The sequence below is a fragment of the Sphingomonas melonis DAPP-PG 224 genome (genome assembly GCF_000379045.1).
In the GTDB taxonomy this organism is placed as follows: domain Bacteria; phylum Pseudomonadota; class Alphaproteobacteria; order Sphingomonadales; family Sphingomonadaceae; genus Sphingomonas; species Sphingomonas aquatilis.
The window spans coordinates 3,578,954-3,694,296 of the sequence record NZ_KB900605.1 but is presented as its reverse complement, the minus strand read 5'-3'; the positions used below and the strand labels follow the sequence as shown (position 1 = coordinate 3,694,296).

The window sequence follows — 115,343 nt, the reverse complement described above, 5'->3', positions numbered from 1 at the left end:
CATGGGCTTCGACAATGTGGCGGTGGCGCGCATGTGTCAGGACATCAAAAGCGCGGATGCCTTTTTCGCGGCCACGGGAGAGGTCTGCCCCGGCGCGATGGCCACGCGCTACAAACTCGCGGACGGCTCGCCGGCGCGCCCCGCGGCGCTCGTCGCGAACAGCCGTGCGATACCCGGCAACCAGTATAGCGGCCCCGTCGACCTCACCAGCCCGCAGGTGCAGGCCGCGATCCGTGCCGAGGCGGTCAAGATGCTGCGGTCGCAATCGAACGTGAGCGCTCCGCCAGCGGGCGCATCGCCGTCGATCGGAAGCGAAGCGCCATTGATGAGGAAATAAGGGGGTGGCTGACGTGATCGCACATCGTGGACTGTCATCTGCGTGCCGAAGGGATATCGATTGAGATGCGACGCAGTGATGGCCGCGCGACGTCGCGTCGGTGTTGACCTTCTGCCATTCGCCCGACGTTTCGCCGATGGCACCGGCCGTATGCAGGCAGATGTGGTATAATCGAATGACGCCATGGGCGACGACGGTCTTGCCCGCGTCGCCATAACGACGCCGCCGCCCACCGCCTGACGTTTCCGCGTTGCGCCGGCGCTGGCGCCATCGCATGCTCCGCCGCAAAGCGCCGGGGGGGACGAGACATGCGGAACGGGTGGATGATCGTTGGACTGCTCGCCTTGCCGACGGGCGTGGGCGCGCAGGTATCCTCGACGACCGTCCCGCCCCCCGCCGCGGTCCCGGGGGCGGGCAGCGCGCAGGGCGACGTGTCGGTCACGATCTACAATGGCGACGTCGCGCTGGTGCAGGACGTCCGCCAGCTCACCCTCGCCGCCGGCCGCGTCCGCCAGTCCTTCCCGGACGTCAGCGCCCAGATCCGGCCCGAGACGGTGTCGCTGACGATGCCCGATGCCGGGATCGTCGAACAGAATTTCGACTATGATCTGCTCAGTCCGTCGAGCCTGATGGAGAAGGCGGTGGGTGAGACGATCACGCTCGTCCGCACCAACCCCGCCACCGGTGCCGAAACGCGCGAGCGGGCGCGGGTGCTGGCGGTAAACGGCGGTGTCGTCCTCGACATCGACGGGCGGATCGAGGTGCTGCGCGACGACGGCCTGCCAGTACGTGCGGTGTTCGACCGTGTACCGGAATCGCTGCGTGCGCGCCCGACCCTGTCGGTGACGCTGGCCAGTGCGCGATCTGGATCGCGACCTGCGACGCTGTCCTATCTCACCCGCGGCCTCGGCTGGAGCGCCGATTATGTCGCGCTGTTCGACGACAAGGCCGGCACGGTCGACGTGCAGGGCTGGGTGACGCTGCGCAACACGACCGGCACCACCTTCACCAATGCCAAAACCCTGCTCGTCGCAGGCGAGGTGGGCAGCGCGAACGACGAGGACGACGCCCCGGTTCGCCCCCGGCGGCCGGTGCGCACCCAGGCCGGCACCGAGACGTCGGCGCGCGAGCAGCTTGGCGACTATTACCTGTACCCGCTCGCCGAGCGGACCACGATCGCCGACAAGCAGACCAAGCAGGTCAGCTTCCTCGACGTGAAGGGCGTTGCCGCCAGCTCGGGCTATCGCTTCGACAACGGCTGGCTCGGCACCGCCGACGCCCCGCGCAGCGCGCAGAGCGTGCTCCGCTTCTCCAATCGCGGCGGCACCGGCGGGGTCGGCGATGCGCTGCCGGCCGGCACGGTGCGCGTCTACATCCGCGATGCGCGCGGCCAGCCGCAATTTACCGGCGAGAACCGCATCGAGCACACGCCGCAAGGATCGACGATCGCGCTGCCGACCGGCGACGCCTTCGACGTGAAGGTGCAGCCGACCGTGGTCGAACGTACCCGGCTGGGCGGCGACCGGTGGCGGACGCGCATGCGCTACACGCTGACCAATGCGCGGCCGCGCGCCGTGACGGTCGAGCTCGTGCAATTGGGCCTCGACTGGTCCGACACGCGGATCATTGACGAGAGCCGCAAGAGCGAGCGGCCCAATGCCGGCAGCGCGACGTGGCAGGTGCCGGTTCCCGCCAATGGGGAGGCGGTGGTCACCGCGACCTTCGACACGCGCTACTGATGCGCGCGCTGCTGACGGTCTTGCCGGCGTTCATCGCGATCGGCGCCGCGCCTCTGCCTGCAACGCCCGGCGTCGTGACGTCGCCGGCGCCTGCAGCCGTCGCGCTGACCGTCTATCGCGCGCCCTACGGCCAAGGCGCGATGAACCTCGGCTATCTCCAAGGCTTCGCGCTGGTCACCGAAACCCGCCGCATCGCCGTGTCGAAGGGCGCATCGACGCTGCGCTTCGAGGGCGTCGCCGAGGGCATCGTGCCGGTGAGCGCGGTGGTCGAGGGATTGCCCGGCGGCGTCATCGAAAAGAACCGCGACGCGCGCCTGCTGTCGCCTGCCTCGCTGATCGACGGCACGCTGGGCCGCATAGTGACGCTGACGCGCACGGATCGCGCCACCGGCCGCCGGGTTTCCGAACAGGCGACGATCGTCGCCGGTCCCGCGAGAGGCGTCGTGCTGAAGACGCGCGCCGGGATCGAGACGCTGCGCTGTTCGGGCCTGCCCGAGCGGCTGAGCTTCGCCGGCGTGCCCGGCGGACTGTCGGCGAAGCCCGTGCTCAGCGTCGCGACGGTCAGCCCGGTAGCGCGCACGGTCACCGTAAAGCTGAGCTACCTCGCCAGCGGCTTCGACTGGCGTTCGAGCTATGTCGCCACCGTCGCGCCTGACGGCCGTACGCTCGACCTGTTTGCCTGGCTGACGCTCGCCAACGCCAATCCCGAGCGCTTCCCCGATGCGCAGCTCAGCGCGGTCGCGGGTCGGGTCAACCGCGTCTGGACGCCGGGGCTCGAGCGCGCCGTCGCGGCGCTGTCGCTGTCCTGTTATCCGCTCGGCACGACGACGTCCGATCTGCCTGAGGAGACGTTCGAAAAGGCCGACGACATCGTCGTCACCGGTTTCCGAATGGCAGCGCCGCCTCCGCCGCCGCCGCCGCCGGCTCCGGAGCCGGCACCTGCACCGCCGGCACCGGAGAACCTCGGCGACCTCAAGCTCTACCGCGTGCCGATGCGCGTCACCGTCGCGCCGCGCGCGCAGAAGCAGGTCGCGCTCTTGTCCCGCGCCGGCGTTCCCTTCGATCGGCGGTATCGCGCGCGTCTCTATCCCGGACAGCCCATCGTGAGCGCGCCGACCCGCATCGTGCTCGCGCTGCGCAATCGCCGTGACGCCGGCCTTGGCCTGCCGCTGCCGGCGGGCAGCACCGCGGTCTATGCCACGCGCAACGGCGAGCGGCTGCTGCTCGGTCAGGGTGCGTTGACGGACCGTGCAGAGGGGGAATCCTTTCGCATCGCTGCGGGCATCAGCCCGCAGGTGACGGTCATGCAGGAGCCTATTTCTGCCGACATCATGCGCGTGGTGCTGACCAATGCCGGTGCCGCGCCTGCGTCGGTCGACGTGCCGATCGGCACCGCCGGCCAGCGGATCGAGGCGATCGACGCGACGCTGCCGATCGTCGACGGCGCCCGCACGTGGTCGGTGGTCGTCCCGCCAGGCCGCACCGCAGAGTTGCACTACCGCTATTGCTGGGACCGCTGCCAGCGCTAGCCGCGGGGCGCAGGCAACGGGGCATCTCGGCCGATGAGGTTTCTGCTGGCGGAGGACGATGCGGCCACGGCGGAGACGATCGGCGTCGGACTCGCCTGCGCGCGATAGACGTCGTTGGGGATGTCGTGGAACATCCGTCCGCGCGCCGGTCTCCTTGCGACGGGCTAACCGGGCGTGGGCGCGGCCGTATCCGTCGTGATACTGGTGACCGCCATAGATCGCTCGACGCCGATCGCACGAAGGAAGCGAGCGTCGTGGCTGACCACAAGCAGTGCGCCGTCGAACCGTTGCAGGGCGCGTTCCAGAACCTCGATCGACTCGATATCGAGATGGTTGGTCGGCTCGTCGAGGATCAGCAGCCAGGGCGGCTGCGGGCCGGAGAGGGCGGCGGCCAATCCCGCCCGGAGCCGCTCGCCACCCGACAACGTGCCGACGACCCGCTGGGCATCACTGTTACGGAAGGCGAAGCGCGCGCAGGCGGCATGGACCGCCTCGTCGTCCAATGTGGGGTGGAGGCGGCGTAGGTTGCCGACGATCGTGTCGGCGGCGTCGAGCAGGCCGACATGCTGGTCGAGCATCGCGATCCGATCGGCGCGTCGGCGAACCGTACCGCTGGCTGGAGCGAGATCGCCCTTGGCGAGGCGGAGCAGTGTCGATTTGCCGGCGCCGTTACGGCCGGTCAGCGCGACTCGTTCCGGTCCGCGGATCGTCAGCGACCAAGGGCCGAAACGTCGATCGCCATAAGCGACGGTCGCGTGCTCGATCGAAAGTATCTCGGCCTGCGACGGGAGGCCGGTGGCGGGGAGGTCGATCGTGAGCGGCGTCAGCACCTCGACTTGTGCGTGGGCGGATGCGCGGGCTTGCACGGCCTCCTCGATCTGCCGTTCGGCGAGCCTCCGGCCGTGCCCGCTGCTGTTCTCGGCGCGCTCGGCTTGGCGGCCCAGCAGGATCTTCGGCTCCGATCCCTTGGCGGCGAAGCTGCGCCCGGCCTTGTCGCGCCGGTCCTTGGCCTCACGCGCGGATTGGGCGGCGAGGCGGGTGGTGCGAAGGGCGGCATCGGTGCGGGTCCGTTCAGCGTCGGCGAGCGCGCGTTCGGCATCGCGCGCGGCGGCGAACGTCGACCAGCCGCCGCCGACGATGCGGTTGCCGATTGGGCTCAATTCGACGATGCGGTCCATGGTTTCGAGCAATGCGCGATCATGGCTGGCGACTAACAGGCCGCCGCGCCAGCCCGCGATCCAGCGTTCGATGGCGTCCCGACCTTCGGCGTCGAGATTGTTGGTCGGTTCGTCGAGCAGCAACAAATCGGGCATGGCGATCGCCAGCCGGGCCATGCCGACGCGCGTCCGCTCACCGCCCGATAGGCTTCCCATCGGGCGCTCCAAGACGATGCCCTCAAGGCCGACGTCGGCGAGCGCGGCGTCGATCTCGGCCGGCAGCGTCCAGTTGGCGGCGTCGAAGTCCTCTGCGGTGCCGTCCCCGGCTTCGATCCGTGTCAGGATCGACAGTGGGTCGTGGACGCCGAGCGCTTCGGCGACGCTGTCCCCGTCATGCCAAAGCTGCGCAAGCCGGCCGACCGTGCCCGCGCGGTTGATTGTGCCGGACACGGGACGCGCGTCGCCCGCAACGATATGCAGCAGCGTCGACTTGCCCGATCCGTTGCGTCCGACCAGGCCGATGCGCTCGGCGCCGATCGACAGGGTCAGGTCATCGAAAAGCGGTCGGCCGTCAGGCGTGGCGGCGGAGAGATGAGAGAGGGTGAGGAAACTCGACATAGACACCGTGGCGGACGGAAAGGGCAGGGCGGGCGGCGCTGATCTTCCGGTCGTTCATGGTCGTGGCTCCTTCGGTCTCGCCACCGATATAGTCGATGGCGACGCCTGCGTCACCTGGCGCCAGACAAGGATCGCGGGCGTCGCCAACAGCCACGGCACATATTCCCCGCGCCATGGCAGTCGTGCCCTGACCGGGATTGCATGCTAGAGCCGTCCGCATGTCCAAATCGCACAGCACGGACGGCGTCGTCCTGGTCGATGGCGCCACCTATGAATGGCACCTGCAACGTGAACCGCATCAGTCGGACGACGAAGGGTGGAAGGGCATGACGATCGCGCTGCTGCAACGCGATGCCAAGCGCGAAGCCTGGGTGGAATTTCCGCCGCCCAAGCGGCTGTTGAAGGGCTTGCCGCGCGGTCGTCTGCAACTGGATGATGCGACGATCTCGCGATGCGTGCGGGCCGCTCTGTCGGCCGGGTGGGAGCCGACGTCGCGGGGCAAGCCAATGGTGTTTTCGGTCGATGCCGAAGGCAATTGATCGGTCGATGCGGGCAGGACACGACCGCGATTCTGCCTGACCGCGAAAGCCGGCCGCAGCCCGCGGCCGGGACCGATCGCTTTCCATTCGTGCCCGATGGGTTACAGCGGCCGCTTTGCGCGGCGCCACCTGTCGCGGCGCATATGGGTTGGATCGTCAGGAACTAGCGTCGCCGTGAATTATCGCCATTCCTTTCATGCGGGCAACAGCGCCGATGTGGTCAAGCACAGCCTGCTGATCGCGCTGGTCCAGGCCTTGCAGCAGAAACAGACCCCGCTGACCTTGATCGACACCCATGCGGGCTGCGGGCTGTACGACCTGTTCGGCGAGGATGCCCAGCGCACCGGCGAATCCGCGCATGGCGTGATGCGGGCCTTCGCCGACCCGAATCCTTTGCTGGACGACTATCGTGCCGCCGTACAAGCGGTGAATGACGCAGCCGAGCCAAACCTCTACCCCGGGTCGCCACGGTTTCTGGCGCAGCTGCTGCGCCCGCAGGACTTTCTGATCCTGAACGAGAAACATCCCGAGGATGTCCGCACTTTACGCCGGGCGATGCGCGATACGCCCGCGGCGGTGCATGAGCGCGACGCCTACGAATTCTGGCTGGCGATGGTGCCGCCCCGCACCGCACGCGGTGTGGTGGTGGTCGACCCGCCCTATGAGCAGACCGACGAACGCGACCGGATCGTCACGACGCTTGCCGCCGCGCACCGCAAATGGGCGCACGGCGTCACCGTGATCTGGTATCCGCTGAAAGACCGCGCCACGCATTCGCGGTGGAAGGAACAGCTGCACAGGCTCGCCATTCCGAAATTCCTGACGGTGGAGCATTGGCTGTACGACGAGGATCAGCCCGGCATCTATAACGGCGCCGGCCTGTTCATCGTCAATCCGCCCTACGCCTTCACCCAGGCGCTGCCGCCGCTGCTGGAGGCGCTGCGCGCCGTGCTGGCGCCGGAGGGGCATGACGGCGAGATCACGGCCAACTGGCTGCGCGGCTGATTACCGCGCCGGCTGTTCGGCGACGATAGGGCCGCGCTGACCGGCCGAGTTCAATAGACGCCGGTTGATCCGCCCGCATGCGGTGGTCATGAGAAGCCGACCACCGCATGCGGCACGTATGGCGCCTCCAGCCGGGCGATCTCGTCGTCCGACAGCTCCAGGTCGAGCGCCGCGACGGCATCGTCGAGATGTGCCGGCTTGGACGCACCCACGATCGGTGCCGACACCTCGGGCTTGGCGAGCACCCAGGCGAGCGCGACCTGCGGGCGGGGCACGCCGCGCTCGGCGGCGACGGCGGCGACGGCTTCGACCACCTTGCGATCTGACTCCTGCGTCGCGGCATACAGCGTGCGGCCGAATTCGTCGGTGTCCGAGCGGGCGGTGGTCTCGTCCCAGTCGCGCGTCAGCCGACCGCGCGCGAGCGGGCTCCATGGGATTACGCCGATCCCCTCCGCCGCGCACAGCGGCAGCATTTCGCGCTCCTCCTCGCGGTAGAGCAGGTTGACGTAATCCTGCATGGTCGAGAAGCGCGTCCAGCCGTTCGCCTCGGCGACGTGGAGCATCGTCGCAAACTGCCAGGCGGCCATCGATGAGGCACCGATGTAGCGCGCCTTGCCCGCCTTCACGACGTCGTGCAGCGCCTCCAGCGTTTCCTCGATCGGCACGTCATGGTCGAAGCGGTGAATCTGGTAGAGGTCGACATAATCGGTGCCGAGCCGGGTGAGGCTGGCATCGATCTCTGTCATGATCGCCTTGCGGCTGAGGCCGGCGCCGTTCGGGCCGGGACGCATGCGGCCATGGACCTTGGTCGCGATCACCACGTCGTCGCGGCGGGTGAAGTCCTTCAGCGCGCGGCCGACGATTTCTTCCGACGTGCCGTCCGAATAGACGTTTGCCGTGTCGAAGAAGTTGATCCCGGCCTCCACCGCCTGGCGCAGGAGCGGCCGGCTGGCCTCCTCGTCCAGCGTCCAGGCGTGATTGCCGCGATCGGGAATGCCGTACGTCATGCAGCCGAGGCACAGGCGCGATACGTCGAGGCCGGTATTGCCGAGCTTGATATAGTCCATGGGTCGTCTCGCTTGTTCGGTTTGCCGCAACAACGCACGGGCGGCGATTGTGGCGCTACCGTCGCCGTTGGTGCGGGTGGGTATGCGAGGGTCGTGGCGGCCGGTGAATCAGCGCGCGCTGCTGCTGGAGTAGGGCCGGTCCGCGGGGCGCGTCGCCCATGTGGTGTTCGGCGCCGCTTGCATGACGAAGCGCAATTCGCCGCCTGCCATGATCTCATCGTGGCGTAGATAGGCGCGGGTGACGGGCACTCCGTTCAGCGTGACCTTACCGACATAGGGGTGTCGGTCGTCGAGGTCGTCGGAGATGACGGTCAGCGTCCGGCCGTTGGGCAGCGTCAGCACCGCCCGGTTCACGAATGGGCGGCCGATGACATATTCGAGGCTGCCGGGCGTCACGGGGTAGAAGCCCAAGGCGGTGAAGACCAGCCACGCCGACATCTGGCCCAGATCGTCGTTGCCGGACAGGCCATCGGGCGTCGCGCGATACTGACTGCCGACGATCTGCGTCAGTCGCGCCTGCGTGCGCCACGGCGCGCCGGCATAGTTGTACAGATAGGCGACATGGTGGCTGGGTTCGTTGCCGTGGATATACTGGCCGATCAGCCCGGCGATGTCCTCGGCATGGCTGTAGTCGAGCTTGGACGTGTCGAAATCGAACATCGCATCCAGCTTTGCGACGGTCGCCGCGTCGCCGCCGAGCGCGCGGACGAGCGAGGCCTGATCCTGCGGCACGAACCAGCTGTATTGCCAGGCATTGCCCTCCGTATAATCGGACCCGTAATTGATCGCGGTCGGATCGAACGGCACGCGGAACGTCCCGTCGCTCTTGCGCGCGCGGATGAAACCGGTCTTCGCATCGAAGCTGTTGCGCCAATTTTCCGAGCGCTTTGCGAAGGTTGCGGCGACGTCGGCGCGCCCCATCGCACGCGCTAGGCGGGCGATGGTCCAGTCGTCGTAGGCATATTCAACCGTCTTCGATGCCGCTTCGGGTTCGCGGTCAATCGGCACGTAGCCGCGTGCCATATACTCGCCGAGCCCGGCATAAGGCGCATAGGTGGCGCTGGCGACCATCGCCGCCAGCGCGGCATCCGCGTCGAACCCGCGGATGCCCTTCAGATAGGCGTCGGCGATCACCGGAGCGGCGTGATAGCCGATCATCGTCCACGTCTCGCGCCCCTGAAACTGCCAGACGGGCAGGATGCCGTCGGGACTGTGTTCGCGGCTGGCGATGAGCGAGCGGACGATGTCGCGGGTCGTGGTGGCCGGCTGCACCAGCGTCAGCAAGGGGTGTTCGGCGCGGAACGTATCCCACAGCGAGAAGGTCGATCGGAACGTATAGCCGTTCGCGCGATGGACCTGATTGTCCGGCCCGCGATAGCGGCCGTCGACATCACCGGCGACGGACGGGGCGAGGAGGCTGTGATAGAGCGCGGTCGCGACCGATCGTTGCATGGGCGCGGGCGCGTCGATCCGCAGCACGTCGAGCGCGGCATGCCATGCGGTCGCGGTACGGGCGGCGATCGCGTCGAAATCGCCGGTTTCGCTCAGCAGGTTGGCGATCGCGCCCGCTTCGTCGACCGAGGAGATGGCGCTGGTCACCTCGATCGGGCGATCGGTGGTGCCGAAATCGAACCGGGCGACGAGCGCCCGCCCGGCGCGTTCGGCCACCGCGTCGCTGCCGCGCCCGGGACCTTGGAAGCCCTTGTACGCGACATCGGTCTCGGTCGAGACGAAGGCGTGGCCCGTCAGCGGCACCGAAAAGCGGATGGCGAAGCACAAGTTGCGATCCGGCGCCCAGCCGCGCGTCTGTCGGCAGCCGGTGACGATGCCGTCGGGACGCAGCCGGATCGACGACCACAGGACCTTGCCCGGGTAATTGTAGAGCGAGCTGCGCAGGTCGAGCAGCAAATGCATCGGCAGCGCCCCGGCGGTGGGACGATAGCGGGCGACGCCGATCCGCGTCCCTGCGGTGAGTTCGGCGCGGACGCCCCGGTCCTTCAGGGCGACCGCATAATAGCCCGGCCGCGCGACCTCCGCCGCATGATCGTAGCGCGATCGATAGCCCGTCCCGGGCTTGCCGGCGTCGCCCGGCTCGAACGGAACGGTGTCGCCTGCCACGGGCATCATCAGCACATCGCCAAGATCCGAATGCCCGGCGCCCGAAAAGTGCGTCAGCGAAAACCCCTGGATCGTCGGATCCTCATACCGATAGCCGGCAGCATGGCTGTAGCAGGCGCGCAGGACGCAGGTGGTGTCCGTGTCGGGCGAGAATTGCACCATGCCGAACGGCGCGACCGCGCCGGGAAAGGTATGGCCTTCGCCGCCGGTGCCGATCATCGGATCGACCTGATCGTACGTCGATTGGGCGAGGAGCGGCGTCGCCGCGAACCCGGCCAGCAGCGCCAGAAGCGTACGGAAGCGAAGGGTGGTCATCGGAAGGTTAGAGCATTCCCCCGGCATCAGGGGAAGGCCGTTTGTCGATGATGCCGCGTTGTTTCAACGGCTTGGGCGGCGATGCGGTGCGGCGATCCTATGCCATGGGGCGCAAGGTGAAGCGCGTGATCTCGGACGGCACGCCCAGCCGCAGCGCGAAGCCCGGCCACAGGCCGGTGCCGTTGCTGACGTAGAGCGTCATCCCGCCGACTGCGTAACGTCCCGACACGAAGCCGGCATTGCCGCGCGCGACGAGCCGGTCGAGCCCGCGGATCATGCCGCCGTGCGTATGCCCGGACAGTTGCAGCGCGACTCCGCGCGCAGCGGCGTCGCGCGCCTTGCGGGGCTGATGGTCGAGCAGGATGATCGGCGCACCGGCGGGGGCGCCCCGCAGCGCATGGGCGAGATCCGGCCCGGCCTCGCCGACGCTGGGTGCCGACAGGTCGGTGACCCCGGCGACGACCAGCCGCTCCCCGCCGCGTGCGACGACCGTGTGGGCGTTGGTCAGCATGCGGAACCCCAGACCCGACAGGTGCCGCATCCATGCGCCGTAATCGAAGAAATATTCGTGATTGCCCGGAATGGCATAGACGCCGTCCGGCGCACGCAGCCGCTGAAGCGGCGCCACGTCGTCGCGTCGCATGGCCACCGACCCGTCGATGAAGTCGCCGGTGACGACGATCAGGTCGGCGCCCGACGCATTGGTGCGATCGACGACCGCCTGCGCCCAGCGCGGCGTGAAGAGCCGGCTGATGTGCAGATCGGTCAGCTGGACGACGCGATAGCCGTCGAAGGATGACGGCAGGTCGCGGATCGCCACCGTCACGTCCTTGATCGGCGGCACGCGCAGCGCATTGGCGACGCCGATGCCGGCGAGCACCGCCGCCAGGCCCGCAACGGCGTAGCGCAGCGCGTCCGGCTCGCGGATCGCCGCCTGCCGCACGAGCATCGTCAGCAGTGCGCCGAGGTCGAGGACCAATTGGAAGACGGCGAGCAGCACCAGGGCGCCGAATGCCCAGTTGAACAGGATGACGATGGGGCGCGGAAATTCAGGCGCGAAGACCGATCCCGACGACAACCGGCTCCACAAATGGAATTGCGACGCCGCCAGCATCAGGAGGCCGACGGCCATCTTGGCCCAAAGCGGCAGCGGCAGGGGCCACAGCCAGCGCGCGATGACGATCAGCGCCGGTATGGCAAAGACGAGGTTGAAGATGGGAGGCACTCCGGCGTTTGCATGCGATGCCCGCTGTAAACGAGGCACGGGGCCGCTGTGTCCATCCCCAAGTCCGCGCGAGACAGCGTGGTTGTGGCTTTTCCCGAAATGGGACGCGAGGGCAGAGGGGGCGAACTAGGCCGTACCGACATTCACCGTTTTGATGGATTGTTCGACGAGCGGACAGACATGCAGAAAAAAGAGTTTTGTTCGCGCGGAGGCGCGGAGGACGCAGAGATGTGACGCGCGTGGCAGCGCTTCGCCTTGACCTCGACCGAGATAGACAGGCCGCTCGCGCGGCAAACGCGACACCTCTGCGTGCTCCGCGCCTCCGCGCGAACCGTCTTGTCTTCACCTCTTTCTATCTTGGCGTAAATGAATGCCGATCGGTCCTAAAAGCCCTGTTTGACCGTGACATGCAGGCGGTCGAGCGTTCCCGCCGATCCATTGGCGAGTTCCCGGTGCGACAGGCGCGCTTCGACGCCCAGATCGAGGCGCGGCAACGGCGAGACGAACAGGTTGATCGCGGTGTCCCACACCTGCCGCGTCGACAGGGGCGAGGCGGACGCGGGGTTCCAGATGCGCTGGAACGACCCCATCCACGTGCTGCGCAACGTGCCGGTCCAGACATGGCGGATCGCGGCAAATCCCGCGACCAGCGGCACGGCCACCAGTCGATCGTCCGCCGCCTGATAGATCGCATCGGCCGCGACGTTCGCGCCGACATAGCGGCCGAGGCCACGGCCCCCGGTCATCATGAAGCGGATATCGTCGCCCTTGCCCGTGGGCAGCGGTGCGATGCCCGCCAGCGAGACGCCATAGCCTTGCGCCGTTGCCGCCGGCCGGCCGTTGGCGGGATCGACGCGCATCGATCGGAACAGCCCGGTCAGCGACAGGCTGGCCCCCTTCGAAGCCCAGAGCAACTGCCCGGTCACATCGGGAATGCTGTCATCGTCATTGTCCGACAGCGCAGTCGCGCCGGCCATCGCGGACACGGTTTCCGGGTTTTCGATCGAGGCGGACACGGTCCATCCGGTGCCGATCGGACGGCTGTAGCGCAGCAGCATCTGCCGGACGAGCACGGTGCCGTCGGTGACGCCGACGAAATCGGCGGTTTCGGGCAAGGCCGCGACATATTGGAAGTTGCTCCAATCCTGTCCGACCGCGAATCCGCCATAGCCCGCGACTGCGCGACGCAGCCCGAAGGTATAGGGATTGAGCGCGCGTTCCCCGCCGGCCACCGCGGGCGCGACCTGGAAATCCGCCTCGATCAGCGTGGTCAGCGACTGCGTGCCGACCGGTGTCGCGGTCTGGAAGGCGATACGCGATTGCTTGGCGGAGGCATCGGTGAGGATACCGGATCGCCGCCCGCCGACGGGGATCGATTGCGGCAGCGACAGTTCGCGCCCCAGCGGGTTGGTCGCGGTATCGCCGTTGCCGTAGCGGCTGACGATCAGGTCGCCCTTGATGAAGCCCGCGATCCGGAAGCTGGTCTCACCGATGCGGAAGCCATAGCCCGAGGGCAGCGACGCCGTGCCGCCTTGCGCGGTGATCGACGGGGTGCCCGCCGGGCGGGGCAGGGGGTCTGGCGCGGCTACGCGCGCAATCGGGGCGGGCGCAATCGGGGCGGGCGCTGTCTCGGCGGACGTGGCGGCGGCGACCGGCGCGGGCTGCGCGGGCGGGTGCGTCGCATCGAGCGCGCGTTGCAGCGCGTCGAGCTGTTGCTGCAGCTGTGCCACCTTGCTGCGCAGCGCCTGATAGTCCTCGGCGGACTGCGCGGCGGCGGGTGTCGCGGCGATCATGGCCACACCGCCTAGCAATAGGGCGCACGTCGTCCGCTGCCGAAGATGCGGCATTTGATATCCCCTTGATCGAGAGGCCCGGCGCGTGCCGCCGGCCCGGTCGGCGTCAGCGCGCGATGATGGTGGAGTCGATGTCCGCGATCGTCCGCACGCCGGTCAGCGCCATCGCCACCCGCATCTCGCGATCGAACAGGTTGAGCAGGTTGGCGACCCCCGCCTGGCCATCGGCGGCCAGCGCATAGATGAAGGCACGACCCAGCATCGCCGCGTCCGCGCCCAGCGCCAGCATCCGCACGACGTCCAGCCCCGATCGGACGCCCGAATCCGCGAGAATCGTCAGCTGCCCCTTCACGGCGTCGGCGATGGCGGGCAAGGCGCGCGCCGAGGAGAGCACGCCGTCGAGCTGTCGTCCGCCATGGTTCGACACGACGATACCCTGTGCGCCGAAGCGGACGGCCTCGCGTGCATCCTCGACGTCGAGGATGCCCTTGATGACGATCGATCCCTTCCAGACATCGCGAATCCATTGCAGGTCGCGCCAGCCGATCCCCGGATCGAAGTTCGCGCCCAGCCAGCCGATATAATCCTCAAGGCCGGTGGCAGCGCCGCGATAGGCGGAGATATTGCCCAGGTCATGCGGCCGGCCATGGATGCCGACGTCCCAGGCCCAGCGCGGATGGGTGATCGCCTGCAGCATCCGCCGCCAGGCGGCCCCCGGTCCCGACATGCCCGAATGCGCGTCGCGGTAGCGCGCGCCGGGGACGGGCATGTCGACGGTGAAGACCAAAGTCTCCACCCCGGCTGCCTGCGCCCGCTCCAGCGCGTCGCGCATGAAGCCGCGATCCTTCAGCACATAGAGCTGGAACCAGATCGGCGCGGGAGACTGGCGCTGGACTTCGTCGATGGCGCAGACCGATACGGTCGACAGGGTGAAGGGCACCTGCTTGCTTGCGGCGGCGCGTGCCGCCTGCACTTCGCCGCGCCTGGCATACATGCCCGTCAGGCCGACGGGGGCGAGGACGACCGGCATGCCGAGCGACCGGCCGAACAGCGTCGTGCCTAGGTCGATATCGGCGACGTCGCGCAACACCCGCTGGCGCAGCGCGATGTCGGACAGGTCCGACACATTGTGGCGCAGCGTATGTTCGGCATAGGCGCCGCCGTCGATATAGTGGAACAGGAACGGCGGCAGGCGCCGGCGCGCGGCTTCGCGATAGTCGGTGGGGGCGGAGATGATCATCGGGTCGTTCCCAATCTATAACGAGAGTTCGGCGCTGCGCGCGGCGGTGGCGCGCTTGGTGCGGGCCAGGTCGTCCTCGACCTGCCGGACCGTGGTGCGCACGAATTCGAGATGGACATCGGCCGCGTCGCGTGCGCCGTCCGCGTCGCCCGCCACGATTCGCTCCATGATCGCGCGGTGCTGCGCCGACAGCGCCTCGAATGTGCGCGGCACGGCGTAGATCTTTTCGCGGCTCTGCGAGATGCTGGTGTGCAGCAGCCCGAACAGGCTGGACATGACATGCGTCAGCACTGCGTTGCGCGAGGCATGCGCGATGGCGAGGTGGAAGGCGGCATCGGCGTGCGCCTCCGCCGCAACGTCGCCCGCGCCGTGCAGCTTCTCCATCGCGTCGAAGCGGCGGCGGATACGGTCCTTGTCCACCGCATCGGCGCGCCGGGCGGCATGATAGGCGGCGGTGCCGTCCAGCGACTCGCGGACCTCGAAGATGTCATGGCCGTAGCCCGGATTGGCCTCGACCAGTGGGGCCAGCGGTTCGGCGATCATCTGCTCGGTCCATTGCGCCGAGGGCTCGGCCAGGATCGCCCCGGCACGCGGACGGATGATGATCCGCCCCTGTGCCGCCAGCCGGTTCATCGCCTCGCGCAGAATGTTGCGCGATACCCCCAGCGTCTCGGCCAGCGATCGTTCGGAGGGCAGGCGCGCGCCGGGCAACAATTTACGCTGGGCGATCAGCGCCTCGATCGCGGCTTCCGCCCGGTGGGATACGCTGGCTGGCACGCTCATGGGATCATCCATGGTAGGAGATAGGCCTGGACCGTGGTGATGATCCCGACCAGCGCGCAGAGCGGCAGGCTGTGGCGCACGGTGAAGCGGAACAGGTCGGACTCCTTGCCGACCAACCCGACCGCAGCGCAGGCGATGGCGATCGACTGCGGCGAGATCATCTTGCCGGTGACGCCGCCGGTCGTGTTGACCGCGACCAGCAGCACGTCGCTGACCCCGATCTGGTGCGCGGTATTGGCCTGCAACGCCGCGAACAGCGCGTTGGCCGACGTATCCGACCCGGTCAGGAACACGCCCAGCCAGCCGAGGAACGGCGAGAAGAAGGTGAAGGCCGATCCCGTATGCGCCAGGGCCAGCGCGAGCGTCGCCGACAGCCCCGAATAATTGGCGAGGAAGGCGAAGGCGAGGACCATGCCGATCGAATAGATCGGGATGAGCAGGCTCTTCAACGTGTCGACAAAGGTACGGGCCGCATCCGCCGGCTTCATTCGCAGGAACGCGATGGTGACGATCGCCGCCAGCATGATCGCGGTGCCGGTCGCCGACAGCCAGTCGAACTTGTACACCGCTTCATAGGGCGTGACCTGCGGAACGATCGGCGGCACCTTGGCGACCAGCTTGTCGAGGAACGGCACGTGCAGCTTCAGCACGAGGTGTGCGAGCGGCCCGTCGGCGGCGAACAGTGCCTTGACCGGGGCGATGCTCCACAGCGTGACGAACACGGTCAGGATCAGGAAGGGCGACCAGGCCCAGGCGATCTGTGCGGGCGAATGGCGGACGGTCTGCGCCGTGACCGGCGCGACCGGCACCGCGCCGTCGGCGGCGACCTCCGCCGCGTCGAAGCGGAAGATGCGCTTGGGCTGCCAGAAGCGCAGGAAGATGGGCAGCGTGATCAGGGTCGCAAGCGCGGCGGTGATGTCGGGCAACTCCGGCCCGATGAATTGCGCGGTCAGGAACTGGACGATGGCGAACGACCCACCGGCGACCAGAATGGCGGGCCACGTCTCTCGCACGCCGCGCGGGCCGTCCATGATCAGGATCAGCCAGAAGGGCACGAGGACCGACAGCAACGGCAACTGCCGCCCCGCCATCTGCCCGATCAGGAACGGGTCGATGCCGGTCACCTGTCCGGCGACGACGATCGGAATGCCCATCGCCCCGAACGCCACGGGGGCGGTGTTGGCGATCAGGCACAGCCCCGCCGCATAGAGCGGCCGAAAGCCGAGGCCGACAAGCAAGGCGGAGGTGATCGCGACCGGCGCACCGAACCCGGCCGCGCCTTCCAGAAAGGCACCGAACGCAAAGCCGACTAGCAATAGCTGCAGACGCTGATCCTCGGTGACGTTCAGGATCGACTGCCGGATGATGTCGAACGCGCCGGTCGCCACCGCGATACGATAGAGAAACACTGCGCCCAGGATGATCCAGGCGATCGGCCACAAACCGTAGAAGAAGCCGAACACACCGGCGGCGATCGCACTGTGTACCGGCATTCCGTACAGCGCGATGGCGACCGCCAGCGTCAACGCCACCGTGATCGTCCCCGCGACATAGCCTTTCAGGCGAAAGATGGTGAGGGCTAGGAAGAAGAATATGATTGGTACGGCGGCGACCAGGCTAGAAAGCCAGATATTGCCCAACGGATCGTAATTTTGCGCCCAGACGTCCACGGCACCTCTCTCTTCTGGTAGTACCAGATATGCGATGTTGTGGACATTCATCGGCCGAGCAGGCACGCGCGTCAACGCGGCTAGGGGTTTGGCTAGCGCTTTGTGGTCCTACCAGTGTTGCATGCGGCCCTGCTTTGCGGTCGTGCATGGCGGCGCCGCCGCGTTCACTGGTGGCGTAGGGTCTTTTCGAAGCCTTCGTTCGCCTTCGTCATCTTGGCGACCTTGCGCAGATAGGTTCGGACGTGTCGTTCGAACCGATCCTCGTCATTCAGGCCGGTCGCGGGATAGTCGTCCTGCGCAATCAAGTGCTTGAGGCGGGCGGCGAAGGCGGTTTGGTCGGCCGTGCTATCGTCATCCTTCAGCGTGCGGCACACCCATTCCTCGGCCGCCGCCTTGTCGTAATCGTCGCGCGCGTCATAGCCTTGCCGATCCGCCGCCGCCTGATCCAGCCGCGCGGCGGCGTGGCGACGGTCCAGCCATCGGCGCACCAACGCCGGGTCCCAAGGTTTCACTGAATCCGTCATGATAGTCCCCGATCGGTCCGTGGCGATCGGACCCTGTTCGCCGCTTTCCTTAGGACGCGGCGGATCGCTTCGCTACAGGCGGGGGCAATCGAAGCAATCGGATCGCGCTATGGCCAGACGTTCGAAATATGATCCTTACGATCACCTGCCCGCAGACGACGACACGCCGGCCGCGCCGCCGCCGTGCTGGCTGTGCGGCCGGCCGACGGGCAAGACCATCGTCTGGCATCATCCCGTGCCCAAGAGCCGTGGCGGCCGAGACGTGGTGCCGATGCATCCGATCTGCCAGCAGACGCTGACCGCGAACTTCACCAATTCCGAACTGCAGCGGCACGGCATGAACGTCGCGGGCCTGCTGGATCACCCCAATGTGCGCAAATTCGTCGATTGGGTGGCGAAGAAGGATCCCGATTTCACGGCGACGATCACGAAGAAGCAGCGCTGATCGCCGTCGCCCCGATCCGGCGGCGGGCTATGCGGGATCGTCGGTCGGCGCCTGGGATCGGCCAAAGAGCTTCCAGCCGAGCAGCGCGGCCGCCAGCAGGCCGACGATCACCCAGGTGAGGTTGCCGAGGAGGCTGGCGATCGTCTGCACCTGATCGCTGAACGCGCGGCCCAGCGACACGTAGATCACGAGCCACAGGACCTCGCCCGCCACGTCGAGCGCGAGGAAGCGGGCCCAGGGATATTCGGTGAGGCCGCTGGTGACGTTGATCCACGGTCCGAGCGGACCGATCAGCCAGCGGCTGAAGAAGATGCCCCATCCCGCCCATTTGCGCGAATAGGCCTCTGCCTGCTCGACCTTGTCCGCCCCGCCGATGCGCCTGGTCACGGCCGCGAGCAGGGGGCGCCCGCCGTAGCGCCCGAAGGCATAGCCGATCTGGTCGCCGATGACGGCGCCGGCCGATCCCGCGGCGACGACGGGCCAGAACGACAATTCGCCCTGCGCGACGAACGATCCCATCGCCACCAGCGTCAGCGAGCTGGGGAAGGGCATGCCGGCCGCCGCCAGGATCATCGCGACGAACAATGCCGGCAGCCCATAGGTCGTCAGCAGTTCGAGCAGTTGGTCGGTCATCGGGCGGGCGACGCCGCTCGGGACGACGATCCGGACGACGTTGATCCAGATGGGGCCACGGGCGGCGGTGGCGGGCCGGGGGGCGGATAGGGCGGCCGGACGTGGACGATCGCATAGGTCAATTTCGCCTCGACCTGCGACATCGACCGGCCGCTGTCGCGCGCGATACGGGCGAGCGGCCGGCGATCCGGCGTCGGCGGCAGGTTCAGCGCGGCGTGCAGGATGTGCGGCGGGACGTGATAGGAATGCGCGACATAGCCGATCGTCATCCACGGCTCGATCGGTTCGTCGCGGTGCGCGTTCCAATAGAGGGCGTCGCTGACCGTCCGCACCGCATGATAGCCGGTGAACGCCACGATCGCGACGAACAGCGCGATCAGGGCTTTGCGCCAAGGCTGTGTGCGGGTCATACCCGGGCGATACGCCGGCCGGGGGCGGCGATCAACGGGGCGGCGATCAACGTTGCGGCGTCATCCGGGGGCGCAGCGGGTACGCTCCCGCTTGTCCCCGAATGACGCCCGGCGGCCGTGTCAGGCGGGTCGCAGGCCCAGCCATTGCGACGGGCCGGGCAGCCACCGGCGTGCGATCCCCTCGAACAAGAGGACGAGGATGAGCGTCAGGCCGAACAGCGGCAGGTAGAGCGCGAGCGCGAGGATCGCGACGACCAGCCCGGCGCCAAACCGCGCCCGGCCGACGGGGATGGGGGCGCCGAGCAGGCCGATCGGCCGCCGCCGCCACCACATGACCGCGCCCGACACCGACAAGAGGACGAGCAGCAGCGCGGTGGCGGTGCCGAGCAGCTGGTTGGCGAGGCCGAATAGCGCGCCCTCATGCGCCGCGATACCGTAGCCGATCACCCGATCGATCCAGTGGCGTTGGGCGAAATCGGTCCGGCTGACGATCCGACCGCTGGCGCCGTCGATCTTGAGCGTGCTGCGCAAGGGACGGTCTGCCGTGTCGGAGGCGACCGACCAGGGGGCGCCGGCCTGCGCGGGGGGCGTGATGAGCACCGGTCCGGCGAGGCCCAGCGGGCGGGTGGTCGCGATGACGCGGGCCAGATCGCCCGGGGACGGTGGCGGCGCCGGCATCGTCATGCCGCCATGCCCGGCATGCTCGCCCGACGCGGCATCGGCCTTGGGAGCCTTGCCGCCGATCGTCCAGTCCACCGGGCCCCGCGACGTGCCGGTGAGCTGGCGCACCTGGGTGAGGTAGGTTCCCCACCCCTTGGCCCAGGGCAGGCCGGTGAGGATCAGCCCCAGCGCGAACACCGTGACCCAGATGCCCGCCGTCGCATGGAGGTCGCGCCAAAACAGGCGTCCCCGTGCGCGTAGCCGCGGGTAGAGGATTCCGGCGAGGCCGCGCCGCCCGCGCGGCCACCACAGATACAGGCCGGTCAGCAGCATCACGATCGCCCAGCAGGCGGCGATCTCGACGAGGTAGCTGCCGGCCGCCCCGGCGAGCAATTCGCCGTGCAGGCGGAAAACGACGCGCATGGGGCGCTGCTCTTCGATCACGACGCCCAGCACGGCGAGCGAGTGGGGATCGACGTAGACGCGCCGGTCCGCGCCGTCCCGGGTAACGAGCACGCGGACGGCGGCGTCGGGCCGTTCGGGCATCACATATTTGCGCAAGGTCGCGCCGGGCACGGCGTGCAACGCGGCGGCGACCTGTGCGTCGGGCGAGGCCGGCGCACCCGCGACGGGCAGGCGATCATAGGGGCGGTCGAGCCAGGATTCGATCTGCGGCCGCCACAGGTAGATCGTGCCGGTGAGTGCCAGCCAGATCACGAACGGGATGCAGAACAGCCCCGCATAGAAATGCCAGCGCCAGACCGACGAATAGAAGCCGCCTGCCTGTCCAGTGCGGCCCTGCGTGTCGCGTGCCATCAGAACCGTCCCTTGATGCCGGCGTAGATCGTGCGGGGCTGGCCCGCATAGACCGAGCCGGTGACGCCGCGCAGCACCGTCGGCGAATTGAGCGTGCCGTTCGCGGCCAGGCTGTTGGCGATGATTGAGGCGGAGCCGACATAGGTGGTGTCGGTCAGATTCTCGAGCGAGGCATAGAAGGACAGGCGCGACCACCAGCCGGCGCCGGCGGGGGGATCGTAATGCAGGTTCAGGTTGACCAGCGCATAGCCCGGCACGCGCAGCGAATTGGCATTGTCGATCCAGTAGCGCGAACGCCACGTCACCTCGGCGAACCCGCCCAGTCCGGCGAGCGGACCGGCAGGGCGGTCATAGCCCGCACGAAGGTTGGCGAAGGTGGGGATCACCCCCGGAATGCGGTTGCCGTCGCGGTCGAACACCGCCGACACCGCGCCCGACGTCAGCCGCTCGAGATATTGGGTGTAGCGCTGGTCGTTGTAGCTGTAATTGCCGCGGACATAGCCGCCCTCGACCAGATCGGGACGCCATTCCACCGCCAGTTCGACGCCGCGGTGGATCGACCGCGGCACGTTGGTGGTGAACGACAACAGGTTGACGCCCGCCGACTGGCTGACCTGTTCGTTGCGGAACCATTCGTAATAGCCGGTCAGTTCGGCGGTGAGCGTGCGGCCGAGGCGCAGCTCGGCGCCGAGGTCGACGCCGGTGTTCTTCTGGGTCTTCAGCGCGACATTGTCGCCCGGCACGCCGGCGGGCGTCACGAACAGCTGGCCGGCTTGCGGGATGCCATAAGCGGTTCCCACGCGCGCGTGCAGGCGCAGCGCCGGATCCGCCTGCCAGACGAGCGAGGCTTCGGGGGCGACATTGCCGAACCGGCGCAGCGCGGGCACGACCGTCATCGTCGGGCTGGCGCCGACCGGATAGCTATAAGCCGTCTGGCGCATGTTGATGATCGAGCGTTCCGCGCCGATGCCCGCCACGAAGGTGAGCGTCGGGGTCAGCCGCAATTCCTCGCGCGCGCGGATGCCGAGGTTGCGCACGTCGCCGAACACGGTCTGCGTCGGAGCGCCAATGCCGTTGCGGCCGGCGGGCGTCTTGTTGAACGAAAAGCTCTGATTATCGAGATAGCCGTAGAACAGGCCGACGAAGCTGACCGCATCCATGCCGAACAGCCGTCCGCGGTTCGTGACGTCCGAACTGATCGCATAACTGTCCAGCGTCCCCTTGAAGGGGGTGGCGCCGGTCGGCTGGTTGACGACGCGGCTGTCGAACAGCGCCTGCGTGCGCCAGGTCGTCGCCGACGACAGGTCATGCTCCCAGCGCGCGCCGACGATCGTCCGGCGATCGTTGCGGGCGAGATCGCCCTCGGTCGCGGTCTGGGCGATGCGGGTGCCGTTGATCCCGTTCACCAGGACCGAGATCGTGCCGCATCCCGGCGCGGCGGTCGCCGCCCGTTCGCATCCTTGCTGATAGGGGTTGGTGGCGAACTGGTTGAACGACAGGCGTGTCGACAGGCGGAACTCGCCCTCGTTGTAGATGAGCTTGCCGGTCAGCCGGTCGCGATCCGACAGCGCGACGGTCGCCAGTGCGTTGATCGTGCCCGTCTCATAGCCGGTATGGCCCGTCGCGCCGTTGGCGCGCACGAAGCTGCCGAACAGCGCATAGTCCTGGTCGGCATTGCCGTGGCCGATCGTCGCATAGGCGTTGAGATAGCCGTAGCTGCCAGCGTCCAGCCCCAGCTCGGCCCCCTGGATGTCGCGGCCGCGACGGGTGCGGAAGTTGATCGCGCCCTCGATCGCATAATTGCCGTACCGGGCGGACGATGGCCCGCGGACGACGTCGACCGCGCCGTAGGCGTGCGGATCGGTAAGATCGAAGCGGGCGAGGCCGTCGGGCTGGGTGACCGGGAAGTCGTCTTCGAACACCTGGATGTTGCGTGCGCCGAAGCTGTTGCGCGCGTTGGAGCCGCGGATCGACACGCCCACGTCGCGCGGGCCGTTGCCGCCGATCACCGTCACGCCCGGCGAGAGCTTGACGATGTCCGCGATGGTGCGCGCCGGCGTGTTGCGGACATCGCGATCCGAGATGGTGGTGTCGGTCTGGCCCGTGACCTGCGTGGTGAGCGTCAGTGCACGTCCCGTGACGATGATGTCGCCGGGCGCGGCTTGCGTGTCGATGGGCGTGGACGCCACCGGCGTTGGCGTGGCGGCGGGCGCCGGTGCGTCGAGCTTGCGCAATTCGGCGTCGATGGCGTCGCGCTGGCGCAGCAATTCGGCGCGGCGCGGGTCGGTGGATTGGGCAGACGCCGGCGACGCGGCGAGCGCGACCAGCGAGGCCGCGGCAAGATAGTGGAATGAAGGCACGATGATCCCCTGAAAGCATCAGGCGCCGTGCCGCCCGATGGGCGGCCGGCAGCTGAAACCGCGCGCGATTCGAACGATCGCCTGCGGCACGGGCGAGGGGAACGCCGCGGGGCGTCCCGTCTCGCCATCGATCAGGCGGTGGCGGGTGGCGCGCGCAGCGGGGGGCGGAGGCGGGTGAACTGCCGCGGGGCGGGCGGAACGACCGTCCGGAAGACGGTCGCGACGATGAAGGCGACGACCAGCGCGAGCAGCAGCGGATCGGCGCCGCTCATCGCGGGGGCGTTGAGGCCGGCAAAGGCGCAGGGCTGCTCCGCCTTGCCGTGATCCGGCTTGTCGTCGTGATGCGCCATGCCGGGCATCGCCATGGTCATCGTCACCGGGCCGTAGCCCGAGCAGATCTCGATCGTGATCGCGCCGTTCGACGAACCCAGCATATAGCCGTTGGGCACCACGATTTTCATCAGCAGCGTCAATGCGATCAGCCAGACGGCCAAACAGCGATGATGCAGGACATGATGGCGTATCGCGCTCACCGGACTGCCCTATCGCCCGATGGTGCCGCCGTCACCTTGCATTTTGGTAGGAGCACGATGCGCCGGCGTGCCGTCAGCCGAACAACGGCTTCAGTGGATTGCCGATCAGCCCGCTGACCATCGCCGCCTGGATGCGCGTTGCCGGCCACAGCTTCGACACGGGGCCAACGATCCGGTCGCGGACGAACGGGAGCGCGTGGCTGTCGGACTGGTAGACGGGGGTGAACAGCGCGGTGAGGGCCTGGTACAGATGCACGTGCCGCCGCCGCATCGCGATCGCCTTGCCCAGCGCCGCGGCCACGTCCGGCGATCCTCGCAACGCGAGCGCGAGCGCATAGGCATCGAGCAGCGCCATGTTCGCGCCCTGTCCCAATTGCGGGCTGGCCGAATGCCAGGCGTCGCCGATGTGGATGATGCCCGCCTCCGCCGGCGTCGGCAGCGTCCGGTGGGCGTAGCGGGCGAAGGTGAGCTGGTCGGGGGAGCGGATCTGGTCGAGCAAGGCGCGCGTCGCCGGCCATAAGGCGGAGACTTCCGCCTTCCAGGCATCGAGCCCCGCCGCCTGCCATTCGGCGAGTCGATCGGCGCGCAGCGACCAGAAGAGCGCCGCCTGCTGGCGCGGATCGCCCGGAAACCGCCCGATGGGCAGCACGCCGATCATCACGTTTGCCCGCCGATAGCGCTGTTCGAGCGCGGCGGGATCGAAGCCGGCATAGGCGGGCCAGTCGAGCGTTCCCCATAGCGCGCCATAAGCGAGCGTGCGGCCGCAGGGCGGCGCCAGCGGCGTCCGCGTGCCGAGCGCGTCGACGATGAGGTCGAACGGGCCGATCCGGCGGCCGCCCTCCAACAGCAGGACGCGACGGTCAGCGGCGGTCAGGTCGCTGCCCGACACCGCGCAGCCGGTTTCGATCGCGATGCCCTCGGCAGCGACAGCCTGATGCAGCAGGGCGAACAGGGTCGCGCGATGCACGCCGACGCCGAACCCGGCCCGCTTGCCGAGCGCGGCATAGCGGACGGACAGGACGACGCGGCCGCTGCGTCCCGCCTCGCCATGCAGGCGATCGATGCGGGCACCGTGGTCGAGCAGCGCGTCGGCCAGCCCCAACGCGCGCAGGACCGCGAAACCGGTCGGCTGGATCATCAGCCCCGATCCCACGGGGCGGGGCGCATCGAACCGCTCGAACAAGGTGACATGATGGCCGTCGCGATGCAGCAGCAGCGCGGTGGCGAGGCCCGCCGGGCCGCAGCCGGCAATCGCGATGTGAAGACGCCGCATCGCGCCAGCCTAGCCGGACGGCGGCCTCGCGCCATCCTTTTCGATCATAATGAAGTGCCGGCCGCGGGTCACACCGCCAGATCGTTTGCCTCGACATGCGCGGCGATGTCGCCGGCGGTGGTCCACCAGATGCGCGGATCGTTCGCGGCCCGGAGCTCGGTCAGCACGCGGGCGAGGGCGGGCGTGCGATGCGCCTGTCCCATGATATACGGGTGCAGCGCGATGCCGAGGACCACGGGGCGGCGGTCGCATTCCGACAGCAATTGCTCGACGGCGGCGCGGATCATGCCGGCGAACGTCTCCGCCTCCTGCCGGCGAGCGATGATCGCGGGGATGTCGTTGATCTCCTGCGAATAGGGGACCGACAGCAGCCCGCCGTGCGCGGTCGACAGCCGCGTCGGCTGGTCGTCGTGCGCCCAGTCCAGCACGTAGCGATAGCCCTGCTGCGCCAGCAGGTCCGGCGTCTGGTCGCTTTCGGAAATCCAGGGGCCGAGCCACCCCGTCGGGCGGACGCCCAGTGCGGCGAGCCGATCGGTGACGTCGCCGATCATCGTCGCTTCGCGCCGGCCGGACAGGTCGCCCTGCGCCGTGGCGTTCGTCGCGCCATGCGCCGCAATCTCGTCGCCACGGTCGCGGCACGCCTCGGCCAGGCCGGGGCAGGCATCGAGCACGTCCGCGTTGACCAGCGCCGTGGTGCGCAGGTCGAGCCGGTCGAACAGATCGAACAGCCGCCACGCGCCGACGCGATTGCCGTAATCGCGCCAGGCATAGTTCATGACGTCGGGATCGGTCTGCGCCGGGGCCAGCTCGGCACCCAGGCCGCTGCCGAATTGGAACACCTCGTAATTGACGCCCAGATAGATGGCGAGGCGGCCACCATTGGGCCAGTCGTAGACGGGGCGATCGGTGATCGGGCGATAGGCGTAGCGGTCGTGGTGCGAGCTCATCTGCCGGTAACGCGTCGCGGTCGCCTTGGGCCCAAATCGCCGGTCGTCGCATGGGCTGGAACGTCCGCGCGCGTGGCTCGCTGTAGCGGCAGGTCATTACAGGAGGTCAGACGTGGGCACGAGTAGCGGACGGACGACGGACACCGGCGGCGGTCGATTGGGTCGCGGTGCGGCGCTGGCGTCGGTCGCCGCCGTGCTGGGGATCAGCGCGCTGGTGGGGCGCCGCAATGCGCCCGACGCGACGCATCCGGGCGTGCGGCGCTGGTATCGCAAGCTCGACAAGCCGGGCTTCACGCCGCCCGACGCCGCCTTTGGCGCGGTGTGGCCGGTGCTGGAAACGGGGCTGGCGGTGGGCGGCTATCGCCTGTTGCGCAGCCCATCGGGGGCGAGCCGCAATGCGGCGGTCGGCCTGTGGCTGGTCAACAGCGCGCTGATCGGCGGGTGGACGCAGCTGTTCTTTCGCGAGCGGCAGTTGGGCGCGAGCGCGGCGGTGTCGGGTGCGATGGTGGCGACGGGCGCGGCCTATGTCGCCACCGCCGCGCGCGTCGATCGGCCGGCGGCGGCGCTGGCCGTCCCCTTCGTCGGCTGGCTGGGCTTTGCGACGTTGCTGGCCGGGCGGATCTGGCGCGACAATCCGGCGGAGGGGCGATGCGCCGCGTAACCGTATGGCATGACGGCCAGTGTCCGCTGTGCCGGCGCGAGATCGCCATGATGCGCCGGCTGGACCGGCGCGGCCGGATCGACTTCGTCGACGTCGCCGGCCCGGGAAGCTGCCCGATCGACCGCAGCGCGATGCTGGCGCGCTTCCACGCGCGCGAGGGCGACGGGCCGTTATTGTCGGGTGCGGCCGCCTTCGCGGCGATGTGGCGGGCGATCCCGCTGCTGCGCCCGCTGGGCATCGCGGCGCGCAACCCCATCGTGCTGGCGATGCTGGAGCGCGCGTATCGCGGCTTCCTGCGGGTGCGGCCGCGCCTGCAACGCTGGCTGCGGCGGCGCGAGGCACGCGCATGAGGCCGTGGCGCGATCCCGTTGGTCCGGGCCAGCAGAGCGTCTGGGATTTTCCGCGACCCGCGGTGGCGGAGGCGAGCGATCGGCACGTCCGCATCGAGCATCGCGGCGTCGTGGTGGCAGACACCCGTGCGCCGGTCCGGACGCTGGAGACCAGCCATCCGCCGACTTGGTACATCCCGCCGGCCGATATCACGCCCGGCGTGCTGATCCCGTCCGACCGGCGATCCTTCTGCGAATGGAAGGGGCATGCGGTGTACTGGCATGTGCAGGTCGCCGACGTCCGGCTGACCGATGTCGCCTGGAGCTATCCCGATCCGACACGCGGCTTCGCGATCCTGCGCGACCATGTCGCGTTCTACGCCGGGCCGTTCGACCGCTGCCTGGTCGATGGCGAACAGGTGATCCCGCAGCCGGGCGGCTTCTATGGCGGGTGGATCACGGCGGACCTGGCGGGGCCGTTCAAGGGCGTGCCGGGCAGCATGGGCTGGTAGGCCGGGCGCCGCTTGCGGAACGGCGGTTCGCGTTGCAGTTTCGGTCGCCGTGCCTGGAGTGACCGAATGACCGAGGATTTCATCGCCGCCTTGCCCAAGGCCGAGCTGCACCTGCACATCGAGGGCAGTCTGGAGCCCGAGCTGATGTTCGCGCTGGCCAAGCGCAACGGTGTCGCGATCCCCTATGCATCGGTGGAGGCGGTGCGCGCGGCCTATGCCTTTTCCAACCTGCAGGATTTCCTCGACATCTATTATGCCGGGGCGGACGTGCTGCGCACGCGGGCCGACTTTCACGATCTGGCCGCTGCCTATTTCGACCGGGCCGCCGCGGACGGCGTGGTGCATGCCGAGATCATGTTCGATCCGCAGACTCACACGGCGCGCGGCATTCCCTTTGGCGAGGTGATCGAGGGGCTGCTCTCCGCGATGGCGGAGGCGGAAGCGCGGCATGGCATGACCAGCGCGCTGATCATGAGCTTCCTGCGCCATCTGAGCGAGGAGGAGGCGTTCGCGACGCTGGAGGAGGCGACGCCGTGGCTCGACCGGATCACTGCGGTGGGCCTCGATTCGTCCGAGGTCGGCCATCCGCCCGAAAAGTTCGCGCGCGTCTTCGCCGCCGCCCGCGCGAAGGGGCTGAAGCTGGTCGCGCATGCCGGGGAAGAGGGGCCGCCGGAGTACGTCCGCCAGGCGCTCGACCTGCTCGACGTGGACCGGATCGATCATGGCAACCGCTCGCTGGAGGACGCCGCCTTGGTCGCGCGGCTGGCGGACGAGGGGATGACGCTGACGGTGTGCCCGCTGTCGAACCTGAAACTGTGCGTGGTCGACCGGATCGAGGATCACCCGATCGATTCGATGCTGGCGCAGGGGCTGCGTGCGACGATCAATTCGGACGATCCCGCCTATTTCGGCGGCTATGTCGCGGACAATTATCGCGCGGTGGCGGCGGCGCGGGGGCTGGACCGCGCGGCACTGGCGACGCTGGCGCGCAACAGCTTTACCGGATCGTTCCTGCCGCCCGACGCGGTGGCGGCGCATCTGGCGCGGCTGGACGCCTTCGTCGCGGCAGCGTGAGAGGGGCCGCGTAAAAACATACGGAAAACATACGCCTTGACCCGATAATCGCTCTCGAAACCCTACGGACGCACGGCCTAATTGCCTTGCCCGCAGGAGGATCCGGCGCCCGTTCGCGGCGCCCGGATCCTCCGTTCGTGGGAGGTTCGATTTCGTGCGTATCCGTTATTGTTTTGCCGTCGCCCTGCTGCCCGTCGCGGCACCCGCTTATGCCCAGAGCACCGACACCGCGCCGCCGCCGGCCGTCACCGTCAGCGGATCGGCCGCGATCCTGTCCGACTATCGCCTGCGCGGCATCTCGCAGACCGACGAGCATATGGCGGTGCAGGCCGGGCTGACCGTCGCGCATAAGAGCGGCGTCTATGTCGGTGCCTGGGCGTCGAACCTTGCCGGCTGGGGCACGTTCGGTGGCGCCAATATGGAGCTGGACCTGATCGGCGGGTACAAGACCAAGATCAGCCCGACCGGCACGCTCGACGTCGGCCTGACCTGGTACATGTATCCGGGCGGCGCCAACAAGACGGACTATGCCGAACCCTATGTGAAGCTGTCGGGCACCACCGGCCCGGTCTCGCTGACCGCGGGTGCGGCCTATGCGCCCAAGCAGCAGGCGATCGGCAAATGGTACGATAACGGCGCCAGCGCGGCGGCCGGCGTCTACGACCATCCCGGCGCGAAGAGCGACAATCTGTACCTCTGGGGCGACGGCGCGGCGGCGATCATGGGCACGCCGTTCACCGCCAAGGCGCATATCGGCCACAGCTGGGGCATGGACGGCCTGGGCCCCAATGCCACCGCGCCGACGCCGACCGGCGATTATTGGGACTGGTCGCTGGGGGTCGACACCAGCTGGCACAACCTGACGCTGGGCGTCGCCTGGATCGATACGAACATTTCGGACCGCGACGCCGCCTATCTGCGGCCGAGCTTCAGCAAGGGACAGGACGGCACCGGCAATATCGCCGGCAGCACTGCGCTCGTCTCGCTCACCGCCGCCTTCTGAACGGGGAGACCTTTCCATGCAGGATATCATCTGGCTGTCGATCATCGGCGGGCTGTCGGCGCTGACGCTGGCCTATGCCCGCCTGTGCGACAAAGCGTGAGGGCGCGACCATGACCATCGACCTGTGGCTCGCCGCCGCCTGCGCGCTCGGCCTGCTCGCCTATCTGGTGGCGGTATTGCTCCGCCCCGAACGCTTCTGAAGGGAGCGCCGTCATGACCATCCAGGGTTGGGGCCTGATCCTCGCCTTCGTCGCGGTGCTGCTCGCCCTCGTCAAGCCGGTCGGCCTGTGGCTGTTCGCGCTGTACGAGGGGCGACGCACGCCGCTCCATGCCGTGCTCGGCCCCGTCGAGCGCCGCTTCTATCGTCTGTCGGGCATCGACCCGGCGGAAGAGCAGGGCTGGCGCCGCTACGCCGTCCATATGCTGCTGTTCAACATCGCGCTGATGCTGTTCACTTATGCCGTGCTGCGCTTGCAGGCGGTGCTGCCGCTCAACCCGCTGCATTATGCGGGCGTGGGCGCGGACGGCGCGTTCAACACCGCGATCAGCTTTACCACCAACACCAACTGGCAATGGTATGCGGGCGAATCGACGCTGTCGAACCTCAGCCAGATGCTGGCGCTGACCATCCACAATTTCACCTCGGCGGCGACGGGCATCGCGCTCGCCTTCGCGCTGTTCCGCGGCTTCGCGCGGCGGCAGGCAAATGGCATCGGCAACTTCTGGGCCGATATGACCCGGATCACGTTGTACCTGCTGCTGCCGGCGTGCATCGTCTACACGATCGTCCTGATCGCGAGCGGCGTGCCGCAGACGCTGGCCGGTTCGGTCGACGTGACGACGCTGGAAGGGCTGCGCCAGACGCTGGCGCTGGGCCCGGTCGCCAGCCAGGAAGCGATCAAGATGCTCGGCACCAACGGTGGCGGCTTCTTCAACGCCAATAGCGCGCATCCGTTCGAAAACCCCGGCGCGCTGGTCAATTTCGTGCAGATGGCGTCGATCTTCGTGATCGGCATGGGCCTGACCTGGACGTTCGGCAAGGCCGTGGGCGACACGCGCCAGGGCTGGGCGATCCTGGCGGCGATGATGCTGCTGTTCCTGGCCGGCGTCGGCGTCACCTATTGGCAGGAAGCGGCGGGCAATCCGGTGCTGCACCATCTGGGCGTCGCGGGCGGCAACATGGAGGGCAAGGAGGTGCGCTTCGGCATCGCCGCGTCCGCACTCTTCTCGGTCGTCACGACGGCGGCGTCGTGCGGCGCGGTCAATGCGATGCACGACAGCTTCACCGCGCTGGGCGGCATGATCCCGCTGATCAACATGCAGCTGGGCGAAGTGGTGGTCGGCGGCGTGGGTGCCGGTATCTACGGCTTCCTGCTGTTCGCGATCCTCGCCGTCTTCGTCGCCGGCCTGATGGTCGGGCGCACGCCCGAATATGTCGGCAAGAAGATCGAGGCGCGCGAGGTGAAGCTCGCGGTGCTCGCCATCGCGGTGCTGCCGCTGGTCATCCTGGGCGGCACGGCGCTGTCCGCGGTCGCGCAGGCGGGCCTCGCCGGGCCGCTCAACAAGGGGCCGCATGGCTTCAGCGAGATCCTGTACGCCTTCACCAGCGCGGTGGGGAACAACGGATCGGCCTTCGCCGGCCTGACCGCGGGTACGCCCTGGTACAACGGCCTGCTGGGCGTCGCGATGTGGATCGGGCGGTTCTTCGTGATCGTACCGATGCTGGCGATCGCCGGCAGCCTTGCCGCCAAGCGCCACACGCCGGCGGGCGCGGGATCCTTCCCGACCACCGGCGGCCTCTGGGTCGGCCTGCTGGTCGGCATCATCCTGGTGCTGGGCGGCCTCACCTTCCTGCCGAGCCTCGCCCTCGGTCCCATTGCCGATCATCTCGCGATGATCGGTGGCCAGCTTTCGTAAGGGGCGCCACTATCATGGCCCAGACACGCAACGCATCCTTGTTCACCGCAGAGCTGATCGTGCCGGCGATCCGCGATGCCTTCGTCAAACTCGATCCCCGGCAATTGATCCGTAACCCCGTCATGTTCACCACCGCGGTCGTCGCGGTGCTGCTGACCGTCCTGCTGGCGGTGGGGCAGGACGGCCTGTCGACCGGCTTCAAGCTGCAGCTCGTCGTCTGGCTGTGGCTGACGGTGCTGTTCGGGACCTTCGCCGAGGCGCTGGCGGAAGGGCGCGGCAAGGCACAGGCCGCCAGCCTGCGCGATGCCAAGGCCGAACTGAAGGCCAAAAGGCTGATCGGCGTCGGCGACGCCTGGGAGCTGGTGGCCGGCACGCGGCTCAGCGTCGGCGACGTCGTGCTGGTCGAGACGGGCGACCTGATCCCGTCCGACGGCGAGGTGATCCAGGGCGTCGCATCGGTCAACGAAGCCGCGATCACCGGCGAGAGTGCGCCGGTGATCCGCGAGGCGGGCGGCGACCGGTCGGCGGTGACGGCGGGCACACGCGTCATCTCCGATTCGATCAAGGTGCGCGTCACCGTCGAGCCGGGACAAGGCTTCCTCGATCGCATGATCGCGCTGGTCGAGGGCGCCGAGCGGCAGAAGACGCCGAACGAGATCGCGCTGACCATCCTGCTGACCGGCCTGACGATCATCTTCCTGATCGCGGTCGCGACCATTCCGGGCTTCGCCAGCTATGCCGGCGGGTCGATCCCGGTCGCGATCCTGGCGGCGCTGCTGATCACGCTGATCCCGACGACGATCGCCGCCTTGCTCTCGGCAATCGGCATTGCGGGGATGGACCGGCTGGTGCGCTTCAACGTGCTCGCCAAGTCGGGTCGCGCGGTGGAGGCGGCGGGCGATATCGACGTGCTGCTGCTCGACAAGACCGGGACGATCACCATCGGCGACCGGCAGGCGAGCGAGTTCCGCAGCGTCGGCGGCGCGAGCGCCGAAGACCTCGCCGAAGCCGCGCTGCTCGCCAGCCTGGCGGACGAGACGCCCGAAGGCCGGTCGATCGTCGTGCTGGCGCGCGAGCGCTTCGGCCAGACCGCGACGCTTCCCGATCATGCCGAGGTGATCGCCTTTACCGCGCAGACCCGCGTGTCGGGGGTGCGGATCGGCGACACGCTGATTCAGAAGGGCGCGGTCGATTCGATCCTGCGCGCCAATCCGGGCAGCGGCGAGACCGCGGCGGCGACCGAATTGCGCCGCATCACCGACGAGATCGCCCGTGCCGGCGGCACGCCGCTGGCGGTGGCGAAGGACGGCCGCCTGCTCGGCGCGATCTTCCTGAAGGACGTGGTGAAGGCGGGCATCCGCGAACGCTTCGCCGAGCTGCGCCAGATGGGCATCCGCACGGTGATGATCACCGGCGACAATCCGCTGACCGCGGCGGCGATCGCGGCCGAGGCGGGGGTCGACGACTTCCTCGCCCAGGCGACGCCCGAGGACAAGCTGGACCTGATCCGCAAGGAACAGACCGGCGGGCGGCTGGTCGCGATGTGCGGCGATGGCACCAACGATGCGCCGGCGCTGGCGCAGGCGGACGTCGGCGTGGCGATGAACACCGGCACGCAGGCCGCGCGCGAGGCCGGCAACATGGTCGACCTGGACAGCGACCCCACGAAGCTGATCGAGGTCGTCGGCCTCGGCAAGCAACTGCTGATGACGCGGGGGGCGCTGACGACCTTCTCGGTCGCCAATGACGTCGCCAAATATTTCGCGATCATCCCGGCGATGTTCGTCGCGCTCTATCCGGGGCTGGGCGTGCTCAACGTGATGGGGCTGACGACGCCGCAGAGCGCGATCCTGTCGGCGATCATCTTCAATGCGCTGATCATCCCGGCATTGGTGCCGCTGGCGCTGAAGGGCGTGACCTATCGCCCGATGGGGGCGGGGCCGCTGCTGGCACGCAATTTGGCGATCTATGGCCTGGGCGGGCTGCTCGCGCCGTTCATCGGAATCAAGCTGATCGACATCGTCGTCGGTGGCCTCGGACTGGCCTGAGGAGTAGATATAATGGGCAAGGATTTCTCTTCGGCCTTGCGGCCGGCGATCGTGATGACGCTGTTGTTCGCCGCATTGCTCGGCATCGTCTATCCGCTGGCGATGACCGGCGTCGGCCAGATCGTCTTCCCCCATCAGGCGAACGGCAGCCTAATCGAACAGGGCGGGCGCGTGATCGGGTCGGACGTCGTCGGGCAGGCGTTCACGTCGGACCGTTATTTCCAGACGCGTCCCTCCGCGGCGGGCAAGGGCTATGACGGCATGGCGTCGAGCGGATCGAACCTCGGCCCGGCGAGCAAGGCATTGGCCGATCGCGTGACCGCCGATGTGGCGAAGCGTCGGGCGGAGGGCGTGACGGGGCCGATCCCCGCCGATCTCGTCACCACCAGCGGATCGGGCCTCGACCCCGATCTGTCGCCGGAGGCGGCACTGGCGCAGGCCCCCCGCATCGCGCGCGTCCGCGGCCTGCCGGTGGCACGCATCGAGGCGATGGTCGCCGCGGCGACCGAGGCCCCCGTGCTGGGTGAGCCCCATGTAAATGTGCTTGCACTCAACCGCGCGCTCGACGCATCCCGCAGGTGATGAGCGACGGCCGGCCCGACCCCCAGGCATTGCTGCGTCAGGCGGCGCAGGAGGGTCGCGGCCGCCTGAAGATCTTCCTCGGGGCGGCACCGGGCGTCGGCAAGACGTTCGAGATGCTGTCCGAGGGGAAGGCGCGGGCGCGCGAGGGCGTCGATGTCGTCGTCGGCGTGGTCGAGACGCACGGCCGTGCCGAGACGGACGCGCTGACCCGCGGGTTCGAGATTCTGCCGCGCCTCGCCATCCCCTACGAAGGGCGGACGCTGCACGAGATGGACCTCGACGCGCTGATCGCCCGCGCGCCGCGCCTCGCGCTGGTCGACGAGCTGGCCCATACCAATGCGCCGGGCAGCCGCCATCCCAAGCGGCATCAGGACGTCGAGGAACTGCTCGCTGCGGGGATCGACGTCTATTCGACGATCAACATCCAGCATGTCGAAAGCCTCAACGATATCGTCGCGGGCTTCACCCACGTCCGGGTGCGCGAGACGGTGCCCGACAGCGTGTTGGAGGCGGCCGAGATCGAGGTGGTCGATATCCCGCCCGACGAATTGATCGAGCGGCTGAAGGCGGGCAAGGTCTATCTGCCGCAGGAAGCGACCCGCGCGCTCCAGCACTTTTTCTCCAAATCCAATCTGTCGGCGTTGCGCGAATTGGCACTGACCCGCGCTGCGCAGGCGGTCGACGCGCAGATGCTGGAGCATGTCCGCGCGCTGGGCGTCGGCGGCACCTGGGCGGGGGCGGAGCGGATCGTCGTCGCGATCAACGAACTGGCGGGCGGCGAAGGGCTGGTGCGGGCGGGCAAGCGCGTGGCGGACGGGTTGCGCGGGCCGTGGACAGCGCTCTTCATCGAAACGCCGCGTGTCGCCGCGTTCAGCGATGCGCAGCACGCCCGCGTCGCGGCGGCGATGACGCTGGCGACGCAGCTGGGCGCGACGGTGGTGACCGTTCCGGCGGCGGGGGTGGTCGAGGGGATCAAGGCCTATCTGGCCGATGCGCGCGCGACGCAGCTGATCGTCGGCAAGTCGCGGCGGTCACGCTGGTTCGAACTGCGGCATGGATCGGTAGTCGACCGGCTGGTGCGCGAGACGCCGGGCGTCACCGTCCACGTCCTGCCGGTTGCGGGTGGTGCGACGAAGCCCGAACGCCTGCCGCGACGGCGTGGCGCATGGGGTACGCGGCTGGGCTATGTCGCGACCAGCGCGATGATCGCGGGAGTCACCGGCGCCGGCACCGCGTTGTTCCGCGTGCTGCAGCTCGGCAATGTCGGCATGCTGTACCTGCTGCCGGTGATGGCGGCGGCGAGCCTGTTCGGGCTGCGCACCGGCCTGTTCGCGGGGCTGGCATCGAGCCTGGCCTATAACTTCTTCTTCCTGCCGCCGACCGGCACGTTCACGATCAGCAATCCCGAAAACGTCATTTCGGTGTTCGTGCTGTTGGGCGTCGCCTTCGTCACCAGCCATCTCGCCGCGCGGGTGCGGGCACAGGCCGACCTCGCCAGCCAGAGCGCGCGGACCAATGCGGCGCTGACCGGCTTTCTGCGCCAGTTGACCGAACTGGCCGACGATGCGGCGGTGAAGCGCGCTACCTGCCGCGAAATCGCGCATATCCTCGACGTGCATAGCGTGCTGCTCGGCGCGGGCGCCGGCGGACTGGACGTACAGGCCGCCGATGCGGAAGGGTATCAGCTCGGCACGCTCGATCTCGCCGCGGCGCAATGGGCGTTCGACAATGCGACGACGACGGGGCGTGGATCGGGCACGCTGACCGCATCGGACTGGGTGTTCCACCCGCTGTCGCACGCCGGGCGGACGCTGGCGGTGCTGGGCCTCGCGCGCGATGGCGGCGGCGACCCGGTGCGCGCCGACCAATTGCCCTTGCTGACCAGCCTGATCGACCAGGCTGCGATGGTGCTGGAGCGGTTGCGGCTGGAAGGCGAGATGCGCGACGTCGAGACGATCCGCACCCGCGATCGCCTGCGCGGGGCATTGCTGTCGTCGGTCAGCCACGACCTGCGCACGCCGCTGACCGCGGTGAAGGCCGCCGCCGCTGAGCTGCGCCACGGCGTGACGCCGGATCTGGTCACGACGATCGAGGTCGAGACGCGGCGGCTGGACCGGTTCGTCGCCAATCTGCTCGACATGGCGCGGATCGAGGCGGGCGCACTGACGCTGGCGATCGAGCCGACCGACCTTGCCGATGCGGTGACGGGTGCGGCGCATGACGCGCGTGCGGCGCTCGCCGGCCATGCGATCCGGCTGGACGTGCCGCCCGACCTGCCACTCGTCCGCTGCGACGCGCAGCTGCTGCATCATTGCCTGCTCAACCTGTTCGACAATGCCGGCCGCTATGCCGATCCGGGCACCGCGATCCGCATCGTCGGCGCGCATCGTGGCGCAACGTTGCGGTTGTCGGTGGTCGACGAGGGGCCGGGCCTGCCGCCGGGGGCGGAAAGCGCGATCTTCGACACGTTCCGCCGCTTCGACGGATCGGATCGGTCGGCCGGGGGCACGGGCCTGGGTCTTGCTATCGTCAAGGCGTTTGCGGAGGCGATGGGCGTCGGCGTGGAGGCGGCCAATCGTGACGATGGCGCGGGCGCCCGGTTTACGCTGGTCTTCCCGTCCGCAACGATCGTGCGCGACGCAATGGTCGAGGGGCAGGTCTGATGGCGCGGGTGCTGGTGGTGGATGATGAGCCGGCGATCCGGCGGTTGCTCCGCCAGACGCTGGAGCGCGCCGGCCACGACGTGATCGACGCCGCCGATGCGCGCACGGCGCTGGCCGCGGTGGCGCAGGACGCGCCGGATGCGGTGCTGCTCGATCTGGGGTTGCCGGGGCGGGACGGGCTGGAGCTGGTGCCGGTCATCGCGCGGACGCCGGGGGTCGCGCTGCTGGTCGTCTCCGCGCGCGATACGACCGAGGACAAGGTCGCCGCACTCGACCTCGGCGCGGACGATTACGTGACCAAGCCGTTCGACAGCGAGGAATTGCTCGCCCGCCTGCGCGTCGCGCTCCGGCGTAGCGAGGCGAAGGGCGGCGGTGTGGTGCGCGCGGGCGAGGTGTCGATCGATCCCGCCGCGCACCGCGTCGAACGCGCGGGCGCGGAGGTGCATCTGACGCGCAAGGAATATGAGGTGCTGACGCTGCTCGCCGACCATGCCGGGCGCGTCGTGACGCACAAGTTGATTTTGCAGCGCGTGTGGGGCGGCCACGATCCGAAGGTCGAATATCTCCGCATCGTGATCCGCAACCTGCGCCAGAAGCTGGAGGCGCCGCGCCCCGTCGGCAGCCTGATCGCGAACGAACAGGGAATTGGCTATCGGCTGATCGGGTAGGCTTTTTCGCTGGCACGGTGTCGCCCTCACCCTTCCGCGCCTTCGGCGCTCCCTCCCTCTCCCAACGGGAGAGGGAAGAGCCGGCAAAGCCAGCGAAGGGTGAGGGTGATGTCAGCTGGTCCGGGATGTCACGCGGCCTCGTGCCCTTCCGCCAGCGCACGGTCGACATCCGCCGCGCTGTGGCGTTCGGCGAGGAAGGTGCCGGGCGCGCCGGTCAGGCGGTTGACGATGCGGCCGCGGCGGACGCCTTCGCGTGCGGCGATCGTATCGGTCCAGCGGCGGACGTTCGGATAGTCCTCGACCGACAGGAACTTTTGCGCACTGTAAATGCCGTCCATCAGCCCGCCATACCACGGCCAGGCCGCGATATCGGCGATCGTATAGTCGTCGCCCGCGAGGAATGCGTTGTCGGCTAGCCGCGTGTCGAGCACGTGCAGCTGGCGCTTGGCCTCCATCGCATAGCGGTCGATCGCATATTCGATGCGGAAGGGCGCGTAGGCGTAGAAATGGCCGAAGCCGCCGCCAACGAAGGGCGCCGAGCCCATCTGCCACATCAGCCAGTTGAGCGTTTCGACCCGCGCAGGGCCGGAGGCGGGAAGGAACGCGCCGAAGCTTTCGGCGAGGTGGATCAGGATCGATCCGCTTTCGAACAGGTGCAGCGGCGGATCGCTGCGGCGGTCGAGCAGCGCCGGGATTTTCGAATTGGGATTGATCGCGACGAAGCCGCTGCCGAACTGGTCGCCCTTGCCGATCTCGATCGGCCAGGCGTCGTACTCCGCGCCCGCATGGCCGGCGGCGAGCAGCTCTTCGAGCATGATCGTCACCTTCTGCCCGTTGGGGGTGCCCAACGAATAGAGTTGCAGGCCATGGTCACCGGTGGGGAGGTCACGCTGCTGCGTCGCGCCGGAGATGGGGCGGTTGATGCTGGCGAACTGGCCGCCGTTGCCCGGGTTCCACGTCCATACCTCGGGTGGGACGTAGCCGGCGGGCTGGTTGTTGGCACTGGTGTCATCGGCCATCGATCGGGTTCCTCATGGGTCGGGCGCTGAACGCGCGAACGGGGGTTTGGCGCCGTCAGGGGATCGTGAGGCGGAAACGGGTCGGCGCATCGGAGGCTAGCGTTAACGTACCGCCGTGCGCCAGCGCGATCTGCCGCGCGAGGCTGAGGCCCACGCCGGTGCCGTCCGCCTTGGTGGTATGAAAGGGGCGGAAGATGCGGGCGACGGCGTCTGCGGGAACGCCGGCGCCATTGTCCTCTATCTCGATGGCCAGCGCGTCGCTTGCCGCGATGCGTAGTGCCACCTCCGCCCCGGCGGCGTGCGCCGTGGTGGCCGCTTCGGCGGCGTTCTGCAACAGCGCCCAGACCGCCTGCACGATCTGGTCGCGATCGAGCGTCCAGGCGTCGGCATCTGCCGTCACCGACAATGCGACGGCGGGCCAGCGCGTGGCGAACAGGCGCGCGAGATCGTCCGCCAGTTCACCCACCGGCACCGCACGCCGCGTGGGTTCCGGCAGGCGGGCGATGGCGCGATAGGCTTCGGTGAAGCGCTGCAACCCCTCCGAGCGGCGCGCGAGCGTGTCGAGGATCTCGCGCAGCAAGGCCACATCGACCTCGGGCCGCGCGACCGCGACGGCGCCGCTTTCGGCGAGCGAGGCGATGGGGGCGAGGCCGTTGAGCAATTCGTGCCCAAGCACCTGGATCATCTCGGCACTGGCGCGTGCTTCGGCGGCGCGCTCCTCCTGCTCGATGTCGATCAGCGCGGCGACGTCCTGCCCGTGGGCGACGCGCACGCGGTCGATCCGCCAGCCGCGGCCTTCGTGGCGCAGATGGGTGGCGGTGGCATCGGTCAGCGCCGGCGGCACGGGAAGGATACGGTCGTCGGTCGCGAACAGGCGGCGCGCGGCGCGGTTGAGCGCGCGCGCGGCGGTCGCGTCGATCGCCAGCAGCGGCGTCGGCGCGGCGTCGAGCAGCAGGCGCAGGACCAGCCCGTCGGCGTCGTCGGTCCGTGCCGGGTCCGGTCGAACTACGTCGCGCGGGCGCGCCACGAGCCACCAGTTGAGCGCGGCGAGCCACAGCGCAACCAGCGCTGCGCCAGCGCCCAGGCCCCAGGTGCCCTGCTGCCAAGCGAGCGCCGCGACGATGCCCGCCACGACCAGTCCGAGGCTGAGGGCGATGGGCGAGGGGCCGCGCCTAGAGACCATAGCGCGCCATCCGCCGATACAGCGCGCCGCGGCTGAGGCCGAGCGCCGTCGCCGCCTGCGTGACATTGTGGCGATGTTCGCGCAGTGCCGCCTCGATCATCGCGCGCTCCGCATCGCTAAGCGCGAAGTTCGCCTCTGGCGCGGTAGGGACCGCATTGTCCGCGATCGGGGCGGCGGGTGCGATAAGCGCGGCATCGAGGATGCCATCGTCCGACAGCAGCACCGCGCGTTCGATCGCCAGCGCGAGGCCGCGGACCTCGTCCGGCCAGACGGCGCTGCGGATCGCCGTAATCGCGGCGTCGGTGAAGCGGACCGGCGGCCGTACGAACCGCTCGGCGGCAAGGCGCGCGAAATGGCGGGCGAGCAGCACCGCATCGTCGTCGCGCGCGCCGAGCGGCGGCATCGCCACCTCCACCGTCGCCAGCCGGCGTTGCAGGGCGGGCGACAGCGCCGTGACGCTGGACGCGATCGCGATGCAGCGGATTCCGGCGGGCAGCCGTTGGGCAAGCCGATCCTGTGCGAACGCGTCCAGCCCGTCCGGGTGGCGCAGGATCGCGGTGCCTTCGCCCGTATCGAACAAGGCCCAGGCGGCGGGATCGCGCAGGTCGATCGTGACCGGCGCCCGCGTGGCCCATGGCGAGGCGGCGTGGATTGCCAGCGCGGCGAGCGTTCGGCCGCTTCCGGCGGGCCCTGTGATGGTGACGCCCGCGGGGGTCGGCGCGATGCGGCGGATCAGCGCGCGCACACGCTCCATCGTCGCGCTGTCGCCGAGCAGGCGGGCGGGTTCGGCTCCCGCGGACTGCGGCGATGCCGGCGCCGCTGCCGCCCCGCGCAGGATCGCCCCCTCGACGCGGGCGAGCAGGTCCGCGTTGCGCCACGGCTTCATCGCGAAATCGCGCGCGCCGGCCTGCATCGCCGCGACCGCGATGCGGATGCCGCTGTGCGCGGTGAGCACGATGACGCAGGCGGCTGGGTCGTCCGCCATGATCCGGGCGAGGCAGGCGAGACCCTGTTCGCCGCTCGATTCCCCCGGCGTAAAGTTGAGATCGAGCAAAATCGCGTCGTAGCGCTGCGTCGCGAGGCGGGACATCGCCTCTTCCGGCCCCTTCGCGCCGTCCAGCCGGTGGCCGGCCATGCGAAAGGCGATGTCCATCGCGCCGAACACCGCCGGATTGTCGTCGATCAGCAGAATCGTCCGTCCGGTTGACACGCCGTCCGACCGTCCATTTCCGGACAGTGCGTCCGCTTGCGAACGGTCACCGTCCGGTGCTTGAGGTAAAAGTACAGTATTCATAACGGTTTAGGCTTTTCGGCTGTTCGCGGCGACACTGGCGCCATGATGACCGAACCGTCCGAACACGCAACTGCTTCCCCCGGTACGTCGCCGGGCGCCGCCATGGACCGCCGCGTCGATCGGCCCGCACGCGCCTGGTGGCGCCGCCGCGGTGCGGTTGCCGTCTGCCTCGCCCTGATCGCTGCGATCGCGCTGTGGCGGATCATGCCGGCGAGCGGATCGACCGACGTCGCCGCCACGGACATCGACACCGACACGGTCGAACGCGCGCCCTTCGCCGATTACCTGCCCGTCCGGGCGACCGTGGCGCCGCGCGTTACCACGCTGGTCGGCGTGCTGTCGGGCGGGCAGGTCGAGAAACTGCTGGTCCAGGACGGCGCGATGGTGGCGGAGGGGCAGCCGCTCGCGACCCTCGCCAACCCGACGCTGAAGCTCGACGTGCTGACCCGCGAGGCGCAGATCGCCAGCCAGCTGGGCGGCCTCGCCGGCGAAAACCTCGGCATCGCGCGCAACCGCCTCGATCGCGCAGGACAGATCGCACAGGCGAACTACGACCTCATCAAGGCGCGCCGCGACCTCGGCATCCGCCAGCAGCTGCACGACAAGGGCTTCGTGTCCGATGCCGGCGTGAAGAGCTATGCCGAAGAAGCAGCGTATCAGGAAAAGCGGCTGGCGCAGCTGCAATCGGGCGGCGCGGCGGAGGCGCGGATCACCACCACGCAGGGGGCACGGCTCGACGACACGCGCACGCGGCTGGAGCGCAATCTTGCCGCGGTGCGATCGGGGCTCGACGCGCTGACGGTCCGCGCGCCCGCTGGTGGCCGGCTGACCAACTTCACGCTGCAGCCCGGGCAGACGCTGAAGCCCGGCGACCCCGCGGGGCAGGTCGACAGCGAAGGCTCGTGGAAGCTAGAGGCGGATGTCGACGAATATTACCTCGGCCGCGTCGCGGTCGGTCAGCGCGCCACCGCGAACGGCATGGCGCTGACCGTGTCGAAGGTGCTGCCGGCGGTGAAGGACGGCCGCTTCCGCGTCGAATTGACGTTCGACCGCGCGCCGACCGCCAGGCTGAACCGCGGCCAGACGATTGATATGCGTATCACGCTCGGTAGCACCGCACCCGCCCTCGTCGCGCCGGTCGGCGGCTGGCTGGAATCGGGTGGCGGTTCGTCCGCCTTCGTCCTCGACGCCGATGGCCGCCATGCCCGCCGTCGCACCATCAAGACTGGCCGCCGCAACCCCGAACAGGTCGAGATCCTGTCCGGCCTGCAACCCGGCGAACGCATCGTCACCAGCAACACGTCGTCCGTGAAGGGCGACATCCTCAACATCCGTTGAAAGGGCCCTTCGTGATCCGTCTCGAAAACATCCAGCGCCGCTACGTTTCCGACGAGGTGGAAACCACCGCGCTCGCCGACATCGATCTGCACGTCGCTGCGGGGGAGTTCCTCGCCATCATGGGGCCGTCGGGCTGCGGCAAGTCGACGCTGCTCAACACCTTGGGCACGGTCGATCGGCCGACGGGCGGTCGCTACCTGTTCGGCGATCGCGACCTTGCCGCGCTGGACGAGGCGGAACTGGCGAAGTTCCGCGGTTCGACCCTCGGCTTCGTGTTCCAGAGCTTCAACCTGATCGACGAGCTGACGATCGAAGAGAATATCGCGCTCGGCCTCGCCTATCGGAAGGATGCGGGGGACCGGAAGGCACGCGTCGCCGCGGCGATGGACAAGGTCGGCATCGCCCACCGTGCGCGCCACTTCCCGCACCAATTGTCGGGCGGCCAGCAGCAGCGCGCCGCCATCGCCCGTGCGATCGTCGGCGATCCCAAGCTGATCCTGGCGGACGAACCGACCGGCAACCTCGATACCGCCAACGGCGAACAGGTGATGGGAATCCTGTCTGCGCTCAACGCCGAGGGCGCGACGATCGTGATGGTGACGCACTCGCCCAGCCACGCCGACATGGCGAAGCGCCGCATCGACATGCTCGACGGTCGCATCGTCGCCAGCGCCATGCGCGCGATCTGAGGGGGGACGCCATGAACCGCTTCGCGCTTTTGTCGCTGTACCGCTCGCTGACCCGGCACAAGCTCTACGCCGCGCTCAACATCGGCGGCCTTGCCGTGGGCATCGCCGTATTCCTGGTGCTGGGCCTGTACGTCCGGTTCGAGACGAGCTTCGAAAAATGGCTGCCGAATCATGACAAGATCTATCTGGTCGAAACCGTCTGGAACATGAAGGGCAGTGAATATAACGGCCCGACGCCCGAGACGATGGGCGGGCTGCTCGATGAATTGAAGGGCGATTTCCCAGAAGTCGTTGGCACCCGCTTCGACGGCGGCAAGAATGGCGGCAGCGTGCTGCGCAACGGCGTCGCGACGCCTGAGGACGTGGCGCAGGTCGATCCCTCCTTCTTCGACGTCTTCGACATTCCGATGGTGAAGGGGGACGGGCGGCAGGGTATCGCCTCGCCGACCGGCTTGCTCATCAGCGAAAGCCTGGCACGCAAATATTTCGGGACCACCGACCCCGTCGGTCAGATGATGACGATCGCCACCGGTCGCGGCACGCCAAAGCAATATCAGGTCAAGGGCATCTTCCACGACCTTCCCGCGGCGACCGAACGGCAATTCACGATGCTGGTCCAATTGCCGAAGACGGGGCGTCCCGAGCAATGGACGCACTGGGGCAGCACGTCGCTGTCGACCTATCTCCGCTTCGACACACCGGCGGCTGCGCAGGCGTTCGAACACAAGATGCCGGCGTTCGTCGAGCGGCATGGCGTGCGCGACATGGGGCCGAAGCCGTCGGAATCGATAGGCCTTGCGATGTATCCGCTGGCCAGGGTGCATCTGACCAACGATATCGGCGACGGGCAGCGCCAGACGGTGGTGACGCTGGGCATCGTCGGCGTGCTGACGCTGCTGATCGCGCTGGTCAATTACGTCAATCTCGCCACGGCGCGCGCGGGGCTGCGCGCGCGGGAGGTCGCGATGCGTAAAGTGCTGGGGGGCAGTCGCAGCGCGCTCGTTCGCCAGTTCCTGGGCGAAGCCGTGCTGACCGTCGCGGTGGCGGCGCTGGGTGGATTGATCCTGGCCGAGCTGGGGCTGCCGCTGGTCAATGCGGCGGGGGGCCTGTCGTTGACGATTCCCTATCAGATCGTGGTGCCGGCGCTGGTCGTACTGGCGATCGTCACCGGCATCGCGGCGGGCTTCTACCCTGCGGTGATGCTGGCACGCTTTCCGACGGCGGCGGTGCTGGCGTCGTCACGAGCGCCGGGCGGCGGCCGGGCGGGGACGCGGACGCGCGAGGCGCTGGTCGTTTTCCAATTCGGCCTCGCCATCGCCTTCATGATCGGCACTGCGGTGCTGGTCGCACAGACGCGCTATGTGCGCACCGCCGATATCGGGTTCCGGCGCGACGGCCTGCTGGTGATCCCGTCGCTGTCGAGTGCCCAGATCAGTCCGGGCCAGGCCAATGCCATCGTCGCCGCGATCCGCGCGCTGCCGATGGTCAAGGCGGTCGGCCTTTCCAACTTCGCCGTGGGCGGCAGCGGCAGCATGAGCAGCGACAACGTTCCGATCCCGGGGCGGCCGGGAGACGGCCCGATGCTCAACTGGGTCGATGTCGGCCCCGACTTTTTCAAGGCGCATGGCGTCGGCGCGGTGGCGGGGCGGCTGTTCGATAACGCGCATCGCATGGACGACAACAGTCAGCGACCATCCGGGGCGGCCAAGAACATCATCATCACGATGAAGGCGGTCGGTACGCTGGGTTTCCGTTCGGCGGATGAGGCCATCGGGAAGACGGTCGGCGGCGACCGTCCGCGTACGATCATCGGGGTCGTTCCCGATATGCGCTTCCGATCGCCTCGCACGCCGACCGTGGCGACCTATTATTACTACACGACCAAGGCGCCGTCGTTCGTGACCGTCGCGAGCGTGCGGGTGGCAGGCGATCCGCGTGTCGCGCTGGCGGAGGTGAAGGCGATCTGGCAGCGGATGGCGCCGCAGGTGCCGTTCGGCGGCAAGAGCGCGGATGACCGGCTCGATGACTTCTACAAGGCCGACGAGCAGGCGACGCGGCTGTTTGCGATCGGCGCAGGGCTGGCGGTGGTGATCGGTTGCGTCGGTCTGTGGGGGCTTGCCTCGTTCAACACCGCGCGGCGGATCAAGGAGATCGGGATCCGCAAGACGCTGGGTGCGTCGTCGGGCGATATCGTGAAGCTGCTGGTCGGGCAGTTCCTGCGGCCGGTGCTGATCGCCAACCTCGTCGCCTGGCCGATCGCGTTCTTCGCGATGCGGACGTGGCTGGCAGGGTTCGTGGATCGGATCAGCCTGTCGCCGCTGTTCTTCCTGGGGGCGACCGTGCTCGCCGTCGTGATCGCCGTGCTGACCGTGCTGGGGCAGGCGTTGAAGGCGAGCCGGGCCGCGCCGGCCTGGGCGCTGCGCCATGACTAAGCGCCTCGCCGCCATCGCGCTGCTGCTGAGTGCCGCGCCCGCCTCTGCCGAAACGCTGCGCGAGGCGATCGCGGCGGCCTATGCCACCAACCCGCAGCTCGCGGCGGCGCGGGCGCGGCAGGAGGCGCTGGCGGAGACGCCTGCACAGGCGCGGGCGCTCGGGCGGCCCACGCTGTCGGCCAACGGAAGCGCGGGGTATGACCGGCTTGGCTATGGCAGCTCCGGCAATGCGTCGGTCGCGGCCGACCTGCCGATCTGGACCGGCGGGCGGGTGCGCGCGGCGGTCCGGGCGGCGCGCGAGGATGTCGCCGCGGGCGCGGAGGGGCTGCGCGATACCGAGGCGGCAATTCTACAGGGCGTCGTGCTCGCTTATGCCGATCTGCTCTATAATCAGCAGGCGGTGGAGGTGGCGCGCGTCGGCATCGAACGGCTCGACCGGCAGGTGGAGGAGGCGCGTTCCCGCTTCAACCTGGGGCAGGGGACGCGCACCGACGTCGCGCAGCTGGAGGCGCAGCGCGCGACGGTCGTCGCCAATCTCGCCGATGCGGAAGGCGCGCTGGCCACCGCCGCCGCAGCCTATCGCGCCGCGGTGGGGCAGGATGCCGGTGCCTTGGTCGCCGACGTGCCGCCGCCCGCCGCGCTGCCCGTCGATCGCGCCCAGGCCCGCGCGGCGGCGGAGGCGTCGAACCCCCTGCTGCTTCAGCAGCGCCGCGTCGTCGCAGGGTCGGCCGCGCGGATCGATGCGGCCCGTGCAGAGGGCGCGCCATCGCTGGACCTGACGGGCGGTTACGGCCGCGGCCTGATCGTTGGCGATGGCCGGACGCGGGGGTATGACGCCGCCGCCTCCGCCGGGCTCAGCCTGCGCATACCGTTGTTGACCGGCGGCCTCGTGCCCTCGCGCATCCGCCAGGCCCAGGCGACCAACCGCGCCGAACGCTTTCAGGCCGACGCGACGCAGCGCGAAACCGTCCGCAGCGTCGATGCGGCCTGGGCGACGTTGAGTGCGGCGCAGGCACGGCTGCGCGCAAACGTCGATGGTCTTGCCGCCGCCGACCTCGCGCTGAAGGGCGTGCGTGCCGAATATGCCGTCGGCCTGCGCACGACGATCGACATTCTCGTCGCCGACCAGAGCTATCGCAGCGCGCAGCTGGCGGTCGCGTCGGCGCGGGCGGACGTGCTGGTGGCGCAGGCGGCGCTGCTGCGCGCGACGGGGCGGCTGGATGGCCGGGCCTACGGATAGGTTCATGCAATCGATTGTTGTATTGATCGGCGCAAACCGCTATCGCTGACCCGATGACGCTGCGACGATGGCGTCCGTCAGGGAGAGGCGCCATGCGTATGCCGGAGATGAAGCCGCGACTGTCGGTGCCGCGTATCCTCGAGATGAACCTGGGGTTCCTGGGGCTGCAGTTCAGTTTCGGGCTGCAACAGGGCAATATGGCGCCGATCTACAGCTATCTCGGCGCGTCGGAGGCGTCGCTGCCGCTGCTGCAACTGGCGGGGCCGATGACCGGGCTGCTCGTCCAGCCGCTGATCGGCGCGCTGAGCGACCGGACGGATACGCGCTGGGGCCGGCGGACGCCCTATTTCCTGGTCGGTGCGCTGATGTGCGCGATCGGGCTGTTCTGCATGCCGCTGAGCAGTTCGATCCTGATGGCGGTGTCGCTGCTGTGGATCCTGGATGCCGGCAACAACATCACGATGGAGCCGTATCGCGCTTATGTCTCCGATCGGCTCGATCCCAGCCAGCACCAGATCGGCTTCCTGACGCAATCGGCGTTCACCGGCCTTGCGCAGATGCTCGCCTTCCTGACGCCGTCGCTGCTGGTGTGGGCGGGGATGAACCAGGATTGGGTGGACGCGCACAACATCCCCTATACCGCGCGCATCGCCTTCATGGTCGGCGCGGTGCTGTCGCTGACGACGATCGTCTATTCGGTGCGGCGCGTGCCCGAACTGCCGCTGTCGCTCGCCGAGCGCGCGCGGATCGCGGCGGCGCCCAAAGGACTGGGGGCGGCGCTGCGCGAGATCGGCACCGCGATCGTCCAGATGCCGCTGGCCATGCGCAAGCTGGCGCTGATGAGCCTGTTCCAATGGTATGCGATGATGGCCTATTGGGCCTATGTCATCTACGCGATCGGCCGGTCGGTCTATGGCACAGCCGACGCGACCTCCAGCGGCTTCCATTCCGCGGTGCTGACCAACGGCGTGATGGCGGCATGGTATAACGGCATCGCCTGTCTTGCGGCCTTTGCGATGGTGCCGCTCGCCCGCCGGATCGGTGCGGCACGGCTGCATGGCGCCTGCCTGGTGCTGGCGGGCGCGGGGATGATGGCGCTGCCGCATGTCACGACCGCGGCGATGCTGTTCGTGCCCGCGATCGGCATCGGCATCGGCTGGGCGAGCATGATGGGCAATCCCTACGTCATCCTCGCCGGTGCGATCCCGCCCGAACGGACGGGCGTGTACATGGGCATTTTCAACATGATGATCGTCATTCCGATGCTGATCTTCTCCGCGACGATGCCGCTGATCTACGGCCCGTGGCTGGGGAGCGATCCGCGCAACGTGCTGACATTGTGCGGCGTGCTGATGGTCTGCGCGGCGGCGGCGGTCGTCTGGGTCCGCGAGCGCCCCGCCGTGGAGGCACGGGCGTGAGCGTGTGGCGGCGCGAGGATGCTGCGCGGGCGGTGGCGGAGGCGGCGGCGCGGCTGCCGGTGATGCTGGCGAAGGACGTGGTGGCGATCGATCCGACGCGCGACCTGTGGGACATGTGGCCGATCGCGCGTCGCGACGGCACGACCGCGACGATCGACGGGCGGCACTATTGGTTCTTCCTCGCCGTGCCGCACGCGCCCGATCCCGAGGCGCGGCACGATGTCGCGCGCATCCGCCTGTATAGCGTCGGCGCGGACGGCTGGCGCGATCATGGTGATGCCTTTCCCGATGGCTTCACACCGGGCACGCGCGAATGGTCGGGCAGCGCCTGGCTCGCCGATGACGACGTGACGCTGACGATGCACTTCACTGCGGCGGGTGTGCGCGGCGGCGGCCCGCGCTTCACGCAGCGTTTGTTCGAAACCACCGGCCGTCTGGTCGACGGCCGCGTTACCGACTGGAGCGCGCCGGTCGAGACGGTGCGCGCCGACGGCCATTGGTATGCGCCGGCCGAACAGGACGCCGCGATCGACGACCGGATCAAGGGATTCCGCGATCCGGGTTATTTCCTCGACCCCGTGACGGGACGCGAACACCTGCTGTTCACCGGCTCTGCGGCGGGTGCAACCGACGTGCATGACGGCGTCGTCGGCCTCGCCACCCGCGACGGCTTCGGCTGGGCAATCGAGGCGCCGCTGGTCGACGCGACCGGCGTCAACAACGAGCTGGAACGCCCGCATATCGTGGTGCGCGACGGCCTGTATTATCTGTTCTGGTCGACGCAGGCGAAGCGCTTCGCCCCCGGCATCGGCGCGCCGACCGGCCTGTACGGCATGGTCGCCGATCGCCTGTCCGGCCCATGGCGCCCGCTCAACGGCAGCGGCCTCGTCGCCGCCAATCCGATCGAGGAACCGACACAGGCCTATTGCTGGTGGGTGACGGGCGAGGGGGATGTCATCAGCTTCGTCGATTATTGGGGTCTCGACGGTGTGCCGCGCGGCAGCGACGCCGCCTTCCGCCGCGCGCATTTCGGCGGGACCGCTGCGCCCTTCTTTCGATTGGAATTGAAGGGCGATAGCGCGCGGATCGCCTGACCTCTCGTCAGGCGCTGTCGCGCGCGACCAGTACCGGCTCCATCACCAGTGACGGGCGATCCTCGCCCGCGATGCGCGCAAACAGCGCATCGACCATCGCCTCCGCGCCGCGTGGCAAATCCTGCCGCACCGTCGTCAGCCCGATGCGCGCCTGTGCGGCGAAGGGCAGATCGTCGAAGCCGGTAACGGCGATCCGCTGCGGCACGGCCATTCCGCGCCGATCGAGCACCGCGATCGTCTGCATCGCGATCACGTCGGAGGCGGCGGCGATGCCGTCGATCGCATCGCCCGCGCGGTCGAGATTCGCGGCGATTTCCGCGGCCATGATGTCGGAGGCGAGATGCGTGTCGAGCTGCAACGGCGGCGGCAGGCCGGCGGCCTCCGCGGCGATGCACAGGCCGCGGTGGCGATCGATCAGCTCCAGCGTCCGCACCTCGCCCATGAAGGCGAGCCGGCGACAGCCGCGGGCGATCAGCCGCTCGCCGACCAGTCGGCCGCCCGCGACATTGTCGACGCCGATCGCGCAATGCGCCTGGCCCGGCACGGTACTGCCCCACACGACCAACGGGCGATAGCGGCGCGCGACCTCTTCGATCACCGCAAACTGGTCCGACTGGCCAATCAGCAGCACGCCGTCGAGCGTTCCCGACCGGACGATATCGTCCAGCCAGTCGTCGCTGTCGGGTACGACGCGCGACAGCAGTACGTCATAGCCGCGGGCGGTGATGCCGTCGGCGAGATGGCCGAGCAGCGTCATGAAGAACGGGTCGGACAGATGCTGGCGCCGTTCATGGCCCAGCGGCACCGCGATGCCGATCACACCGGTGCGCTGCGTGCGCAGCCGGCGCGCCATCAGATTGGGGCGAAACCCATGTTCGGCGGCGATCGCGGCGATGCGCTGGCGCGTCTGTTCGTTGACCAGCGGGCTGTTGGCGAGCGCGCGGGATACCGTGCCGGGATTGACGCCGGCCAGCCGGGCGATGTCCTTCAGGGTGCGGATCGGGCGCTCAGCCGTGGTCATGGTGACGGCATAGGTCGCGCCGCGGCGGAAATGAAGATGCCACCGCATCTTGCGCCCGAGCGCCCGCCCGGAAATCGCCTTTGACCACAGCCGTCAAATAGTATCATATGATGAAAAGCTGTCCTATATTTGAGAGGGTGCCGGACATGGCCGACTGGAGCCGCAGGACGTTCCTGCTTTCGACGACGGCCGCGACCGCGGCAAGCGTGATGGGCACGGAGGCGGTCGCCGCCGCCGATGCCGTCGCGAGGGCGACAGGCGCGACCGGCGGCAATGCCGGCTGGCTCGACGGCACCCCACCCGCAGCGCATGAGGGCATGACCTGGGGCCAGCCCTGGCCGCGCGGCACGCGGATGGCCGATGCATACCGCGTCCGCGCAGGCGGGGCGACGCTGCCCGTGCAGAGCTGGCCGCTGGCATGGTGGCCCGATGGATCGATCAAATGGACCGGCCATGCGGTGCCGGCCGACGCCGCGCTGGCAGCCGACCTGCGGATCGAGACGGGGAAGGCCGGCGGCGTTGGCGCCGCAGTGCGCGTCACCGAACGCGGCGACGCGATCGAGGTCGTCGTCGGCGACACGCGCTGGACGATCGGCCGCAGCGGCGCGGCGATCATCCGCAGCGCGACCAGCGGCGGGCGCGAGGTGCTGCGCAACGTCGCGCTGACCGCGTCGGCGCAGGACGGGTCCGACGATGATGCCGAGGCCGCCCCGCGGCGGTTGCGCTACGCCAGCCGGATCGAGCGTGCCGTGGTCGAACAGACCGGGTCGATCCGCGCGGTGGTGCGGGTCGAAGGCCAGCATGAGGGCGAGGGCGAGCGGTGGCTGCCCTTCTCGCTGCGGCTCTACTTCCACGCGGGTTCCGCGTCGGTGCGCGTGGTGCATAGCCTGATCTTCGACGGCGATCCCGCCAGGCGCTTCGTCCGGGGACTGGGTGTCACCGGTGAGGCGCCGCTGCGAGATGCGCTCTACGATCGTCACATCCGCTTCTCCGGAGAGGATGGCGGCTTGTGGGCCGAGGCGGTGCGGCCGCTCACCGGCCTGCGCCGCGATCCCGGAAAGGCGTTCCGCACGGCCCAGACCGAGGGGCGCGCCGTACCGCCGATAGGCCAGATGGCGGCGGCGGTGCGCGACAAGCTCGACTATATCCCGGCCTGGGGCGAATTCCGCCTGCGCCAGCCGAATGCGGACGGCTTCGCGATCACCAAGCGGACCGGACCGGGCCATGGCTGGGTCGACGTGGATGGCGGCCAGCGCGCGGCGGGCCTCGGCTATATCGGCGGGGCAAGCGGCGGCGTTGCCTTTGCCATGCACGATTTCTGGCAGCGCTGCCCGGTGGGCCTCGACGTTACCGGCGCGGACGGCGACGCGGCGCGCTTCACGCTCTGGTATCACGCGCCCGATGCGCCGGCGATGGACCTGCGTTTCTATCACGGCACGATGGGCATGGCGGATTACGCGCACCAGAATCTGGGGCTTGACGTCACGTACGAGGATTATGAGCCGGGCTGGGGCGATGCGTCGGGCATCGCGCGGACCAGCGAGTTCCGGATATGGGCGCTGCCCGCGACGCCGAGCCGTACGCGCCTTGCACAGATGGCGGCGCAGGTGGCCCGCCCGCCGCGCATCGTCGCTGCCAATGCCGCGGTGCATGACGCCCATGTCTTCGGCATCTGGGGGCCTGCCACGCCGCCTGGCCCCGGCGTGCGCGGCGGCATCGAAACGCGCGCGGCGCGCGAATTGGATTTCTACATCGGCCAGATCGAGCAGCGTCGCTGGTACGGCTTCTGGAATTATGGCGACGTCATGCACAGCTATGACGATGACCGGCACGTCTGGCGCTACGACATCGGCGGTTTCGCCTGGGACAATAGCGAGCTGTCGAGCGACCTGTGGCTCTGGTACGCCTATCTGCGCACCGGCCGCGCCGACGTGTTCCGCATGGCAGAGGCGATGACGCGCCATACGGGTGAGGTCGACGTCTATCACACCGGCCGCTTCAAGGGCTTCGGCACGCGTCACGGCGTGCAGCATTGGGGCGACAGTTCGAAGCAGCCGCGTATTTCCAACGCCGCCTATCGCCGGATCTTCTATTACCTCGCCGCCGACGAACGCTGCGGCGACCTGATGCACGCGCTGATCGACAGCGACCGGATGCTCGCCACCGTCGACATCATGCGCAAGGTCGGCGCGCATCTGCCCAACGATGGCGCCACGGTGGGGACGGGGGCGGTCGTCTCCGAAAAACCGTTGCCGGCGGGGCAGGTGTTCATGTCGTTCGGCACGATCTGGGGGCCGCTGGTCGCCGCCTGGATGACCGAATGGGAACGGACGCGCGATACGCGCTGGCGCGACCGGATCGTCGCGGGTATGCGCACCATCCCGACTTTGTCCAAGCAATGGTTCGCAGGTGGCGCGGCGTTCGATCTTGCCACCGGGCGGTTCGTGGGCGGCGGCGATACCGTCAGCATGAGCCATCTCAACGGCGTGTTCGGCGTGTTCGAAACGATGGCCGAGCTGCTCGAACTGGTCGACGTGCCCGCCTATCGCGCGGCGTGGATCGACTATTGCGCGTATTACAACGCGCCCGAAGCCGCGTTCCGCGCCAAGACCGGCGATCCCGGCAAGGGCCGCGCGCTGACGCAGGCGCATTCGCGCTTCACGGCTTATGCCGCCGTGGCGACGAAGGACACGGCGCTCGCCCGGCGCGCCTGGGCGGAATTTACCGGCGCGGGCGATCGCGCGGGTCGCGATCAGACGAAGGGCACGCGGCGCATCCTGCCGCCTGCGGTGCTGAAGCCGGTCGACGAGCTCGCCGACGTGTCGACCAACGATGCCGCGCAATGGGGGCTGGCGGCGACCGCCAATCTGGTGCTGCTCGCGCCGCTGATGGACGGCGGCAGCTTGTGACGGTGCGCGCGCTGCTGCTCGCCGCGGTTGTGGTCGCGGCGCCGGCGGCTAGCGCGCGCGAAACCCTGTCGCGCTGGCGGATCGAGGCGGAGCCGGGGGCCAAGGTTACGCTGCGGCGCGGCCGGGTGATCGATATCGACGCAGCGGACGGCGTGACGCTCTGGTACGCTCGCCCGCTGACCGGACCCGTCGCGATCGATTACGACGTGATGGCGGTACAGGCAGGCGGGCCGCACGATACGGTCAGCGACGTCAATGCCTTCTGGATGGCGCAGGACCCGGCGGTGCCCGGCGGATCGGTGCTGATGCGGCCGCGCAACGGCGCCTTCGCGCAATATGATACGCTCAAGACCTATTATGTCGGCATCGGCGGCAACCGGAACACGACGACGCGCATGCGGCGCTATGTCGGCCAAACAGGGGATCGGCCGCTATTGCCCCAGCACGATCGCAGCGACGCCGCCGCGATGCTGGTGCCCAACCGCTGGACGCACATCCGCCTGATCGGGAAAGGGCAGGAGATCGCCGTGGCGCGCGACGGCGTGCGGCTATTCACAATGCAGGACGCCGCACCTTATACGCGCGGCTGGTTCGGCTTGCGCACCACCCGCAGCCATTTGCGGGTGAGGAACGTGCGGTTCTCGCGTCCATAGAGAAAGGGTCGGATCGTCTGGCGATCCGGCCCCGATATGATCAGAACTTCAGCGTCAGGCCTGCAAAGAAGCGTTGGCCAGGATAGATGACTTCCGACGTTCCAATATTCTTGATGTATGTTTTGCTATATTCCTTGTTGATGTTCTGCATTTCCATGAACAACTGATAATGCCACTGCGGGAAGCGGAAAACGACCTTGGCATCGAGATAGCCTTCGGCCTTGCGATAGATCGGCAAATTGCCGTTGTTCGCGTCGGCGACCGTCACCAGCCAGTCCGACCGATAGTTGTAGGCGAGGCGCGCGTTCAGCCAACCCTTGTCGTAGAAGATGCTGGCATTCCACGTCCACTTCGACAGGCCGGGGTAATCGTTGAGCGGCTGGCCGGTCCCCTGATTCGTCAGATTGGTCCGGAGCGCACGAGCGTAGGTCATGTTTGCGCTTGCGCCGAAGCCGTCGAACGGCGCGGGCAGGAAGGTGAAGGCCGTCTGTGCGCTCGCCTCGACGCCGTCAAGCAGCGCGCCGAAGCCGTTCACCGGCTGGCGTACGGTGTAGGTTACGCCGTCCTGGAATAGGTTGACGCCCGAACGAACGACATTGCCGATGACGAAGCTGTTCTCGAACTTCTTGTAATAGCCCAGACTGACCAGCGTATCCTTATTCGGATACCAGGCGAGGTTCACCTCCCACTGATCGGCCCGGTAGGGCTTCAGTTCCGGGTTGCCCGCCGTGCAGACGTCGTCCGCCGCTGCGACGGTCAAGTCATCGAGGCAGTTGATGTTCGGGACGAGATCGGTCGGCCTCGGGCGCGCCAGATTCTTGGCCCAGTTGCCTTGCAGGACAAGATTGGGCGTGATTGCAAGCGCCAGGTTGAACGCCGGAAGAACATCGAAATAGGTGTTGGAGAGCGCCAGCTGCTGCGCACCGAGCGTGACGGTTTCCACCCGCCCGGCCGCGTTGAGGCGGGTCTGACGGCGGATGTTCGTGCCGGTGCCGACGTCCTTGGTGAAGGTATAGCGAACGCCGGCGTTGCCGGTCAGTCGCATGCCCAGCACGTCCTGTTCGAAATTGCCCTGTAGATAGCCCGACGCGATCGTCTCATCGATCTTGACCTGCGGGATCTGCGGCAACCCGTTCGCGTCCCGAACCAGGGACTGGTTGAACCCCGACAGATCGTAGAAGAGTCCGAGCACCTTGGGATCGAAATTCGCATAAGCCAACCGGTTGGGGATTGCCGACGGAATCCCCTGAATGCCGGTGAACATCGGTGCGCCGCCGGTCGTCGTGCCCAATGCACTGATCAGGTTCGCGTATTCGTTGCGGGTCAGATAGTAGGTCGTGCCGACGACCCGTTGTGGCACCGTCGCCGCATCGACGATCTGCGTCGTGTACGACACGTTCGCGCTGCTCTGATAGACGGCGGGGGTCGTCGCCGTGGCGGGAGTCAACAGTCGCGAGCCGCCGCCCATATAAGTGTAATAATCGGCCCAGCGGAACTGGCCGCCAAATTCAATGCTCTTCAGCGGGCCGAGGTCTGCGTCCCAGATGCCGTCCAGCTTGAGCTGGTTCTCGCTGTTGCCCTGATCGCTGGGTCGGAACTGGACCGTGGGGCCTGCCGGTGCAAAGTTACCCGGCGTGCCGTAGCTCGTATAGATCGAGGGATCCGCTGGGTTGACGTTGTTCGGGTAGATGAAAACGGGCACGCCAAGATCGTTGCGCCGATCGACCTGCATCCCCGCGATGCCGGTCGCCAGCGCGATCAGGTTGGTATTGCCGATGGTCCGCGATTCGCTTCGCGAAGCGAGGCCCTTCAGACGGAAGTTGTCGAAAGTCCAATCGAACCCGGTGATGTAGTAGCGGGAATTCTGATTGTACTGGAAGTCGCGGCGTTGCACGCCAAGGATGTTCGACGAGCCATTGTAATTGGGCGCGCTGGCGGTCCCGATGTTCACCGGACCCAATGCGGTCGTGTAGCTGGTGACGACGTGATTGGCGTCGACGGTCGACGTACCCAGCGTGACCTGCGGCGTCGAGCTGGTGCCGAGCGAGGGGTCGAGCTGATAGCGCTGGATGCGGCCCATATCGAGCGAGTAATTGACATCGTTCAAGCGCTGGTCACGATTGTTCCACTGCACCTCGGCATAGGCGCGGAAATTGTGGGCAAATTCATATTGTGCGGTAATGTCACCGGACAGTCGCTTATCGCGGCGCACCAGGTTGCGGTAACGCGGCACGGTCGGCGCCCAATCGAAGAATTGGTTTTCGCATGCGGCGCGCCGGGTGGCAAAGGTCTGGCTTGCCGTCGCACCCACCCCGGCGCAGCTCGCATAGGTGTTGAAGTTGGCATAGTCGCTATTGGCGACCGTCTTCTGGTCTGAATGGTCGAAGTCGGCGAGGCGGCTGTAGTTGGTGTTGCTGGCGTAATCCTGCCGTGTCGTCACGTCGCTGTAGGTGATGTTGGCGAGAACGCCGAGACCATCGATCAGGAAATGCGGCGTGCCGATCAGCAGCGTCGCGCGCGGGCGCCAGTCGCGGGTCGTTTCGAGATGCTGGCCGGAAAGGTTGACCGAGGCGATGCCCTGCTTGAGCTCGAGCGGCTTGCGCGTTTCGATCTGGACGGTGCCGCCAAGGCCGCCTTCGGTCAGTTTGGCCTGATAGCCCTTGTAGACGTCGATCGACTTGACGAGTTCGGAGGCGAGTTCGCGGAAGTCGCCGGCGCGGGCGCCGAGTGCCGAGGACTGGCCGACGCCATTGATCTCGACGCGGTTGAGATCGGGTTCGACGCCGCGGATCGAGATCTGGGTGCCTTCGCCAAAGTCGCGGCTCAGCTGCACGCCGGTGACGCGGGCGAGGCTGTCGCCGATGTTCTTGTCGGGGAAGCTGGCGATGTCGTCGGCGACGATCGAGTCGACGACGGTGCCGGCGTTGCGCTTGCGCTGGATCGCCGATTGCAGCGAGGCGCGGGTGCCGACGACGACGATGTCGCCCGGTGCCTTTTCGTCGAGGTCCTGCTTGGGGGCGTCGGGCTGGGCTTGCGCGGTCGGGGTTGCGGTCTGTGCCAGCGCGGGCGTGCCTGCGATCAGGCCGAACGCCAGGGCGCTCCATGCCGAGGAGCGCAGCATGGCGCGGGTACCGGACCGCGAAACCGTGAATGCAGTGGAACCCGTCATGTCATCCTCCCTCATGCGTCCATGCCTGCCCCCGATCTGCGCGGGTTGGCGGCGGTGGAGCCCCATTCTCGATTGCCTGTGTAACTAACCACAATGTGGAATGCAATCGTATAGATTGGAATTTTGAAAAAGGGTGCTATCACTGTCGCAAGCCGCACTGACGAGGCGGGGCAGGGGTAAGCGGCGCGATGCGTCTGGAGAGGAATGCGATGGGACGGCAGGCATTACGGATCGGAATCGCGGGCTGGGTCTTGCTGGCAACGGGCGTGGCGGCGTCCGTGCAGGCGGGGGCGGAAGGGCCGGTGCGGCAGGCGGAACGGCTCGATCGCGGTGTCGTCGCGGTGCCGGCAAAGGGCGGCGGCGTGCTGATCGACTGGCGGTCGCTGTCGTCGGATCCCAAAGGCGTCGGGTTCGACGTCTATCGCGACGGACGCAAGGTGACCTCTGCCCCCGTCACGCAATCGACCAACTTCCGCGATTCCGGCGGCACGCCCGCCAGCCGCTATGCGGTGCGGATGATCGCGCCGGGCACGGCGGGCGCGATGACGCCGGCGGTGCCGGTCTGGGCCAAGGGCTATTGGTCGATCCCGCTCGATCCCCCTCCGGGCGGCACGACGCCGGATGGCGAGGCGTATAGCTATACGGCGAACGACGTCGGCCTGGGCGATTTGGACGGCGACGGTCAGCCCGATCTGGTGCTGAAATGGGACCCGACCAACAGCCATGACAACAGTCAGGGCGGTTATACCGGGCCGGTCTATCTCGACGGCTATACGCTAAGCGGCAAACGGCTGTGGCGGATCGACCTGGGTCGCAACATCCGAGCAGGTGCGCATTACACGCAATTCCTGGTGCAGGATTTCGACGGCGATGGCCGCGCCGAAGTGGCGATGAAGACCGCCGACGGCACGGTCGATGGCCTGGGCACCGTCATCGGCGACCCCAAGGCCGACTGGCGCCAGCATGACGGCGAGGTGCCGCAGGCGGACAAGACCGGCGCGCATGTCACCGCCGACGGGCGGATGGTGGCGAAGCTCGCCGGGCGTATCCTGACCGGGCCGGAATATCTGACCGTGTTCGACGGGCGTACGGGCAAGGCGCTGGCCACCGCGCCCTATGATCCGCCGCGCGGCCCCCGCACCGATCCGGGCTTTGCCGAGATGGCGAAGCTGTGGGGCGATGCGTACGGCAACCGCGTCGACCGGTTTCTGGCGGGCGTCGCCTATCTCGACGGGCGGCACCCGAGCATGATCTTCGGCCGCGGCTATTATGCGCGCACCGCGATCGCCGCATGGGACTATCGCAACGGCAAGCTGACCGAACGCTGGCTGTTCGACACGAACCAGCCGGGCAACGCGGCTTACGCCGATCGCGGCAATCACCAGTTGAGCATTGCCGACGTCAACGGCGACGGGCGTGACGAGGTGATCTACGGATCGATGGCGGTCAGCGCCGATGGCAAGGGGCTGTGGACGCAGCCGCTCTACCATGGCGACACGATGCACGTCGGCGACCTCGATCCATCACGACCGGGGCTCGAGAAATTCGGGGTGCATGAACAGATCGCGCATAATGGCGGGATCGGATCGGCGCTGCTCGATGCGCGGACCGGCGAAATCCTGTGGACCAAGGCTGCCAAGACCGACACCGGCCGCGGACTCAGCGCCGATATCGACCCGCGGTATGTCGGCGAGGAGATGTGGGGGGCGAACCAGCCCGACCTCTACGACGTGCATGGCAAGGCGATCGGGCCGCACCCCAGGCAGACCAACTTCGCCATCTGGTGGGACGGCGATCTGCTGCGCGAACTGCTCGACGGCACGACCATCAGCAAGTGGAACTGGCGGACGGGCAAGGCCGAACCGCTGTTGATGGCGGAAGGCGCGGTGTCGAACAACGGCACCAAGGCGACCCCGGCGCTGCAGGCCGACCTGATCGGCGACTGGCGCGAAGAGGTGGTGTGGCGCAGCGCCGACAATCGCGAGCTGCGCATCTATACGACGCCATGGCCGACGACGCACCGGATCACCACGCTGTTGCAGGACCCGGTCTACTGCGCCGGGATCGCGTGGCAGAACACGGCCTATAACCAGCCGCCGCACACCGGCTTCTACCTCGGCATGACCAAGGCGTCCGACACGCCCAAGTGAGGGGAAGGGCGCAGCCCGGTCAGAGGACCGGGTTGCGGCCCCACAATCGGTCGTAGCGCCAGCCCGATAGATCCTCGACGATCGCGCCGCTCTGCGGGGTGGCGGGCGTCGTGGCGCCGGCGCGCAGCCGTTCGATCTCGTCCATCAGCACGGCATGGGTGGTGGGATCGAGGCGGAAGCGCAGCGACACCCACAGCCCGAAGGCGAGGATGGCGAGCGTGCCGCCGATCATCACCGCGACGATCGCGTGGACGGTGACCGACGACTGGCTGGTTGCGCCAGCGACAAAGCCCGACAGCTGCAGGATCTGCCCGACCGCGATCAGCGCGATCGCCTGCGACATCTTGCGCACGAAGGTCATGACGCCGGCGAACGCGCCCTCGCGGCGGCGGCCGGTGACGATCTCATCGACGTCGGCCATGAAATTGTACGTCGCCCAGGGGATGTAGTTGAGCGCGCCGCGGCCGAGTCCGGCAAAGACGACCGGGATCGCGAAGATCCAGCCGCTCGCGCCATGGCCGCTCCACCACAGCCCCAGGAAGATCAGCACGCCGATCGCGAAGCTGACGCCCGCGATACGATAGGCGAGCGCCGGTGACGCCCGCAGTGCAAAATTGATCGCCAGCAGGACCGCGACCGTCTGGACCGCATAGGTGAGGCCGGCGAGGTTCGATACCGCCAGCGTCGTGCCGCCCAATGCGAAGACGACGAAATAGGCGAAGGCGGCGTTGAAGATATCCTGGCTGATATAGCCGCCGAGATACATGCCCAGGTGCAGGCGGAACGCGCGGATACGCAACGTCGAAAACAGGTTGCGGTAGAGATCGCGGATCGCGGCGGTCGGCGTCATCTTTTCGCGGGCGAGCGCCGCGGTCTCCGCCGAACGCGGGCGTTCCCAGCTGAACAGGTACAGCAGCGTCGCCGCACCCATGAACAGCACGGCAAACAGGATACCCATGTAGAGGTAGGTGTCGGGCGAATCCTTGCCGAGATGCTCGATCAACCGGCCGGGCAGGATCGCGGCGAGGATCGCGGAGATCTGGCCGCACATGATGCGCCAGCCGGCGAACTTCGCTTTGCTGCGGTAATCGCTCGCCATTTCGGCGGCGAGCGTTTCGTAGGGGATGATTTCGAGCGCATAGACCAGCTCGAATAGGACGTAGGTGACGAGGTAATACCAGAAGGTCTGGCCTGACACCCACATGATCGCGAACGAGGGGAGGAGCGGGATGGCGGCGAGGATGAACGCCCGCCGCCGCCCGAATTTGCGGCCCGCCCAAGTGTCGCCGAACCGGTCGGAGATATAGCCGATGGTCGGGCTCGCCACTGCGTCGAGCACGCGGGCGATGCCGAAGATCAGCGTCGCCTGCGCCGCCGACAGGCCGCAAAAGGTTGTGTAAAAGAACAGCACCCAGGTGCTGATGACCGCCATCGACCCGGCGCCGAGGATGTCGTTCGATCCATAGGCGGCGAAATTATACCAGCGGACCGGACGGGCGGGGGCGATGGCGGCCTGGGTCATCAAATGTACGTCCGCAGGAATTCGCCGAGCGCGCAGATCGCCAGGCTCTGACCATAGGGCATCGAGGTGAGGGCGATGTCCTTGTAGAACTGCATCGTGTCACCCATCGCGGTGCCGAAGCTGACCTGCTTCAACTCGCCCTTGTCATCGATATTGGCGAGGACGGCGCGGATGGCCTTGATCCCAACCGCCTCGTAATGGCGCGGCAGATAGCCCTTCCGCACCGCCTTCAGGATGCCATAGGCGAAGCCGGCGGTGGCGGAGGCCTCCAGATAGCTGGTCGGATCGACGATCAGCGTGTGCCACAGGCCGCTGTCGTCCTGATGCTCGGCCAGCGTCTTCACCTGCGCGGCGAGCGTGTCGATCAGGAAAGTGCGGAAGGCGTCGCCCGGCGGAAGGTCGAGCATCTCGATGATCTCGGGGATCGCGATCGTGACCCAGCAATTGCCGCGTGCCCACAAGGCTCCTGCGAAATTGTGGCGACCGTCGAAGGTCCAGCCATGATACCAGAGCCCGGTCTGGCGATCGAACAGATATTTGATGTGGATGAGGAACTGGCGCTTCGCCTCCTCGATATAGTGCGGGCGACCCAGGATCTGGCCGATGCGCGCGAGGGGCAGCACGCTCATCATCAGCGTGTCGTCCCACATCTCCTGCGGGTTCTCGTCGTTGAAGACGATATGCTGGAACCCGCCTTCCTCGGTCTTGGGCAGGCCGTCGTCCGCCATCAGCCATTCGGCCCAGATGTCGAGATAGGGCAGGTACGTCTGGTCGCCGGTATGTTCGTACAGGTTGGCGAGCGTCAGGAAGGGCGACATGGTGTTGATGTTCTTGGTCGGCGTGCCCGCGGCGAAGCGGTCCTCGAACCATTTCAGCATCACGTCCCAGGCGGCCTGGTCGCCGGTCTGCTCCCAATAGCGGTACAGGCCGAACAGGCCGATGCCGTGCGTCCATTCCCAGTCGTTCCACCCCTTGGTGTCGATGACGCGGCCGTCCTCCAGCCGGAGCAGGAACTCGCCGGTCTCGTCCTTGATGTTGACGAGGTTGTCGATCAGCTTGGCGATCTGCGCGGTCACCTCGGCGCGGGGAATGTCGTGATTGAGGGCTGCCACGGGAAGGGTCTCCGTAAGGATCAGGGGGTTGGATAGAGGTCGCGATAGGCGGGGGCGGCCACGTCAGTGACCGCGACGCCGCCGTGCGCATGATGCAGGGTGACGAGCTTGACCGGCTCGATCGCGTTGCCGGGCGCGCCGTCGCTGGTAACGGCGAGTGCCAGCGTGTTGCGGCCACGATGGTGCAGGATGCCGTCCGGGATCGGGAAGACGCGCTGCGGGCCGACATTCGCGACGAACTGGCCCATGTTCCAGCCGTTGACGAAGATCAACACGCGGTAGCGGCCGGGCGAGCGCGGCGTCGTGGGATCGCCGATCTGGACGCCGATCGTCGCGTCATCGCCCTTTGGCACAGACAGGTCGAAGGCGGTGCGATACCAGCTGGTGCCGGTATAAGGCCTGGCGTCGGCCAATTTGCGCCCTGCCCATGCGCCGTCGGGAAAGCCGGGCAGGGGCCAGCCCATGCGCTCACCGTACAGGCCGCCATTGTTGCTGGGGCCGCGCGCCACGTCCTTCAGATCTTCGCCGCCCACGCGGCCCTGGATCTTCCATGCGATCGGCACCGCGAAGCTGTCGCCGCCCGGCCGTGCGAGCGAGACGGAGATCAGCCCGCGCGGTTCCTTGTGCGCATCGTCGACGTCGAGGTCCCAGTTGTGGCCGTTCACCCGCACCATCGCCGCCAGCACATGCTCGCCGGGGGCCTGCGCTTCGGGCGGCAGGGGGAATTCGGCGACGCCGGTGGTGATCGGTCGGGGCAGGCCGCCCGCCAGCTCGTGCTGGCCGATCAGCTTGCCGTCGAGGAACAGCTGGAGCATGCCGGCACCGCCCGCGCCGTAATGGACGGTCACGGTCTGTGCGTCCGCAGAGCCGGTGAAGCGGCCGCGATACCAGACGTCGCCGTCGTGGAAGCCATAGGAGTCTGCGCCGAGATTGGGCTGCCCGGTCGGCGGGCGGATGGTCGCGACATTGCGTGCCGAGCCTGCGGTGGCCCACGCGGAATCGTCGAAGTCCCGGCGGGCTTCCGGCGACCCCTCGGCATAGCGCCAGGTCGCCGCGGTCAGGTCCGGCAGCGCAAGCGGCTGCGGTGCGGGCAGGGGGCGTCTGGCGATCAGGCTGCCGCTGACCGAGTGGGTGACGGACACCGACTGTCCGTTCCAGCGGACCGAGCGCACCGGCCCCCAGACCTCCAGCGGAGTGGCGGTTTCGGTATCCCCCGTCAGGTCGAGCGTCGCGCCCCGCACGGTGGCGTGGCGGACGAGCGCGGGGCCGCGTTCCAGCAGGCCGTCCTGCCGAAAGAAGCTCTGCCCCGCCGCGATGTCGCCGATCAGCAGCAGCAACGGCGCACGCCCGCCGCCCTCGATCCGCACGCGAGCGAGGCCCTGATGAATATAGGTCAGGCGCAGGTCGCCCTTGGCGGCATCGAAGGCACTGGAAACCTGCCCGTCGATCACCGTCACCTTCGGCGCGCTCGTGTAGCGCAGCACCGTCTCGCCGGGTTCGCCCGCCCGGCCATAAAACAGCGCAACATCCTCCGCGCCGTGACGGATGGTCGTCTGAAGCTCGGAGGTCGAATAGACCAACCGCTGCCGTTCGAGATTGACCCCTGCGACCAGCAGCTTAGCATCGCGCCCGTGCAGTTCGCTGGCGAAGCTGTAGCGGCCATCGGGCAGGTCGGCGGTGATGGTGAAGCGCGCATCGCCGGTCGCGTTGGACGGCTTGGGCGCGACGAACAGCAGACGCGCGTCCGTATCGGGATTGCGGTCGTGATAGACCTGCACCGCCTCGCTGCCCGTGATCGCGACGGGTGGTGCCTTCTCCAGCCGGGCGAGGTCGGGCACGGCAGCCAAGAACTGGCCGATCTGCTTCAGCTCCAGCGCCTTGGGCCGCAGGTTGCGCGCCTCGTCGATCGCCGACCCGTAATCGTAGGAGGTATAGACCACCGGCGCGGGCAGCCAGCCCCAGCTGGTGCCGCCATAGCCCATATAGATGCTCTGGATGGCGATGCCGTTGGCGATGTTGGTGCCGTAGAAGACGCGCTGGTATCCGCTGCCGCGCTGGATCGCGTTGCACGGATACATGCCGTTCGACCCCCAATAGTCGAACCAGCCACCGCCGAACTCGGCGATGAAGCCGGGCGTGTTCGGCGAGGCGCTGGCCCCGCCCTTCGCGCCGCCGGGACCATACAGGCCCCAATCGGGGGCGGGGGCGCCCCTGGTCGGCTTGTTGTCGACGCCGCACACGCCGCCGGGATAACCGTCGAACGCGTAGAGCTCCTGCGGTCCCGGCACGGTCAGCGGCACGCCCGAACTCTTAGGCACCCAATAGCCGTTGCGGCCCTGATCGTTGTGGAACATCGGCACGGTGATCCCGTCGGCGCGGGCCTTGTCGTACAGATGCTGCATATAGCGGCTCTGCGCGGGCGTGGTGAGCGCCAGTTCGTTCTCGATCTGGTGCAGGATGACGCTGCCGCCGCGCCCCAGTTGGTGGCGTGCGATAATCGGGTTGATCCGGTCGAGCCATTCGTCGACCGCCGCGAGATATTCGGGATCGTCGGTGCGTGCCTTGCCCGGCTGATTGACCAGCCAGCCCGGAAAACCGCCGCGCGACAGCTCGGCATTCACATAGGGCCCGGCGCGGGTGATGACGTAGAGTCCCTCCTCCTGCGCCATGGACAGCAGCCGGTCGATGTCGCGGATGCCGGTGAAGTCGTAGACGCCCTTTTTCGGGCTGTGAAAACCCCAGTCGATATAGATGGCGACGGTGTTGAACCCGCTCGCCTTCATCTTCTGCAAGATGTCGCGCCACAGGTCGGGCGAGGGCAGGCGGAAGGGGTGGAATTCGCTCGACCAAATCAGCGTCGGCTTGCCGTCGATGCGTAGCGAGCGGCTGTCGAAGGTGACGCGCGGCACCTCGGTCGGCGGCGCGATCTGGGGCGCGGTGGCACCGGCCAGCAGTAGGGCGGCGGCTAGGCTCATGCGAAGTGGAACATCGGCGTCAGCGGTGCCTCGACCGGGCGGTTGCCCGGCTGCACCTCCATCAGGTCGGCCATGTAATCCCACCAGCGCTGCATCACCGGCTTAGCAGGCAGAGCGTCGCGCTTGTCGTCGGGGTGGAGGCGCAGGACGGCGAACAAGACGTTCGTCTCTTCATCGAGGAAGATCGAATAATCGTAGATACCTGCCTCGCGCAGCGCCTCGGCGAGGTCGGGCCAGATCGCGTCGTGGCGGCGGCGATATTCCTCCGCCATGCCGGGCTTCAGCATCATGCGGAATGCGATCGGCTGGCTCATGCGTCGTCTCCGGGAATGTTGAGGCCGTGGCGGTGGGCGAAGGTCGCGAAGCGCGCGAGCCACGGGTGAGGCTTGCCGTCGGCGCCGATCAGGCGAGGGCCGTGGCCGCCGGTTTCGACGATGTGGAGTTCGGCCGGGCGGGGGATTGCGTGGACCGCCTGGAACATCGCGATGCTGTTGGCGACCGGCACGACGGGGTCGTCGGCGGCATGGCCGAGGAACGTCGGCGGCATGTCGGCGGGCAGGTTCAGCTCGGCGGAGTAGCGTGCGGCGGTCGCTGCGTCGGGGGCTTTGCCGAGCAGTTCGCGCTTCGACTGAGCGTGGGCGAAGCTTTGGGTCATCGTGATGACCGGGAAGAACAGGCCGACGGTCTTGATCGTCGTCGGTTGGGTATCCGCCCCGTCTACGGGCGCGTAGGTCTTGAGCGCCGACTGCGATGCAAGGCGCGCAGCGAGATGCCCGCCCGCCGAAAAGCCCATCGCCGCGATATTGGTCGGATCGATGCCCCATTCCCGTGCGCGCGAACGGATCACCCGCAGCGCACGCTGGGCGTCCTGCAAGGGCGCATCGGGACCGACCGCCCAATTGTCGTGGGGCAGGCGGTAGAGCAGGTCGAACGCTGTGACGCCCTGCGCCGCAAGCCAGCGCGCGACCGCGGACGGCTCGCGCCCCACGGCGACGCGGGCATAGCCGCCGCCGGGGATCAGCAGTACTGCCGCGCCGGTCGGCTTCGTCGCGGGGCAGACGGTGAGCATCGGCGTCGCGACATGCGGCCAGGCGATATTGTCGGCCGGGCCTTCGGGTGCGCGCAGCACGAACGTGTCGACGACCGGCGGCGTCGGCATGCCCGGCGGCGTGGCGGGCCAGATCGGGAAGCGGCTGACGGCGGGGGCGGCAAGAGCGACGCGCGGCGTGGCGGCGAGCGACAGGCCGGCGGCGATCAGGGTGCGGCGGTCCAATGGCATGTCAGTTTCCTGCCGGGCGTTGCGTGCTGTGCGCGCCGCTGGCGGCGAGGCGGAAGGCTTCGGGCGCAGGCGCTTGGGTGGGATCGAGCGGAGTCAGGTCGCGACGCACTAGGCGGGCGAGCGCGGGCACCTGTCGCCGCGCGGCATCGGCGACGATATGCGCGAGCACCCAGGCGCCATAATTGTCGTGATGCGTCGCGTCGCGACCGTCGTCGTTGAACGCGAGCGGCGCGCGCGTCCGCCCCAGCGCCTCGTAGAAACGGATCGAGGCGGCGTTGAGGTCGATGACCGGCGTCTGCGTTTCCGCCCCGACGGCGCGGACCGCAGCGGCATAATCGGCGAGCGTCGGGCGGATATGGTCGTCGGCGGTCCACATCCGCCGCTCGGGCGAGGTGACGAGCACCGGCGTGACGCCGCGCCGGCGCAGCTCGGCGATATAGGTGCGCAGATAGTCGCGATAGGTCGTCGCCGCATCGGCATAGGTTTGCGGCCACTGCGCTTTCTGGTCGTTGTGGCCGAACTGGATCATCGCGATATCGCCGGGTTTCGCGCTCGCCAGAACCTTGTCGAGCCGCAGCTCGGTGAGGAAGGATTTCAGCGTCTCGCCCGATTCCGCATGGTTGGCGACGGCGATCTCAGGCGCCAGGAATGCGGGGAGCATCTGGCCCCAGCTCGCCGCGGGTTCCGCGGGCTGATCGGTGACGGTGGAATCGCCCAGCAGGAACAGCGTCGGCACGTCGACGGGCGCGATCGATACGGTGCACAGGCCGGGCGCATGGCCCAGCACCTCGATCGTCAGCCGGTCGTCCCAGTTGAGGGCGCCCAGCTCGCGGGGTTTCAGACGCACCGCACTGCCGCCGGGTGCGTTGGCGGGCGGCGGTGCCAGTTGGGGGTTGCGGACGTTCACGATGAACCGCCGCGTGACGATTTCGCCGGGACGCGTGCGGACCGCGTCGAGCATCAGGCGGCGGTTCTCCCCCTTGATCGTCGTATCCGTCGCGCGGGCGGGGTCGCCCAGCGTGACCGTCACCGCATAATTGCCGGGTGCCGCCGCGATGGAAAAGAGATGGGGATCGGCCTCATAGCCGAACCCGTCGGCATAGGCCCGGTCGGGCGCGACACGGATCGCGGCGGGATCGCGGGTCGTGCCGGCGAGGACATAGGTGCGCGCGGGCACGGCGGCGGGCGCGACCACCGCCACTGCAGCCGCCAAGGCGGTCAGAGCGTACACGACGGGCCGCCCGCGGGCGTATCGCGGCGAAGCGCTGGGCGATCCGTCAGGACATGGCCCGCGATCGGCAGGCCGGTGGCCGCGAGACCGCTCGCGACCAGATCGGCGATGCGGCGCGCGCCCAATTCGCTGAAGTGCGTGTCGTCGTCGACCGCGTCCTTATAGCCGGGCAGCGCCTCACCCTTGGCGTAATGGAGGTAATAGCGTTTCGACCCTTCCGGCCCCAACGCGTCGATCCAGCGTTCGGACAGTGCGGCAAGGTCGATCAGCGGCACCTTGGTTTCCTCCGCGACGCGCTTGGCGGCGGCGGAATAGGTGGGGAAGCTCGGGACGACATGGCCGTCCTTGAAGGCGCGGCGCGTCACCGGGGTGATCAGCACCGGCTGCGCATGCGCCATGCGTGCGACCGCGATGAAATGCTTCAGGTTCGCTTCGTAATCGGGGATGGGCGTGTAGCGTTCGGGCTTGGCCTGGTTCGCGTCGTTATGACCGAACTGGATCAGCAGCGTGTCGCCCGGCTTGAGCGTCCGCGCGATCGCGTCGAGCCGCCCTTCCGCCATGAAGCTCTTGGTGCTGCGACCCGCCTGGGCGCGATCGTCGATCGTCACCTCGGGCCCGACCGCGCAGCGCAACATGCTGCCCCAGCCCGACAGCGGATATTGCTGCGCGTTGTAATCCTTGGCGGTCGAATCGCCGGCGATGACGATACGCATCGGGCTCGCCTGGTCCTGCGCGGCGGCGCTGGCCGCCAGCGGCAGCAGGATCGCGGCGATCCCGAGCAGTGGCTTCATCGTCGCCATATGCACCCATCCTCCTGTCGCCCACGGCTCTTGTCGGCCGTACCGCGGGGTATGGAAGACTATCCCATATAGTGCAAGTGGTGATTGGTATTTGAGAAGGGTCAGCCCTGTGCCGGGTCGCGCCAGCCGAGGTCACGACTGATCGCATGCGCGGTGCCGAGCACCTCGTCGGTCAGCGTCGTCATGCGATCGTCGGACATATATTGCGCGGCGCTCGACACGCTGATCGCGGCAACGATGCGGCCGCTGGCATCGCGGATCGGGGCGGCGACGCAGCGGATCTGGTCTTCGTTTTCCTCAAGGTCGAACGCGCAGCCGCGGCTGACGTAACCGCGCATGCGCGACAGCCACAGGTCGTAATCGGCCGTGTTATGATCGGCCTCGAAATGCGGCTGCCACTGCCGCTCGGGATCGTCGAGCATCAGCGCCTTGCCGAGGCCGGTCGAGGTCATCGGCTGGCGGTCGCCGACGCGGCTGCTGATCTCGACGCGACGGCGGCCGGGAATCTTGTCGAGATAGAGGGCGCGGTCATGATCGCGGACGCCGAGGTGCACCGTATCCTCCGACGCGGCGGCCAGCGCCTCGATATGGTCGCGTGCGATCTGAACGACGTCGGCCTGCTGCTGTGCGAGGAAGCCGAGTTCGAGCAGCTTCGGCCCCAGGCGATAGCCCTGGCGCGGCGTGAAGGTGAGGAAGCGACGGTCGATCAACGCGCTGGCGAGACGGTGCGTCGTGCTGCGCGTCAGGCCGAGCCGGCTGGCGAGTTCGGCGAGCGCGATCGGACGATCGGCGACGGCGTCGATCAGGTCGAGCCCCCGCAACAGCGTCTGGCTGCCGGAGGGGGCCTTTGCCTCGCTGGGATCGGCTGGGGCGGCCTTGGCGGCGGATGCGGGCATGGTCGAGCTCTCCTGCGACGCGAGCGACCTGCGTCCTCGTGCCATAATATGGGACTATTTGCCCGGCGCATAGGGCGCTGTCGAGCGATAAAACGCGGGATATCTGACCGATCAGCGGCCAAAACGGAGAGAGTTCGGACCATGCACCGCGGACGCCGCTGAATCCGCGATGCGAACTCGGCGACGTGCGCAGGCGGTGTGCTGGTGGGGCAGGGTCCCGCCTATTGCAGGTTCACGAAGGCGCCGCCATCGACCAGCAACGCCGCGCCGGTGACGTAGCGCGCCAGGTCGGAAGCAAGGAAAACGGCGGGCCCCGCCATGTCCTCCGGCACGCCGAGCCGGCCGAGCGGCACGCGCCCTTCCATATATGTGCGCTTGCCCTCGTCGGCGAGGTCGTCCTTGTTGATCTCGGTCAGGATGGTGCCGGGCAGCAGCGAATTGCAGCGGATATTGTGCCGGCCCAGCGCGATGGCGGCGGACTGCATCAGCGAATGGAGCCCTGCCTTGGTCGGGGTATAATGCGTCTGGAATTCGCCCCCGACGAGCGCCGAAATAGAGGAGACGGCGATGATCGACCCGCCATGGCCCTGATCGACCATCTGCCGCGCCGCCGCCTGGCACATATAATAGCCGCCGTGCAGGTTGACGCGCATCGTGCGTTCGAACGTCTCGACCGGCATGTCGAGGAAGCTGTGGAAGGGGCAGATGCCGGCATTCGACACCATCACGTCGACCTTGCCGAACGCCCGCACCGCCTGCGCAATGAAGTCGGTCGCTGTGGCGGGATCGGCGACGTCGCCCTGGATCGCCACGCCGCGCTGGCCGGCCGCTTCGATTCCCGCGATGCACTGCGCCGCGCCGTCCGTGTCGCGCGCGAAGTTGATCGCGACGTCGGCGCCGTGCTGTGCTGCGCCGATCGCAATGGCGCGGCCGATGCCGGTGGAGGCGCCGGTGACGACCACCGTCTTGCCTTCGAGCAGTTTCATCGCATTCCTCTCCGTCGATCCATTGTGCTGTAGTCCCGGTGCCATTTCAGCCAAAGAGCCGATTGACGCCCGGAGTCTCACTAGCTAGTATCCTATCCCATAAAGTGAGAAAGTAAACCGGGCAGAGGGGCTTGCCGTGGCGTTGTCGAAGATCAAGCATGTCCGCGCCTTTGTCGCGCGCGGGGCGGGGGCCGATTATCACGATCAGGGCGCGGGCCACTGGATCGACGATCACATCGCCACGCCGATGAGCCGCTATCCCGAATATCGCCAGTCGCGGCAGAGCTTCGGCATCAATGTGCTGGGCACTTTGGTGGTCGAAATCGAGGCGGAAGACGGCACGATCGGCTTCGCGGTGACGACGGGGGGCGAGCCCGCCGCCTATATCGTCGAGAAGCATCTCGCCCGCTTCCTCGAAGGCCGCAGCCCGCACGAGGTCGAGAAGATCTGGGACCAGATGTATTTCTCGACCCAATATTATGGCCGCAAGGGGCTGGTGGTGAACGCGATTTCCGGCGTCGACCTGGCGCTATGGGATTTGCTCGGCAAGCTGCGCGGTGAGCCGGTCTATCACATGCTGGGCGGCGCGGTGCGCGACGAACTGCAATTCTACGCGACCGGCGCGCGGCCCGACGTGGCCAAGGAACTCGGCTTCATCGGCGGCAAACTGCCGCTCCATCACGGCCCGGCCGAAGGGCTGGAGGGGATGGAGAAGAACATCGCGCTGCTCGCCGATATGCGGGCCAAGTGTGGCGACGATTTCTGGCTGATGTACGATTGCTGGATGGCGCTCGACCTGGATTACGCCACCCGGCTCGCGCACCGGGCCTGGAACGAATGCGGGCTGAAGTGGATCGAGGAGGCGCTCAGCCCCGACGACTATTGGGCCTATGCCGAGCTGCGCAAGAAGGCGCCGCCGGGGCTGCTCGTCACCACCGGCGAGCATGAGGCGACGCGCTGGGGCTTTCGCATGCTGATCGACATGGGCTGCTGCGACATCATCCAGCCCGATGTGGGCTGGTGCGGCGGTGTGACCGAACTGATCAAGATCGCCAATTATGCCGACAGCCGCGGCGTGATGATGATCCCGCACGGATCGAGCGTCTACAGCTATCATTTCGTCATCACCCGGCACAATTCGCCCTTCGCCGAATTCCTGATGATGCACCCCGGCCCGACCGAAGTGGTGCCGATGTTCGCGCCGCAATTGCTGGGCGAACCGGTGCCGCAGAACGGCCGCATCCGCGCGAGCGCGCTCGACAAGCCCGGTTTCGGCGTCGAGCTGAACGCCGACGTGCCGCTGCATCGCCCCTATACGCACTGAGGATTTGTCCCATGAAGCTCTGTCGTTACGGCACCCGCGGTGCCGAAAAGCCCGGCCTGATCGATGCGGACGGCCGCATCCGTGATCTGTCGGGCGTGATCACCGATGTGACGCCCGCCGAGGTGACGCCCGAGGCGCTGGCGCGCCTCGCGGCACTCGATCCCGCCAGCCTGCCGCTGGTCGAGGGGAGCCCGCGCTACGGCGTGCCCGTCGCCGGGATCGGCAAGTTCATCGCGATCGGCCTCAACTATGCCGACCACGCCAAGGAGGCGGGTCTGGAACCGCCGCCCGAGCCGATCTTCTTCACCAAGGCGATCTCGTGCCTGACGGGGCCGAACGATCCGGTGATGATCCCCAAGGATTCGCAAAAGACCGATTGGGAGGTCGAACTGGGCATCGTGATCGGCAAGACCTGCCGCTATGTCGAACAGGCGGATGCGCTCGATCATGTCGCCGGTTATGTGCTCGCCAACGACGTGTCGGAGCGCGCGTTCCAGAAGGAACTCGGCAGCCAGTGGGACAAGGGCAAGGGCTGCGACACGTTCGGCCCCGTCGGTCCGTGGCTCGTGACGGCGGACGAGGTCGGCGACTGCCAAACGCTGGACATGTTCCTAGACGTCAATGGCAAGCGGATGCAGACCGGCAATACCGCGACGATGATCTTCCCGGTCGCCGAATGCATCGCCTATGTCAGTCGCTTCATCACATTGCATCCGGGCGACCTGTTGATCACCGGCACGCCGCCGGGCGTGGGCGAGGGGCAGAAGCCCGACAAGATCTTCCTGAAGGCGGGCGATACGATGCACCTCGGCATCACCGGCCTCGGCGAACAGCGCCAGACCTGCGTGCCCTTCGCGATGGAGCTGCCCGCGTGACCAGCTATGCAGGCCGCTTCGCCGGCCGCACCGCGATCGTCACCGGCGGCGCGTCGGGCCTCGGCTGCGCGGTCGCCAAGCGGATCGTCGAGGAAGGCGGCAGCGTCGCCTTGTGGGACGTCGATGCCGATCGCCTCGCCGAAACCCAGGCGGCAATCGGGGCGACGCATATCGAGGCGTTCGACGTGTCGGATGCCGCGGCCGTCGCCCGCGCCACCGAGGCCACCGTTGCGGCGTTGGGGAAGGTCGATATCCTCGTCTGCTCGGCGGGGATCACGGGCGCGACCGCCTCGGTCGATCAATATCCGATCGACAGCTGGCTGCGCGTGGTCGACATCAACCTGAACGGCCTGTTCTATTGCTGCCGCGCGGTGGTGCCGCATCTCGTCGCCAACGGCTATGGCCGGATCGTCAACGTGGCGTCCGTCGCGGGCAAGGAGGGCAACCCTAACGCCTCCGCCTATTCGGCCACGAAGGCGGGCGTGATCGGCCTCACCAAATCCTTGGGCAAGGAATTGGCGGGCAAGGGCGTCATCGCCAATGCGCTGACCCCGGCGACGTTCGAGAGCCCGATCCTCGCGCAGCTGCCGCAGAGCCAGGTCGATTATATGCGCGGCAAGATTCCGATGGGGCGGCTGGGCGAAGTTGCGGAAAGCGCGGCGATGGTCTGCTTCATGGCCAGCGAGGAATGCAGCTTCACCACCGCGTCGACCTTCGACACGTCGGGCGGGCGGACGACCTACTGATGACGCATGCGAGCGGCGATACGGCGATTCCGTTCGTCGACGCGCACATCCATCTGTGGGACCTCGCGCGGCTGCGCTATCCATGGCTGATCCCGCCCTTCGCCGACGATGGCCCGAACGGATCGGTCGAGGCGATCGCCAGCACCTATCTACCCGCGGATTACCGGCGAGAGATGGCGCGGTGGAACGTCGTCGGCGCGGTGCATGTCGATGCCGGAGCCGATCCCGTAGACGCGCTCGCCGAGACCGAGTGGCTGGAGGGGCTGGCGGAGGCGGATGGGCTGCCGACCGGCATCGTCGCCTTCGCGGCACTTGACGATCCCGAGGTGGAGACCGTGCTTGCCTCGCATGCACGCCACCCGCGGGTGCGGGGCATCCGCCATATCGTCAACTGGCACGCCGACCCGCAGCGCAGCTATACCCCGCGTGACGTGACGCAGGACGACGCATGGCAGCGCGGTTTTGCGGCGCTGGCGCGGTATGGCCTGTCGTTCGACCTGCAATGCTATCCGGGGCAGATGCCGGCGATGGCGGCGCTAGCCGCACGCCACCCGGACGTGCCGGTGATTGTCAACCATGCCGGCATGGCGGTGTTGAGTGATGCCGACGGTTACGGTGAATGGCGTCGCGGTCTTGCTGCGCTGGCCGCCTGTCCTCAGGTGGCGGTGAAGCTGTCGGGCTTCGGGTTTGCACGGCGCGACTGGGATGCGGCGTTCGTGCGCGACACGGTGCGCACCATCATCGATCTGTTCGGCCCGGAGCGGGCGATGTTTGCGAGCGACCTGCCGACCGATCGCCTGTTCGGCAGTATCGACGCGCAGATGGAGGCGTGCCATGCCGCCGTCATCGATCTGGGCGATAGCGACCGTCGTGCGCTGTTCGCCGGCAACGCCAACCGCATCTACCGGCTGGGGCTCGACCTGCCGCTTACCAAGGACAATCACTGATGTACGACCGGACCTATTACGCGACGCATCCGGACATGATGGAGTGCGTGTCGAACGACGAGTTGCGCGACCGCTATCTGATCCAGGGGCTGTTCCGCGACGGCGAGTGCGTGTTGAACTACACGCACGCCGAGCGCTTCGTGATCGGCGGCGTCGCGGTGGCGAGCGGCAGCGTGAAGCTGCCCGACCAGACCGAGCCGGCATCGGCGGCGGGGCACCCGTTCCTCGAACGCCGCGAGATGGCGGTCGTCAACGTCGGCAAGGTCGACGGCATTGTGACGGTCGATGGCGAGAGCTTCACGCTGGGCAACAAGGACTGCCTGTACGTCACGATGGGCGCGAAGGACGTTCAGTTTTCCGGCGACGGCGCGCGCTTCTACCTCGCCTCGTGCCCGGCGCATCAGGCCTATGCGACGCGCAAACTCGGCATCGCCGACGCCAATGCGCTCGAGCGCGGCAGCCTCGCCGAATCGAACGAGCGCACGATCTTCCAGCTCGTCATCCCCGGCATCTGCGACAGCGCGCAGCTGGTGATGGGCCTCACCGTGCTGAAGCCCGGCAGCGTGTGGAACACGATGCCGCCGCACATTCACGAGCGCCGCAGCGAAATCTATTTCTACTTCGAGCTCGACAATCTCGATACCGACCGCGTCATGCACTTCATGGGCGAGGGCGAGGCGACGCGTCACATCGTGATGCAGAACGAGGAAGCGGTGATCAGCCCACCCTGGTCGATCCATATGGGCGCCGGGACCAAGGCCTATGCCTTCATCTGGGCGATGGCGGGCGAGAACCAGGATTATACCGACATGAACGTGCTGGATATCTGCCAGCTGGCGTAAGCCGATCCTCCCTCCCCTGACAGGGGAGGGTCGGGGAGGGGTGGCGTGCTCGCGGTACGGACGGGCGAGCGCTGCCGGCCGGCCACCGTCTCCCCGGACCCCACCCACCCCCGGCCCCTCCCTTCCAGGGAGGGGAGGAGCATAACGATGAACCCCTTCGATCTTTCGGGCCGCGTGGCGGTCGTGACCGGTGCGAACACCGGCATCGGGCAGGCGATCGCGATCGCGCTGGCGCAAGCGGGCGCGGACGTCGCGCTGGTCGGGCGCACCCCGGCCGAAGATACCGCCGCCGCGATCCGCGATCTCGGCCGCCGGGCGCTGATCGTGTCGGCCGACCTGTCGAGCATCGCGCCTGTACAGCGCATCGTCGACGAGACGGTGGCGGGACTCGGCGGGCTCGACATCCTGGTCAACAATGCCGGCATCATCCGCCGTGCCGATGCGGTCGATTTCACCGAAGCGGATTGGGACGCGGTGGTCGACACCAATTTGAAGTCGGTGTTCTTCCTCTGTCAGGCCGCCGGGCGCCACATGATCGCGCGGGGCAAGGGGCGGATCATCAACATCGCCTCGATGCTGACCTTCCAGGGCGGCATCCGCGTGCCGAGCTATACCGCGTCGAAGTCGGGGATCGGCGGCCTCACCAAGCTGCTCGCCAACGAATGGGCGAAGCATGGGCTGAGCGTGAACGCGATCGCGCCGGGGTACATCGCGACCAACAACACCGCCGCGCTGCAAGCCGACGAAGTCCGCAACGCCGCGATCCTCGATCGCATCCCGGCGGGACGCTGGGGCGATGCCGCGGACCTCGGCGGCGCGGCGGTGTTCCTAGCCTCCGACGCCGCAGCCTATGTCCAGGGCCATATCCTCGCCGTCGATGGCGGGTGGCTGGCGCGCTAGGTCGCGCCAGCCGATATCGTCAAATGCCGTAGCGCAGCGACAGCATCACGTTGCGCGGTGCGTTGGTGAAACAATCGCCGCGGACCAGGCATGAGGCGTAGCCCCGCCGGTCGAACAGGTTGGTCGCGTTGAGCGACAGCCGCCACCGCTCGCGCGTGATCTCGGCGAGGGCATCGACCATCGCGCGGGCCGGCGTCACGATCGACCAATTGGCGTCGCTCGTCACCTGCCGGCCGGCATAGCGCACGCCTGCGCCCAGCCGCAGCGTGCCGAGCGCTGCATCGAAGCTCTTCGTCGTCCAGGCCGATGCGATGGTGCGCGGGAAATATCCCGCGGCTTCCTCGTCGCCGGTGATCGTGTTGTGGCCATAGGCGAGCGACAGGTCGAACCGGCCGGGCAGGCTGTGTGTCGCTTCCACCTCGAACCCCTTGGTCGTCAGTTCGCCGGTCTGCGTGATGCGCATGCCGGGGCCGGTGATCGGGCGGCCGTTTTCCTTGATGCGGAAGGCGGTGGCGGTGACCATCGTGTTCGGGCCGGGCTGCCACTTGGCGCCCGCCTCGTATTGCGTGCCGGTCTGCGGACGGAACGGCCTGCCATCGCTGGTGGTCCCTGCGATCGGCTGGAAGCTCTCGGTATAGCTGAAGAAGGGCGAGATGTTCGCCGCGACCTCGCCGATGATGCCGGCGCGGAAGGTGGTGGCGCTGTCCGACGTGCGGGTCGCGCCGCTGTGGCCGATCACATGATCGCGGCGGACGCCGAGGACGAGCGACACGCGATCGTAGAAGCGCAGCTGATCCTGCGCATACAGGCCCAACTGGGACTGGGTCGTGCGCGAATAGGGGGCGGTGGCGACCGGCGTCGCGAGCGTGGCATAGTCGATATTGTACAGGTCGATCGTCTGGTAATCATAGGCGGACGTGATGCCGACCTTGTTCCAGCTGTAATCGACCCCCGCGAGCAATGTGTGCTCGATATGCGCGCCGGTGTTGAAGCGGGCCTGCACGTTATTGTCCGTGGACAAGACGTTCAGCCGCCCGAGCTGGGACCCCGCGTAAACGCCGATCAGACGGCCGTCGCTGCCCGGCACGTACGGATCCGTCGGGTTCGAATAACTGTCGGGATAATGGGTGTTATAGGTGAGGTGGCTGTCGATGTAGCGCGCCTTCAGGCTCAGCTTCACTGCATCGCTGAACCGGTGGGTCAGCAGTCCCGACCCCTGCCACATGCGTCCGTCATACCGATCCCAGCCGGGCTTGCCGACGAAGAGATAGGGATCGAGCGGCGGCCGCCCGCGATTGTCGCGCACCGTGCCGACGATCGGCAGGAAGTTGAGCGTCGATCCGGTCTTGTCCTGCTGGTAGAGGCCGAGCAGCGTCACATCGGTGCGCGCATCCGGGCGCCAGGTGACCGACGGGGCGATCATGATCCGGTCGTCGGGAACGTGATCGACATAGGTGCCCGAATCACGCACCCGTGCGACGATGCGCCCCGCCAGCTTGTCGCCGGCCGCAAGGTTGAGGTCGGCCAGCACCTCCTTGCGATCGAAGCTGCCATAGGTCAGCTGCACCTCGCCCGTGTTCGTGAACACCGGCGTCTTCGACACGAGATTGACGAGCCCGCCGATCGATCCCTGTCCGAACAAAACCGAGGCGGGGCCGCGCACCACCTCGACCCGCGAGAAATTGTACGGGTCCGACGCGATGTTGACGTAATAGCTGTAGATGTCGCGCATGCCGTCACGAAACTGCAGCGCACTGACGCCGCGGATCGTGAACGTGTCGACGCGCGTGTCGCGGCCATACAGGTCGGTCAGCACGCCCGCCGCATAGCGCATCGTATCGGCAACGCTGATCGCGCCCTGCGACAGATAGGTCTCGCTCGGGATGACCGTGACCGGCTGCGGCACCTCGATCGCTGGCGTGTCGGTTTTGGTCGACGCCTGCGCTTCGGTCACGCGGCCCTCGACGAGGATATCCCCGCCCGACTGGCCATCTGCAACCTTGCGCTGGGCGTCGGTGGTATCGTCGGTGGCGGCGGCGCCCGGTGTCAACGCGACCAGCGCAGTTCCGGCGAGCAATGCGAAAGCTGACATGAAATCCCCTTTGGTAACGGCGGGGCCAATATCGCTATTGCGAATCGCATGCAATTATCTCGAAGGGTAGCGGGGTGCCATGCACTGGAGTGGTTTTATGATAGCGAAACCATGCAGCGCGGACCTAAGCGGTTGACGGCGCTCGCCTCTGCCCGGCAAGTCAGCCCGACAGGATCAGGAGAGGTTGAATGGCGTTTTCCCGCGGTGTGGCGATGATCGTTGCCGCCAGCGCTCTGGCGGCCGGCATGGTGACAGGAGAGGGGCTGGCGCAGCAGGCGGCTTCTGCCGGAGTCGCGCACCCAGAGCTGTGGCCGACGCTGCCGATGAAGCTGAAACGCAATGCGAAGGTCGAGGCGCGGGTGGACGCGATCCTGAAGCGGATGAGCGTGGAGGATAAGGTTGGCCAGCTGATCCAGGTCGATATCGCCTCGATCACGCCAAAAGACCTCGAGACGTACAAACTCGGTTCGGTTCTGAATGGCTGCAATTCGGCGCCGAACAGCGACGAATTCGCCCCTGCCGCGGAATGGTTGAAGCTCTTCGACGCGTTCTACGACGCGTCGGTGAAGCGCAGCGATGGGCGGCCGGTCGTGCCGATCATCTGGGGCACCGACGCGGTGCATGGCGACAACAATATCGTCGGTGCGACGCTGTTCCCGCACAATATCGGCCTTGGCGCGACGCGCGACCCTGCGCTGATCCGGCGCATCGGCGCGGCGACCGCTACGGAAACGGCGGCAACCGGCATCGACTGGAGTTTCGCGCCGACGGTGGCGGTGGTGCAGGACGACCGCTGGGGTCGGACCTACGAAAGCTATTCCGAAGAGCCGGAGATCGTCCAGGCCTATGCCGGACAGATGGTCGAAGGGCTGCAGGGCGCGATCGGTCAGGACTTCATGGCGCCCGGCCATGTCATTTCCTCGGTGAAGCATTTCCTGGGCGATGGAGGCACCGGTGGCCGCGATCAGGGCGATACGCGCGTCAGCGAACAGGTGCTGCGCGATGTGCATGCCGCGGGCTACAAAAGCGGCCTCGCCGCGGGCGCGCTGACCGTCATGCCGAGCTTTTCCAGCTGGAACGGCGTCAAGATGACCGGCAACACGAGCCTGCTGACCGGCGTGCTGAAGCAGCGGATGGGCTTCGATGGCTTCGCGATCGGCGACTGGAACGCGCACGGCCAGGTGCCGGGGTGCAGCAACGAGGATTGCCCGGCAGCGATCAATGCGGGCCTCGACATGTTCATGTATTCCGGCCCGAAGTGGAAGGAGCTGTACGCGAACACGCTGCGCGAGGCGAAGGACGGGACGATCCCGGCCGCGCGGCTGGAGGATGCGGTACGGCGCATCCTGCGGGTGAAGATGCTGGCGGGCACGTTCGATGCCGGGCGGCCCTCCTCGCGGCCGATGGCGGGCAAGTTCGACCTGCTGGGTTCACCCGAGCATCGCGCGATCGCGCGTCAGGCGGTGCGTGAATCGCTCGTGCTGCTCAAGAACAACGGCGGCGTGCTGCCGCTGAAGCCCAGTGCCAATATCCTTGTCGCCGGGCGCGGCGCGGACAATATCGGCCAGCAGTCGGGCGGCTGGTCGATCACCTGGCAGGGTACGGGCGTCACCAATGCCGCCTTCCCGAACGGCCAGTCGATCTGGAGTGGGATCGATCAGGCGGTGAGGGCGGGCGGCGGCAAGGCGACGCTGGCGGTCGATGGCGCGTATACGACCAAGCCCGATGCTGCGATCGTCGTGTTCGGCGAAACGCCCTATGCCGAATTCACCGGCGACCGTCCGACGCTGGAATACAGCCCCGAAGACAAGAGCGACCTTGCGCTGCTGAAGAGGCTGAAGGCGGCGGGCATTCCGGTCGTCGCGGTGTTCCTGTCGGGGCGGCCGCTGTGGGTGAACCCGGAGTTGAACGCGGCCGATGCCTTCGTCGCGGCTTTCCTGCCCGGCACCGAGGGCGGCGGCGTCGCGGACGTGCTGATTGCAGGGCGCGACGGTAAACCGCGCAACGACTTTCACGGCACGCTCAGCTTCTCGTGGCCCAAACGGCTCGACCAATATGTGCTCAACCGGCGCGATCCCAATTACGACCCGCTGTTCCCGTTCGGCTACGGCCTGACCTATGCGAAGGGCGCGACGGTGCCGCAGCTGAGCGAGGCAAGGCCTGCGGGCGGTGCGGCCGATCAGAATGCCTTGTTCGTGCGCGGGCGCATCGTCCCCGGCGCGCGGCTGGAGACGCAGGGACCCGTACAGCTCAGCCGGGTCGATCGCACGTCGCAGGAGGATAGTCTGCGCCTCGCCTTCGGCGGCACGGGTGCGGCTAGTGCCTATCTGGACGAGGCGACGCCGATCGACCTGACGCGCGAGACGAACGGCGATCTCAGCCTGATCGTCGACTATCGTGTGACGCAGGCGCCCACCGCCGAGGTGACGCTGGGGGTGCTGGGTAAGGCGGCCGGCACCGTGCCGATCACCGGTGCCCTTAAAGGCGAAGTCGGCGAATGGCGGCAGATCGCCGTGCCGCTGCGCTGCTTTGCGCAGGGTGGGGCGACGATGGGGGCGGTGCAGCGCCCTTGGGTCATCGCGACCACCGGGCGGCTCGGCATGGATGTCTCGGGCATCCGCATCGCTAGCGCGCCGCCGGGACCGGTGAGCTGCGGCACGCGCTGAACCAAGTCAGCCGGTCCTCGCTTTGATCGCGCGGGAACCGGCCTGCCGGGCATTCGTCTGACGACATAGGATGCCGGCGATGGGGACCGGATCAAGAAGGGGACGACGTGCGCGCAAAGGGTCTCGTGCGGCTGGTGGTCGGCGGTGCGCTGGTGCTGGCGTCGAGTGGCTGTGCTGCGCTGTCGCACGGGTTCGTCAACGCCGCCGGGCCGGTCGCGGCGGATCAGCGTCACTTGTTCGTCGTGCTTGCCTGTGTGCTCGTCTTCGTCGCCGGCCCGGTGCTGCTGCTCGTGCCGCTGTTCGCCTGGCACTACCGGCTGTCGAACACCCGCCATGCCTATCGCCCGAACTGGTCCTTCTCCTGGCCGGTCGAGGCGCTGATCTGGATTCCGCCGACCGCGATCGTCGTCGGCCTTGCGGTGCTGCTGTGGCACCATACGATCCGCGACGATCCCTATCGGCCGCTTCCCGGCAGGTCACCGGTCGAGGTGCAGGCGATCGCACTCGATTGGAAATGGGTGTTTATCTACCCGGGGCAGGGCGTCGCTTCGGTCGATCGTCTGACTATTCCCGTCGGGCGTCCGGTGCGTATCCGACTCACCAGCGGTACGGTGATGCAATCGCTGATGATCCCGCAGCTTGCGGGGCAGGTCTATGCGATGGCGGGTATGACGACGCAGCTTCACATCATGGCGTCGCGCCCCGGCACCTTTCGCGGCGCCAACACGCAATACAATGGTGACGGCTTTGCACATCAGCGCTTCGACGTGGTGGCGCTTCCGGCCGGCGCGTACGATCGCTGGCTGACGCAGGCGCGGGCAGCCGACCGCCCGCTCGATGCGGCGACGTGGCGGCGGCTTTCGGCGCGCTCGGTCATCGCGCAACCGGTCGTCTTTTCCAGCGTGACGCCGAAGCTCTTCGACCGGGTCATCGCCCAGGCGGGCGATCACGGCCATAGGAAGGATCATCGATGATCGCCGCGTCCCCCGTCTTCCCGGCGCTGCTGGGGCGGTTCGCCTGGACCGATCTGCCGTTCGTGCGGGCATGGCAGGATTTGAATGCGAGCGAGATCGTCGGTGCCGCGGCCGGCGGGCTGGTGGTGGTCGGCGCCATTGCGGTCGTGGTGTTGCTGACCCGCTATCGGCTGTGGGGCCGGCTGTGGACGGAATGGCTGACCAGCCTCGACCACAAGAAGATTGGCATCATGTACATCGTGACGGCCTTCGTGATGCTCGCCCGTGCGCTGGTCGAGGCGGTGCTGATGCGCGTGCAGCAAGCGGTGGCGATCGGCGATCCGGGCTTCCTGTCGCCCGACCATTTCGGCCAGCTATTCTCGACGCACGGGTCGATCATGATCTTCTTCATGGCGATGCCGTTCCTCACCGGCCTGATCAATTACGTCATGCCGCTGCAGATCGGGGCGCGCGACATGGCCTTCCCATGGGCCAATTCGATCGCGCTGTGGCTGACGATCGGTGCCGCAGGGCTGATGATGGCGAGCCTCGTCGTCGGGCAGTTTTCGACCGGCGGGTGGAGCGGCTATCCGCCCTATACCGAGCGCGCGTTCAGCCCCGGCGTCGGCGTCGATTACTGGATCTGGGCGGTGACGTTGTCGTCGATCAGTTCGACGATGGCGGGGATCAACATCGCCTGCACGCTCTACAAGCTGCGCTGTCCGGGCATGACTGTGATGCGCATGCCGATGTTCTGCTGGACGTCGCTCTGCACCGCGATCCTGATGATCTTCGCGCTGCCGCCGCTGACCGTCGCGACGGGCCTGCTCGCGCTCGACCGGTATCTCGGCTTCCACATGTTCACCAACGACCTCGGCGGGAACATGATGAACTATGCCAACCTCTTCTGGCTGTTTGGCCACCCGGAGGTGTACATCCTGATCCTGCCCGCGTTCGGCGTCTATTCGGAGGTGGTGTCGACCTTCTCCGGCAAGGACCTGTACGGGTATACCTCGCTGGTCATCGCGACGATGGCGATCGCGGTGTTGAGCTTCACCGTCTGGGTCCACCATTTCTTCACCATGGGGCAATCGGCTGAGATCAACGCGGTGTTCGGCATCGCGACGATGACGATCGGCGTGCCGACGGGGGTGAAGATCTACGACTGGATCTGGACGATGTTTCGCGGAGAGGTGCGATTCAGCGTTCCGATGCTGTATGCCATCGCCTTCATGATGACGTTCGTGCTGGGCGGCCTGACCGGGATCGTGCTGGCGATGCCGCCGCTCGATTACCTCGTCCACAACACGCTGTTCCTCGTCGCGCACTTCCACAACATGCTGATCCCGGGGCTGCTGTACGGGATGCTCGCCGGTTACACCTATTGGTTTCCCAAGGCGTTCGGGTTCCGCCTCGACGAACGCTGGGGGCGGGTTGCGGTGGCGTGCTGGGTGGTGGGTTTCTACCTCGCGTTCATGCCGCTGTACGTGCTCGGCGCGAGCGGGATGGCGCGGCGGACGAGCGCGATCTTCGAACCCGATTTCCGGCCGTGGCTGTATGTCGCCTGCGTCGGCGCATTCGTGCTGCTCGCCGCCCTCGTCTCTTTGGGGGTGCAATTGTGGGTGAGCATCCGCGATCGGGAGCGGCGCCGGGTGCCCGCTGGCGATCCGTGGGACGGGCGGAGCCTTGAATGGGCGATCCCGTCTCCGCCGCCGGCGTATAACTTTGCCGTGCTGCCGCCGGTCGATCGGCGCGACTGGTTCTACGACCGCAAGCACGATGCGGCGAAGCCCGATCCGTACCGGCGGCCCGCAGGCTATGAGGCCATCGACATGCCGCGCAACGCCATGAGCGGTATGGCGATCGGTTTGTCCGCCGCGTTGGCGGCGTTCGGGCTGGTATGGGGCATGTGGTGGCTCGCGGTGGTGAGCGTCGAACTGATCGTCGCGGCGGTCGTGTTGCGCAGCTTCGGGCGGGGGCAGCACCGGACCATCCCGGCGCGGCAGGTAGCGGCGGAGCATGATGCCTGGCTCGCGTTGGTCCATGCGACGCCGCCGACGCCGCGGCAGACGGAGATGAGCGACGCCAATCGCGGCCGGGCGGAGATCAAGGCATGAGCGATCCCGAACTGGCGCATGTCGGCCTGCCGCTCGGTAAGAGCGAGGGGTTGGACAAGGAGCGGGCGGAGACGGCGATCTTCGGCTTCTGGCTGTTCCTAATGAGCGACGCCGTGCTCTTCGCGTTGCTGTTCGCGACCTATGGCACGATGGTCGCCAATACCGTCGGCGGGCCGACGCCGGCGTCCGAGTTCCAGCTGCTGCCGACCTTCGTCGAAACGCTGCTGTTGCTGACCAGCAGCGCGACCTTCGGCCGGGCGAGCGTCGCCATGACCTGGCGCGAGCCGCGGCGCGTGCTGATCGGCTGGCTGGTCGCGACATTGGGTCTGGGGCTTAGCTTCCTGGCGCTGGAGGCGAACGACTTTGCGACGATGTTCGCTCATGGCGCCGTTCCGACCCGGAGCGGCTTCCTGTCGTCCTTCTTCGCCCTCGTCGGACTGCACGGGCTGCATGTCGCGCTGGGCAGCTTCTGGCTGGTGGTGATGATCGGGCAGATATTGGCTTACGGTTGCGATGCCAGGGTGCGGGTTAATCTGTTGCGGCTGGGGCTGTTCTGGCACCTGATCGACATCGTTTGGATTGCGATCTTCAGTCTCGTCTACCTGCCGGGGGCGATCCGATGAGCGATCCGGCCAAGGGGCGGGCGGCGGCGCTGCGGACCTATGTGATCGGCTATGCGGGGTCGCTGGCGCTAACCGTTGCGGCGTTCGTCGCGGTGCGCTGGCCGAGCTTTGCCAGTCGGACGACGTTCGGAATCGTGCTGGCGCTGGGGTTCGTGCAGATGGTGGTGCAGTTCCGCTGCTTCCTCCACATCGGGCTGAAGCGGTCGTCGCGGCACGACCTGCAACTGATCCTGTTCACCGCGCTGATCATCGCGCTGATGGCGAGCGGGACGCTGGTGATCCTGTTCAACCTGAGGGGGCGGATGGGGTAGGGGCGTCCGCCGTCATTGCGAGCGGAGCGAAGCAATCCAGGGCGTCCTGGTCCGACTCTGGATTGCTTCGCTGCGCTCGCAATGACGAATAACGGTGGGCTTACTGATCCAGGAACGAGCGCATCTTGCGGCTGCGGCTGGGGTGCTTCAGCTTGCGCAGCGCCTTGGCCTCGATCTGGCGGATACGTTCGCGCGTCACCGAGAACTGCTGGCCGACCTCTTCCAGCGTGTGGTCGGTGTTCATGCCGATGCCGAAGCGCATGCGCAGCACGCGTTCTTCGCGTGGGGTGAGCGAAGCGAGGACGCGGGTGACCGTTTCCTTGAGGTTCGCCTGGATCGCGGCATCCACGGGGATGACGGCGTTCTTGTCTTCGATGAAGTCGCCCAGGTGGCTGTCTTCCTCGTCGCCGATCGGCGTTTCGAGCGAGATCGGCTCCTTAGCGATCTTCATCACCTTGCGCACCTTTTCGAGCGGCATGCTCAGGCGCTCCGCCATCTCCTCGGGCGTGGGCTCGCGGCCCTGCTCGTGGAGGAACTGGCGGCTGGTGCGGACCAGCTTGTTGATCGTCTCGATCATATGGACCGGGATGCGGATCGTGCGCGCCTGATCGGCGATCGAGCGCGTGATCGCCTGGCGGATCCACCAGGTCGCATAGGTCGAGAATTTGTAACCGCGGCGATATTCGAACTTATCGACCGCCTTCATCAAGCCGATGTTGCCTTCCTGGATGAGGTCCAGGAACTGAAGACCGCGGTTCGTATACTTTTTGGCGATCGAGATCACGAGGCGCAGGTTCGCCTCGACCATCTCCTTCTTGGCGATGCGCGCCTCGCGCTCCGCCTTCTGCACCATGTTGACGATGCGGCGAAATTCGCCGAGCGCCATGCCGGTCTGCTGCGAAATCTCGCTGATTTCACCGCGGATGCGATCGACCGCCACCTCTTCGTTGGCCGCGAAATTGCCCCACTTCTTGTCGAGCTTTGCGACCGACTGCAGCCACGTGTCGTCGGTCTCGTGGCCAACATAGCGGTCGAGGAAGTCCTTGCGGCTGACCTTGTGGCGTTCCGCCAGGCGCAGCATCTGGCCGCCCAGCGCGGTGAGGCGCCGGTTGAAGGCATAGAGCTGGTCGACGAGATATTCGATCTTGGCGTTGTGGAACTGGACGCTCTCGACCTCAGCGGTCAGCTCTTCGCGCAGCTTCTGATACTTGCGCTCGTCCGCGGCCGACAGCTCGCCACCCGCCTGCATCGCGTCGAGGCGCGCCTGCTGGATCTTGCTGAACTTCTTGTACAGCGCGGTGATGTTGGCGAACCGCTCCAGCGCCTGCGGCTTGAGCGTCTCTTCCATCTGCGCGAGGCTGAGGGTGTTGTCCTCTTCCTCGTCGTCGCTGGGACGCGGCGGGCGCGGGCTGCCGTCATCGTCCTCGTCGTCCGCGGACGCTTCCTCGGGCTCCGCCTCTTCCTTGAAGCTGGCGCCGGCGGTCTTTTCGCTGATCTCGCCGGTGTCGTCGTCCTCGGCGCCCTCGACCTGCTCGGCCGACGGACCCTTCGACAGCATCGCGTCGAGATCAAGGATCTCGCGCAGCTGCATCGTGCCTTCGTTGAGCTGCGTCGACCAGTCGATGATCGCGTTGAAGGTGATCGGCGATTCGCACAGGCCCAGGATCATCGTGTCCCGGCCGGCCTCGATCCGCTTGGCGATGGCGATTTCGCCTTCGCGGCTGAGCAGTTCGACCGCGCCCATTTCGCGCAGGTACATGCGGACCGGATCGTCGGTCCGGTCGACGGTTTCCTTCTTCTTGGTTTCGAGCGCAGGCGCGGCGGTGCCATCGCCGTCGACCTCGGTGACCTCGGCCTCGTCCTCTTCGGACGCTTCCTTCTCGTCACCGTCCTCGCCGGCTTCCTCATTCTCGACGATATTGACGCCCATCTCGTTGAGGGCGGCCATGATATCTTCGAGCTGGTCGGAGGACATCTGGTCCTGCGGCAGCGCCTCGTTCAGCTGGTCGTAGGTGATGTAGCCGCGCTTCTTGGCGCGCGCGATCAGCTTTTTGATGTCGGCATCGTTCAGGTCGATCAGCGGTGCATCGGCCCCATCGCTACCGTCGTCACCACCGTTACCGTTAAGCTTCGCCATCAATTGTCCTCGGAACCAAACGCTCGGGCGTCTTCGTTCGCTTGCACGAGATTTGCAAGTCGAAGCTCCAACGCCTGTTTCTCTTTCACCAATGCCACTTGCCGTTCGAACGCCGCATCGGTGAAATGCGCCTGCATCGAGACGGTCGCCTCGTGCAGGGCCAGGTCGACTTCGGGGCGGGCCACCAGAATGGCGATCGCCTCGTCAAGATCGGCCCGGGCGCGGCTGACGTCGCCGCCGCTTTGCGTGAACGAATAGGGCATCGTGTCGGCCCTCAACAGATCGCTGGCGATCGTATCGAACCCACTCCGCGCCAATATGGTGCGCAGACGCGCGCTATCAAGCGCCTGATCCTCGAGCGCGACATCGACGACCGCTTCGAACAAGCGGCCGAGCGCGCCATCGACCAGTTTGAGGCTGCCGAGCACCTCCATATGCCGGGCGATCTCCACCGGATGGCGGATCAGCCCGGCGAGTACCGCCTTGGCGAGCACACGATCGATGCCGGCGGCGTGGAAGGCCTTCACATCCTCGGTCGGCGGGGCGATCGGCTGTTTCCACTGGCCGTCCGCACCACGCTTGCCCTGGGGGCGCGGTGCGTTGGGGGTGAAGGCGCGGCGTTTGGGCGCGAAATGCTCGTAGAAGCGATTGCGGAAGTCGCTTTCATATTCCTTGCGGACCGACACGTCGGCGATCGTCGCGGCGAGATCGGCCAGCCGTTGCTTCAGGCCGGCGCGCTGTTCGGGCGTGTCGAGCGGGCCGGCGGCGACCTCGCTTTGCCACAGGCGGTCGACCAGCGGCTGGGGCTGGCCGAGCAGCGCCTCCATCGCGGCAGCGCCGCCCGCCTTCACCAGATCGTCGGGGTCCTGCCCCTGGGGAAGCGTGACGAAGGACAGGCTGCGGCCGGGCGCGAGCATGGGGAGCGCGCGATGCGCGGCCCGCAACGCCGCCTTCTGCCCGGCGCTGTCGCCGTCGAAGCAGAGGATCGGCACGTCGACCATCCGCCACAGTCGTTCGAGCTGTGCCTCGGTCAGCGCAGTGCCGAGCGGCGCGACGGCTTCGTGGATGCCCGCCTGGCTCAGCGCGATGACGTCCATATAGCCCTCGACCACCAGCACGCGGTTCGCCTTGCGCGCGGCGGGGGCGGCGCGGTCGAGGTTGTAGAGCGTGCGGCCCTTGTCGAAGAGCGGCGTGTCGGGCGAGTTGAGGTATTTGGGCTCGCCGTCGCCGATCACGCGGCCGCCGAAGGCGATCACGCGACCGCGGGCGTCGCGGATCGGGATCATCAGCCGGCCGCGGAAGCGGTCGTAGGGATCCTTCCCCTCGACCTGGATCAGCAGGCCGCATTCGACGAGCGCGGGGTCGCCATAATCCTTCAGCGCGGTCTTCAGCTTGCCGCGGCTGTCGGGGGAAAAGCCCATGCCGAAGGTGCGGGCGGTATCAGGGGTGATGCCGCGCTTGGCGAGGACGGCGCGGGCTTCGGCGCCGCCGATGCCGTTCAGCTGTTCGGTGAACCAGCTCGCGGCATCGGCCATCGCGTCGTGCAGGCCCTTGGCGCGTTCGGCCTTGGCGGCGGCGCGGCGATCCTGCGCGGGCATCTCCATGCCGGCGGCCTGGGCGAGTTCCTTCACCGCATCGATGAAGGGCAGGCCGCGCTGATCGGTCATCCACCGAATCGCATCGCCATGCGCCGAGCAACCGAAGCAATGGTAGAAGCCCTTGTCGTCGTTGACGTAGAAGCTGGGCGTCTTTTCGTTGTGGAATGGGCAGCAGCCGCGCATCTCGCGGCCGGCCTTAGTCAACTTGGTCGTCTTGCCGATCAGCGCCGACAGCGACGTACGGGCGCGAAGCTCGTCGAGGAACTGCGGGGACAGGCTCATGCGTGCGATTCTACTATGCCCGACGGGGGGCGTTTAGGCAATGCACCGATGCCGGAGGCGCGCGGAAGTGGACGAAGTGGACGATGTGTAACGTTCGGAATGCGGCCCTGTGCGAGCGGGCCGCGGGAATGGCCGTTCGCGCCCCGGGGCGCGCGGGTCGGGTGGACGATGGCAAAGAGCGAGGTGCTCTATACACGGTTTGTTCCGTGTAGGACAGGGGTGTGATTGGCGTCGATCGCCGCAAAGCCATCGTCACCCCGGACTCGTTCCGAGGTCCACTCTGCGGCGAGGGGGACGGCTGGAGCCTCTTGCGCTGCCCCCGCCGCCCGGTGGACCCCGGAACAAGTCCGGGGTGACGGAGAGGGTGGGGGCGGTCGTTGCGCGCCTTCGCTTACGACAGCGCGGCCTTCACCAGGCCGCTCGCCTTGCTCATGTCGAGGTTCGCGGCGTGGCGGGCCTTCAGTTCGGCCATGACGCGGCCCATGTCCTTCATACCGGCCGCGCCCAGCTCCGCCTTGATCGCCTCGATCGCGGCGGTCGTTTCGGCGTCGCTCATCTGGGCGGGGAGGAAGCGTTCGATCACCGCGACCTCGGCCTTTTCGGCGTCGGCGAGTTCCTGGCGGCCGCCGCTTTCGTACATCTGGATCGATTCGCGGCGCTGCTTGACCATCTTCTGCAGCACCTCGACCACCACGGCATCGTCGTCGGTCGGGGCGGTGCCGGTGCGCAGTTCGATGTCGCGGTTCTTGATCGCCGCCTGGATCAGGCCGATCGCGGCGCGCGCTTCCTTGTCGCCGGCCTTCATGGCGGTGACCTGGGCGGCCTTGATGTCGTCGCGAATCATGGAAGAAAGCCTCGAATACGGGAAAGCCGTGGACCCTAGCGGAAAGCGGCGGCCCCGTGAACCGGTTGACCTAGGCCAAGCTGGGGGGTAGCGGGCGCCACTTAGCGACATAGACGAAACCTTCAGGAGTGCCCGCCAAGCCATGGCCGAGCCTAAGCCCATTGCCATGCCCGCAAAGCCCGATGGGGCCACGGGCGTTCTGGTTCTCGCGAACGGCGAGGTGGCCTGGGGCCGCGGTTTCGGCGCGGAAGGCGCGGCGGTGGGCGAGGTGTGTTTCCACACCGCGATGACCGGATACCAGGAGATCATGACCGACCCGTCGTTCGCGGGCCAGATCATCACCTTCACCTTCCCGCACATCGGCAACGTCGGCGCCAACCCTGACGATATCGAAGCGGATGCGCCGCATGCGCTGGGCATGATCGTGCGGCAGGACGTGACCGAGCCGTCGAACTTCCGCGCGGTCGAGCGGCTGGACGGCTGGATGAAGCGCCATGCGCGCATCGGCCTGTCGGGCATCGACACGCGGGCGCTGACGCGGCGCATCCGGGCGGGCGGCGCGCCGAACGGCGTGGTCGCGCATTCGGCGAGCGGCGAGTTCGACCTCGACGCGCTGCTGGAGATGGCGCGCGCGTGGCCGGGGCTGGAGGGGATGGACCTCGCCAAGACCGTGTCGACCGAGACGCATTACGCCTGGGGCGAGGCGCGCGAGGGCGACGTGTGGCGGCTGGGCTTCGGCTATGGTGCGGCGGGCGAGGGGGAACGCCCGCACGTCGTCGCGATCGATTACGGCAGCAAGCACAACATCTTCCGCAATCTGGTGAAGGCCGGCGCGAAGGTGACGGTGCTGCCGGCGCAGGCGACGTTCGACGACGTGATGGCGCAGAACCCGGACGGCATCTTCCTGTCCAACGGCCCCGGCGATCCCGCCGCGACGGGTGAGTATGCGGTGCCGGTGATCCGGCAGCTGCTCGATACGGGCAAGCCGCTGTTCGGTATCTGCCTCGGGCACCAGCTGCTCGGACTGGCGGTGGGCGCGCGGACGACGAAAATGTTCCAGGGCCACCGCGGCGCCAACCATCCGGTCAAGCGCCTGTCCGATGGCGCGGTCGAGATCACCAGCATGAACCACGGCTTCGCGGTGGAACGAGAGTCGCTGCCGGCCAACGTGCGCGAGACGCATGTGTCGCTGTTCGACGGCAGCAACGCGGGGCTGGAGCTGACCGATCGCCCGGCGTTCAGTGTGCAGTATCATCCGGAGGCCAGCCCGGGGCCGCAGGATAGTCTGTACCTGTTTGAGAAGTTCGTAGGCTCGTTAAATCTATGAGCTGGCTTGCGACAAAGTCATCCCTCGACGCGGTTTCAACGAAAAGCGTGCTAAGTCCGGCACTTTGGCTCGTTGGCATACTTACCGTGGTCTTGATACCGTCTACACCATTACTCCCCTTTTGGGCGGCGGTGGCAGGATGGAGCCTTCTTGGCTTGGTCGTATTGGGGACGTTTGGGGCTTTTCTTTTCTTTTGCTTTACTAATCCAACGTTGCTGCGTTCCGAAGAGTATTCTCTTCGAGAACGTGCTTTAAGTATTTATGGGGATGGGAAAACGCCTGCCACGCAGCTTGCTCACATCATTGGTGCACCCTCTACAAGTCCAGCGCGTATTGCGTCCCGCAAGGGAGGTCCCGATGCTCAATAATCTTGCCGTTTTGTTCAATATTGCTCAGCCGGATTACAACCCGGATCGAATTTCGCAGCATCTGCGATCACTGGCTCGGGATGGGCAGGTCTGGAATTATATGCCTGGCGTCTATCTCTTCAAATCGGAGATGGATTCGATCACTGCGCGAAAATCTATCAAAGCGGAAAATTTTGATGGGTACATTGTTCTGAACTTTGACCCGGCGGAGTCTGATGGGGACCTGCCCGAACTTGCTTGGGACTCCTATTTGTTGAATGTCTTCAGGGATGATGCCGATCGGCTCTTCAGTCGTTATAATTTGTCGCATGACGAGATTAAGCAGATAAACCAAATGATTGCTGAAAGGTCGGATAAATCGAATGCCTAAGCGCACCGACATCTCCTCCATCCTCGTCATCGGCGCGGGGCCGATCGTCATCGGTCAGGCGTGCGAGTTCGATTATTCGGGCACGCAGGCGATCAAGGCGCTGAAGGAAGAGGGCTATCGCATCGTCCTCGTGAACAGCAATCCGGCGACGATCATGACCGATCCCGAGCTGGCCGACGCGACCTATGTCGAGCCGATCACGCCCGCCGTCGTCGCCAAGATCATCGAGAAGGAGCGGCCCGACGCCGTCCTGCCGACGATGGGCGGGCAGACCGCGCTCAATACCGCGCTGGCGCTGTTCCATGACGGTACGCTGGAGAAGTTCGGCGTCCAGATGATCGGCGCCGATGCCGAGGCGATCGACAAGGCCGAGGATCGCCAGAAGTTCAAGGTGGCGATGGACAAGATCGGGCTGGAAAGCGCCCGTTCCGCGATCGCGCATACCGTCGAAGAGGCGCTCGCGGGGCTGGAGATCACCGGGCTGCCGGCGATCATCCGCCCGAGCTTCACGATGGGCGGGTCGGGCGGCGGCATCGTCTACAACCGGTCCGAATTCGTCGACATGGTCCGCAAGGGGCTGGACGCGTCGCCGACCACCGAGGTGCTGATCGAGGAATCGCTGCTCGGCTGGAAGGAATATGAGATGGAGGTCGTGCGGGATCGCAACGACAATGCCATCATCATCTGTTCGATCGAGAACGTCGATCCGATGGGCGTCCACACGGGCGATTCCATCACCGTCGCGCCGGCGCTGACGCTGACCGACAAGGAATATCAGATCATGCGCAACGCCAGCATCGCTGTGCTGCGCGAGATCGGCGTCGAGACGGGCGGGTCGAACGTCCAGTTCGCGGTGAACCCGAAGGACGGCCGCCTGGTCGTCATCGAAATGAACCCGCGCGTGTCGCGCAGTAGCGCGCTCGCGTCCAAGGCGACCGGCTTCCCGATCGCCAAGGTCGCGGCGAAGCTGGCGGTCGGCTATACGCTCGACGAGATCGACAACGACATCACCGGCGCGACGCCGGCGTCGTTCGAACCGACGATCGACTATGTCGTCACCAAGATTCCGCGCTTCGCCTTCGAAAAGTTCAAGGGTGCCGAGCCGGTGCTGGGCACCGCGATGAAGTCGGTGGGCGAGGTGATGGCGATCGGCCGTAACATCCAGGAATCGATGCAGAAGGCGCTGCGGGGCCTCGAGACGGGCCTGTCGGGCTTCAACGCGATCGACCATCTGGTCGGCGCGCCGCGTGCGGAGATCGAGGCGGCGCTGGCCAACCCGACGCCGGACCGGCTGCTGGTCGCGGCGCAGGCGCTGCGCGAAGGCTTCACCGTCGCCGAAGTGCATGCGATCGCCAAATTCGATCCGTGGTTCCTGGAGCGGATCGCCGAGATCGTCGCAGCGGAAGAGGAAGTGTGCCGCAATGGCCTACCGATCGACGCGGCGGGCATGCGCCGCCTGAAGGCGATGGGCTTCAGCGACAAGCGGCTCGCCTATCTGGCGCTCAAGTCCGCCAATCTGCGCGGCATGGAGCGTGGCATCGCCCGCGGATCGGGCCTGATCCACGAGGCGGTCGTCGCGATGACCGGCGGCGTGACCGAGGACGAGGTGCGCAGCCTCCGCCACCGGCTGGGCGTACGCCCCGTCTTCAAGCGGATCGACACCTGCGCCGCCGAGTTCGACGCCAAGACGCCCTATATGTATTCGACCTATGAGGCGCCGTCGTTCGGCGAGCCCGAGGACGAGAGCATGCCGTCCGACCGCCGCAAGGTGGTGATCCTGGGCGGTGGCCCGAACCGGATCGGGCAGGGCATCGAGTTCGACTATTGCTGCTGCCACGCCTGCTTCGCGCTGGCGGACGCGGGCTATGAGACGATCATGGTCAACTGCAATCCGGAGACGGTGAGCACCGACTATGACACGTCTGACCGCCTGTATTTCGAGCCGCTGACGGCAGAGGACGTGCTGGAAATCCTGCACGTCGAACAGTCGAAGGGCGAGCTGGCCGGCGTGATCGTGCAGTTCGGCGGGCAGACGCCGCTGAACCTCGCGCGCGCGTTGGAGAAGGCGGGGATCCCGATCCTCGGCACCAGCCCCGATGCGATCGACCTGGCCGAGGACCGCGAGCGCTTCGCGGCGCTGGTCAGCAAGCTGCGCCTGAAGCAGCCGGCGAACGGCCTGGCGCGCAGCCGGGACGAGGCGGTCGCCGCGGCGGAGCGGATCGGCTATCCGGTGCTGATGCGTCCCAGCTATGTGCTGGGCGGCCGGGCGATGGAGATCGTGGACTCGCTCCAGCAGCTCGACGATTACATCCAGACCGCGGTGCAGGTGTCGGGCGACAGCCCGGTGCTGATCGACCAATATCTGCGCGACGCGATCGAGGTCGACGTCGATGCGGTGTGCGACGGCGACGAAGTGGTCGTTGCCGGCCTGCTGCAGCATATCGAGGAAGCCGGCGTCCATTCGGGCGACAGCGCGTGTTCGATCCCGCCCTATTCGCTTGGCGCCGAGACGATCGCCGAAATCGAGCGGCAGACGGTGGCGCTGGCGCATGCGCTGGGCGTCAAGGGCCTGATGAACATCCAGTTCGCGGTGAAGGATGGCGAGGTCTATCTGATCGAGGTGAACCCGCGCGCCAGCCGCACCGTGCCCTTCGTCGCCAAGGCGATCGGCGCGCCCATCGCCAAGATCGCCAGCCGCGTGATGGCGGGCGAGAAGCTCGCCGACATGCCGCCGATCGACCGCCACATCGATTATTATGCGGTCAAGGAAGCCGTCTTCCCGTTCAACCGCTTTCCCGGCATCGACCCCGTCCTGTCGCCGGAAATGAAGAGCACCGGCGAAGTGATGGGCATCGACCCCGACTTCACCACGGCGTTCATGAAGTCGCAGCTGGGCGCGGGCACCGTGCTGCCGACCGGCGGCACCGCCTTCGTCAGCGTGAAGGACGGCGACAAGCCGCATATCGTGCCGGCGGTGAAATCGCTGCTGGCGCGCGGGTTCAAGGTGCTGGCGACCGGCGGGACGGCCGATTACCTCGAGACCGCAGGGCTGGCGGTCGAGAAGGTCAATAAGGTCGCGCAGGGGCGGCCGCATATCCTCGACCGGATCATGGACGGCGAGGTGACGCTGATCTTCAACACCACCGAAGGCTGGCAGAGCCTGAAGGATTCCAAGCCGATCCGGCAGGCGGCGCTGGCGCAGAAGATCCCGTATTTCACCACGGCACCCGCCAGCGTGCAGGCCGCTGCGGCAATCGGCGTCGCCTCCCTTGAAGTCCGCCCCCTGCAATCCTACTATTCGCAGTCGCACAACTGATCCCGACATAATGACGTGATGTGCGGGGGCGGGCCGGAAAACGGCCCGCCCGCGGGGATGAAGCAATTGGGGACTGACACATGGCGACCGTCGAAAAGATGCCGATGCTCCAGGAGGGCTATGAGAAGCTCACCGCGGATCTGAAGCGTCTGAAAGCCGAACGCCCCCTGATCGTCGACGCGATCGAGGAAGCCCGCGCGCACGGCGACCTGTCGGAAAACGCCGAATATCACGCTGCCAAGGAGCAGCAGGGCCAGAATGAGGCGACGATCGCCGATATCGAAAGCAAGCTGTCGCGCGCGCAGATCATCGATCCGCGCGAACTGTCGGGCGACAAGGTGGTGTTCGGCGCGACCGTGACGTTGCTCGACGACGACGACAAGCCGGTGAAGTACCAGATCGTCGGCGAGACCGAGGCGAACGCCAAGACGGGCCGGATTTCGTACAATTCGCCGCTGGGCCGCGCGCTGATCGGGCGCAAGGTGGACGACGAGGTCGAAGTGTCGGTGCCGGCCGGCGACCGCTATTATGTGGTGTCGAAGGTCGAGTTTATCTGAGGGGTTGCGGAGGGCGGGGTGACCCGCGCCTCCGTCATCCCGGCGCAGGCCGGGATCCATGGACACGGCGCCATTCGCGTTGGTGCGTCATCGCAGCCTCTTCGCCTCCATGGATCCCGGCGTTCGCCGGGATGACGAGGGGGCGGTGGTCGCGCCTTTAGAAGACGCGCGGCTCGGCTTTTACGTCGCGGCTAGGTGTCTACGTCGCGGCTCGTCGTCGGCTGTTGATCGCACGACGCGACCCCACCCCACACCGTCATTCCGGCGGAGGCGGGAATCTATATGCCGTGCGGTTTCGGCTCCATCGCTGGCGTTAGCGTGTCTGGATTCCCGCCTTCGCGGGAATGACGGGGGTGGGGAAGGTGGAGCGGCATAACCCGCCGTGGGTGGCGCGGACGCTGTGGCGTTCCGCACGTCTTAGCCATGGTCTTCGCGGCCCCGGACCCGGTCCGGGGCGCAATGGGGGCGAAGCGCCCCCGTCCGCTTACGCTTCGGGCGTCGTGACCAGGTCGGGTTCGAGCAGGCGGTGGAGGTGGACGACGACGAACTTCATCTCGGCATCATCGACGGTGCGCTGGGCGTTGGCGCGCCAGGCCTTTTCGGCGCTCGCATAGTCGGGGAAGATGCCGACGACGTCGAGCTTCGACGGATCGGCCCAATCGAGCGTGCGGGGATCGGTAACGCGGCCGCCGAAGACGAGGTGGAGCTTGCTCATGCGCTGAGATTCCTGGGGTGATGATTTTACCCTGCCGTCTCTAGCGTGTTGCGGCGCAATATTGAACCCCGGATGGCCTGCGGAGAGCGAGCCATTGGGGCACCGTTTCGTCATTGCGAGCGAAGCGCGGCGATCCAGGGCGTCTTGGTCCGGCTCTGGACGGCTTCGCTCAGCTCGCAATGACGGGATTGGGCTTAATCCTTGGCGCGGGCCGACTGCGCCGCGGCGGAACCCGCGGTGGTCGCGGCCTTGGCGATGCCCTGGAACAGCGACTTTACCTGATCCTTAGCGGCGTCCTTCGACAGGCCGGCGTTCTGGAGTTCAGTGGCGCCGGCCTCGCGCGCGGCGGCGACGGCGCTGCGGGCGCGCTCGCCGAGCGAACGGCCGAGCGGGGCAAGCAGCTGCTTTTCCTTCGCCGAACGCGGGATCAGCGCACCGGCGAGCGCACCGATCGCGATGCCGCCCGCAACGATGGCGAGCGGGTTCGCATCGATCGCGTCGGCGGTGCGGCGCGCGGCGTCGCTGGCCGCGTGCTTGGCATCGTCGAGCCGGTCATGCACTTCGGCCTTGATGCCGGCGGTGGCGTCGGCGACGCGATCCTGGGTCTGGGTGTCGGTCATGGGTCTATCCTTTGCGTGGATGCGCGGGGAACGCGGATCAGTCCTTGGGGCCGAGGCCGGGTTCGTGGTTGCGTTTGAAGCGATGCGGCTTGTCCTTCTTGCGGAACAGGCCGGCGAGGCGATGGCGGGCGAGGAACAGGCCGGCGACGGCCGTCACTCCGGCGACCGCGCCGGGATTGCGCACCGCCGTGTCGAGGCTGGCTTGGGCCGCGGCCTGCCCCTTGTCGGCGACGTCGCGCGCCGCCTGCTTGGCGAGATCGCGCGGGTTGAGGCGGACCTGCAGCTTGCGCAACGTGCCCGACAGGCGCTCGCGCGCCGCGGCGGCTTCCGCTTCGGCGTCGAGCAGGCGGGTGGCGGGATCGGTCACAGCTGCTTCTCCGTGGCAGGGGCGAGGCGACTCTTGCCGATGAGGGCGAGGCTGGCGGCGATCGCGAGCACGGCGATCACGACGGCGAGCGTCGCGAGGCCAGGGCCGAACAGCGTCGCGAGCGTCAGGACCGCACCGACCAGCGCCGTGATCAACGCAGCGAGCGCCAGCACCCCGGCGACGACGAAGAACACGATCGCGCTGCGATAGGCGCTGACGCGTTCGCCGATCCGCGCCTTCACCACCGCCACTTCGGCGCTGGCGAGCCCGCGGGCGTCTTCGACGAGCTGGCTGACGAGGTCGGTGATCCCTTCCTCGCCAGCGCCTACGGTTTCGCCCGCGGTTTCGATTGTCGGCAAGACCGCCACGAGCCCCTTACGCCTTGTCGTCGAGGCCGGACTGGACGACCCGGGCGAGCGCGAAGCCCAGCGCCGCGGCGACGCCGATCGCGACGCCTGGGCTCTTGCGGACGAAGGCACGTGCGTCATCGAGCAGTTCGTCGACGTTCTTGTCGCGGATCTGGCCGGAGAAGTTGGAGACGACACCGGCTGCCGAGCGGGCGTAGTCGCCATATTGCGCGCCGAGCTTGTCGTCGACCTGGCCGGCGGCGTCCTGGATCATCTGCGACAGCTGGTCGAGGCCGCCGATCGCGCGCTCCTTGCCGGTGTCGGCCAGCGTGCGGATCTTGTCGGTCGCCTGGGCGCCGTATTTCGCCGAATAATCCTTGGCGGTCTGCTTCGCCTGTTCGACTCGGCTGGTCGCGCCATCGGCATCGCTGCCGGCGGTGGAGGATAGGGTGTCGCCGTCGAGGACGGGGTTCAGATCGGTATCGGACATGGTGGCCCTTTCGTGACAGTCTCGTATCGAAGCCTCTAACCCCGGCCGACGACGGCCGGTTCCCTTGCGGCAGGCAATTGCCGCCCGCGCGGCGAGCGGGTAGAGGCCGCGGCATCTGAGCCCCAGAGGTAGGAGCATCGTTACGTGACCGCAATCATCGACATCCATGGCCGGCAGATCCTCGACAGCCGCGGCAACCCGACGGTGGAGGTCGACGTGCTGCTGGAGGACGGCAGCTTCGGCCGCGCGGCCGTGCCCTCGGGCGCCTCGACCGGCGCGCATGAGGCGGTGGAAAAGCGCGACGGCGACAAGAGCCGCTGGGGTGGCAAGGGCGTCGACGATGCCGTCGAGGCGGTGAACGGCGAGCTGGTCGAGAAGCTGATCGGCATGGATGCCGAGGATCAGGCCGATCTGGACGCGGCGATGATCGAGCTGGACGGGACCGAGAACAAGGGGCGTCTGGGCGCCAACGCAATCCTGGGCGTCAGCCTGGCGGCGGCGAAGGCGGCGGCGGAAGCGCGCGGCATGCCGCTGTACAAATACGTCGGCGGCGTGTCGGCGCACGTGCTGCCGGTGCCGATGATGAACATCATCAACGGCGGCGAACACGCCGACAACCCGATCGATTTCCAGGAATTCATGATCGTGCCGGTCGGCGCGGAGAATATTCTGGAGGCGGTGCGTTGCGGGTCGGAAATCTTCCACACGCTGAAGAAGGCGCTGCACGACAAGGGCCTGGCGACGGGCGTGGGCGACGAGGGCGGCTTCGCGCCGAACATCGCCAGCACCGAAGAGGCGCTGGGCTTCATCATGCAGAGCATCGAGAAGGCGGGCTATACGCCGGGTGACGACGTGATGCTGGCGCTCGATTGCGCGGCGACCGAATTCTACAAGGACGGCCGCTACAATATCTCGGGCGAGGGCAAGGTGCTCGAAAGCGGCGCGATGGCCGAATATCTCGCCGACCTGACCCGTCGCTACCCGATCTTCTCGATCGAGGACGGCATGAGCGAGGACGATTGGGAGGGCTGGAAGGCGCTGACCGATCTGATCGGCGACACGGTGCAGCTGGTCGGCGACGATCTGTTCGTCACCAACCCCAAGCGCCTGAAGCGCGGCATCGAGGGCGGCTATGCCAATTCGCTGCTGGTGAAGGTCAACCAGATCGGCACGCTGACCGAGACGCTGGAAGCGGTGAACATGGCGCAGCGCAACCGCTACACCGCCGTCATGAGCCATCGTTCGGGCGAGACCGAGGATGCGACGATCGCCGATCTGGCGGTCGCCACGAACTGCGGCCAGATCAAGACCGGCTCGCTGGCCCGTTCGGACCGGCTCGCCAAGTACAACCAGCTGATTCGCATCGAAGAAGAATTGGGCGACTCGGCACGATATGCGGGCCGGAGCGTTCTGAAGGCTTGATCCCGGACGGGATGCAAGCGAGGATGTAAACCATGGCGCGGGCGGTAACGGCACGGAAAGGCACGAACGGAGGGCGGTCGAACCCATCGACCGCGTTCCGCAAGGTCATGCGTCGTGCCGCGCTGCCCGCGCTGGGCTTCACGATCATGGCGTTTTTCGGCGCCTATGCCGTCCTGGGGCCGAACGGCATCCTGGCCTATGGCGATTACAAGAAGCAGCTGGCGCGGCGAGAGGTGCAATATGCCTCGCTCGACCAGAAGCGGACGGTGCTGCAGAACCGCGTCGCTCTGCTGGATCCCGACCACGCCAATCCGGATATGGTCGATGAGATGGTGCGCAAGGAACTGAACGTGGCGCATCCGGATGAGGTGATCGTTCCGCTGAAGTAGGGGCAGTCGGCGCGTTGGTGCGTTTGGGGGTTATGCCGCGAGCGCGCGGTTTTCCTCGTTGATTTCCGACCCTCACGCGCTCCGTCACCCCGGACTTGTTCCGGGGTCCACTCTGCGGCGAGGGGGGTGGTTTGAGCCTCTTGCCGTCCCCCTGCGGTCCGGTGGACCCCGGAACAAGTCCGGGGTGACGGGGTGGGGTTTGTGAGGGGCGGGCCTCTATGACGGCCCCTTATTATCGAAGCGCGGCCAGATCCCTCCGCCGCCGTCACTCCTGCGAATGCGGCGGTCCGAGGTCGGTGTCGCCGCCTTTGTCGCGTCCTTCGCCGCCGGTCTGTGGGTAACCGTCGCCGGCCGCGGCGTCGCTGCTGAAGTCCTCGCCGGGATTGCCGCCGCCGGCGCCGCTGCCGCTGCCATGGACCGCGCCGGTCTGAGGGTCGAACGAGGCGCGCAGACCGTTTTCGGGCGGCAGGTTCGGGTCTTGCGGCGGATGCGGATCGCCGGGGCGGGCGGCGACGGTGCCGCTGGGGTTCTGGCGACCGAGGTCGGATTCGCGGTCGCGGTGATAGTCAAGGCCGTAGTGGCCGGCATCGCGATCGAAGGGAGTGCCGGTCGTGTCGCGGTCGGGATCGACCTTGCTGGTGTCGGGCATCGGTGCCTCCTGTCGTGGAATGACAGGTAACGCGTTGGGATCGCGGGCGTATCCCGTCGGACATCAGGGGCGGCGCGAGCGGCACAAAATCGGCGCAATCCCTATGGTCGGCAAGGCCACCATTCTTTTAATACCGACCGGTACGAAAGCCGTTGACGGCGCCACGATCCGCTTTTATACCGCTTGGTATAGAAGATGACGAGGCATTCATGTTGCGAGGGACCGCAGCGCCGGATGAAGAGCCTTCGCCATCTCCATCGAACGACACTGACGATGCAGCGCGCACCGTGCCCTTTGGCCCGGACGGGAGGCCTGCGGCTCGGATAAAAGGGAGTGACACCATGGCTTTTCTCGCTTTCGCCGAACCGGGCAATGCCGGCTATGCCCGCGTGAGCGCCCAGGGGCTGGCCGCGGACGCCCCGCGAGTGACGGCGCCGATCGAGGACCGCCCGGTGCTGAGCGAGCTGGAGCGGTCGGTGATCGGCCTTGCGCGCGGTGACGGCCTGTCGACGCTGCGCCAGCCGGGGCGGCTGTCGCGTGGGCTGGAGCTGGTGTTCGGCGTGCGGATCAGCCCGATGCTGGCCGATCCGAAGCTGGAGGCGCTGCGCCGGGTCGCGGTGCTGAGCTGGAAGCGCGGCTATGCGATCGCCTCGGCCGAGGTGAAGGCCTTTCTGGCGGCCGGTTATTCGCCGGCGCATTACGAGCTGGTCGTGGATACGATCGCGGCGACGCGGCAGGGCGAAAGCCGGCGCGGACGGCGCTGAACCTCCTTTTGTCTAACAAATTGACGGGTCGGATGTAGCCCGATAGTCATGGCCCCAGCGCGCAGGGACGCGTCGGGGAGAGATGCATGAAGACGATGCTGAGGCTGCTACTATGCTCTGCGCTGGCGGCGGCGGTGCCTGTCGCGGCGGACGCGCAGGACGCGACAGCGACAGCGACGGGGCCGACCGATATCGTATCGGTGCGCGGCGACCATCCGGGGCCCAAATACGATCGCCGCCTGTTCGGCCAGTTCGCCGAGCATCTCGGCACCGGGATCTATGGCGGCATCTGGGTCGGGCCGGGCAGCAAGATCCCCAACGTCCGTGGCTATCGCACCGACGTGCTCGATGCGCTGAAGGCGATCCGCGTGCCCGTCGTCCGCTGGCCGGGCGGCTGCTTTGCCGACGAATATATCTGGCGCGAGGGCATCGGCCCGCGCAACAAGCGCCCGGTCAAGATCAACACCCATTGGGGCGGCGTGACCGAGGATAACGCCGTCGGCACACACGAATTCATGGACTATTCCGAGATGCTCGGCGCCGACGCCTATGTGTCGGGCAATGTCGGGTCCGGCTCGCCGCGCGAGATGGCCGAGTGGGTCGAATATATGACCTCGCCGACCGGATCGACGCTGGCCAAGGAGCGCGCTGCCAACGGCCGCAAGACGCCGTGGAAGCTGCCGATGTTCGGCATCGGCAACGAATTGTGGGGTTGCGGCGGCAACATGCTGCCCGACTATGCCGCCGACGAGACGCGCAAGTTCGCGACTTTCGTCAAGACGCCCGAAGGCGTGCCGATCATGAAGATCGCGAGCGGCGCGAATTCGACCGACTATAACTGGACCGACGTCATGATGCGCAAGGCGGGCACCATGATCCAGGGCATCGGCGTCCATTATTACACCGTCCCCGGCAGCTGGGAGCATAAGGGCGCGGCGACCGGCTTCAGCGAAGACGAGTGGGCGGTGACGATATCCAAGGCGCTGAAGATGGACGAATTGCTCCAGGAGCATTCGCGCATCATGGACAAATACGACCCCAAGAAGAAGGTCGCGCTGCTGGTCGACGAATGGGGCACCTGGTACGATCAGGAACCGGGATCGCATCCGGGGTTCCTCTACCAGCAGAACAGCCTGCGCGATGCGGTGGTGGCGAGCCTGAACCTCGATATCTTCGCCAAATATGCCGACCGGGTGCGCGGTGCGAACATCGCGCAGATGGTCAACGTGCTGCAGGCGATGATCCTGACCGACGGCAACCGCATGCTGAGGACGCCCACCTATTGGGTGTTCGACATGTACAAGGATTATCAGGACGGCACGGTGCTGCCGGTCGAGGTCGCCTCGCACTGGTATACGCGCGGCAAATATGAGGTGCGCGCGGTGAGCGCGAGTGCGGTGCGCGGCACCGATGGCGTCGTCCATGTCGGGCTGACCAACGTCGATCCCAACCGGGCAACGACGGTGACCGTTCAGCTGGCCGGGCTGGCGGGCAAGAGCGTGACGGGACGCGTCCTGACCGCGCCGACGATGGATGCGCACAATACCTTCGATGCGCCCGATACGCTGAAGCCGGTGGCGTTCACCGGTGCGAGCCTGGGCGCGAACGGCCTGCTGTCGGTGGCGCTGCCGGCGAAGTCGGTGGTGATGCTGGACGTCAGGTGAGGGGAGGGGCGGCGCTGTCTCTCGGCGCCGCTCGCCCCAATCACTCCGTCACCCCGGACTTGTTCCGGGGTCCACTCTGCGGCGAGGGGGTAGCTGGAGGCTCCGGCCATTCCCATGCGGCCCGGTGGACCCCGGAACACGTCCGGGGTGACGGGGTTCAGGCGTAGGGCGGCTGGTGGAAGCCGGCGGGCGAGAGCGTGAAGATCTCGCAGCCCTCGTCCGTGATGCCGATCGAATGCTCGAACTGCGCCGACAGCGAGCGGTCGCGCGTTACCGCGGTCCAGCCGTCGTCGAGCAGCTTCACGTCGGGGCGGCCGATGTTGATCATCGGTTCGATCGTGAAGATCATGCCGGGCTTGAGTTCCGGCCCGGTGCCGGGCTTGCCGACGTGGACGACTTCGGGCGCGTCGTGGAACAGCAGGCCCAGGCCATGGCCGCAGAAGTCGCGGACGACGCCGTAGCGGTGCTTTTCGGCATGGCGCTGGATCGCATGCGCGACGTCGCCCATGTGGTTGCCGGGCTTGGCCTGTTCGATGCCCAGCATCAGGCATTCATAGGTCACTTCGACCAGACGCTTCGCCTTTAGCGGCACGTCGCCGATCAGGTACATGCGGCTGGTATCGCCGTGCCAGCCGTCGACGATCGGCGTGACGTCGACATTGACGATGTCGCCAGACTTCAGCGTCTTGTCGCTGGGGATGCCGTGGCAGACGACGTGGTTGATCGAGATGCAGGTCGAATGCGTGTAGCCCCGATAACCCAAGGTCGCCGGCACGCCGCCGTTCGCGGTGACGAAGTCGTAGATCAGGCGGTCGAGCTCGGCGGTCGTGACGCCCGGCACCATGTGCGGCACCAGCATGTCGAGCGTTTCGGCGGCGAGGCGCCCGGCCTTGTGCATGCCGGCGAAGGCGGCTGGGCCATGGAGCTTGATCGCGCCGGTGCGCCCTTCCGGCGCGTCGGAGGTGACGGTCACATATTCGGTCATCGCGCGTATATAGCGTGGCGAGCGTCATTTTGCGAGGTAAAGCGGGTCACATGGAGCAGGAACGCATCTGGACCGCCGCGCTGGTCGTCATCGGCGACGAGATTCTGTCGGGGCGCACGCAGGACAAGAATGTCGCGCAATTGGCCAGCTGGCTGAACGTGCAGGGTATCCGCCTGGCCGAAGTGCGCGTGGTGGCGGACAAGACCGCGGCGATCGTCGAGGCGGTGAACACGCTGCGGGCGCGCAACGACTATCTGTTCACCACCGGCGGGATCGGGCCGACGCATGACGACATCACCGTCGATGCGATCGCCGAGGCGCTGGGCGTGGGCGTCGAGCACCATCCGGAGGCGCTAGCGACGCTGGAACGCTATTACGCGACGCGCGGCGGGCTGACCGAGGCGCGGGCGCGGATGGCGCGCGTGCCGGCGGGGGCGGGACTGATCCCCAACCGCGTGTCGGGCGCGCCGGGGATTCACGTCGAGAATATCTACATCATGGCGGGGGTGCCGCATATCACCGCGGGGATGCTGGATGCGCTGACGGGCACGCTGGAGGGCGGCCGGCCGGTGGTGTCGGGGACGATCGGCTGCTGGGTCGCGGAGAGCGAGGTCGCCGATCTGCTGCGCAACGCCGAGAAGGCGCACGAGGGCGTGTCGATCGGTAGCTATCCGTTCTTTCGCGAAGGGCGGACGGGGGCGAACTTCGTCGTGCGCAGCGCGGATGCGGGGTTGGTCGAGCGGTGTCTGGCGGACTTGACGCGGGAGCTGGAAGCAACCGGGCGTGCGGTGGTGGCGGAGGGGATTTAGGGCGTCGCCCAGCATCCCGCGTCACCCCGGACTTGTTCCGGGGTCCACTCTGCGGCGAGGGGGATGGCCGGAAGTTCAGACCACCCCCTTGCGGCCCGGTGGACCCCGGAACGAGCCCGGGGTGACGGGGTGAGTGGGATTAGCGTGAGCTGGCTTAGCGCGTGAATGCGCCCACGTCGGCGATCGCCAGCTTTTGCGCCGGCACCGCGGTCGCGGCGAAGGTGAGGCGCAGGTAACGGACGGGACGTGGGGTGGTGAACGGGATGCGCTGCGTCGAGAGGGCGTAGGCGATGTTCTGGAATTCGCCCTGCGCCGCCGGCGTCCAGGTCTTGCCGTCGGTGCTGGTTTCGGCGGTGTAGCCGCGGGGTGGCGCGCTGACCTTGTCGGGGTGGCGCCAGGGGGTGAGGCTGAAGCCGGCCACCGTCTGCGTCTTGCCCATGTCGAGCGTGACCGACGCCGGTGTCGTGCTGGGCGCGGGCTGGCTCCAGACGGTGGAGCCGTCGCCGTCGAGCAGGGCTTCGGCGCCGGGCGCGGTGGCGGTGACGACTGTCCAGTCGCGCGGCGACAGGACGGCGGCATCGTGGCTGGGCGGCGCGGCGACGGCCACGGGCGCGACGGCGAGGAACAGCGACAGCTCGCTGATCGCCGGGCAAGCGGGCGCTTCGAGGATGACGAGGCGGACGCGGCGGGCGGTGATCGGCCGGGGCAGCCGGATGATCCGCTGCGCGCCGATGCATTCGTGGGTGGCGAGCCGCTGCCATGCGCCGCCGACCTCCGCCTCGACCGCGAAGCGGGTGACGCGGACGCCGAGGGGCAGGTATTCGCGGATGCGGATCAGGTCGAAGCGGCGGCCCGGCGGCAGGTCGAGCGTCAGCGTCGGTGTGGTGACGCCGTCGGGCGTCGACCAATAGGTGTCGCGGTTCCCGTCGAGAACCTTGGCGGGTGCGAAGGCGGGGCCGCGGGTTGCCGAGGCGCTGGCGACGGCGCCCGTCGCGAGGTCGGTCGCAAAGCTGCCGCGGATCGCATCGCCGAAGCTCTTGAGCACGGCGACGTCATGATCGGGCAGGCGACCGCGGCGATCGGGCGGCAGGTTGAGGTGCATGTTGGTGCCGCGCGCGACCGATTCATCGAAGAAGCGGATCAGGCGCGCGGGCGTCTTCACCTTCGAATCCTCGTCGGCATGGTAGAACCAGCCGGGGCGGATCGAGGTGTTGGTTTCCGCCGGCCACCACAAGGGCGCGCCGCGTACGCCGCTGTTGCCTTCCGATTGGACATAGGGGTGGTTGGGCATGGTCGGCCAGCAGGGGTCGCCGGCGATGCCGTCTTCGTTGCCGACCCAGCGGATGTCCGCGCCCAGCGGATCGAAGGTGCAGGCCATCGGCTGATGCTGATGGACCAGTGCGATGATCGAGGGCCAGTTATAGTATTTGGGCGCGTCGATCGTGCGGGTTTCGCGCGCGCCGCCATAATAGCCGTCGCCGCCGTTGGCGCCGTCGAACCAGAATTCGAAGAGTTCGCCGTAGCGGGTGCAGAGTTCGACCACCTGCTTGCGGTAATAGTCGATATATTCGGGGCGGCCGTAGCCGGCGTGGTTCCGATCCCAGGGCGAGAGGTACAGGCCGAACGACAGGCCGTGGCGGCGCGTCGCCTGCTCCATTTCGCGGACGATATCGCCCTTGCCGTTCTTGTAGGGGCTGTTGCGGATGCAATGCTCGGTCAGCATCGTCGGCCACAGGCAGAAGCCGTCATGATGCTTGGCGGTGAGGACGATGCCGGTCATGCCTCCGGCCTTCGCCGCGGCGACGATCTGGTCGGCTGAGAAATCGGTCGGATTGAAGAGCTTGGGGCTTTCGTCGCCATAGCCCCATTCGCGATCGGTGAAGGTGTTGATCGAGAAATGGACGAAGGCGTAGCGTTCGCGCTTGTGCCACGCGAGCTGACGCGTCGAGGGCGTGGCGCCCCAGGGCTTGGGGGCGGCGACCGGGGTCGCGGCGAAGGCGGGGGCGGCGGTGGCGGCGCTCGCGGCGAGGCCGGAGGCGATCAGGGTGCGGCGGGAGAGGTCGGTCACGGGGTGGCTCCGGGCTGGCGGGCGGTTGCGAAAGCGGGAGGGCGCGTCATACTCTTCGTCACCCCGGACTTGTTCCGGGGTCCACTCCGCGGCTGGGGGCGGGGCTGGAGCCTCTTGCCTTTCCCGTGCGGCTCGGTGGACCCCGGAACAAGTCCGGGGTGACGGGGTGGGTTTGGTGAGGGATCACGCCAGCTGCCGGCCGTTGGAGGGTGGGCGGTCGGCCTTGGCCTGGCCGAAGGTCTTCACGGGCGTCTTGCTCATCGTGAAGACCAGGCGGCCGCCCTTCATCAGGTCGGCGTGGGAAATCCAGTTCTTGGTCCAGGGGCGACCGTTGAAGGTGATCGACCGGACATAGGGCGTGTCGGCGGTATTGCCGGGCGCCTCGATCGTCAGGCTCTTGCCGCCGGGCAGCGCGATCTGCGCGCCTTCGAACAGCGGCGAGCCGAATACATACACCGCTTCGACCGGATCGACCGGATAGAAGCCGAGCGACGACAGGACGAACCACGCGCTCATCTGTCCGCAATCGTCGTTGCCGATGATGCCGTCGGGATCGTTCTTGTACATCTCGGTACACAGGCGGCGGACCATCGCCTGCGTCTTCCACGCCGCGCCGGTGTAGGCGTACATGTAAGCGGCGTGCTGGTCGGGTTCGTTGCCGTGCGCATATTGGCCGACGAGCCCGGCGATGTCGGGCGGGGCGTTGGCGGGCAAGGTCGAGGGCGCGGTGAAGAAGGCGTCGAGCTGGCGTTCGAATTTCGCCTCGCCGCCCATATGCTCCATCAGGCCGTAGATGTCGTGCTGGTTGAGGAAGGTCGCCTGCCAGCCGTTCGCCTCGGTATAGTCGCGCCACCAGGGCTTGGGCATGTGGCCCAGCTGTATCGGATCGTAGGGCGTCCACCAGCTGCCGTCGGCGAACCTTGGCCTTGCGAAGCCGATGCGGCCGTCGATGACGTTGCGCCAGTTGCGCGAGCGCTTGAGCAGGCGGTCGGCCTCCGCCGTCTTGCCGGCGGCGCGGGCGAGGTGCGACGAGGCCCAGTCGTCATAGGCATATTCCTGCGTACGGCTGACGCTTTCGAACAGCTTGTCGGCGGGCACGTAGCCCATCGTGTCGTACAGGTCGCGGCCCTTGCTGTTGTCGAGGTCGGGCGCCGAGAAGTCGAAGCTGCGTTTGGCGATGCCGGGCCAGGCGGCGGCGTAATCGGCCTTGATGCCCTTCTTCTGCGCCTCGGCGAGGACGGAGACGGCGTGCCAGCCGATCATCGTGCCCGTCTCGACGCCCTGCAACGGCCAGCACGGCGGGCCGTAGGGGCTCTGCTGCGTCTGGCGGATGAGGTCGGCGACGAGGCTTTGCGCTTTATCGGGCGCGACGATGGTGAGCAGCGGGTGGAGCGCGCGATACGTGTCCCACAGCGAGAAGGTGCTGTAGGCGGCATTGCCCTGCGGGAGGGTGTGCGGCTTGCGGTCGAGGCCGATGTAGCGGCCGTCGACGTCGGAGAAGAGCGTCGGCGCGAGCAGGGCATGGTACAGCGCCGAGGTGAAGATCGTGCGCTGATCCTCGGTGCCGCCTTCGACGCCGATCGCACCGAGTTCGCGGGTCCAGCGGCCTTGCGCAGCGCGGCGGACGGCGTCGAAGTCCCAGGTCCTGCCCTCGGCGGCGAGGTTGGCGCGGGCCCCGGCAACGTCGACGCCGGAGATGCCGCAGCGGATGACGAGCGGGGCGCTACCGGCATCGTCGTAATGGAGGACGGCTTTGACGCGGTTGCCCTTCACGCCAGCTGCGCCCTTGGGCTGTTCGGCATCGGCGTCGCCGTAGAAGGTGACGCGGTCGGGTTTGCGCGACAGCTGCATCGCAAAGTGGATGTGGCGGCCCTTGGCCCAGCGGTTGACGGTGCGGCTGCCGGTGAGCGTGCCGGCGGCGTCCATGTCGAGGCTGGCGTCGGTGACGAGCGGGGGATGATCGCTCTTGTCGAGGATCAGGTGCGACATGTCGATCAGGACGTGTGCGGGGCCAGCGGGGAAGGTGTAGCGGTGGTAGCCGGTCCGCTCCGTCACGGTCAGTTCGGCGCGGACGCCGCTTTCGAGCGCGACGCGATAATAGCCGGGTTCGGCATGTTCGGCGGTGAAGCGCTGGCGGTAGCCGGCGTCGGGGTTGTCGAGCGGGCCGGGGAGGAGCTTCACCGGGCCGCGCGTGGGGACGACGAGCACGTCGAGCATGTCGCCGATGCCGGTGCCGGACAGATGCGTGTGGCTGAAGCCCATGATCGACGTGTCGGTGCGGTGATAGCCAGAGCACGCGTCCCAGCGCTCGACGTCGGTGTCGGGGGAGAGCTGCACCATGCCGAACGGGACGGTCGCGCCGGGATAGGTGTGGCCGTGGCCGCCGGTGCCGATGAACAGGTTGGCGCGGGTGGGCGCTGCGGTCGCGGCGAAGGCGGGGAGGGGGAGGCTGGCGGCGGCGGTGCTGGCGAGCAGGGTGCGGCGGGTTACGCCCTCACCCTTCCCACCCGGCTGCGCCGGGCGGGCCCCTTCCCTCTCCCGGCGGGAGAGGAAGGGAGCGGCGAAGCCGCGGAACGGTGAGGACATCAGAAGGTCTCCTTGAGCAGCGCGGGCTTCGTCTTCGCCAAATGCAGGATCAGCTCCGCAAACAGGCCATTCGCCCAGGCGAACCAGCTCCGCGTGAATTTGGCGGGATCGTTCCGGTCGAAGCTTTCGTGGATGAAGCCGGTGCCGCCGTCGGTGTCGCGCAGGGTCTTCAGGCAGGCGCGGATCGTGGCGTCGTCGGTCGACGTTAACGCGCGGATGGTGAGCGACATCGGCCAGATCTGGCCTTCGCCGACATGCGGGCCGCCGATGCCTTCGCCGGCCGCGCCTTTAAAGAACCAGGGGTTGGTGTCGCTCCAGCAGGCGTCGCGGGTGCGCTGCCACAGGGGATCGGCGGGATCGACGCAGCCGAGATAGGCGAGGCCCGACAGGCTCGGCACGTTGGCGTCGTCCATGAACAGCGCGTTGCCGAAGCCGTCGACCTCATAGGCCCAGACCTCGCGCCCGTCGCGCAGCCGCATCGTACCGAAGCGGCGCAGGGCGCTTTCGATCTCGAGTGCGAGCGCCGTCGCATCGCGGACGATGCCGCCGTCGTTGCCGGTTTCCTGCGCCACCGTGGCGAGTTCGCGCAGCGCGGTCATCGCGAACAGGTTGCTGGGGATCAGCATCGGATAGGTGCAGGAATCGTCCGACGGGCGGAAACCGGAATGGATCAGGCCGTTGGGCTTGGTGGGGTTGCCGTAGCCCCACAGCAACGTCTCGGTCGGCTGGGGGGCGGAGCGGCGGAAGCTGTAGGGGCCGTGGCCGTCCAACCGCTGCTGTTCGCGGAAGGTCGCGATGCTGCGCTTCGCGGCGGCGGCCCAGGTCGCGTCGAACGGCGTCTTGTCGCCGGTGGCGCGCCAATATTGGTGGGCGAGGCGCATCGGGTAGCAGAGCGAATCCACCTCCCATTTCCGCTCGGCGACGCCCGGCTTCATCACGGTGTCGTCGTGCAGCGACCATTCGAGGTTCGATTTCGCCGTCGGGTCTTCCATGAAGGCGTTGGCGTAGCTGTCGATCAGGATGCAGCGCGCCTGGCGGGCGATCAGGCCCGTGAACAGGCGGCGCAATTCGGGCGCGGTTTTGACGAGGTGGAGATAGGGTTTGAGCTGCGCCGAGCTGTCGCGCAGCCACAGGCACGGAATGTCGCCGGTGATGACGAAGGCGTCGGGCTTGCCGTCGATGGTACTCATGCGGACGGTGGTGTCGAGCGTGTTCGGGTAGCAGTTGCCGAACATCCAGCGCAGCTTTGGGTCGCCGATCAGCTTGGCGACGCGGGTGAGATCGCGCTCGACCGCGGGGCTGACGAAGCGGCGGTCGGCGGGGGCAGGGCGCTTGCTGGGGAAGGCGGGCGCGGCGAAGGCGGGGGTGGCGGCGCTTGCCGCGGTCGCTGCGGCGGCGGCGAGGAAATGGCGGCGGCTCAGCTCTCCACCGTCACCCCGGACTTGGTCCGGGGTCCACTTCGCGGCTGGGGGGGAGGCAAGAAGCTCTGGCCCGCCCCTTGCGGATGGGTGGACCCCGGAACAAGTCCGGGGTGACGGGGTGTGTGGGGAGACGTCGCGGGTCATTTCGGCAGGTCCGTGTCGGTGCCGGTCACGGCGAAGTCGAACCACTGGCCCGCTCCGTCGCCGGGCTGGCCGCCGCCGACGTAGAGGCGGTAGGCGCCTGGCGCGACGTGACGGCGGCCGTCGTGGTCGACGATGCTCATGTCGCGGGGGGTGAGGGTGAAAGCGACGGCCATGCCCTTGCCGCGCTTCAGGTTTATGCGGCGGTAGCCGACGAGCTGGCGTTGCAACGCCGCCTCCGTGCTGCCGAGCGGGCGGGTGGGGGTGGGGGGGACGAGATAGGCCTGCACCACCTCGTCGCCGTCGCGGGCGCCGGTGTTGGTGACGGTAGTCTGCACCGTGAGCGGTTGGCCGGCGGCGACGCTGGCGGCGCCGCGCGGCGCGGCATAGCCGAAACGCGTATAGCTGAGGCCGTGGCCGAAGCCCCACAAGGGCGTGCCGGTGAAGTAGCGATAGGTGCGCTCCTTCATCGCGTAATCGATGAAGGCGGGCAGATCCGTGGTGGCGCGGTAGAAGGTGACGGGCAGGCGGCCACCGGGGTTGGTGACGCCCGACAGCACGTCGGCGAGCGCGGTGCCGCCGGCCTCGCCCGGATACCAATTGGCGAGGATCGCGTCGGCGGAGGTGGGATCGACGCTGACCGCGCTACCGCTGCTGAGGACGAGGACGATCGGCTTGCCGGTCGCCTTCAGTGCGGCGAGCAGGCGCTGTTGCGGCAGGGGGAGGGCGATGTCGGTCCGGTCGCCGCCGACGAAGCCGGGGACGGACACGGACAATGCCTCGCCTTCCAGATCGGGCGACAGGCCGGCGACGACGATCGCGACGTCGGCGTCGCGCACCGCCGCCACCGCCTGGTCGAGCAGGGGTTGGGCGGGCGGCATCCAGAGCAGGCGGAAGCTTTCGTCGTCCGATACATGGTCCAGCGTGATTGCGATCGGTTGCGGCGTGCCGTCGCTGTCCACCGTCATCTCGACGCGGCCCTTGGGCAGCGGGCCGTCGTGCAGCACCTTGCCGCCCAGCGTGACTCGGGCGCTGTCGTGCGTGGTGCAATCCTTCCAGCATTGCGACTGGTCGATGATCAGGCGGTATTGGCCGGGGCCGGGCGGCACGAATTCGCCGGTCCAGTTCGCCTTGAACGGGCCGATGGGGAGGCCGGGCGCGGCGGGCGCGCGGTTGAAGTCGAGGTCGATGCGGCGGTCCTGCCGGGTGACCGACGCGGGGCCGCTATAGTCGGCGCGCAGGCCGGGCTTGCCGCCCGAGCGCAAGGCGGTTTCGGGGACGACGACCGCGGCACCGTCGGCGAGCGCGGAGCCTTGCGCATAGCGGACGTTGGCGGCGCCGAAGCGCGCGCGGATGCCGTCGAGCGGGGTGACCGGGCGGATCGCGGTGCCGTGGTAATTGCCCTGAAGCACACCGAGGTCGTCGGCGTCGGCGCCGATGACCGCGATCTTCGCGCCGGCCTTCAGCGGCAGGCGGTCGGCGTTGTTCTGGAGCAGCACGATCGACTTGCGTGCCGCCTCCAGCGCGATCGCCTGATGGGCGGGTGTGCCGACCTGATCGGGGCGGATGCGGCTGTACGGGCTGGTGCCGCCGAACGCGATACCCAGCGCCTGGCGCGCGCGGAAGGCGCGGGTGAGCGCGGTATCGACCTCGGCCTGGGTGATCAGGCCCTGCTTCAGCGCCTGGGGCAGCGCGGCATAGGCACTGCCGCAATTGACGTCGGTGCCGCCGCGCACTGCCGCCGCCGCGCCGCCGGCGGTGTCGAGGCGATAATGGTGATAGCTGCTGATGTTGCCGACCGCGTCGCAGTCCGACACCGTAAAGCCGGTAAAGCCCCAGTCGCGGCGCAGGCGCTCGTTCATCAGCGGCGACGAGGCGCAGGCGGGGACGCCGTGGATGCTGTTATAGGCGCACATCAGCGACATCGCCCGGCCTTCGGTGATCGTGCGGCGGAAGGCGGGGAAATAGGTCGCTTCGAGATCGCGTGGGGACGGATCGACGTCGAAGCTGTCGCGGCCGGCTTCGGGGCCGCTGTGGACGGCGAAGTGCTTCGGCGTGGCGACGACGCGTGGGTGGGCGGGGTCGGGGCCCTGCAAACCTTGCACGAAGGCGACGCCCAATGTGCCGGTGAGATACGGGTCCTCGCCGTAGGTTTCCTGTCCGCGGCCCCAGCGCGGATCGCGGAAGATGTTGATGTTGGGCGACCAGATGGTGAGGCCCTGGTAGATGCGGCGGTTCGCGGTGACGGGCTGCGCGTTGAATTTTGCGCGCGCCTCGGTCGAGACGACGGTGCCGACCTTCCCCAGCAGATCGGTGTCCCAGGTGGCGGCGAGGCCAATCGCCTGCGGGAAGACGGTCGCCTGGCCGTCGCGGGCGAGGCCGTGGAGGCCTTCGTTCCACCAGTCATAGGCGGGCAGGCCGATGGCGGGATCGGCGGGCGCAGTGCTTTGCAGCTGCGCGGCCTTTTGTTCGGGCGTCATTGTCGCGATGGCGGCGGAGATGGGGTCGGCCGCTTGCGCGAGCAGGAGGAGGGCGGGGATCATTCAGGCGCTCCGATGGGGGCGGTGGGGCGATTGGTTCGCCCCAAGGGGTTCGTCACCCCGGACTTGGTCCGGGGTCCACTCCGTGGCGAGGGGATTGGCAAGAGGTTCGAACGCTGCCCGTGCGGCCCGGTGGACCCCGGACCAAGTCCGGGGTGACGGGGTGGGTGGCGGGAGCGTCGCGGACGCCATCAGCGGGCCAGCGTCCTAAGCACGGGCGTCTGCTTGCCGGTCAGCGTCACCGTCTTACTCTCTCCCGGCAGCAGGTCGAAGCCGCTGTCGCTTGCCTGACCCGGCGCGTCGCCCATGTCGACCATCACCGCGCGGGCGAGGTTCTTTGCGGTGATCGTCAGGGCGTTGCCCGAGCGGCGCATGGTCAGGCCCGGATCGGGATAGGCCATGTCCTTCGGCACGAGGCGTTCGACGATCGTGCGGCTGACGGCCTTGCCGCCGACGATCAGTTCGGCGACGGCATAACTCTTCGCCGGATCGGCGCTGCCGAACAGGTCGGCGTCGGGCAGCGTCGCGACATTGGTCGACGACAATGGCGCGAGCGTCGCGTCGGCTTCGCGCACGCCCAGCGTCGCGCCGGTCATGTCGCGTACCGTCACGCGCCAGTGCGCGGGGATGGCGCCGGTCGCGTCCGACACCAGCACGACGCGGGTCGCCCCATTGCGATGTTCGGCAACGATCGCCTGGGGCGCGAAGAAGCGCTTCGCCTGATATTGCAGCAGCTTCCACTGGCCGAGATGGTCGATGCTCGCCCAGCTGATCGACGGCCAGACGTCATTCAGCTGCCAGAACAGCGAGCCCATCGTCACCGGGCGGCAGGCGCGGTGGTGGCGCGCAGCGAGGTCGATGGCCTGCGCCTGGTTGACCTGCGTGAGGTAGACGAAATCGGCGAAGTCCTTGGGGGCACGCAGGCGCTGGTCGAGGTAAAGCTTCAGGCGGGCATTGCCTTCGCCGGCCAGGAACTTCTGGTGCGCCTTCATCACCGGGCTTTCGGGGTCGAGCGTTCCCTTGCCAGCGAACAGGCGGATCGTCGCCATGGTCGGCATCGACTGGAAGCCATATTCGCTCATGAAACGCGGGCAGCTGTCGAGATAATTCTCGACCGGCTTCGACCCCGACCACACGTCCCAGAAATGGCGGTCGCCATTGGCGTCGGTATCCACCGGGCCTTCATAGTCGGTCGAGGGCGAGCCGGGCATATAGGGCGTGCCGGGGCTGTTGCGCGTCACCGCAGCGCGCAGCACGCGGTCGAACAGCACGGCCATGCCGGCGCCGATCCGTTCCTGCTCGTCGGCGCCGACCGCTTTCTTGAACGCCTTGCGGTCGCCCCAGTTTTCCCAGCCCGACAGCACTTCGTTGCCGCCGGCCCAGATGACGACCGAGGGATGGTCTCCGATCCGCGCGACCTGTTCGTCGGCTTCGGCGGCGACATTGGCGCGGAAGGCGGCGTCGGGCGGCGTCACCGATCCGCCGAACATGAAGTCCTGCCACACCATGATGCCCATCCGGTCGGCGGCGGCATAGAAGGCGTCGTCGAGATAATAGCCGCCGCCCCAGATGCGGACCATGTTCATGTTGGCGTCGCGCGCCGCCTTCAGCAGCGCTTCGGGTTCGGCCGGATCGACGCGGGCGGGGAAGCTGTCGAACGGGATGACGTTCGCGCCCTTGGCGAAGATCGGCGTTCCGTTGACGATGAAGCCGAACGCACCTTGCCTGCGATCGAGGGTGACGGTGCGCAGGCCGATGGTGCGCGTCTGCGTGTCGCCGTCGAAGGTGGTCGCGACGGTATAGAGCGGCTGCGCGCCATAGCCGACCGGCTGCCAGCGCTGCGGCTTGGGCACGGTCAGCGGGATCGACACCGGGTTCTCGCCCGGCGCGAGCGTCACGGTCGCCTGGCCGGTCTGGCGGCTGCCGTCCGGGCCGGTGACGGTGGCGGTGAGCGTGACCTGCTTGCTGGTGTCCGCGATGATGGTGGCGTGCGCGGTCAGGCGTGCCTCGGCATCGTTCAGCGCGTCCTGCGCGACGCGGACATGATCGAGGCGGGCATCGTCCCACGCCTCCAGCTTGACCGAGCGCCAGATGCCGTTGGCGACGAGGCGGGGACCCCAGTCCCAACCGTACTGATATTTCGGCTTGCGAATATAGGGACTTGTTTGCACACCCTTGGGCTCGTCGCCGAACGCGCTGTCATATTCGCCGGGCAGCGGGTGCGCTTCCTTCAGCACCATCGGCTGGAGCGTCTTGATCGGGCTGGCGATCGATACGAGAATCTCGTTGTCGCCGACCTTGAGCAGCGGCTTCGCATCGGCACGCCAGCGGCGGTGGGCGTTGTCCGCGGTCAGCAGCGGCTGGCCGTTGACGGTGACGGTCGCGAACGTGTCGAGCCCGTCGAACACGAGGTCGAGGTGGCGGTGCGCCAGCATCTGCGGCGTCACGGTCAGGACTTTTCGATACTGCCACGCCGACAGGCCGGCCCATTGGATCGCGCCTTCGTTGGTGCCGATGAAGGGATCGGGCACGCGTTTCAGGCGGATCAGGTCTTCCTGCACGCTACCC

Annotated in this window: 92 protein-coding genes (2 of these 92 running past the window's edge); 46 read left to right on the top strand and 46 right to left on the bottom strand. The window is 67.6% G+C overall.

The window, feature by feature from the left end; all coding sequences use genetic code 11:
* The 3 genes from SPHME3_RS0117785 to SPHME3_RS0117775 form a co-directional block, all read left to right on the top strand.
* Positions 1-337 carry the 3' portion of a hypothetical protein gene (locus SPHME3_RS0117785; RefSeq protein WP_231291989.1) on the top strand. Its footprint begins 326 nt before the window's first position, so the window shows 337 of its 663 coding nt (coding positions 327-663); its start codon lies off the left edge, out of view; the stop codon is at positions 335-337.
* A 308-nt stretch (positions 338-645) separates the two neighbouring features.
* The gene (locus tag SPHME3_RS0117780; RefSeq protein WP_017978010.1) at positions 646-2,076 is read left to right on the top strand and encodes a DUF4139 domain-containing protein; all 1,431 of its coding nucleotides are present in this window, start codon (positions 646-648) and stop codon (positions 2,074-2,076) included.
* A complete protein-coding gene (locus SPHME3_RS0117775) occupies positions 2,076-3,605 on the top strand; it encodes a DUF4139 domain-containing protein (protein ID WP_017978011.1) in 1,530 nt (509 codons plus the stop codon). The genes SPHME3_RS0117780 and SPHME3_RS0117775 overlap by 1 nt, the downstream gene beginning before the upstream one ends.
* Before the next feature lie 164 nt (positions 3,606-3,769).
* Here SPHME3_RS0117775 and SPHME3_RS0117770 read toward each other — a convergent pair whose 3' ends face one another.
* Complete coding sequence (locus SPHME3_RS0117770) at positions 3,770-5,380, bottom strand: ABC-F family ATP-binding cassette domain-containing protein (RefSeq protein WP_017978012.1); 1,611 nt, start codon at positions 5,378-5,380, stop codon at positions 3,770-3,772.
* Between the two features lie 218 nt (positions 5,381-5,598).
* Between SPHME3_RS0117770 and SPHME3_RS0117765 the strand changes: the two genes are divergently transcribed.
* Complete coding sequence (locus SPHME3_RS0117765) at positions 5,599-5,919, top strand: hypothetical protein (protein WP_017978013.1); 321 nt, start codon at positions 5,599-5,601, stop codon at positions 5,917-5,919.
* A gap of 174 nt (positions 5,920-6,093) precedes the next feature.
* Complete coding sequence (locus SPHME3_RS0117760; protein ID WP_017978014.1) at positions 6,094-6,924, top strand: 23S rRNA (adenine(2030)-N(6))-methyltransferase RlmJ; 831 nt, start codon at positions 6,094-6,096, stop codon at positions 6,922-6,924.
* A gap of 86 nt (positions 6,925-7,010) precedes the next feature.
* Here the strand turns inward: SPHME3_RS0117760 and SPHME3_RS0117755 are convergent, their stop codons facing one another.
* The 8 genes from SPHME3_RS0117755 to SPHME3_RS0117720 all read right to left on the bottom strand — a co-directional run bounded on the left by SPHME3_RS0117755 (position 7,011) and on the right by SPHME3_RS0117720 (position 17,659).
* Positions 7,011-7,991 carry an aldo/keto reductase gene (locus SPHME3_RS0117755; RefSeq protein WP_017978015.1) on the bottom strand — a complete coding sequence of 327 codons (981 nt, stop codon included), beginning with the start codon at positions 7,989-7,991 and terminating at the stop codon, positions 7,011-7,013.
* A 108-nt stretch (positions 7,992-8,099) separates the two neighbouring features.
* Complete coding sequence (locus tag SPHME3_RS0117750; protein WP_017978016.1) at positions 8,100-10,424, bottom strand: GH92 family glycosyl hydrolase; 2,325 nt, start codon at positions 10,422-10,424, stop codon at positions 8,100-8,102.
* A 97-nt stretch (positions 10,425-10,521) separates the two neighbouring features.
* On the bottom strand, positions 10,522-11,649 hold the full coding sequence (locus SPHME3_RS0117745; protein ID WP_018251122.1) for a metallophosphoesterase: 1,128 nt from the start codon (positions 11,647-11,649) through the stop codon (positions 10,522-10,524).
* Between the two features lie 383 nt (positions 11,650-12,032).
* A complete protein-coding gene (locus tag SPHME3_RS0117740; RefSeq protein ID WP_017978018.1) occupies positions 12,033-13,442 on the bottom strand; it encodes a porin in 1,410 nt (469 codons plus the stop codon).
* 106 nt (positions 13,443-13,548) lie between these two features.
* Positions 13,549-14,682, bottom strand: a complete 1,134-nt coding sequence (lldD, locus tag SPHME3_RS0117735) for an FMN-dependent L-lactate dehydrogenase LldD (RefSeq protein ID WP_017978019.1) — start codon at positions 14,680-14,682, stop codon at positions 13,549-13,551.
* A 15-nt stretch (positions 14,683-14,697) separates the two neighbouring features.
* Positions 14,698-15,465 carry an FCD domain-containing protein gene (locus tag SPHME3_RS0117730; RefSeq protein ID WP_020486413.1) on the bottom strand — a complete coding sequence of 256 codons (768 nt, stop codon included), beginning with the start codon at positions 15,463-15,465 and terminating at the stop codon, positions 14,698-14,700.
* On the bottom strand, positions 15,462-17,135 hold the full coding sequence (gene lldP, locus SPHME3_RS0117725) for an L-lactate permease (protein ID WP_017978021.1): 1,674 nt from the start codon (positions 17,133-17,135) through the stop codon (positions 15,462-15,464). The genes SPHME3_RS0117730 and lldP overlap by 4 nt, the downstream gene beginning before the upstream one ends.
* A 164-nt stretch (positions 17,136-17,299) precedes the next feature.
* Positions 17,300-17,659 (bottom strand): hypothetical protein, encoded by a 360-nt coding sequence (locus tag SPHME3_RS0117720; protein WP_024310476.1) that lies wholly within the window; start codon positions 17,657-17,659, stop codon positions 17,300-17,302.
* A 109-nt stretch (positions 17,660-17,768) separates the two neighbouring features.
* On the opposite strand from SPHME3_RS0117720, the gene SPHME3_RS0117715 reads away from it, so the two are divergent.
* Positions 17,769-18,104 (top strand): hypothetical protein, encoded by a 336-nt coding sequence (locus SPHME3_RS0117715; RefSeq protein ID WP_017978023.1) that lies wholly within the window; start codon positions 17,769-17,771, stop codon positions 18,102-18,104.
* A gap of 27 nt (positions 18,105-18,131) precedes the next feature.
* Here SPHME3_RS0117715 and SPHME3_RS0117710 read toward each other — a convergent pair whose 3' ends face one another.
* The 7 genes from SPHME3_RS0117710 to SPHME3_RS0117680 form a co-directional block, all read right to left on the bottom strand.
* Entirely contained in the window at positions 18,132-18,737 is a 606-nt protein-coding gene (locus SPHME3_RS0117710; RefSeq protein WP_017978024.1) for a DedA family protein, read from the bottom strand.
* Positions 18,734-19,147, bottom strand: coding sequence for a hypothetical protein (locus SPHME3_RS0117705; RefSeq protein WP_017978025.1), 414 nt, complete (start codon positions 19,145-19,147; stop codon positions 18,734-18,736). The genes SPHME3_RS0117710 and SPHME3_RS0117705 overlap by 4 nt, the downstream gene beginning before the upstream one ends.
* A gap of 120 nt (positions 19,148-19,267) precedes the next feature.
* On the bottom strand, positions 19,268-20,623 hold the full coding sequence (locus SPHME3_RS0117700; RefSeq protein ID WP_017978026.1) for a PepSY-associated TM helix domain-containing protein: 1,356 nt from the start codon (positions 20,621-20,623) through the stop codon (positions 19,268-19,270).
* Positions 20,623-22,983, bottom strand: a complete 2,361-nt coding sequence (locus SPHME3_RS0117695) for a TonB-dependent receptor family protein (RefSeq protein WP_017978027.1) — start codon at positions 22,981-22,983, stop codon at positions 20,623-20,625. Before SPHME3_RS0117695 ends, SPHME3_RS0117700 begins: the two co-directional genes overlap by 1 nt.
* Positions 22,984-23,114: 131 nt before the next feature.
* Complete coding sequence (locus tag SPHME3_RS0117690; protein WP_018251121.1) at positions 23,115-23,516, bottom strand: DUF2946 family protein; 402 nt, start codon at positions 23,514-23,516, stop codon at positions 23,115-23,117.
* A 73-nt stretch (positions 23,517-23,589) separates the two neighbouring features.
* Positions 23,590-24,789, bottom strand: coding sequence for an FAD-dependent oxidoreductase (locus SPHME3_RS0117685; RefSeq protein WP_017978029.1), 1,200 nt, complete (start codon positions 24,787-24,789; stop codon positions 23,590-23,592).
* Between the two features lie 68 nt (positions 24,790-24,857).
* A complete protein-coding gene (locus SPHME3_RS0117680; protein ID WP_017978030.1) occupies positions 24,858-25,736 on the bottom strand; it encodes a polysaccharide deacetylase family protein in 879 nt (292 codons plus the stop codon).
* A 112-nt stretch (positions 25,737-25,848) separates the two neighbouring features.
* Between SPHME3_RS0117680 and SPHME3_RS0117675 the strand changes: the two genes are divergently transcribed.
* The 11 genes from SPHME3_RS0117675 to SPHME3_RS0117620 all read left to right on the top strand — a co-directional run bounded on the left by SPHME3_RS0117675 (position 25,849) and on the right by SPHME3_RS0117620 (position 37,193).
* Positions 25,849-26,397: a TspO/MBR family protein gene (locus SPHME3_RS0117675; RefSeq protein WP_017978031.1), complete on the top strand. Its 549-nt coding sequence runs from the start codon at positions 25,849-25,851 to the stop codon at positions 26,395-26,397.
* On the top strand, positions 26,385-26,747 hold the full coding sequence (locus SPHME3_RS0117670) for a thiol-disulfide oxidoreductase DCC family protein (protein ID WP_017978032.1): 363 nt from the start codon (positions 26,385-26,387) through the stop codon (positions 26,745-26,747). Before SPHME3_RS0117675 ends, SPHME3_RS0117670 begins: the two co-directional genes overlap by 13 nt.
* Positions 26,744-27,238: a DUF427 domain-containing protein gene (locus tag SPHME3_RS0117665; RefSeq protein ID WP_020486415.1), complete on the top strand. Its 495-nt coding sequence runs from the start codon at positions 26,744-26,746 to the stop codon at positions 27,236-27,238. Before SPHME3_RS0117670 ends, SPHME3_RS0117665 begins: the two co-directional genes overlap by 4 nt.
* A gap of 66 nt (positions 27,239-27,304) precedes the next feature.
* On the top strand, positions 27,305-28,312 hold the full coding sequence (locus SPHME3_RS0117660; RefSeq protein WP_017978034.1) for an adenosine deaminase: 1,008 nt from the start codon (positions 27,305-27,307) through the stop codon (positions 28,310-28,312).
* Positions 28,313-28,466: 154 nt separating this feature from the next.
* Positions 28,467-29,315, top strand: a complete 849-nt coding sequence (locus tag SPHME3_RS0117655) for a TorF family putative porin (protein ID WP_017978035.1) — start codon at positions 28,467-28,469, stop codon at positions 29,313-29,315.
* Positions 29,316-29,425: 110 nt separating this feature from the next.
* On the top strand, positions 29,426-29,515 hold the full coding sequence (gene kdpF / locus SPHME3_RS20290; RefSeq protein WP_017978036.1) for a K(+)-transporting ATPase subunit F: 90 nt from the start codon (positions 29,426-29,428) through the stop codon (positions 29,513-29,515).
* 13 nt (positions 29,516-29,528) lie between these two features.
* The gene (kdpA, locus tag SPHME3_RS0117640; RefSeq protein ID WP_017978037.1) at positions 29,529-31,232 is read left to right on the top strand and encodes a potassium-transporting ATPase subunit KdpA; all 1,704 of its coding nucleotides are present in this window, start codon (positions 29,529-29,531) and stop codon (positions 31,230-31,232) included.
* 14 nt (positions 31,233-31,246) lie between these two features.
* Positions 31,247-33,280, top strand: coding sequence for a potassium-transporting ATPase subunit KdpB (kdpB, locus tag SPHME3_RS0117635; RefSeq protein WP_017978038.1), 2,034 nt, complete (start codon positions 31,247-31,249; stop codon positions 33,278-33,280).
* A 12-nt stretch (positions 33,281-33,292) separates the two neighbouring features.
* Positions 33,293-33,862, top strand: coding sequence for a potassium-transporting ATPase subunit KdpC (kdpC, locus tag SPHME3_RS0117630; protein ID WP_017978039.1), 570 nt, complete (start codon positions 33,293-33,295; stop codon positions 33,860-33,862).
* A complete protein-coding gene (locus SPHME3_RS0117625) occupies positions 33,862-36,525 on the top strand; it encodes a sensor histidine kinase (RefSeq protein WP_017978040.1) in 2,664 nt (887 codons plus the stop codon). Before kdpC ends, SPHME3_RS0117625 begins: the two co-directional genes overlap by 1 nt.
* The gene (locus SPHME3_RS0117620) at positions 36,525-37,193 is read left to right on the top strand and encodes a response regulator transcription factor (RefSeq protein WP_017978041.1); all 669 of its coding nucleotides are present in this window, start codon (positions 36,525-36,527) and stop codon (positions 37,191-37,193) included. The genes SPHME3_RS0117625 and SPHME3_RS0117620 overlap by 1 nt, the downstream gene beginning before the upstream one ends.
* 128 nt (positions 37,194-37,321) lie before the next feature.
* Here the strand turns inward: SPHME3_RS0117620 and yghU are convergent, their stop codons facing one another.
* From yghU to SPHME3_RS0117605, 3 genes are read right to left on the bottom strand one after another with little or no spacing between them, the layout of a single operon-like run.
* Entirely contained in the window at positions 37,322-38,212 is an 891-nt protein-coding gene (yghU, locus tag SPHME3_RS0117615; protein ID WP_017978042.1) for a glutathione-dependent disulfide-bond oxidoreductase, read from the bottom strand.
* Between the two features lie 55 nt (positions 38,213-38,267).
* Positions 38,268-39,395, bottom strand: a complete 1,128-nt coding sequence (locus tag SPHME3_RS0117610; RefSeq protein WP_020486416.1) for a sensor histidine kinase — start codon at positions 39,393-39,395, stop codon at positions 38,268-38,270.
* Positions 39,385-40,605: a sigma-54-dependent transcriptional regulator gene (locus SPHME3_RS0117605; protein ID WP_018251119.1), complete on the bottom strand. Its 1,221-nt coding sequence runs from the start codon at positions 40,603-40,605 to the stop codon at positions 39,385-39,387. Before SPHME3_RS0117605 ends, SPHME3_RS0117610 begins: the two co-directional genes overlap by 11 nt.
* 126 nt (positions 40,606-40,731) lie before the next feature.
* On the opposite strand from SPHME3_RS0117605, the gene SPHME3_RS0117600 reads away from it, so the two are divergent.
* The 6 genes from SPHME3_RS0117600 to SPHME3_RS0117575 all read left to right on the top strand — a co-directional run bounded on the left by SPHME3_RS0117600 (position 40,732) and on the right by SPHME3_RS0117575 (position 48,900).
* Positions 40,732-42,027 carry an efflux RND transporter periplasmic adaptor subunit gene (locus tag SPHME3_RS0117600; RefSeq protein ID WP_231291990.1) on the top strand — a complete coding sequence of 432 codons (1,296 nt, stop codon included), beginning with the start codon at positions 40,732-40,734 and terminating at the stop codon, positions 42,025-42,027.
* A gap of 11 nt (positions 42,028-42,038) precedes the next feature.
* Positions 42,039-42,716 (top strand): ABC transporter ATP-binding protein, encoded by a 678-nt coding sequence (locus SPHME3_RS0117595; RefSeq protein WP_024310477.1) that lies wholly within the window; start codon positions 42,039-42,041, stop codon positions 42,714-42,716.
* An 11-nt stretch (positions 42,717-42,727) separates the two neighbouring features.
* Complete coding sequence (locus SPHME3_RS0117590) at positions 42,728-45,148, top strand: FtsX-like permease family protein (protein ID WP_017978047.1); 2,421 nt, start codon at positions 42,728-42,730, stop codon at positions 45,146-45,148.
* A complete protein-coding gene (locus SPHME3_RS0117585; protein WP_017978048.1) occupies positions 45,141-46,388 on the top strand; it encodes a TolC family outer membrane protein in 1,248 nt (415 codons plus the stop codon). The genes SPHME3_RS0117590 and SPHME3_RS0117585 overlap by 8 nt, the downstream gene beginning before the upstream one ends.
* A 92-nt stretch (positions 46,389-46,480) precedes the next feature.
* The gene (locus SPHME3_RS0117580) at positions 46,481-47,806 is read left to right on the top strand and encodes an MFS transporter (protein ID WP_020486417.1); all 1,326 of its coding nucleotides are present in this window, start codon (positions 46,481-46,483) and stop codon (positions 47,804-47,806) included.
* Positions 47,803-48,900, top strand: coding sequence for a glycoside hydrolase family 68 protein (locus tag SPHME3_RS0117575; protein ID WP_020486418.1), 1,098 nt, complete (start codon positions 47,803-47,805; stop codon positions 48,898-48,900). Before SPHME3_RS0117580 ends, SPHME3_RS0117575 begins: the two co-directional genes overlap by 4 nt.
* A 7-nt stretch (positions 48,901-48,907) precedes the next feature.
* Here the strand turns inward: SPHME3_RS0117575 and SPHME3_RS0117570 are convergent, their stop codons facing one another.
* On the bottom strand, positions 48,908-49,969 hold the full coding sequence (locus tag SPHME3_RS0117570; protein WP_017978051.1) for a LacI family DNA-binding transcriptional regulator: 1,062 nt from the start codon (positions 49,967-49,969) through the stop codon (positions 48,908-48,910).
* A gap of 98 nt (positions 49,970-50,067) precedes the next feature.
* Between SPHME3_RS0117570 and SPHME3_RS0117565 the strand changes: the two genes are divergently transcribed.
* Both SPHME3_RS0117565 and SPHME3_RS0117560 read left to right on the top strand, forming a co-directional pair.
* Positions 50,068-52,830 carry an exo-rhamnogalacturonan lyase family protein gene (locus SPHME3_RS0117565; RefSeq protein ID WP_017978052.1) on the top strand — a complete coding sequence of 921 codons (2,763 nt, stop codon included), beginning with the start codon at positions 50,068-50,070 and terminating at the stop codon, positions 52,828-52,830.
* Positions 52,827-53,483: a DUF6250 domain-containing protein gene (locus tag SPHME3_RS0117560; RefSeq protein ID WP_017978053.1), complete on the top strand. Its 657-nt coding sequence runs from the start codon at positions 52,827-52,829 to the stop codon at positions 53,481-53,483. Before SPHME3_RS0117565 ends, SPHME3_RS0117560 begins: the two co-directional genes overlap by 4 nt.
* Before the next feature lie 40 nt (positions 53,484-53,523).
* Here the strand turns inward: SPHME3_RS0117560 and SPHME3_RS0117555 are convergent, their stop codons facing one another.
* The gene (locus tag SPHME3_RS0117555; protein WP_017978054.1) at positions 53,524-56,604 is read right to left on the bottom strand and encodes a TonB-dependent receptor; all 3,081 of its coding nucleotides are present in this window, start codon (positions 56,602-56,604) and stop codon (positions 53,524-53,526) included.
* A gap of 257 nt (positions 56,605-56,861) precedes the next feature.
* Between SPHME3_RS0117555 and SPHME3_RS0117550 the strand changes: the two genes are divergently transcribed.
* Entirely contained in the window at positions 56,862-58,802 is a 1,941-nt protein-coding gene (locus tag SPHME3_RS0117550) for a rhamnogalacturonan lyase (protein WP_017978055.1), read from the top strand.
* Positions 58,803-58,821: 19 nt separating this feature from the next.
* On the opposite strand, the gene SPHME3_RS0117545 is transcribed toward SPHME3_RS0117550, so the two are convergent.
* The 9 genes from SPHME3_RS0117545 to SPHME3_RS0117505 all read right to left on the bottom strand — a co-directional run bounded on the left by SPHME3_RS0117545 (position 58,822) and on the right by SPHME3_RS0117505 (position 69,603).
* Positions 58,822-60,324, bottom strand: a complete 1,503-nt coding sequence (locus tag SPHME3_RS0117545; RefSeq protein WP_017978056.1) for an MFS transporter — start codon at positions 60,322-60,324, stop codon at positions 58,822-58,824.
* Positions 60,324-61,436 carry a beta-galactosidase BglB gene (bglB, locus tag SPHME3_RS0117540; RefSeq protein WP_017978057.1) on the bottom strand — a complete coding sequence of 371 codons (1,113 nt, stop codon included), beginning with the start codon at positions 61,434-61,436 and terminating at the stop codon, positions 60,324-60,326. The genes SPHME3_RS0117545 and bglB overlap by 1 nt, the downstream gene beginning before the upstream one ends.
* A gap of 20 nt (positions 61,437-61,456) precedes the next feature.
* Positions 61,457-64,411: a beta-galactosidase gene (locus SPHME3_RS0117535; protein WP_017978058.1), complete on the bottom strand. Its 2,955-nt coding sequence runs from the start codon at positions 64,409-64,411 to the stop codon at positions 61,457-61,459.
* The gene (rhaM, locus tag SPHME3_RS0117530) at positions 64,408-64,725 is read right to left on the bottom strand and encodes an L-rhamnose mutarotase (RefSeq protein WP_017978059.1); all 318 of its coding nucleotides are present in this window, start codon (positions 64,723-64,725) and stop codon (positions 64,408-64,410) included. Before rhaM ends, SPHME3_RS0117535 begins: the two co-directional genes overlap by 4 nt.
* Positions 64,722-65,690: an alpha/beta hydrolase gene (locus SPHME3_RS0117525; RefSeq protein WP_020486420.1), complete on the bottom strand. Its 969-nt coding sequence runs from the start codon at positions 65,688-65,690 to the stop codon at positions 64,722-64,724. Before SPHME3_RS0117525 ends, rhaM begins: the two co-directional genes overlap by 4 nt.
* A 1-nt stretch (position 65,691) precedes the next feature.
* Positions 65,692-66,921: a rhamnogalacturonan acetylesterase gene (locus SPHME3_RS0117520; RefSeq protein WP_018251117.1), complete on the bottom strand. Its 1,230-nt coding sequence runs from the start codon at positions 66,919-66,921 to the stop codon at positions 65,692-65,694.
* Positions 66,909-67,721, bottom strand: a complete 813-nt coding sequence (locus SPHME3_RS0117515) for a rhamnogalacturonan acetylesterase (RefSeq protein WP_017978062.1) — start codon at positions 67,719-67,721, stop codon at positions 66,909-66,911. Before SPHME3_RS0117515 ends, SPHME3_RS0117520 begins: the two co-directional genes overlap by 13 nt.
* 101 nt (positions 67,722-67,822) lie before the next feature.
* The gene (locus SPHME3_RS0117510; protein ID WP_017978063.1) at positions 67,823-68,617 is read right to left on the bottom strand and encodes an IclR family transcriptional regulator; all 795 of its coding nucleotides are present in this window, start codon (positions 68,615-68,617) and stop codon (positions 67,823-67,825) included.
* Positions 68,618-68,838: 221 nt separating this feature from the next.
* Positions 68,839-69,603: an SDR family NAD(P)-dependent oxidoreductase gene (locus SPHME3_RS0117505; RefSeq protein WP_017978064.1), complete on the bottom strand. Its 765-nt coding sequence runs from the start codon at positions 69,601-69,603 to the stop codon at positions 68,839-68,841.
* 136 nt (positions 69,604-69,739) lie between these two features.
* Between SPHME3_RS0117505 and rhmD the strand changes: the two genes are divergently transcribed.
* From rhmD to kduD, 6 genes are all read left to right on the top strand, one after another.
* A complete protein-coding gene (gene rhmD / locus SPHME3_RS0117500) occupies positions 69,740-70,927 on the top strand; it encodes an L-rhamnonate dehydratase (protein WP_017978065.1) in 1,188 nt (395 codons plus the stop codon).
* An 11-nt stretch (positions 70,928-70,938) separates the two neighbouring features.
* Positions 70,939-71,802 (top strand): fumarylacetoacetate hydrolase family protein, encoded by an 864-nt coding sequence (locus tag SPHME3_RS0117495; RefSeq protein ID WP_017978066.1) that lies wholly within the window; start codon positions 70,939-70,941, stop codon positions 71,800-71,802.
* Positions 71,799-72,548 carry an SDR family NAD(P)-dependent oxidoreductase gene (locus tag SPHME3_RS0117490; protein WP_017978067.1) on the top strand — a complete coding sequence of 250 codons (750 nt, stop codon included), beginning with the start codon at positions 71,799-71,801 and terminating at the stop codon, positions 72,546-72,548. The genes SPHME3_RS0117495 and SPHME3_RS0117490 overlap by 4 nt, the downstream gene beginning before the upstream one ends.
* Entirely contained in the window at positions 72,548-73,495 is a 948-nt protein-coding gene (locus SPHME3_RS0117485; protein ID WP_017978068.1) for an amidohydrolase family protein, read from the top strand. The genes SPHME3_RS0117490 and SPHME3_RS0117485 overlap by 1 nt, the downstream gene beginning before the upstream one ends.
* Positions 73,495-74,337: a 5-dehydro-4-deoxy-D-glucuronate isomerase gene (gene kduI / locus SPHME3_RS0117480; RefSeq protein WP_017978069.1), complete on the top strand. Its 843-nt coding sequence runs from the start codon at positions 73,495-73,497 to the stop codon at positions 74,335-74,337. Before SPHME3_RS0117485 ends, kduI begins: the two co-directional genes overlap by 1 nt.
* A 147-nt stretch (positions 74,338-74,484) precedes the next feature.
* Positions 74,485-75,237, top strand: a complete 753-nt coding sequence (gene kduD / locus SPHME3_RS0117475; protein WP_017978070.1) for a 2-dehydro-3-deoxy-D-gluconate 5-dehydrogenase KduD — start codon at positions 74,485-74,487, stop codon at positions 75,235-75,237.
* 19 nt (positions 75,238-75,256) lie between these two features.
* On the opposite strand, the gene SPHME3_RS0117470 is transcribed toward kduD, so the two are convergent.
* Positions 75,257-77,329: a TonB-dependent siderophore receptor gene (locus tag SPHME3_RS0117470; protein ID WP_020486421.1), complete on the bottom strand. Its 2,073-nt coding sequence runs from the start codon at positions 77,327-77,329 to the stop codon at positions 75,257-75,259.
* Between the two features lie 188 nt (positions 77,330-77,517).
* Between SPHME3_RS0117470 and SPHME3_RS0117465 the strand changes: the two genes are divergently transcribed.
* From SPHME3_RS0117465 to SPHME3_RS0117445, 5 genes are all read left to right on the top strand, one after another.
* Complete coding sequence (locus SPHME3_RS0117465; RefSeq protein WP_018251116.1) at positions 77,518-79,995, top strand: glycoside hydrolase family 3 protein; 2,478 nt, start codon at positions 77,518-77,520, stop codon at positions 79,993-79,995.
* 107 nt (positions 79,996-80,102) lie between these two features.
* The gene (locus SPHME3_RS0117460) at positions 80,103-80,969 is read left to right on the top strand and encodes a cytochrome ubiquinol oxidase subunit II (protein ID WP_017978073.1); all 867 of its coding nucleotides are present in this window, start codon (positions 80,103-80,105) and stop codon (positions 80,967-80,969) included.
* Positions 80,966-83,065, top strand: a complete 2,100-nt coding sequence (locus SPHME3_RS20285; RefSeq protein ID WP_017978074.1) for a cbb3-type cytochrome c oxidase subunit I — start codon at positions 80,966-80,968, stop codon at positions 83,063-83,065. The genes SPHME3_RS0117460 and SPHME3_RS20285 overlap by 4 nt, the downstream gene beginning before the upstream one ends.
* A complete protein-coding gene (locus SPHME3_RS0117450; RefSeq protein WP_017978075.1) occupies positions 83,062-83,688 on the top strand; it encodes a cytochrome c oxidase subunit 3 in 627 nt (208 codons plus the stop codon). The genes SPHME3_RS20285 and SPHME3_RS0117450 overlap by 4 nt, the downstream gene beginning before the upstream one ends.
* On the top strand, positions 83,685-83,999 hold the full coding sequence (locus SPHME3_RS0117445) for a cytochrome o ubiquinol oxidase subunit IV (RefSeq protein WP_017978076.1): 315 nt from the start codon (positions 83,685-83,687) through the stop codon (positions 83,997-83,999). The genes SPHME3_RS0117450 and SPHME3_RS0117445 overlap by 4 nt, the downstream gene beginning before the upstream one ends.
* Before the next feature lie 100 nt (positions 84,000-84,099).
* Here SPHME3_RS0117445 and rpoD read toward each other — a convergent pair whose 3' ends face one another.
* From rpoD to SPHME3_RS0117430, 3 genes are all read right to left on the bottom strand, one after another.
* On the bottom strand, positions 84,100-86,136 hold the full coding sequence (rpoD, locus tag SPHME3_RS0117440) for an RNA polymerase sigma factor RpoD (protein ID WP_017978077.1): 2,037 nt from the start codon (positions 86,134-86,136) through the stop codon (positions 84,100-84,102).
* On the bottom strand, positions 86,136-88,016 hold the full coding sequence (gene dnaG / locus SPHME3_RS0117435) for a DNA primase (RefSeq protein ID WP_017978078.1): 1,881 nt from the start codon (positions 88,014-88,016) through the stop codon (positions 86,136-86,138). The genes rpoD and dnaG overlap by 1 nt, the downstream gene beginning before the upstream one ends.
* Before the next feature lie 391 nt (positions 88,017-88,407).
* Positions 88,408-88,860: a GatB/YqeY domain-containing protein gene (locus tag SPHME3_RS0117430; RefSeq protein ID WP_017978079.1), complete on the bottom strand. Its 453-nt coding sequence runs from the start codon at positions 88,858-88,860 to the stop codon at positions 88,408-88,410.
* Positions 88,861-89,002: 142 nt separating this feature from the next.
* Here SPHME3_RS0117430 and carA point away from each other — a divergent pair, with 142 nt between their 5' ends.
* From carA to greA, 4 genes are all read left to right on the top strand, one after another.
* Complete coding sequence (carA, locus tag SPHME3_RS0117425; RefSeq protein WP_020486422.1) at positions 89,003-90,187, top strand: glutamine-hydrolyzing carbamoyl-phosphate synthase small subunit; 1,185 nt, start codon at positions 89,003-89,005, stop codon at positions 90,185-90,187.
* Between the two features lie 357 nt (positions 90,188-90,544).
* Positions 90,545-90,925: a hypothetical protein gene (locus SPHME3_RS20280; RefSeq protein WP_020486423.1), complete on the top strand. Its 381-nt coding sequence runs from the start codon at positions 90,545-90,547 to the stop codon at positions 90,923-90,925.
* On the top strand, positions 90,918-94,241 hold the full coding sequence (gene carB / locus SPHME3_RS0117415) for a carbamoyl-phosphate synthase large subunit (RefSeq protein WP_018251115.1): 3,324 nt from the start codon (positions 90,918-90,920) through the stop codon (positions 94,239-94,241). The genes SPHME3_RS20280 and carB overlap by 8 nt, the downstream gene beginning before the upstream one ends.
* A gap of 80 nt (positions 94,242-94,321) precedes the next feature.
* On the top strand, positions 94,322-94,798 hold the full coding sequence (gene greA / locus SPHME3_RS0117410; RefSeq protein WP_017978083.1) for a transcription elongation factor GreA: 477 nt from the start codon (positions 94,322-94,324) through the stop codon (positions 94,796-94,798).
* Positions 94,799-95,282: 484 nt separating this feature from the next.
* On the opposite strand, the gene SPHME3_RS0117405 is transcribed toward greA, so the two are convergent.
* From SPHME3_RS0117405 to SPHME3_RS0117385, 5 genes are all read right to left on the bottom strand, one after another.
* Positions 95,283-95,513: a DUF4170 domain-containing protein gene (locus SPHME3_RS0117405; protein WP_017978084.1), complete on the bottom strand. Its 231-nt coding sequence runs from the start codon at positions 95,511-95,513 to the stop codon at positions 95,283-95,285.
* Positions 95,514-95,707: 194 nt separating this feature from the next.
* Complete coding sequence (locus SPHME3_RS0117400; protein WP_017978085.1) at positions 95,708-96,133, bottom strand: hypothetical protein; 426 nt, start codon at positions 96,131-96,133, stop codon at positions 95,708-95,710.
* Between the two features lie 37 nt (positions 96,134-96,170).
* Positions 96,171-96,500 (bottom strand): DUF3618 domain-containing protein, encoded by a 330-nt coding sequence (locus SPHME3_RS0117395; RefSeq protein WP_017978086.1) that lies wholly within the window; start codon positions 96,498-96,500, stop codon positions 96,171-96,173.
* Positions 96,497-96,868: a phage holin family protein gene (locus SPHME3_RS0117390; RefSeq protein WP_017978087.1), complete on the bottom strand. Its 372-nt coding sequence runs from the start codon at positions 96,866-96,868 to the stop codon at positions 96,497-96,499. Before SPHME3_RS0117390 ends, SPHME3_RS0117395 begins: the two co-directional genes overlap by 4 nt.
* A gap of 7 nt (positions 96,869-96,875) precedes the next feature.
* Positions 96,876-97,337: a hypothetical protein gene (locus tag SPHME3_RS0117385; RefSeq protein WP_017978088.1), complete on the bottom strand. Its 462-nt coding sequence runs from the start codon at positions 97,335-97,337 to the stop codon at positions 96,876-96,878.
* 144 nt (positions 97,338-97,481) lie between these two features.
* On the opposite strand from SPHME3_RS0117385, the gene eno reads away from it, so the two are divergent.
* Both eno and SPHME3_RS20275 read left to right on the top strand, forming a co-directional pair.
* The gene (gene eno / locus SPHME3_RS0117380; RefSeq protein WP_017978089.1) at positions 97,482-98,759 is read left to right on the top strand and encodes a phosphopyruvate hydratase; all 1,278 of its coding nucleotides are present in this window, start codon (positions 97,482-97,484) and stop codon (positions 98,757-98,759) included.
* Between the two features lie 107 nt (positions 98,760-98,866).
* Entirely contained in the window at positions 98,867-99,148 is a 282-nt protein-coding gene (locus tag SPHME3_RS20275) for an FtsB family cell division protein (protein WP_017978090.1), read from the top strand.
* Positions 99,149-99,413: 265 nt separating this feature from the next.
* Here SPHME3_RS20275 and SPHME3_RS0117370 read toward each other — a convergent pair whose 3' ends face one another.
* Positions 99,414-99,797 carry a hypothetical protein gene (locus SPHME3_RS0117370; protein ID WP_017978091.1) on the bottom strand — a complete coding sequence of 128 codons (384 nt, stop codon included), beginning with the start codon at positions 99,795-99,797 and terminating at the stop codon, positions 99,414-99,416.
* 341 nt (positions 99,798-100,138) lie between these two features.
* On the opposite strand from SPHME3_RS0117370, the gene SPHME3_RS0117365 reads away from it, so the two are divergent.
* Positions 100,139-100,561 carry a hypothetical protein gene (locus tag SPHME3_RS0117365; RefSeq protein WP_017978092.1) on the top strand — a complete coding sequence of 141 codons (423 nt, stop codon included), beginning with the start codon at positions 100,139-100,141 and terminating at the stop codon, positions 100,559-100,561.
* Between the two features lie 86 nt (positions 100,562-100,647).
* Positions 100,648-102,225 carry an alpha-N-arabinofuranosidase gene (locus tag SPHME3_RS0117360; protein WP_017978093.1) on the top strand — a complete coding sequence of 526 codons (1,578 nt, stop codon included), beginning with the start codon at positions 100,648-100,650 and terminating at the stop codon, positions 102,223-102,225.
* A gap of 157 nt (positions 102,226-102,382) precedes the next feature.
* Here SPHME3_RS0117360 and map read toward each other — a convergent pair whose 3' ends face one another.
* Positions 102,383-103,210 (bottom strand): type I methionyl aminopeptidase, encoded by an 828-nt coding sequence (gene map / locus SPHME3_RS0117355; protein ID WP_017978094.1) that lies wholly within the window; start codon positions 103,208-103,210, stop codon positions 102,383-102,385.
* Positions 103,211-103,260: 50 nt separating this feature from the next.
* Between map and SPHME3_RS0117350 the strand changes: the two genes are divergently transcribed.
* Positions 103,261-104,019: a competence/damage-inducible protein A gene (locus SPHME3_RS0117350; protein WP_017978095.1), complete on the top strand. Its 759-nt coding sequence runs from the start codon at positions 103,261-103,263 to the stop codon at positions 104,017-104,019.
* A 154-nt stretch (positions 104,020-104,173) separates the two neighbouring features.
* Here the strand turns inward: SPHME3_RS0117350 and SPHME3_RS0117345 are convergent, their stop codons facing one another.
* The 5 genes from SPHME3_RS0117345 to SPHME3_RS0117325 form a co-directional block, all read right to left on the bottom strand.
* On the bottom strand, positions 104,174-106,087 hold the full coding sequence (locus SPHME3_RS0117345; protein ID WP_018251113.1) for an alpha-L-fucosidase: 1,914 nt from the start codon (positions 106,085-106,087) through the stop codon (positions 104,174-104,176).
* Positions 106,088-106,270: 183 nt separating this feature from the next.
* On the bottom strand, positions 106,271-108,673 hold the full coding sequence (locus SPHME3_RS0117340; protein WP_017978097.1) for a GH92 family glycosyl hydrolase: 2,403 nt from the start codon (positions 108,671-108,673) through the stop codon (positions 106,271-106,273).
* The gene (locus tag SPHME3_RS0117335; protein ID WP_156487333.1) at positions 108,673-110,238 is read right to left on the bottom strand and encodes a glycoside hydrolase family 125 protein; all 1,566 of its coding nucleotides are present in this window, start codon (positions 110,236-110,238) and stop codon (positions 108,673-108,675) included. Before SPHME3_RS0117335 ends, SPHME3_RS0117340 begins: the two co-directional genes overlap by 1 nt.
* Complete coding sequence (locus tag SPHME3_RS0117330; protein WP_017978099.1) at positions 110,235-112,778, bottom strand: glycoside hydrolase family 3 C-terminal domain-containing protein; 2,544 nt, start codon at positions 112,776-112,778, stop codon at positions 110,235-110,237. Before SPHME3_RS0117330 ends, SPHME3_RS0117335 begins: the two co-directional genes overlap by 4 nt.
* A 188-nt stretch (positions 112,779-112,966) precedes the next feature.
* Positions 112,967-115,343, bottom strand: the 3' portion of a protein-coding gene (locus SPHME3_RS0117325) for a beta-mannosidase (RefSeq protein WP_017978100.1). The gene runs 161 nt beyond the window's last position; the window shows 2,377 of its 2,538 coding nt (coding positions 162-2,538); its start codon lies off the right edge, out of view; the stop codon is at positions 112,967-112,969.

What these genes read in the sequence shown, in the direction of transcription:
- SPHME3_RS0117780 (WP_017978010.1), top strand. Translation starts at nt 646, where the DNA reads ATGCGGAACGGGTGGATGATCGTTGGACTGCTCGCCTTGCCGACGGGC.
- SPHME3_RS0117775 (WP_017978011.1), top strand. Translation starts at nt 2,076, where the DNA reads ATGCGCGCGCTGCTGACGGTCTTGCCGGCGTTCATCGCGATCGGCGCC.
- SPHME3_RS0117770 (WP_017978012.1), bottom strand. Translation starts at nt 5,380, where the DNA reads ATGTCGAGTTTCCTCACCCTCTCTCATCTCTCCGCCGCCACGCCTGAC.
- SPHME3_RS0117765 (WP_017978013.1), top strand. Translation starts at nt 5,599, where the DNA reads ATGTCCAAATCGCACAGCACGGACGGCGTCGTCCTGGTCGATGGCGCC.
- SPHME3_RS0117755 (WP_017978015.1), bottom strand. Translation starts at nt 7,991, where the DNA reads ATGGACTATATCAAGCTCGGCAATACCGGCCTCGACGTATCGCGCCTG.
- SPHME3_RS0117750 (WP_017978016.1), bottom strand. Translation starts at nt 10,424, where the DNA reads ATGACCACCCTTCGCTTCCGTACGCTTCTGGCGCTGCTGGCCGGGTTC.
- SPHME3_RS0117740 (WP_017978018.1), bottom strand. Translation starts at nt 13,442, where the DNA reads ATGATCGCCGCGACACCCGCCGCCGCGCAGTCCGCCGAGGACTATCAG.
- lldD (WP_017978019.1), bottom strand. Translation starts at nt 14,682, where the DNA reads ATGATCATCTCCGCCCCCACCGACTATCGCGAAGCCGCGCGCCGGCGC.
- SPHME3_RS0117730 (WP_020486413.1), bottom strand. Translation starts at nt 15,465, where the DNA reads ATGAGCGTGCCAGCCAGCGTATCCCACCGGGCGGAAGCCGCGATCGAG.
- SPHME3_RS0117720 (WP_024310476.1), bottom strand. Translation starts at nt 17,659, where the DNA reads ATGACGGATTCAGTGAAACCTTGGGACCCGGCGTTGGTGCGCCGATGG.
- SPHME3_RS0117715 (WP_017978023.1), top strand. Translation starts at nt 17,769, where the DNA reads ATGGCCAGACGTTCGAAATATGATCCTTACGATCACCTGCCCGCAGAC.
- SPHME3_RS0117710 (WP_017978024.1), bottom strand. Translation starts at nt 18,737, where the DNA reads ATGACCGACCAACTGCTCGAACTGCTGACGACCTATGGGCTGCCGGCA.
- SPHME3_RS0117705 (WP_017978025.1), bottom strand. Translation starts at nt 19,147, where the DNA reads ATGACCCGCACACAGCCTTGGCGCAAAGCCCTGATCGCGCTGTTCGTC.
- SPHME3_RS0117700 (WP_017978026.1), bottom strand. Translation starts at nt 20,623, where the DNA reads ATGGCACGCGACACGCAGGGCCGCACTGGACAGGCAGGCGGCTTCTAT.
- SPHME3_RS0117685 (WP_017978029.1), bottom strand. Translation starts at nt 24,789, where the DNA reads ATGCGGCGTCTTCACATCGCGATTGCCGGCTGCGGCCCGGCGGGCCTC.
- SPHME3_RS0117680 (WP_017978030.1), bottom strand. Translation starts at nt 25,736, where the DNA reads ATGAGCTCGCACCACGACCGCTACGCCTATCGCCCGATCACCGATCGC.
- SPHME3_RS0117670 (WP_017978032.1), top strand. Translation starts at nt 26,385, where the DNA reads ATGCGCCGCGTAACCGTATGGCATGACGGCCAGTGTCCGCTGTGCCGG.
- SPHME3_RS0117665 (WP_020486415.1), top strand. Translation starts at nt 26,744, where the DNA reads ATGAGGCCGTGGCGCGATCCCGTTGGTCCGGGCCAGCAGAGCGTCTGG.
- SPHME3_RS0117660 (WP_017978034.1), top strand. Translation starts at nt 27,305, where the DNA reads ATGACCGAGGATTTCATCGCCGCCTTGCCCAAGGCCGAGCTGCACCTG.
- kdpF (WP_017978036.1), top strand. Translation starts at nt 29,426, where the DNA reads ATGACCATCGACCTGTGGCTCGCCGCCGCCTGCGCGCTCGGCCTGCTC.
- kdpA (WP_017978037.1), top strand. Translation starts at nt 29,529, where the DNA reads ATGACCATCCAGGGTTGGGGCCTGATCCTCGCCTTCGTCGCGGTGCTG.
- kdpB (WP_017978038.1), top strand. Translation starts at nt 31,247, where the DNA reads ATGGCCCAGACACGCAACGCATCCTTGTTCACCGCAGAGCTGATCGTG.
- kdpC (WP_017978039.1), top strand. Translation starts at nt 33,293, where the DNA reads ATGGGCAAGGATTTCTCTTCGGCCTTGCGGCCGGCGATCGTGATGACG.
- SPHME3_RS0117625 (WP_017978040.1), top strand. Translation starts at nt 33,862, where the DNA reads ATGAGCGACGGCCGGCCCGACCCCCAGGCATTGCTGCGTCAGGCGGCG.
- SPHME3_RS0117620 (WP_017978041.1), top strand. Translation starts at nt 36,525, where the DNA reads ATGGCGCGGGTGCTGGTGGTGGATGATGAGCCGGCGATCCGGCGGTTG.
- yghU (WP_017978042.1), bottom strand. Translation starts at nt 38,212, where the DNA reads ATGGCCGATGACACCAGTGCCAACAACCAGCCCGCCGGCTACGTCCCA.
- SPHME3_RS0117610 (WP_020486416.1), bottom strand. Translation starts at nt 39,395, where the DNA reads ATGGTCTCTAGGCGCGGCCCCTCGCCCATCGCCCTCAGCCTCGGACTG.
- SPHME3_RS0117600 (WP_231291990.1), top strand. Translation starts at nt 40,732, where the DNA reads ATGATGACCGAACCGTCCGAACACGCAACTGCTTCCCCCGGTACGTCG.
- SPHME3_RS0117590 (WP_017978047.1), top strand. Translation starts at nt 42,728, where the DNA reads ATGAACCGCTTCGCGCTTTTGTCGCTGTACCGCTCGCTGACCCGGCAC.
- SPHME3_RS0117585 (WP_017978048.1), top strand. Translation starts at nt 45,141, where the DNA reads ATGACTAAGCGCCTCGCCGCCATCGCGCTGCTGCTGAGTGCCGCGCCC.
- SPHME3_RS0117580 (WP_020486417.1), top strand. Translation starts at nt 46,481, where the DNA reads ATGCGTATGCCGGAGATGAAGCCGCGACTGTCGGTGCCGCGTATCCTC.
- SPHME3_RS0117570 (WP_017978051.1), bottom strand. Translation starts at nt 49,969, where the DNA reads ATGCGGTGGCATCTTCATTTCCGCCGCGGCGCGACCTATGCCGTCACC.
- SPHME3_RS0117565 (WP_017978052.1), top strand. Translation starts at nt 50,068, where the DNA reads ATGGCCGACTGGAGCCGCAGGACGTTCCTGCTTTCGACGACGGCCGCG.
- SPHME3_RS0117555 (WP_017978054.1), bottom strand. Translation starts at nt 56,604, where the DNA reads ATGCTGCGCTCCTCGGCATGGAGCGCCCTGGCGTTCGGCCTGATCGCA.
- SPHME3_RS0117550 (WP_017978055.1), top strand. Translation starts at nt 56,862, where the DNA reads ATGGGACGGCAGGCATTACGGATCGGAATCGCGGGCTGGGTCTTGCTG.
- SPHME3_RS0117545 (WP_017978056.1), bottom strand. Translation starts at nt 60,324, where the DNA reads ATGACCCAGGCCGCCATCGCCCCCGCCCGTCCGGTCCGCTGGTATAAT.
- SPHME3_RS0117535 (WP_017978058.1), bottom strand. Translation starts at nt 64,411, where the DNA reads ATGAGCCTAGCCGCCGCCCTACTGCTGGCCGGTGCCACCGCGCCCCAG.
- rhaM (WP_017978059.1), bottom strand. Translation starts at nt 64,725, where the DNA reads ATGAGCCAGCCGATCGCATTCCGCATGATGCTGAAGCCCGGCATGGCG.
- SPHME3_RS0117525 (WP_020486420.1), bottom strand. Translation starts at nt 65,690, where the DNA reads ATGCCATTGGACCGCCGCACCCTGATCGCCGCCGGCCTGTCGCTCGCC.
- SPHME3_RS0117515 (WP_017978062.1), bottom strand. Translation starts at nt 67,721, where the DNA reads ATGGCGACGATGAAGCCACTGCTCGGGATCGCCGCGATCCTGCTGCCG.
- SPHME3_RS0117510 (WP_017978063.1), bottom strand. Translation starts at nt 68,617, where the DNA reads ATGCCCGCATCCGCCGCCAAGGCCGCCCCAGCCGATCCCAGCGAGGCA.
- SPHME3_RS0117505 (WP_017978064.1), bottom strand. Translation starts at nt 69,603, where the DNA reads ATGAAACTGCTCGAAGGCAAGACGGTGGTCGTCACCGGCGCCTCCACC.
- SPHME3_RS0117495 (WP_017978066.1), top strand. Translation starts at nt 70,939, where the DNA reads ATGAAGCTCTGTCGTTACGGCACCCGCGGTGCCGAAAAGCCCGGCCTG.
- SPHME3_RS0117485 (WP_017978068.1), top strand. Translation starts at nt 72,548, where the DNA reads ATGACGCATGCGAGCGGCGATACGGCGATTCCGTTCGTCGACGCGCAC.
- kduI (WP_017978069.1), top strand. Translation starts at nt 73,495, where the DNA reads ATGTACGACCGGACCTATTACGCGACGCATCCGGACATGATGGAGTGC.
- kduD (WP_017978070.1), top strand. Translation starts at nt 74,485, where the DNA reads ATGAACCCCTTCGATCTTTCGGGCCGCGTGGCGGTCGTGACCGGTGCG.
- SPHME3_RS0117470 (WP_020486421.1), bottom strand. Translation starts at nt 77,329, where the DNA reads ATGTCAGCTTTCGCATTGCTCGCCGGAACTGCGCTGGTCGCGTTGACA.
- SPHME3_RS0117465 (WP_018251116.1), top strand. Translation starts at nt 77,518, where the DNA reads ATGGCGTTTTCCCGCGGTGTGGCGATGATCGTTGCCGCCAGCGCTCTG.
- SPHME3_RS20285 (WP_017978074.1), top strand. Translation starts at nt 80,966, where the DNA reads ATGATCGCCGCGTCCCCCGTCTTCCCGGCGCTGCTGGGGCGGTTCGCC.
- SPHME3_RS0117450 (WP_017978075.1), top strand. Translation starts at nt 83,062, where the DNA reads ATGAGCGATCCCGAACTGGCGCATGTCGGCCTGCCGCTCGGTAAGAGC.
- SPHME3_RS0117445 (WP_017978076.1), top strand. Translation starts at nt 83,685, where the DNA reads ATGAGCGATCCGGCCAAGGGGCGGGCGGCGGCGCTGCGGACCTATGTG.
- rpoD (WP_017978077.1), bottom strand. Translation starts at nt 86,136, where the DNA reads ATGGCGAAGCTTAACGGTAACGGTGGTGACGACGGTAGCGATGGGGCC.
- dnaG (WP_017978078.1), bottom strand. Translation starts at nt 88,016, where the DNA reads ATGAGCCTGTCCCCGCAGTTCCTCGACGAGCTTCGCGCCCGTACGTCG.
- SPHME3_RS0117430 (WP_017978079.1), bottom strand. Translation starts at nt 88,860, where the DNA reads ATGATTCGCGACGACATCAAGGCCGCCCAGGTCACCGCCATGAAGGCC.
- carA (WP_020486422.1), top strand. Translation starts at nt 89,003, where the DNA reads ATGGCCGAGCCTAAGCCCATTGCCATGCCCGCAAAGCCCGATGGGGCC.
- SPHME3_RS20280 (WP_020486423.1), top strand. Translation starts at nt 90,545, where the DNA reads ATGCTCAATAATCTTGCCGTTTTGTTCAATATTGCTCAGCCGGATTAC.
- carB (WP_018251115.1), top strand. Translation starts at nt 90,918, where the DNA reads ATGCCTAAGCGCACCGACATCTCCTCCATCCTCGTCATCGGCGCGGGG.
- greA (WP_017978083.1), top strand. Translation starts at nt 94,322, where the DNA reads ATGGCGACCGTCGAAAAGATGCCGATGCTCCAGGAGGGCTATGAGAAG.
- SPHME3_RS0117405 (WP_017978084.1), bottom strand. Translation starts at nt 95,513, where the DNA reads ATGAGCAAGCTCCACCTCGTCTTCGGCGGCCGCGTTACCGATCCCCGC.
- SPHME3_RS0117400 (WP_017978085.1), bottom strand. Translation starts at nt 96,133, where the DNA reads ATGACCGACACCCAGACCCAGGATCGCGTCGCCGACGCCACCGCCGGC.
- SPHME3_RS0117385 (WP_017978088.1), bottom strand. Translation starts at nt 97,337, where the DNA reads ATGTCCGATACCGATCTGAACCCCGTCCTCGACGGCGACACCCTATCC.
- SPHME3_RS20275 (WP_017978090.1), top strand. Translation starts at nt 98,867, where the DNA reads ATGCGTCGTGCCGCGCTGCCCGCGCTGGGCTTCACGATCATGGCGTTT.
- SPHME3_RS0117370 (WP_017978091.1), bottom strand. Translation starts at nt 99,797, where the DNA reads ATGCCCGACACCAGCAAGGTCGATCCCGACCGCGACACGACCGGCACT.
- SPHME3_RS0117365 (WP_017978092.1), top strand. Translation starts at nt 100,139, where the DNA reads ATGGCTTTTCTCGCTTTCGCCGAACCGGGCAATGCCGGCTATGCCCGC.
- SPHME3_RS0117360 (WP_017978093.1), top strand. Translation starts at nt 100,648, where the DNA reads ATGAAGACGATGCTGAGGCTGCTACTATGCTCTGCGCTGGCGGCGGCG.
- map (WP_017978094.1), bottom strand. Translation starts at nt 103,210, where the DNA reads ATGACCGAATATGTGACCGTCACCTCCGACGCGCCGGAAGGGCGCACC.
- SPHME3_RS0117350 (WP_017978095.1), top strand. Translation starts at nt 103,261, where the DNA reads ATGGAGCAGGAACGCATCTGGACCGCCGCGCTGGTCGTCATCGGCGAC.
- SPHME3_RS0117340 (WP_017978097.1), bottom strand. Translation starts at nt 108,673, where the DNA reads ATGTCCTCACCGTTCCGCGGCTTCGCCGCTCCCTTCCTCTCCCGCCGG.
- SPHME3_RS0117335 (WP_156487333.1), bottom strand. Translation starts at nt 110,238, where the DNA reads ATGACCCGCGACGTCTCCCCACACACCCCGTCACCCCGGACTTGTTCC.
- SPHME3_RS0117330 (WP_017978099.1), bottom strand. Translation starts at nt 112,778, where the DNA reads ATGATCCCCGCCCTCCTCCTGCTCGCGCAAGCGGCCGACCCCATCTCC.